A 115,343-nucleotide genomic window follows, 5' to 3' on the forward strand; every position below is an offset into this window, starting at 1 on the left:
TGGAAACGCAAACGATTGGCTTTTGTGGGAGTGGTGCTAAAAATTCATAAAAGGAATGATTTATCTGGAAAGCGTACGGGCGAATAGATAAGAGAAAAGGGGGAATGCGGCAGGGCGGGAAAAATAGCCCGGGGGCGTAAGCCGCCGCCCGGGAGAAGAACAGAAGATAACTCAGGAACAGATTTCGTAGCAGGGGATGTAGGCGGTGCCGCCCGGCAGCTTCATACGATGCTGCGCCACGAAGCCCTGCAGCAGGTCATCCATGCGGCGCATCATCGCCGGATCGCCGTGAATCTTATACGGGCCGAATTTCTCGATAGCCTGGATACCCACCTCTTTAACGTTACCGGCGACGATACCGGAGAAGGCGCGGCGGAGATCCGCTGCCAGCACTTCCACCGGCTGGTCCGGATAGAGTTTAAGGTTGGCCATATTGTCGTGGGTGGGATCGAACGGCATCTGCAGGTCCGGCGCAATACGCATCGACCAGTTGAAGCTGTAGGCGTCTCCGGTTTCGCGGCGGTTCTCTTTGACCATCGGCATCGCTTTTTTCATCTGACGGGCAACTTCCGCGGCGTCGTCGATGATAATGCGATAGTGACGACGGGCGGATTCGCCCAGCGTATGGACGATAAACTCATCCAGCACGCGGAAATAATCGGCGCTCTCTTTTGGCCCGGTGAGGATCAGCGGCAGAACTTGCGACTTGTTCGACGGGTGCATCAAAATGCCCAGCAGATAGAGCAGCTCTTCCGCCGTGCCCACGCCGCCCGGGAAGATGATGATGCCGTGGGCGATACGCACAAACGCCTCCAGACGTTTTTCGATATCCGGCATGATGATCAGTTCATTCACCAGCGGATTCGGCGGCTCGGCGGCGATAATCGACGGCTCGGTCATCCCGATAAAGCGGCTGTCTCTGTAACGCTGCTGCGCGTGGCCGACGGCGGCGCCTTTCATCGGCGCTTCCATCGCGCCCGGTCCACAGCCGGTGCAGATGTTAAGCTCGCGCAGACCCAGCTGGGTGCCGACGCGGCGGGCGTACAGATATTCGTTTTCGTTAATCGAGTGGCCGCCCCAGCAGACAATCATATTTGGCGCTTCGCCAACGTGCAGGGCGCGGGCGTTACGCAAAATGGAGAAGACCAGGTTGGTGATATGCACCGAGCTTTCAAGATCGAGATTCGGGAAGCGGACGGTGTTGTGGATCTGGCCGTAGACGAACAGGATATCGCGCAGTACGGCAAACAGGTTGGCCTGCAGGGAACGGATAATACGCCCGTCAACGAAAGCGTCTTCCGGCGGGTTGATCAGTTCCAGCTTCACGCCGCGTTCGCGACGCAGCACGTTAATATCGAAGTTTTCAAAACGAGACAGAAGCTCCTTGCTGTTATCGGTCAGGCTCCCCGAGTTGAGCACAGCAAGCGAGCAGTTGCGAAAGAGTTGATACAGGTCACTGCTGGCGGTGCGTTTAAGCATATCCACTTCCAGCTGCGACAGCATATCCATTGAACCAAGCGGGCTAACGTGTGTAATCAAGTGAACTCCTTACAGGACGATTATCGTCTTCCTGTGATTACAATAGCCCTGCTGATGGCGTTTTCACAACCTTGCGCGCGGGTTAACGCACGCAAATTGTGAAAATGTTGATTATTGACGGGCGAGGCGACCGGTGGCCGGCACAAAATCGGTGTTGCTGCGCCACGGGTTGATGTCGAGACCGCCGCGTCGCGTGTAGCGCGCGTAAACCGAAAGGGCTTCCGGCTGGCAGAAACGCTGAATATCGTTGAAGATGCGCTCTACGCACTGCTCGTGGAATTCGTTGTGATGGCGGAATGACACCAGATAGCGCAGCAGCTTTTCGCGATCGATTTTCGCCCCGCGATACTGAATCTGCACCGAGCCCCAGTCTGGCTGGTGGGTAATCAGGCAGTTGGACTTCAGCAGATGGCTGACCAGGGTCTCTTCGACCACTTTGCCGGTAGCGGCGTCCTGCAGGTAATCGGCGCTGAACTGATAGTTATCGATTTCAATATCCTGGTCGTCGATGCAGGTGCCGTGCAGATGGGCTACCGGTTGGCCTTCGAGCTCATCGAGGCGATACAGCGACACCTTCACTTCTCCTTGCGCACAGGCGCTGAGATCGCGCGCCAGCGTCGCCTCGACCGCCTGCCAGTCAGCAAAGCGCGTCTGGTTAAAGCTGTTGAGATAGAGCTTAAAGCTTTTTGATTCCACCAGGTTAACGGTGGTGTCGCTGAGCTCGACGTGGCCCACGGCGACCTGCGGCAGGCCTTTGGCGTTCAGCCAGGAGAGCTCGTACAGCGTCCAGATATCGGCGCCGTGAAACGGCAGGTTATCAGCGTGCAGATCCAGCGGGTCGCGGTTCAGGCTGCGCGGGACGCCCTGAAGCAGGCTGGCATCGTAGGTATCGCGGTAATCAGTTGATTTTCCGAGCGTCAGGCCGGCCAGCGCCTGATGATTATCGTAAGAAGACATGTTTCACCATAGTTAAAGCGGTTACACTATATGCCAAGTGTATCCTGTCTAACGTGAAGAGAGAAACCGGTGGATCAGCAAACCGTAGAAGCGCTACAAGCATTTACCCAACGTTACTGTGAGGCGTGGCGGCAGCAGCGCTCCAGCCTGCCGCGTAGCGAAGAGCTTTACGGCATCCCGTCGCCGTGCGTCAACGGCACGGATGATGACGGCGTTTTCTGGCAGCCACAGCCGTTTTCATTAGAACAAAATATTCACGCGGTTGAACGGGCGCTGGAGATTGTGGTACAACAACCGCTTCATGCTTATTATACCACTCAGTTTGCCGGTGATATGCAGGCGCGTTTCGCCGATGAAACCATGACGTTGCTGCAAACCTGGAGCCCGGACGATTTCCAGCGGGTGCAGGAAAATCTGATCGGTCATCTGCTGGTGCAAAAGCGTTTGAAGCTGTCGCCGACCCTGTTTATCGCCACCCTCGACAGCGAACTGGAGGTCATTTCGGTCTGTAATATGAGCGGTGAAGTGATCAAAGAGACCCTTGGCACCCGCAAACGCACGACCCTTTCCCCCTCGCTTGCGAGTTTCCTCAATTCCCTTAAGCCTGTTCTGTAATCCAGACTACCCAAACTTTTGTGAGAGATCTCTTACAAGACCTGTAAGAGATCGTCATCATTTAAGCCGATCCTCTATCGTCCGTATTTTAAGAAATATAATATTTTTCAAGTGATTAATGATTTTTCAACTCAGCATATGGACGATTAATCTTAAGATATTGTCTTAACAAGGGTTGTAAGACGGGGCGGAATCAGGGATTCTATACACATCGACAGGGAGTTGATAAACGAAGTGAACATCAGGATGATGACGCTTCTACAGGACTCGCCAGGATGGCGTTGCAAGGACAGGCTTCAGGATGAAGCACAGGATAACGCAGGATTGCGTAAAAGGACACCTCCAGGAAGGAGAACGAGAGCCGAGCAGGATGTTCGGTGGATCAGGAAGATCAGGATAGACTTACGGATGAGTTATTTCGCATCGGGGTGGTGTGAAAGCAGGATGCAACTGTTTATGGATGAACATGGTCAGGAGACCTCAGGAAAAGTTTTCAAGGACGAGCAGGGAGCACCAATGTAGCTGGATTGCTGCAAAACGAACCGGGAGCACTGTTTTATACAGTGCTCCCTTTTTTTATTTCTCGTCTGAATTTGCTATTCTGCGCCGGTTTTCAACTCACCGAGGTTTCCCATGACTCTTGATCATCGCGTGCGCGAGCGCCTGCTCGCCATTGAAGCGCTGCTGCGCGAAACGGAACACTGGCAGGATAGCGCCCCCGATAGCCGCGCGTTTGCCAGCGAACAGCCGTTTTGCCTCGACACCATGGAGCCGCTTGAATGGCTGCAGTGGGTATTGATTCCGCGTATGCACCAGCTTCTGGAAAGCGGAATGCCGCTGCCGCAGAACTTCGCCGTTGCCCCCTATTATGAGATGGCCCTCGATAACGCTCACCCCGTGCGTGAGCGGATGCTGGCCGAACTGGTCCTGCTGGATGCGCTGTTTGCCGGCGGCGAAGCCTGATGCTGGAGATTTTATATCAGGACCAGTGGCTGGTCGCGGTGAACAAGCCATCGGGCTGGCTGGTGCACCGCAGCTGGCTGGATCGCGATGAAAAAGTGGTGGTGATGCAGACCGTGCGCGACCAGATAGGACAGCACGTGTTCACCGCCCATCGTCTCGACAGGCCGACGTCCGGCGTGCTGCTGATGGGGCTGTCGAGCGAAGCGGGAAGATTGCTGTCGCAGCAGTTCGAGCAGCATCAAATGCAGAAACGCTACCATGCGATCGCTCGCGGCTGGCTGAACGACGAAGCGGTGCTTGATTATCCGCTGGTTGAGGAACTGGATAAAATCGCCGATAAGTTCGCTCGCGAAAATAAAGACCCGCAGCCGGCGGTGACCCATTATCGCGGCCTGGCGACGGTAGAGATGCCGGTGGCGACCGGACGTTACCCCACGACCCGCTATAGCCTGGTGGAGCTGGAACCGAAAACCGGACGTAAACACCAGCTGCGTCGCCATCTTGCCCATCTTCGCCATCCGATTATCGGCGATAGCAAACACGGCGATTTGCGGCAGAATCGCAGCGCGGCGGAACATTTTGGCTGCGATCGGCTGATGCTGCACGCCAGCCAGCTCTCGTTAACGCATCCCTTTACCGGCGAACCGCTGGTCATTCGCGCCGGTCTTGACGACGTCTGGATGCGCGCGCTGTCGCAGTTTGGCTGGCGCGGCCTTCTCCCGCTAAATGAAAGGGTTGAGTTTGCCGACGACTGCGGTCAGGATGAAGAGATACAGGTCAATTCAGGGAGCTAGTCATGGCGGAAGTCGGAATTTTTGTCGGTACGATGTATGGAAATTCGCTCCTGGTCGCCGAAGAGGCGCAGGCTATTTTGAGCGGGCTGGGGCATCAGGCGAAAGTCTTTGAAGATCCTGAAGTCAAAGACTGGGAGTCATATACCGGGAAATTTGCGCTGGTGGTGACTTCGACCACCGGGCAGGGCGATTTACCGGACAGCATTGTGCCCTTGTACGAAGGCATCAAAGATATGTATCAGCCGCATTTACGCTATGGCATTATCGCCCTGGGCGATAGCACCTACGCCAACTTCTGCGGCGGCGGTTTGAAGTTTGATGCGTTATTGCAGGAGCAGGGCGGCACGCGCGTGGGCGATATGCTGATGATTGACGCCAGCGAAGATCCGGAACCCGAAAGCGTCTCTAACCCATGGGTAGCGCAGTGGGCGACGCTGCTTGATTAAAAAGTTTCGCCCTCTCCCTACAATAGAGGGCGCCCCTTTTTTACTGATGTTCAATGCCAGTGCCAGATTAACGGTCAAAAAGATCGTACCAATTCTCCGCGCGCCTGGCTTCGGGCATTTGCCTTAAAACCTGTGTCATGCCAGGGTCTTTACCGGGCTATTTCACGGGGTCAAGAGAGTTGATTCACACTCCTGTCTTTTGTACCGCCCTCTCCACCTCTCTACGGGCGCGGTTTTTCATTTCCGTGAACCATCCCCCATCTCGTTAGGCATACGCCATAAATCAGATTTGCTCAGCCGGTGAAAGCTGTGTATTTGCACGGTGAGCCCGTCAGCCCCTCTTTTTATACTTTCCCTGCCAGTTCCCAATGCAGTGCCAGATATAACGAAAACAATGAAAAACACTAACACGTCATTCTGAGTACCCTACAGGTTGTGCTGTTCAGAATGAACGTAGCTAACGCTATGATTCAGGAGTGCAACAATGAGTTCATTAAGTCAGGCGGCGAGCGGCGCTGAAAAGCGCACCAATGCTCGCTACTGGATAGTGGTGATGCTGTTTATCGTCACATCCTTCAACTACGGCGACCGCGCCACCTTATCCATTGCCGGATCGGAGATGGCCAAAGATATTGGTCTTGACGCCGTTGGCATGGGTTATGTTTTCTCCGCGTTCTCATGGGCCTACGTTATCGGTCAGATCCCAGGCGGCTGGCTGCTTGACCGCTTCGGTTCCAAACGCGTCTACTTCTGGTCCATTTTTATCTGGTCCATGTTTACCCTGCTGCAGGGCTTCGTCGATATCTTTAGCGGCTTCGGCATTATCGTCGCGCTGTTTACCCTGCGTTTCCTTGTCGGCCTGGCCGAAGCGCCATCTTTCCCCGGAAACAGCCGTATCGTCGCGGCCTGGTTCCCGGCCCAGGAGAGGGGCACGGCGGTGGCTATCTTTAACTCCGCGCAGTACTTTGCCACGGTTATTTTTGCGCCGATCATGGGTTGGCTGACCCATGAGGTGGGCTGGTCGCACGTGTTCTTCTTTATGGGCGGCCTCGGGATTATCATCAGCTTTGTCTGGCTGAAGGTGATTCATGAACCGAACCAGCATCCGGGCGTGAACCAAAAAGAGCTGGATTACATTGCCGCAGGCGGCGCGCTGATCAACATGGATCAGGCGGCAGCCAAAGCTAAAGTGCCGTTTAGCGTAAAATGGGGGCAAATCAAGCAGCTGCTGGGTTCCCGCATGATGATAGGCGTCTATATCGGCCAATACTGCATCAACGCTTTAACCTATTTCTTTATCACCTGGTTCCCGGTTTATCTGGTGCAGGCGCGAGGCATGTCCATTCTGAAAGCCGGTTTTGTCGCTTCGGTGCCGGCAATTTGCGGCTTCGCGGGCGGCGTGCTCGGCGGGATTATTTCCGACTGGCTGATGCGGCGTACCGGTTCGCTGAACATCGCGCGTAAAACGCCGATCGTGATGGGGATGCTGCTATCGATGGTGATGGTGTTCTGTAACTACGTCAACGTGGAGTGGATGATCATCGGCTTTATGGCGCTGGCCTTCTTTGGTAAAGGCATCGGCGCGCTGGGCTGGGCGGTGATGGCGGATACGGCGCCGAAAGAGATCAGCGGCCTGAGCGGCGGTCTGTTCAATATGTTCGGCAATATCTCCGGCATCGTGACGCCAATTGCCATCGGCTACATCGTCGGCACCACCGGTTCGTTTAACGGCGCGCTGATTTATGTGGGTGTCCATGCGCTGGTGGCGGTGCTGAGCTATCTGGTGCTGGTCGGCGATATTAAGCGTATTGAACTGAAACCAGTGGCAGGACAATCATCATGACAACGCAATCGAGTCCCGTTATCACGGACATGAAGGTTATCCCGGTGGCCGGGCAGGACAGTATGCTGCTCAACATCGGCGGCGCCCATAACGCGTATTTCACCCGCAATATCGTGGTGCTGACCGACAACGCCGGCAATACCGGCGTCGGCGAAGCGCCCGGCGGCGAGGTGATTTATCAGACGCTGGTTGACGCTATCCCGCAGGTGTTGGGCCAGGAAGTCGCCCGCCTGAATAAAGTGGTTCAGCAGGTGCATAAAGGCAACCAGGCCGCGGATTTTGACACCTTTGGTAAAGGCGCCTGGACGTTCGAACTGCGGGTGAACGCAGTGGCGGCGCTGGAAGCAGCGCTGCTGGATCTGCTGGGCAAAGCGCTCAACGTGCCGGTTTGCGAACTGCTCGGGCCGGGCAAGCAGCGTGATGCGGTGACCGTGCTGGGCTATCTGTTCTATGTAGGCGATCGTACGAAGACCGATCTGCCATACCTGGAAAGCACGCCGGGCAGCCACGCGTGGTATCGCCTGCGCCATCAGGAAGCGCTGAACAGCGAGGCGGTGGTGCACTTGGCGGAAGCCGCGCAGGATCGCTACGGCTTTAAAGATTTTAAACTGAAAGGCGGCGTGCTGCCCGGCGAGCAGGAGATCGAAACCGCCCGCGCGCTGAAGAAGCGTTTCCCGGATGCGCGCATTACGGTCGACCCTAACGGTGCCTGGCTGCTGGACGAAGCCATCGCTCTGTGTAAAGGGCTGAACGATGTGCTGACCTACGCCGAAGACCCCTGCGGCGCCGAGCAGGGCTTTTCCGGCCGCGAAGTGATGGCGGAATTCCGCCGTGCCACCGGTCTGCCGGTGGCAACTAACATGATCGCCACCAACTGGCGCGAAATGGGCCATGCGGTGATGCTGAACGCCGTGGATATTCCGCTGGCCGATCCGCACTTCTGGACCCTTTCCGGCGCGGTGCGCGTGGCGCAGCTGTGCGATGACTGGGGCCTGACCTGGGGCTGCCACTCCAACAACCACTTTGATATTTCACTGGCCATGTTTACCCACGTCGGCGCGGCGGCGCCGGGTAACCACACGGCCATCGATACCCACTGGATTTGGCAGGAGGGAGATTGCCGCCTGACCAAAAATCCGCTGGAGATTAAGCTCGGAAAAATCGCGGTTCCGGACGCGCCAGGACTTGGCGTTGAGCTGGACTGGGCGCAGGTACAGAAGGCGCATGAGGCCTATAAAAAGCTGCCCGGCGGCGCGCGTAATGACGCAGGCCCGATGCAGTACCTGATCCCCGGATGGACTTTTGACCGTAAACGCCCCGTTTTCGGTCGTCACTGATTTGAATAAGGATTGAACTATGAGCGCACAATTTTCGACCCCCGTTGTTTCTTCTATGCAGGTTATTCCGGTCGCGGGCCACGACAGCATGCTGATGAACCTGAGCGGCGCGCACGCCCCGTTCTTCACGCGTAATATTGTGGTGATTAAAGATAATTCCGGCCATACCGGCGTCGGCGAAATCCCCGGCGGAGAGAAAATCCGCAAGACTCTCGAAGATGCGATCCCGCTGGTGGTTGGTAAGACGTTGGGTGAGTACAAAAACGTGCTGACCGCCGTGCGCAATACTTTCGCCGACCGCGACGCCGGTGGGCGCGGTTTGCAGACCTTCGATCTGCGTACCACAATTCACGTAGTGACCGGGATCGAAGCGGCGATGCTGGATCTGCTGGGCCAGCATCTGGGCGTGAACGTGGCGTCTCTTCTGGGCGATGGTCAGCAGCGCAGCGAAGTGGAAATGCTTGGCTATCTGTTCTTCGTCGGTAACCGTAAAGCCACGCCGCTGCCGTATCAGAGCCAGCCGGATGACAAATGCGACTGGTATCGCCTGCGTCATGATGAAGCGATGACCCCGGATGCGGTGGTGCGCCTGGCGGAAGCGGCATATGAGAAATATGGTTTTAACGACTTTAAACTGAAAGGCGGCGTGCTGGCCGGGGAGGAGGAGGCGGAATCTATCGTCGCGCTGGCGAAGCGCTTTCCGCAGGCGCGCGTAACTCTGGATCCGAACGGCGCGTGGTCGCTGAATGAAGCGATTAAGATCGGCAAATATCTGAAGGGATCGCTGGCCTACGCGGAAGATCCGTGCGGCGCCGAGCAGGGCTTCTCCGGTCGTGAAGTGATGGCGGAGTTTCGTCGTGCCACCGGTCTGCCGACGGCGACCAATATGATCGCGACCGACTGGCGTCAGATGGGCCATACGCTGTCGCTACAGTCGGTGGATATTCCGCTGGCGGATCCGCACTTCTGGACCATGCAGGGTTCCGTCCGCGTGGCGCAGATGTGCCATGAGTTTGGCCTGACCTGGGGCTCGCACTCTAACAACCACTTTGATATCTCGCTGGCGATGTTCACCCATGTTGCAGCGGCGGCGCCCGGGAAAATTACCGCCATCGATACCCACTGGATCTGGCAGGAAGGCAACCAGCGTCTGACCAAAGAGCCGTTTGAAATTAAAGGCGGGATGGTACAGGTACCGGCAAAACCGGGTCTGGGCGTAGAGCTTGATATGGATCAGGTGATGAAAGCCCATGAGCTGTATCAGAAACACGGCCTGGGCGCACGCGATGACGCTATGGGCATGCAGTATTTAATCCCGAACTGGACGTTTGATAACAAGCGTCCCTGCATGGTGCGCTAAGGAAATATCGGTCCCTTCGGGGGCCGATTGACCGCACGGCATCGGGTCATCGTTCATTTTAAGGACAGCTTATGAAGATAGTGATCGCACCGGATTCATACAAGGAGAGCCTGAGTGCGCTGGATGTTGCTACCGCGATAGAGCAAGGTTTTCGAGAAATTTACGCCGATGCGGAATATGTCAAACTGCCGGTCGCCGACGGCGGCGAAGGGACCGTTGAAGCTATGGTCGCCGCAACGCAGGGATGCCGGATAGCGGTTACCGTCACCGGTCCGCTCGGCGAGCCGGTGGAGGCTTTTTACGGCCTGTCGGGCGATAAACAGTGCGCGTTTATCGAAATGGCGGCGGCAAGCGGTCTGGAGAGCGTGCCGCCGGCGCGGCGCAATCCTCTGCTGACCACTTCGTGGGGGACCGGCGAGCTGATTCGCCACGCGCTGGACGCGGGCGTGACGCAAATTATTATCGGCATCGGCGGCAGTGCGACGAACGACGGCGGGGCCGGAATGGTACAGGCGCTGGGGGCGAAGCTGCTGACTAAAGATAACCAGCAGATTGCCGCCGGCGGACGCGCGCTGGAGAACCTTGCGCGCATTGACGTTAGCGAACTTGATAAGCGCCTGGCCGGCTGTCGTATCGACGTCGCTTGTGATGTCACCAATCCGCTGACGGGGCCCGAGGGCGCGACGGCGGTATTTGGGCCGCAGAAAGGGGCGACGGCGGAGATGATCCCCTGCCTGGATGGCGCGCTGGCCCATTTTGCCGAGATTATCCATCGCGATTTAGAACTGGATGTGCTGCATCTTGAAGGCGGCGGCGCGGCGGGAGGCATGGGCGCGGGCCTGTACGCCTTTTGCGGCGCAAAGCTGCGGCCGGGTATTGAGATCGTGACCGATGCTCTGCACCTTGCTGATATCGTGGCGGATGCAGACCTGGTGATTACCGGCGAAGGGCGTATCGATAGCCAGACGGTGCACGGCAAGGTGCCGGTTGGCGTGGCGAGGGTGGCAAAACGCTATAATTTGCCGGTCATTGGCATTGCCGGGAGCCTGACGCCTGACGTCGGCATCGTGCATCAGCATGGCCTGGATGCGGTATTCAGCGTGATTTATTCAATCTGTACGCTGGATGAGGCGCTGGAAAATGCCGCCGAAAACGTGCGTATGACGGCGAGAAACGTTGCCGCCGTGCTGAAAATGGGGCGGCTATTGTAGGTTATCCCCCCGGTCGCGAAGCGCGGACCGGGGGATGCGTTTTAAATTCCCAGTAGCTTACAGGCTTCCCGCGCGACGTTGTCCATTTCATCCAGCAGCTCCAGAAACTCTGGTTCCAGCTCCTCGGCGGCGGTGCCCGCGCGCAGCTGGCCCTCAATGGTGTGACACAGTTTCTTCAGACGCGGCACGCCGCTATAGCTACAGCTACCGTGCAGCTTATGTACTAAATCCAGTACTCCTTCCGGCTGCTCTCCCACCAGCTGTTCTTCTACCTTGTTACGCACTTCGGGCATAAAGGCGAGCAGCATCTGCAGCATTTCCCGCGCCAGGTCCGGTTTCATCGCCGCCTGACGCAGCGCCAGCTGCCAGTCGAGAGTGACATTATGATTGACGGGCGGCTCCGCAGGCTCCGCGGCGACCTGCGGTGCCGCCGCCTTTCCCGGCTGATAGCGCAGCAGCAGGCTGTGGAGCTTATCTTCCTCAATGGGTTTCGCCAGATAGTCGTTCATTCCCGCTTTGAGTAATTTCTCACGCTGCCCTTCGAGGGCGTGGGCCGTCACGGCGATCACCGGCGTTTGCTGCTGGTGGGGGAGCTGGTGAATCAGTTCGCAGGCGCGGATACCGTCCATTTCCGGCATTTGAATATCCATCAGAATCAGGTCCTGCTGCGTTTCTCTGGCCTGTTCTACGGCGTGCTGGCCGCTGTCGCAGAGGATGACATGCTGGACTAAATCCTCCAGCAGCGCGCCGATGAGCTTGAGATTCGCCGGATTGTCATCAACGGCCATGACTGTCATCGGTAGCTTCTTACTATCGGCACGCGGCGGCAGAGTCGTTGGCTGCGCCTGGCAGGAGGCCGTCAGCGCCGGCAGTAAGCGCGTTGAGGTCAATGGCTTAAGCAAACAGGCGGCAATGCCGTCCTGGCGCAGCGTTTCGGCGCTGACCTGGGCGTGGCACGGCAGGGCCAGCACCAGGTGATCGGCAAGCTTGCAGGCCCTTGCCAGCTTATCGCGATGCTGGCTCAGGTCGCGTATTGATACGGGAATGCCCGCCAGCAGGATATCGTAGTGAGCATCCGGTAGGGCCGTCATCGTCGGACTATAGACCACCTCCAGCGGGGTTGTCGCCAGTAGCTCCATCGTGCTCTGCGCCGCCGCCGCGTTGGCTTCGATATAGGCCAGTTTTTTACCCGCCAGGCACTGGGTCGGCACGCTATCGGGAACCGCGTTGGGGTTGAGGTCGAGGCTGATATGGAACCAGAACGTCGAGCCGCGATTAGGCTGGCTATGGAAGGAGATATCGCCGCCCATCTCCTTCACCAGCCGCTGGGTGATGACCAGCCCGAGGCCGGTTCCGCCGTGGCGACGGGAAATGCTGGCGTCGGCCTGGCGGAACGCCTGGAACAGACGCGACTGATCGCGCTCCGGAATGCCGATACCGGTATCGTGGATCTGGACTTCGATTTGGACTCGTGAGTTGCTGATGGCGCGCTGTTCCACCAGCACGTCAATATTGCCGTGTTCGGTGAACTTGATGGCGTTGCCCATCAGGTTGGTAATAATTTGCTGCAGGCGCAGCGGGTCGCCAATGACGTTATCCGGGACATCATTTTTGATATTCAGCGTCAGCTCCAGCCCTTTGTCGTGCGCCGAGTGCGCCAGCAGCGTGACCACCTCGTCCAGCGAGGTGCGCAGCAGGAACGGGATGCTCTCCAGAATGAGCTTACCGGCTTCAAGCTTAGAGAAGTCCAGAACATCGTTAATAATGGCCAGCAGATTGTTAGCGGAGCGCTCAATGGTGGTCAGATGATCGCGCTGAGTGGTATTTAAATCGGTTTTCAGCGTCAGGCGCGTAAAGCCAATCACGCCGTTGAGCGGCGTGCGCAGCTCGTGGGACATATTGGCGAGGAATTCGGATTTGATGCGCGCCGCTTCCTGCGCGCGTTTTTTCGCCAGGTCCAGCTCGACGTTCTGGATTTCCATCTGCTCAAGCGTTTCACGCAGATCGGAAGTGGCCTGATCGACGTTATGCTGCATCTCTTCGTGGTAGGCCGCCAGCGACATCGCCATGGAGTTGATGCCGTTTTTCAGCATATCCAGCTCGCCGAGCATAAAACCTTCAACGCGGCTATCAAGCTGGCCGCGGCGGATGCGGTCAACGGTATTCACCATGTTGCGGATCGGCCCGGTCACGTCGCGCATCAGCCGCCAGCCGAAGATCAGCGCAATACCGATACAGAACAGCATCATCACGCTGGAGATAAAGATCTCTTTGTACTGCTGCAGCCGCACCGATTTGAGATCCAGCTCCAGCGCCACGTAGCCGAGCATATTGCCCGGCATCTTGGCATCGCTTCCCGGTGATTCATCTGGTGAATAGCTTTCCGAGACGATGGGGGTACGCAAAATCATCAGATCGCCGTGGCGAAACACGCTTAAACGGCGGGGAAAGGGGATCCCTTTTGGCAGCTGCAGTTCGCCGGGATCGAGCTGAAAATTAGAGGTGACAAACAGCCTGTTGTGCGAGTCGTAGATGGAAATGGCGCGCACAATATCGGAGTGGCGGCGATGAAGTACGCTGATAAGCTGCCCGATTGACTCGCGGTTTTGCAAATTCATGCCATATTCACTGGAGACCGCCAGCGGTTCGATAATACTGGCTCCGGCATCCTCCAGCTGGCGCTGTAGGTCGTTATAGCGGTGTGCGACGAAGAAAATACTGAGCAGCAGACCGATCAGGACGGTGGGCGCCAGAATAAGAATCATCATGCGGGCACGAAGGCTGTAGTTGGTCATGCGGTTCCATTATGGGAGAATATATACATCATCCTTACAGGCTGCTGAGGCATTGGTTACGCTGGCTCACCCTGAAAGAACTCGTGTATAGAGTCAGTATATTTAATTGAGACAAATCTCTACGATGGCGCAATTCTACTCTGCAAAACGGCGTGTGACGACGCGCCAGATCATAACCGTTACAGTAAATGACCTTGATCCCTTTGGACAGGGCGTTGCGCGTCACCAGGGTAAGGCGCTGTTTGTTAGCGGTTTATTACCGCAAGAGCAGGCCGAAGTGGTCCTGGTCGAGGATAAAAAACAGTATGCCCGCGCGCAGGTTAAACGTCGTCTTAGCGACAGCCCGCAGCGGCAGGCGCCGCGCTGTCCGCATTTTGGTATCTGCGGCGGATGTCAGCAGCAGCACGCCAGCGTTGAGCTGCAGCAGCAGAGCAAACGCGCCGCCCTCGCGCGGTTAATGAAGCGCGATGTTGATGACATTATAGCCGCTTCGCCGTGGGGCTATCGTCGCCGGGCGCGTCTGAGCTTGAATTATCAGCCAAAGACCCAACAATTACAGATAGGCTTCCGGAAGGCCAACTCCAGCGAAATTGTTGATGTGGTGCAGTGCCCCGTTTTGGTGCCCGCTCTTGGTGCGCTACTGCCCGCGGTACGAGAATGTCTCAGCGGATTGCAATCGCTGCGTCAGCTTGGCCACGTGGAGCTGGTGCAGGCGGACAACGGCCCGCTGATGGTTTTACGCCATACCGCGGCCCTTCCGGCAGCAGATAAAGAAAAGCTGGAACGTTTTTCGCAATCTCACGGTCTTTCCCTGTATCTCGCCCCGCAAAGCGAGATACTGGAACATATTCGCGGGGAAGCGCCCTGGTATACGTCCGACGGTCTACGCTTAGTGTTCAGTCCGCGCGACTTTATTCAGGTCAACGACGGCGTAAACCAGCTCATGGTGCGTACGGCGCTGGAATGGCTGGATATCCAGCCTCAGGATCGCGTGCTGGATCTCTTTTGCGGCATGGGCAATTTTACCCTGCCGCTGGCAAAACGCGCGGCGCAGGTGGTTGGCGTGGAAGGGGTTCCCGCGCTGGTCGTGAAGGCGAGAGAGAACGCGGCATTAAATGCGTTACACAATGTGACTTTCTTTCATGAAAACCTGGAAGAGGACGTTACCCGCCAGGCGTGGGCTAAGCACGGTTTTGATAAAGTCCTGCTCGATCCGGCGCGCGCCGGCGCGGCGGGCGTGATGTTACATATTATAAAATTAGCGCCGCGTCGGGTGGTGTATGTTTCTTGTAACCCGGCGACGCTGGCGCGCGATAGCGACGTTTTATTGCAGGCGGGATATACCATTCAACGCCTGGCGATGCTGGATATGTTCCCGCATACCGGACATCTGGAATCAATGGTGTTGTTTGAGCACAACAATTATTCAAATCGCATTGAAGCGGCATCCTCAGGAGCAGGTGACTGAGATAAAAGACGAAAGCCAACGTTGACGCGGTTTGAAGGATGAAGTGTAAAAGTTGAGGCTTGCCGACTTCGGCAGGCGGTCCCTTAAGGAGAGGACAATGGTTGCGGTAAGAAGTGCACATTTAAATAAAGCTGGTGAATTTGACCCGAAGAAATGGATCGCGAGTCTGGGAATTTCCAGCCAGCAGTCGTGTGAACGCTTAGCCGAAACCTGGGATTATTGTCGAGAGAAAACGCAGGGGCACCCGCAGGCCGACCTCCTGCTGTGGCGCGGCGTGGAGATGGTGGAAATTCTCTCCATGCTCAGCATGGATATCGACACGCTGCGGGCGGCGATGCTGTTCCCTCTGGCGGACGGCAACGTCGTCAGCGAAGAAATTATGCAGGAGAGCGTCGGCAAATCCGTCGTTACCCTGATCCACGGCGTGCGGGACATGGCCGCGATACGCCAGCTTAAAGCCACCCATACCGATTCGGTCTCCTCTGAACAGGTGGATAACATCCGCCGCATGCTGCTGGCGATGGTTGATGATTTCCGCTGCGTGGTGATTAAGATCGCCGAGCGTATTGCCCATCTGCGCGAGGTGAAAGATGCGCCGGAAGATGAGCGCGTGCTGGCGGCGAAAGAGTGTACCAATATCTACGCGCCGCTGGCCAACCGCCTGGGGATCGGCCAGCTCAAGTGGGAGCTTGAGGATTACTGCTTCCGCTATCTGCACCCGGCGGAATATAAGCGGATTGCTAAATTACTGCACGAGCGGCGCATCGATCGTGAGCATTACATTGACGAATTCGTCGGGCATTTACGCACGGAGATGAAAACCGAGGGCGTCAAAGCCGAGGTCTACGGGCGTCCCAAGCATATCTACAGCATCTGGCGCAAAATGCAGAAAAAACATCTTGCCTTCGACGAGCTGTTTGACGTGCGGGCGGTGCGTATCGTCGCCGAACGCCTGCAGGATTGCTACGCCGCGCTGGGGATAGTGCATACTCACTACCGCCACCTGCCGGACGAGTTTGATGATTACGTCGCCAATCCCAAGCCTAATGGCTATCAGTCAATCCATACCGTCGTGCTGGGCCCCGGTGGCAAAACGATTGAAATTCAGATCCGTACTCGCCAGATGCATGAAGATGCCGAACTGGGCGTGGCCGCGCACTGGAAGTACAAAGAGGGCGCCAGCGCAGCGGCCAGCGGCGGGCGCGGCTATGAAGATCGCATTGCGTGGCTGCGTAAACTGATTGCCTGGCAGGAAGAGATGGCTGATTCCGGCGAGATGCTGGATGAGGTGCGTAGCCAGGTCTTTGACGATCGGGTTTACGTTTTTACGCCGAAGGGCGACGTGGTGGACTTACCTTCCGGTTCGACGCCGCTCGATTTTGCCTATCATATTCACAGCGATGTCGGCCACCGCTGCATTGGGGCGAAAATCAGCGGGCGTATTGTGCCGTTTACCTATCAGCTGCAGATGGGCGACCAGATTGAAATCATCACCCAGAAGCAGCCCAACCCAAGCCGCGACTGGCTGAACCCGAACCTCGGCTACGTTACCACCAGCCGCGGGCGTTCCAAAATACACGCCTGGTTCCGCAAGCAGGACCGCGACAAGAATATTCTTGCCGGGCGGCAGATCCTTGACGACGAGCTTGAACACCTTGGCATTAGCCTGAAGGACGCGGAAAAGCATCTGCTGCCGCGCTACAACTTCAACGAGCAGGACGAACTGCTGGCGGCGATTGGCGGCGGCGATATTCGCCTCAACCAGATGGTCAACTTCCTGCAGGCGCAGTTTAATAAGCCCAGCGCGGCGGAGCAGGATGCGGCGGCGTTAAAGCAGCTGCAGCAGAAAACCCATGCTCCGCAGAATCGCAGCAAAGACAATGGTCGCGTGGTGGTCGAAGGGGTCGGCAACCTGATGCATCACATTGCGCGCTGCTGCCAGCCGATTCCCGGCGATGAAATTGTGGGCTTTATCACCCAGGGCCGCGGGATCTCGGTGCACCGCGCGGATTGCGATCAGCTCGCGGAACTGCAGTCTCACGCCCCGGAGCGCATCGTTGACGCGGTGTGGGGAGAGAGCTACTCGGCGGGCTACTCGCTGGTGGTACGCGTGCAGGCCAACGATCGCAGCGGCCTGCTGCGCGATATCACCACCATTCTCGCCAATGAGAAAGTTAACGTGCTGGGCGTGGCCAGCCGCAGCGATACCAAACAGCAGTTGGCGACGATCGATATGACCATCGAGATCTACAACCTGCAGGTGCTGGGCCGCGTGCTGGGTAAACTGAATCAGGTACCGGATGTCATCGACGCCCGTCGCCTGCACGGCGGTTAACTTCACTTTCTTTATGTCGGCCGGGGTCGCCCCGGCCTGATTCTTTAATGGAAACGACAATGAGCCAAATCGACCGCCTGCTCGGCATTATGCAGCGTCTGCGCGATCCGGAAAACGGCTGCCCGTGGGACAAAGAGCAGACTTTTGCCACCATCGCCCCGTATACCCTCGAAGAAACCTATGAAGTGCTCGACGCGATTGCCCGCGAAGATTTTAACGATCTGCGCGGTGAATTAGGCGACCTGCTGTTCCAGGTCGTCTTCTACGCTCAGATGGCGCAGGAAGAGGGGCGCTTTGATTTTAACGATATCTGCGCCGCGATCGGCGACAAGCTGGAGCGCCGCCATCCGCATATTTTCGGCGATGCCTCCGCCGGGAACAGCAGCGAAGTGCTGGCCCGCTGGGAGCAGATCAAAAGCGCAGAGCGAGCGGAAAAGTCCCAGCACTCAGCGCTGGACGATATTCCGCATAGTCTGCCGGCGCTGATGCGCGCGCATAAAATCCAGAAACGCTGCTCGGCGGTCGGCTTTGACTGGACTTCTCTGGGGCCGGTGCTGGACAAAGTGCACGAAGAAATAGACGAAGTCATGCACGAAGCGCAGCAGGCGGTGGTGGATGAAGCTAAACTGGAGGAGGAAGTGGGCGATCTGCTGTTTGCGACGGTCAATTTATCCCGCCATTTAGGGGTAAAAGCTGAAGTTGCCCTGCAAAAAGCCAACCTGAAGTTTGAGCGCAGATTCCGCGAAGTAGAGCGGATTGTCGCCGCGCGGGGCCTGGAAATGACCGGCGTTGACCTCGATACCATGGAGCTGGTGTGGCAGGAAGTAAAACGCCAGGAAACTGATCTCTAAAGAGTTTTCGTGATCAAGCGCTATTTGTGTGATTTTTTAAATAACAAGCGCTTGATTTACGTCAAAAACATTTCGCCAAAAGCGGCTATTTTCTCACTCCCTGCGTTTGTGTGGGCCTGATGAAAAGGAGGGATAATGAAAGTTTGTGGCGTCAGTCATGATCGGGTATACTGCTTTCCCGTCCTGGTTATTCCATCGTCTTTTAAACCTAACTTCTCAGGTTCAGCATGACAACGAACTATATTTTTGTGACCGGCGGGGTCGTATCCTCTCTGGGTAAAGGCATTGCCGCAGCTTCCCTCGCAGCCATTCTCGAAGCCCGCGGGCTTAACGTGACCATGATGAAACTGGATCCGTACATCAACGTCGATCCGGGCACCATGAGCCCAATCCAACACGGGGAAGTGTTCGTTACTGAAGACGGCGCTGAAACCGATCTGGACCTGGGTCACTATGAGCGTTTCATTCGCACCAAGATGACCCGTCGTAACAACTTCACCACGGGCCGTATTTACTCTGATGTCCTGCGAAAAGAGCGTCGCGGCGACTATCTGGGTGCCACCGTTCAGGTTATTCCGCACATCACCAACGCGATCAAAGAGCGCGTGCTGGCGGGCGGCGAAGGCCATGATGTGGTGCTGGTAGAAATCGGCGGCACCGTTGGCGATATCGAGTCGCTGCCGTTCCTTGAAGCGATTCGCCAGCTGGCGGTGGATATCGGTCGTGAAAACGCGCTGTTTATGCACCTGACCCTGGTGCCGTACATGGCCGCCGCGGGTGAAGTCAAAACCAAGCCGACCCAGCACTCCGTTAAAGAACTGCTTTCCATCGGTATTCAGCCTGACATCCTGGTCTGCCGCTCCGATCGCGCCATTCCGGCGAACGAACGTGCCAAAATTGCATTGTTCTGCAATGTGCCAGAAAAAGCCGTTATTTCGATGAAAGATGTCGATTCCATTTATAAAATTCCGGGCCTGTTGAAATCGCAGGGGCTGGACGATTATATTTGTAAACGATTCAGCTTAAACTGTCCGGAAGCGAACCTGGCCGAATGGGAACAGGTTATCTATGAAGAAGCGAACCCGGCAGGCGAAGTCACCATTGGTATGGTCGGCAAGTACATTGAACTGCCGGACGCCTACAAATCGGTGATTGAAGCGCTGAAACACGGCGGTCTGAAAAATCGCGTTACCGTCAACATCAAGCTGATCGATTCGCAGGATGTGGAAACGCGCGGCGTCGAAATTCTGAAGAATTTAGACGCTATCCTGATCCCAGGTGGCTTCGGCTATCGCGGCGTTGAAGGTAAGATTGCCACCGCGCGCTATGCGCGTGAAAACAACATTCCTTATCTGGGTATTTGCCTGGGTATGCAGGTTGCGCTGATTGAGTTCGCGCGCAACGTAGCCGGGATGGAAAACGCCAACTCAACGGAATTTGTGCCAGACTGTAAGTACCCGGTTGTGGCCCTGATTACCGAATGGCGTGATGAAGACGGTAATGTCGAAGTGCGCTCTGATAAGAGCGACCTCGGCGGCACGATGCGCCTTGGCGCACAGCAGTGCCAGCTGGGCGAAGATAGCCTGGTGCGCCAGCTGTACGGTGAGCCAACCATTACCGAACGCCATCGCCACCGCTACGAAGTCAACAATATGCTGTTGAAACCGATTGAAAATGCGGGCCTGCGTATTGCGGGCCGTTCCGGGGATGATCAGTTGGTCGAGATCATCGAGGTGCCTAACCATCCGTGGTTCGTCGCCTGTCAGTTCCATCCGGAGTTTACTTCGACGCCGCGTGATGGCCATCCGCTGTTTGCCGGCTTTGTGAAAGCCGCTAGCGAGTACCAGAAGCGTCAGGCGAAGTAAAAGAGTTAGAACGGCAATGCACCCATCCGGGTGCATTGTTTGTCTGGAGTTTTAGTTTAACTTGTACTGAGGAAAACCTAATGTCCAAAATCGTTAAAGTCATCGGTCGTGAAATCATCGACTCCCGTGGTAACCCGACTGTTGAAGCCGAAGTACACCTGGAAGGTGGTTTCGTCGGTATGGCAGCTGCTCCGTCAGGTGCTTCTACTGGCTCCCGCGAAGCGCTGGAACTGCGCGATGGCGACAAATCCCGTTTCATGGGTAAAGGCGTACTGAAAGCCGTTGGCGCTGTTAACGGCCCGATCGCTCAGGCAATCCTTGGCAAAGACGCCAAAGATCAGGCTGGCATCGACAAAATCATGATCGACCTGGACGGTACTGAAAACAAATCTAACTTCGGTGCGAACGCTATCCTGGCCGTCTCTCTGGCTAACGCCAAAGCTGCCGCTGCTTCTAAAGGTCAGCCGCTGTATGAGCACATCGCTGAGCTGAACGGCACCCCGGGCAAATACTCCATGCCGGTTCCGATGATGAACATCATCAACGGCGGCGAGCACGCTGACAACAACGTCGACATCCAGGAATTTATGATTCAGCCGGTTGGCGCTAAATCCCTGAAAGAAGCCGTACGTATGGGTTCTGAAGTGTTCCACAACCTGGCTAAAGTTCTGAAAGCTAAAGGTATGAACACCGCTGTTGGCGACGAAGGCGGCTACGCGCCGAACCTGGGCTCCAACGCTGAAGCGCTGGCTGTTATCGCTGAAGCGGTTAAAGCTGCTGGCTACGAGCTGGGCAAAGACATCACTCTGGCGATGGACTGCGCGGCTTCTGAATTCTACAAAGACGGTAAATACGTTCTGGCCGGCGAAGGCAATAAAGCGTTCACCTCTGAAGAATTCACCCACTTCCTGGAAGAGCTGACCAAACAGTACCCGATCGTCTCCATCGAAGATGGCCTGGACGAATCTGACTGGGACGGTTTCGCATACCAGACTAAAGTACTGGGCGACAAAATCCAGCTGGTTGGTGACGATCTGTTCGTAACCAACACCAAGATCCTGAAAGAAGGTATCGAGAAAGGCATCGTTAACTCCATCCTGATCAAATTCAACCAGATCGGTTCTCTGACCGAAACTCTGGCTGCGATCAAAATGGCGAAAGACGCTGGCTACACTGCCGTTATCTCTCACCGTTCAGGCGAAACTGAAGACGCTACCATCGCTGACCTGGCTGTGGGTACCGCTGCAGGCCAGATCAAAACCGGTTCTATGAGCCGTTCTGACCGCGTTGCTAAATACAACCAGCTGATTCGTATCGAAGAAGCGCTGGGCGAAAAAGCACCATACAACGGTCGTAAAGAGATCAAAGGTCAGGCATAAGCCCGTCTTTCTCTGATATGAAAAAGCCAGCCTTCGGGCTGGCTTTTTTTTGCCCCGAAACCGGTAACTACTTAAAATCTACCGCCATTTGCTGCGGAATAGAAAGCCCGCGCGTGGTTTGTACGCAGCGGTCAATGTAATCGGTAAAGCGCGGCGGTTTCGGCATGCCCATGCTGAGCAGCTTGTCGTTGCTGAACCGCACGTTGAGTGTGGCGAAGGCGCCGTACAGACGCATGGCTTTTAGCATCAGCCGCTCGTTGCAGGGGCCAAAAATAGTCTTCAGCTCACGGCGCATTTTGACCAGCGTTTCATAGCTGACCTGCGCGTATTTATCGCCGACCGGCGCCTGTTCGAGGGCGGAGGCCATCGCGTTATCGATATCCGCAAACCTTACGCTGTTTTCCTCTCCCGCTGAAATATGCACCACCTCTCCGCGTGCCAGCGGGCTGATAAGCAGCATCAGCAGGGCGTCGGCGCAATAATCGACGGGGATCACGTCGATGCGGTCTTCCATTGAACACATAAATTTTTGCAGCATCAGCCCCATGCTGAACACCCAGAAGATGCTGCTGGAGGGCTGACAGCCGTGATGAGTGTGGCCAACAACAATCGAGGGGCGGGCGATCGCCAGCGGTAGCGTCGGGCATTCCTGCCGCATAAGACGTTCAATTGTTGATTTAGAGTGCGTGTACTCGACCAGATGCTCGGCGCGTTCACGGAACGCCGTGCTTTCCGCTACCAGCGAATCGGGGTCTGGTGAGCAGGACATCGCGGTGCCCACGTGCAGAAAGCGCTGAAGGCCGCTGACCTGAGCCATCCGCCGGGCAAACTGCAGCGTACCTTCGACGTTGACTTTCCAGATAAGCGGATTGTTACCAAATGAGGCGACGGCGGCGCAGTTGAGCACGTGGGTGACCTGATTCAGGCACGGATCCTGGAGAAAAGGCTGCGGATTGGCCAGATCGCCCAGCAGGATGTTGTGGGGCGTCAGGGCCGTTAATCTCGCTTCGCTAATATTGAATTTTCGCAGGTTATCCTTAATCCGTTCTACGGCGGCTACACTATTATCAGCACGAACTAAGAGTAATAGATTAGGCGCATTCATTTTATTAAGAATGCTTTCTAACACTGCTCCACCCAGAAACCCGGTCGCGCCAGTAATTAATAATGTATTCATGAATGCAGTCTCAGTAGTATTGGTTGATTGGATTCTAGGCGCGGAAAATTAAACGGATATTCAATGGGGGATGAACATAACGTGCGGTTTATTAAGGTTATTTTAAGGAAAGGCGTCGCCGTGGATCGAATTTGACCCCGTGCTCATCCCATAAATTCATTATTTCATGTATCCATTTGTACATCGTTGAAATTTATTATTTTTAATTTGGCTTTTTTATTTTTAGCGTTCAGGGTTATACATGTTTTGTTACACCAAAAATTTTAGCCATGTCGCTTAATAGTCGCCTGATGATTATCAGGCTAATTAAAAAACCGTCGCTGAATAATATTATCTGTCCGTCGCCAGAGGAGTATCGTCCTGGCGTATTTTTAATCAATCACGCGGCGCAGCGCGGGACAAGATCTGCGCGGGCAAATCTGCGATAATGCGCGCTCACAACCCTAAGCAGAGATGATTATGCAGTACCCGATTAACGAGATGTTCCAGACCTTGCAAGGCGAAGGTTACTTCACCGGCGTTCCCGCCATTTTTATTCGTTTACAGGGATGCCCGGTTGGTTGCGCCTGGTGCGATACCAAACATACCTGGGATAAGCTTGCCGATCGGGAAGTGTCGCTGTTCAGCATACTGGCGAAAACTAAAGAGAGCGATAAATGGGGCCCGGCAAGCAGCGAAGATCTGCTGGCCATCATCGGGCGTCAGGGCTGGACGGCCCGCCACGTGGTCATTACCGGCGGCGAGCCCTGTATTCATGATTTAACGCCGTTAACTTCTTTACTGGAGCAAAACGGATTTAGCTGCCAGATAGAAACCAGCGGCACCCATGAAGTTCGCTGCACGCCTCATACCTGGGTGACGGTGTCGCCAAAGGTGAACATGCGCGGCGGCTATGATGTGCTCTCGCAGGCGCTACAGCGGGCTGATGAAATTAAACATCCGGTTGGACGCGTGCGCGATATCGAAGCGCTGGATGAACTGCTGGCAACGCTGGCTGATGAAAAGCCGCGCATTATCGCCCTTCAGCCGATTAGCCAGAAAGATGACGCGACGCGCCTGTGCATTGAAACCTGTATCGCCCGCAACTGGCGCTTATCGATGCAGACGCATAAATATCTCAATATCGCGTGATATAAAAAACCCTGATAGCGCAAGGCTACCAGGGTTTTCTTCAGCGAAAGGCGCTCTCACTCGCCGCGATAGACGCAGCCCGCGGTGCAGGTTTCTTTGATCATCACCGCGCTCAGCAGCGGAACCCGCGGTTTCATCTGCTCCCAGATCCATTTGGCCAGCACTTCGCTGGTCGGATTGGACAGCCCCGGAATATCGTTCAGATAGTAATGGTCGAGGCGATCGTAGGTGGGTTTAAACGCGGCCTTCAGCTCGGCAAAATCCATGATCCACCCAGTATGGGGATCGACTTCACCGGTAATCTCCAGGCGCACCATAAATGAATGGCCGTGCAGACGACCGCATTTATGGCCTTCCGGCACGTGCGGCAGGTGGTGAGCGGCTTCGAAGGTGAAATCTTTAAACAGCGTGGTGGACATCTTTTATTCTCAATATGGCAAAAAACCGCCGTAGGGTACCGGAAAGCACCTTTTTTCGCATTAACTAAAACGGCCCTGAACACAAAATAGACGTATCCATCCAACTTATACAAATTAAGTGCTTATATTTCATGTGCTTATTTAATCGATTTTGTTGTTAATAACTATAACTAAAACAGGTTAGTTCATTTGGTTATTTGTTATTTCCATCCCTTATTTAGTTGTTACTATTTGCACCGTTAACCTACCAACTCGTCATACTTCGAGCCGCATGTGCGTTGGCAATACTCGGCCACTTACTTCGGTAAGTTCCCGGGGATGCGCTGTGTCGCCGCCAGCCTGCAACTCGAATTATTTAGAGTAAATACATTTTCTTCTGTTTTATCGCGCTGACAGGGCGTGAATCACAGCTTTGCTTACTGGAATATAACGACGCATGACGACACAGGCCCCACCTTCCAATTTGCTACCGCTGAGTCCGGAGCAAATGGCGCGCCTTCAGGCGGCCACGACCGACTTCACGCCCACCCAGCTGGCCTGGGTTTCTGGTTACTTCTGGGGCGCGCTGAATCAGCAGCCCGGCGCGGCGGCTGTCGCGCCAGCCCAGGCGGCGGAAGTTCCGTCCATCACCCTGATTTCGGCATCGCAAACCGGCAACGCCCGCCGCGTGGCTGAAGCGCTGCGCGACGATCTGCAGGCCGCGCAGCTGAACGTGAAGCTGGTTAACGCAGGCGACTATAAATTCAAACAAATTGCCTCCGAAAAGCTGCTGGTCGTGGTGACGTCAACGCAGGGCGAAGGTGAGCCGCCGGAAGAAGCCGTTGCGCTGCATAAGTTCCTGTTTTCGAAGAAAGCGCCGAAGCTGACCGATACCGCATTTGCCGTGTTTGGCCTCGGCGATACCTCCTATGAATTCTTCTGCCAGTCCGGCAAAGATTTTGATAACAAGCTGGCCGAACTGGGCGGCGAACGCCTGCTCGACCGCGTTGACGCGGATGTCGAGTATCAGGCCGCCGCCGCCGAATGGCGCGCTCGGGTGGTTGAGGTACTGAAAGCGCGCGCGCCTGCCGCTGCGCCGTCTCAGCTGCTCGCCAGCGGGTCGGTGAACGAGATCCACACCAGCCCCTATAGCAAAGAAGCGCCGCTAACCGCGACGCTGGCGGTGAATCAAAAAATCACTGGCCGCGATTCTGAAAAAGACGTGCGCCATATTGAAATCGACCTCGGCGACTCTGGCCTGCGCTATCAGCCGGGCGATGCGCTGGGCGTCTGGTACCAGAACGATCCGGCTCTGGTGAAAGAGCTGGTGGAGCTGCTGTGGCTGACGGGCGCGGAACCGGTCACGGTTGACGGCAAAACGCTGCCGCTCGCCGAAGCGCTGGAGTGGCACTTCGAGCTGACGGTTAACACCGGCAACATCGTGGAGAACTACGCCACCTTAACCCGCAGCGAGTCTCTGCTGCCGCTGGTGGGCGATAAGGCGCAGCTCCAGCATTACGCCGCGACCACGCCGATTGTCGATATGGTGCGTTTCTCCCCGGCGCAGATGGATGCTCAGGCGCTGGTCGACCTGCTGCGTCCGCTGACGCCGCGCCTGTACTCTATCGCCTCTTCGCAGGCGGAAGTGGAAAGCGAAGTCCACGTCACCGTTGGCGTGGTGCGTTATGATATCGAAGGCCGCGCCCGCGCCGGCGGCGCCTCCAGCTTCCTGGCTGACCGCGTCGAAGAAGATGGCGAAGTGCGCATCTTTATCGAGCATAACGATAACTTCCGTCTGCCCTCTAACCCTCAGACGCCGGTTATCATGATTGGCCCCGGCACCGGCATCGCGCCGTTCCGCGCCTTTATGCAGCAGCGCGCGGCGGAAGGCGCGGAAGGCAAGAACTGGCTGTTCTTCGGCAATCCGCACTTTACCGAAGATTTCCTCTATCAGGTGGAGTGGCAGAGCTACGTCAAAGAAGGCGTGCTGAGCCGCATCGACCTGGCCTGGTCCCGCGATCAACAACAAAAAGTCTACGTTCAGGACAAGCTGCGCGAGCAGGGGGCCGAACTGTGGCGCTGGATTAACGACGGCGCCCATATTTATGTCTGCGGCGATGCCAATCGTATGGCAAAAGACGTTGAGCAGACCCTACTGGAAGTGATTGCCGAATACGGCGCGATGGACGCCGAAGCGGCGGACGAATTTTTAAGTGAGCTGCGCGTTGAGCGCCGTTATCAGCGAGATGTCTACTAATGAGCGAAAAACATCCAGGCCCGCTGGTGGTCGAAGGTAAACTGACTGACGCCGAGCGCATGAAGCTCGAAAGCAACTACCTGCGCGGCACCATTGCGGAAGATTTGAACGACGGCCTGACCGGCGGTTTTAAAGGCGATAACTTTCTGCTGATCCGTTTCCACGGTATGTATCAGCAGGATGACCGCGATATCCGCGCCGAGCGCGCGGCGCAGAAGCTGGAGCCGCGTCACGCGATGCTGCTGCGCTGCCGCCTGCCGGGCGGGGTGATCACCACTAAACAGTGGCAGGCGATCGATAAATTCGCCGGCGATAACACCATTTACGGCAGCATCCGTCTGACCAACCGTCAGACCTTCCAGTTCCACGGCATTCTGAAGAAGAACGTCAAGCCGGTGCACCAGATGCTGCATTCGGTGGGGCTGGACGCGCTGGCCACCGCTAACGATATGAACCGTAACGTACTGTGTACTTCTAACCCGTACGAGTCTCAGCTGCATGCGGAAGCCTACGAGTGGGCGAAGAAGATCTCCGAGCACCTGCTGCCGCGCACGCGCGCTTATGCCGAAATTTGGCTGGATCAGAAGAAAGTCGCCACCACTGATGAAGAACCGATCCTCGGCCAGACCTATCTGCCGCGTAAGTTCAAAACCACCGTGGTGATCCCGCCGCAGAACGATATCGATCTGCACGCGAACGATATGAACTTCGTGGCCATCGCTGAAAACGGCAAGCTGGTGGGCTTTAACCTGCTGGTTGGCGGCGGTTTATCGATTGAGCACGGCAATAAGAAAACCTACGCCCGTACGGCGAGCGAGTTTGGCTATCTGCCGGTGGAGCACACCCTGGCGGTGGCAGAAGCGGTGGTGACGACCCAGCGTGACTGGGGTAACCGTACCGATCGTAAAAACGCGAAAACCAAATACACCCTCGAACGCGTGGGGGTTGAGACCTTTAAGGCGGAAGTGGAGCGTCGGGCGGGCATCAAGTTTGAGCCGATCCGTCCGTACGAGTTCACCGGCCGCGGCGATCGTATCGGCTGGGTGAAGGGTATCGACAATAACTGGCACCTGACGCTGTTTATTGAAAATGGTCGTATTCTTGATTATCCGGGGCGTCCGCTGAAAACCGGCCTGCTGAAGATCGCGAAGATCCACAAAGGCGAATTCCGCATTACGGCGAATCAGAACCTGATCGTTGCCAGCGTACCGGAAGATCAGAAGGCGAAGATCGAGAAGCTGGCGCGCGATCATGGTCTGATGAACGCCGTTACGCCGCAGCGCGAAAACTCGATGGCCTGCGTGTCGTTCCCGACCTGTCCGTTGGCGATGGCGGAGGCCGAGCGTTTCCTGCCGTCGTTTACCGATAAAGTCGAGGCGGTGATGAGCAAACATGGCGTTGGCGACGAGCATATCGTCACCCGCGTCACCGGCTGCCCGAACGGCTGCGGCCGGGCGATGTTGGCGGAAGTGGGGCTGGTCGGTAAGGCGCCGGGCCGCTACAACCTGCACCTGGGCGGCAACCGCAGCGGGACGCGTATTCCGCGTATGTATCGGGAAAATATTACCGAGTCGGAAATCCTCGACTCGATCGACGAACTGGTAGGGCGCTGGGCGAAAGAGCGCGAAGCGGGTGAAGGCTTCGGCGACTTTACGGTGCGTGCGGGCATCATTCGCCCGGTGCTCGACCCAGCCCGTGATTTCTGGGAATAAACATCCAGCTGCCCGGTGGCGTTTCGCTTACCGGGCCTGTGGGTTTTGTAGGCCGGGCAAACGCAGTACCACCCGGCGAAACAGAAAAACGAGGTCCTTATGTCCATACTCGATCTAAACGCGCTGAACGCATTACCGAAGGTCGATCGTGTTTTGCAGCTGGCGGAAACCAATAGCCAGTTGGAAAAGCTGAGCGCGGAAGCGCGCGTCGCGTGGGCGCTGGAAAACCTGCCGGGCGAATACGTGCTCTCCTCAAGCTTTGGTATCCAGGCGGCGGTGAGCCTGCATCTGGTCAATCAGGTGCGCCCGGATATTCCGGTCATTCTGACCGATACCGGCTATCTGTTCCCGGAAACCTACCAGTTTATCGACGAGTTAACGGACAAACTCAATCTGAACCTGAAGGTCTATCGGGCGAAGGAGAGCGCTGCATGGCAGGAGGCGCGCTACGGTAAGCTGTGGGAGCAGGGCGTTGAGGGCATTGAAAAATATAATGACATCAACAAAGTCGAGCCGATGAACCGGGCGCTGCAGGAGCTGAACGCGCAAACCTGGTTTGCGGGACTGCGCCGCGAGCAGTCCGGCAGCCGCGCCCACTTACCGGTGCTGGCGATCCAGCGCGGCGTGTTTAAGGTGCTGCCGATCATCGACTGGGATAATCGTACCGTCTATCAGTATCTGCAAAAGCACGGCCTGAAGTATCACCCGCTGTGGGATCAGGGCTATTTGTCGGTAGGGGATACCCACACCACCCGTAAATGGGAGCCGGGGATGGCGGAGGAAGAAACGCGCTTCTTTGGCCTGAAAAGAGAGTGCGGGCTGCATGAAGGATAAGCGGCGTAAATACTGCAAAGAGCGGTTGTAGATGAATAGAGCAGGGAGACCGCGGTTTGGTCTCCCCCTCAGGAAAATCAGGATTTCCCCGTTTTAACTTTTTCGACTTTCGCCAGCTCTTTCACCAGCGGCAGCATCACTTTCATCACATCGCGTCCGCGATGCTCAATCCGCCCCGGCAGCGCTTTATCAATATACTGCAGGTTATCCAATTGTATGTTGTGCCAACTGGTGCCGTCCGGAAAGCTGCGTGATTTGCTCCGCTGCTGATAACCGTCTTTCTTGCCCAATGACCAGTTGGTCGTTTCCACCGACAGTACCGGGATCCCGGCGTTATCGAAAACGCTGGCGTCGTTACAGCAGCCGGTGCCTTTCGGGAAGTCCCGGTTCAGCCCTGGATTGGTGAAGGCCGCGATGCCGTGGCTGCGGGCGATAGCCAGCGCCCGGTCGCGGGTGAGCTTGCGCACCGACGCTGGCGTGCTGCGGCCGCTATTAAAGTACAGCTTATCGCCCACCACGAGGTTATCGAGATTAATCACCAGCAGGGTGTTTTTCTTTTCCGCGTCGCTCATGCGCTTAAGTAGATTCTGCGCCCCCAGCCGGCCTTCTTCTTCTCCGCTGGTGGCAACGAAGCGAATACCGTAACGGGTGGGAACGTTCTTTAACTGTTCAGCAAGTTCCAGCATGACGCCCAGCCCCATCGCGTTATCGTCGATCCCCTGGAGGGTCAGGCCGCCGAGGTTATTTTCAACATCTTTATCGCTCTGCGGCGCGTAGGTATCCAGGTGCGCCATGATAATGATCTGCTGGCGAGATTGGCCTTCATGAGCGGCGATCACCGTACTGCCGGTGGCGTTATGCCAGTTTTTACGCTGACTGCTATCGGTATAGACGTAACGGGTATTGAAGCTGCGTACATCGCTCTGGTAACCCATCTGGGCGAACTGCTGGCGGAGGTAATCGGCCGACAGCATCTCGGCCGGCGTACCGGTCATTCTTCCGGGAAAAAAGGTGGCGATATGACGAGCCTGGGCATTGGCGGTTTCGCCCGGGGCGCTGAATGCCGGGGCGGCGGAGAAGACAAATCCTGCGCCCAACGCCAGGGGGAGCAGGCGACGGCACAATGCGGAAAACATAGGGGGATCCTTTAGTACTTAAAACAATTTCACCCGCGTAGTATGAAACTGTGACCGGGGTTAAACAATTTCAATCGCTCTTAAATGGTGGAAAAACCGCGTGTTAAGCACTTTTTGATATTTGCTTTCCCAGGTCGTTATTCTTTTGAGTAACAACTCATTCCATTTCGTAATTTCATTTGCTCTAAACCGCACCCTATAGTCGCTCTATTGCTGATTGTAAGAGAGTTGTTGCGCAGTGGAATACTTGCCGATATTTGCCGAAGTGAAAGACAGACCCGTGCTGGTGATCGGCGGCGGCGAGATAGCCGCGCGTAAGATTACGTTTTTGCTGCGCGCTGAAGCGAAGGTGCACATTGTTGCCGAAACGTTGATGCCGGAACTTGCCGAAAAGGTCGAGCGCGAGGAAATTCAGTGGCGGGCAACCGTTTTTGAAGAGAGGCAGCTTGATGACGTATTTCTGGTGATTGCTGCCACCGAAGATGACGAGCTGAACCAACGTGTTTACGTCGCGGCGAACGCGCGCTATCGGCTGGTCAACGTCGTGGATAATCAGGCGCTGTGCTCGTTTGTCTTTCCGTCAATTGTCGATCGCTCTCCGCTGCTGGTGGCCATCTCTTCCAGCGGCAAAGCGCCGGTGCTGTCGCGTATTTTGCGCGAAAAAATCGAAGCCCTCCTGCCGACCAACCTGGGGCGGCTGGCTGAAACGGCGAGCTACTGGCGTCACCATATTAAAACCCATCTGAAAACCACCGCCGAACGCCGCCGCTTTTGGGAGCGCGTGTTTACCGGTCGTTTTGCCAGCCTGATGCTGGCGGGCAACAAAGCCGAAGCGGAAAAAGCGCTGGAAGATGAACTTCGGCAGCCGGAAAAGCGCCCCGGTGAAATTATTCTTGTCGGAGCAGGGCCGGGCGATGCCGGATTGCTGACTCTGCGCGGCCTGCAGGCCCTTCAGCAGGCGGACGTGGTGTTTTACGACAACCTGGTCACCCCGGAGGTGCGCGAACTGGTGCGCCGCGACGCGGAGACAATCTGCGTCGGTAAAAGCGCCTCCGGCGTATCCGTACCGCAGCAGGAGATCAACCGTCTGCTGGTGGACGCAGCGAAAGAGGGCAAAACGGTGATTCGCCTGAAGGGCGGCGACCCGTTTATTTTTGGCCGCGGCGGCGAAGAGCTGCAGGCCGCGGCCGAAGCGGGCATTCCGTTTCAGGTCGTCCCGGGCGTGACGGCGGCGGCGGGCGCAACGGCCTATGCCGGAATTCCGCTGACGCATCGTGATTATGCCCAGAGCGCAACCTTTATTACCGGCCACTTTGGCGCGGAAAACTCGCCGCTCGACTGGGCGCGGCTGGCGCAAAGCGGCCAGACCCTGGCGATTTATATGGGCAGCCTGAAAGCGGCGGAAATCAGCGCGCAGCTGATTGCCAACGGCCGCGAGGGCGATACCCCGGTAGCGGTGATCTCGCGCGGCACCCGCGCCGATCAGCAAACAAAGACCGGCACATTACAACAGCTTGAAAACCTGGCGAAAGACGCCCCGATGCCCGCCCTGATCGTGGTAGGAGACGTGGTGCAATTACATCAACAGCTCGCCTGGTATCAACACACCTCATCCTCAGAGGCCTTCAAGGCTTCTGTAGTAAATCTGGCTTAAGGAACGGTTATGGACCAAAAACGACTCACTCACCTGCGGCAACTGGAGGCGGAAAGCATCCATATCATTCGTGAGGTGGCCGCCGAATTCTCTAACCCGGTGATGATGTACTCCATCGGTAAAGACTCCAGTGTGATGCTGCATCTGGCGCGTAAAGCGTTTTATCCGGGCACCCTGCCGTTCCCGCTGCTGCACGTCGATACCGGCTGGAAATTCCGCGAAATGTATGAGTTCCGTGACCGTACCGCTAAAGCCTACGGCTGCGAGCTGCTGGTGCACAAAAACCCGGAAGGGGTGGCGATGGGCATTAACCCGTTCGTCCACGGCAGCGCCAAGCATACCGATATCATGAAAACCGAAGGCCTCAAGCAGGCGCTGAACAAATACGGCTTCGATGCCGCGTTCGGCGGCGCGCGCCGCGATGAAGAGAAATCCCGCGCCAAAGAGCGTATTTACTCCTTCCGCGACCGCTTCCACCGCTGGGACCCGAAAAACCAGCGCCCGGAGCTATGGCACAACTATAACGGCCAGATTAACAAGGGCGAAAGCATCCGCGTCTTCCCGCTCTCCAACTGGACCGAGCTGGACATCTGGCAGTACATCTATCTGGAAAATATTGAAATTGTTCCGCTGTACCTGGCGGCGGAGCGTCCGGTGCTGGAGCGCGACGGGATGCTGATGATGATCGATGACGATCGCATCAATTTACAGCCCGGCGAGATGATCAAAAAACAGATGGTACGCTTCCGCACCCTCGGCTGCTGGCCGCTGACCGGCGCGGTGGAGTCCAATGCGCAAACGCTGCCGGAGATTATCGAAGAGATGTTGGTGTCTACCACCAGCGAACGACAGGGGCGCGTTATTGACCGCGACCAGGCAGGCTCCATGGAGCTGAAGAAACGTCAGGGTTATTTCTAAGGAGCCGCCATGAATACGACTATTGCACAACAAATTGCCAATGAAGGCGGCGTTGAAGCCTACCTGCATGCCCAGCAGCACAAAAGCCTGCTGCGCTTTTTGACCTGCGGCAGCGTCGATGACGGCAAAAGTACGCTGATTGGCCGGCTTCTGCACGATACCCGTCAGATTTACGAAGATCAGCTCTCCTCGCTGCATAATGACAGCAAACGTCACGGTACGCAGGGTGAAAAACTCGATCTGGCGCTGCTGGTGGACGGTCTGCAGGCCGAGCGTGAGCAGGGCATTACCATCGACGTCGCCTACCGTTACTTCTCTACCGAGAAGCGCAAATTTATTATCGCCGACACCCCGGGACACGAACAATATACCCGCAACATGGCGACCGGCGCGTCAACCTGCGACCTGGCGATCCTGCTGATCGACGCGCGCAAAGGCGTGCTCGATCAAACCCGTCGTCACAGCTTTATCTCCACGCTGCTGGGGATCAAACACCTGGTGGTGGCGGTGAACAAAATGGACCTCGTCGATTTTAGCGAAGAGACCTTTAACACTATCCGTGAAGCGTATCTGACCTTTGCTGAACAGCTGCCGGGCGATCTCGACATTCGCTTTGTCCCGCTTTCCGCGCTGGAAGGGGACAACGTCGCCACCCAGAGCGATAAAATGCCGTGGTACAGCGGCCCGACGCTGCTGGAAGTGCTGGAAACCGTTGAGATTCAGCGCGTGGTGGAAAGCCAGCCGCTGCGCTTCCCGGTGCAGTACGTCAACCGTCCGAATCTCGACTTCCGCGGGTTTTCCGGGACGGTCGCCGCCGGCCGCGTGAGCGTAGGACAGCGTCTGAAAGTGCTGCCGTCGGGGGTGGAATCCACCGTGGCGCGCATCGTCACCTTTGACGGCGACCTGCCGGAAGCGGCGGCCGGGGAAGCGATCACGCTCGTGCTGAAGGATGAAATTGATATCAGCCGCGGCGACCTGCTGGTGGACGCGGCGGTCTCTCTGCCTGCGGTACAAAGCGCCAGCGTTGATGTGGTATGGATGGCGGAGCAGGCGCTGGCGCCCGGCCAGAGCTATGACATTAAAATCGCCGGTAAGAAAACCCGCGCCCGCGTGGATGGCGTACGCTACCAGGTTGATATCAACAACCTGACCCAGCGCGAAGTGGAATCGCTGCCGCTCAACGGCATCGGGCTGGTAGATCTGACTTTCGACGAGCCGTTGGTGCTGGATAAATACCAGGATAACCCGGTCACCGGGGGGCTTATCTTTATCGACCGCTTAACCAACGTCACCGTTGGCGCGGGCATGGTACGCGAGCCGAACGAACAGGCGCAGGCGGGCGCTTCCCAGTACAGCGCGTTTGAGCTTGAGCTGAATCAGCTTATTCGCAAGCACTTCCCGCACTGGGATGCTCGCGACCTGCTGGGAGGCAAGTAATGGCCCGGCATGACGAAAACGTCGTCTGGCATGCGCATCCTGTCACCCAGGAGCAGCGCGAGCAGCATCACGGCCATCGCGGCGTGGTGCTGTGGTTCACCGGGCTTTCGGGCTCGGGGAAATCCACCGTTGCCGGCGCGCTGGAAGAGGCGCTGCATCGGCTCGGCGTGAGCACCTATTTGCTGGACGGCGATAACGTGCGTCACGGCTTGTGCAGCGATCTTGGCTTCAGCGACGACGACCGCAAAGAAAACATTCGCCGCGTAGGTGAAGTGGCGAAGCTGATGGTGGATGCCGGACTGGTGGTATTGACCGCGTTTATCTCTCCGCATCGCGCAGAACGGCAGATGGTACGCGAGCGTTTAGGCGAAGGACGTTTTATCGAAGTCTTTGTCGATACGCCGCTGGCGATCTGCGAAGCGCGGGATCCGAAAGGCCTGTATAAGAAAGCGCGTGCCGGGGAACTGCGCAACTTTACCGGAATAGATTCAGTGTATGAATCCCCGGAGCGCGCTGAAATCCACCTCGACGGCGAACAATTGGTAACAAATTTGGTGCACCAATTATTAGACCTGCTACGACAGAGCGATATTATCAGATCCTGAAACGGCAGCGGCATCATCACAGGATGCCGATCGCCAGGTCAACAGGATTCGATATGCGCAATACCCAGAACATCAGTATTATTCGTTCAGAACTGCCGCCGACAGTCAGCGACGAGACCACCTGGTCTCTGTCGGGCGCTGCCGTTGGCTTTATTTCATGGCTGCTGGCGCTGGGTATTCCCTTCCTGATCTATGGCAGTAACACGCTATTTGTCCTCCTCTATACCTGGCCGTTCTTTCTGGCATTAATGCCGGTTGCCGTCGTGGTTGGCATCGCGCTGCATTCGCTGATGGACGGTAAACTTCAGTACAGCGTCTGCGCGACGATTTTGACCGTCGGACTGATGTTCGGTCTGCTGTTCCTCTGGCTACTGGGGTAGTCCTTTTTACGAATGAATCTAGCCTGGGTATCAACGGTAAAAATGTGGTACAGTCCCCGCGTTACGCGGCGTCGTCCGCGCGCCAGAGTAGAGAACTCGGGCGAGTTATGGGATGATGATGCCGTTTTTCAGGGGGCAGGATGGGTAAACTAACGCTGCTGTTATTGGCTTTGCTGGTCTGGCTACAGTACTCGCTGTGGTTCGGCAAAAATGGCCTGCACGACTATAGCCGGGTTGATGACGATGTCTCCGCGCAGCAGGCAACTAACGCTAAATTAAAAGCACGCAACGATCAGCTGTTCGCCGAAATTGACGACCTCAACGGCGGTCAGGAAGCTATCGAAGAGCGCGCGCGCAATGAACTCAGTATGACCCGCCCGGGCGAAACGTTTTATCGTCTGGTGCCGGATGCGTCAAAGCGCAACCAGGCCGCGGGGCAACAGCAGAATAATCGATAAACAGGCCCAGGATTACAACATGGCAGCCACTTTTCCGGGCGTTTGCGCCGTGGTGCCGGCAGCCGGTTTTGGCCGCCGCATGCAAACGGAATGCCCTAAACAATATCTCTCAATCGGTAACAAAACGATTCTCGAGCACGCGGTCGCCGCGCTGCTGGCAAACCCGCGTATACGGCGGGTGGTCATCGCCGTCAGCCCGGGCGACGTGCGCTTTAGCCAACTGCCGTTGGCGAACCATCCTCAAATCACCGTCGTTGATGGCGGGAAAGAACGTGCGGATTCCGTTCTCGCTGGCCTGAAGGTGCTTGGCGAAGCCGACTGGGTGCTGGTGCACGATGCCGCGCGCCCCTGCCTGCACCAGGATGACCTCAGCCGCCTGCTTCAATTATGCGAAACCAGCCGTACGGGCGGCATTCTGGCCGCTCCGGTTCGCGACACGATGAAGCGCGCGGAGCCGGGCAGGGCGGCCATCGCCCATACCGTTGAGCGTAATGATTTATGGCATGCGCTGACGCCGCAATTTTTCCCTCGCGAACTGCTTGTTGATTGTCTGACGCGGGCGCTTAATGAAGGGGCGACTATCACCGACGAAGCCTCGGCGCTGGAGTACTGCGGCTTCCATCCTGAACTGGTCGCCGGACGAGCTGATAATATAAAAGTGACGCGCCCGGAAGACCTGGCGCTGGCCGAATTTTACCTTACCCGTTCCCGACACCAGGAGAAGGCTTAATGCGAATTGGACACGGTTTTGACGTACACGCTTTTGGCGGTGAAGGCCCAATCATCATCGGCGGCGTGCGCGTACCCTACGAGAAAGGACTGCTGGCGCACTCCGACGGCGACGTCGCGCTGCACGCGCTGACCGATGCGCTGCTCGGCGCGGCGGCGCTGGGCGACATCGGCAAGCTGTTCCCGGATACCGATCCGGCCTTTAAGGGCGCCGACAGCCGCGAACTGCTGCGCGAAGCGTGGCGGCGGATTCAGGCGAAAGGCTATACCCTTGGCAACGTAGACGTCACCATCATCGCCCAGGCGCCGAAAATGCTGCCGCATATTCCCCAGATGCGCGTCTTTATCGCCGAAGATCTCGGTTGCCATATGGATGATGTGAACGTCAAAGCCACCACCACGGAAAAGCTGGGCTTTACCGGCCGCGGCGAAGGCATCGCCTGTGAAGCGGTGGCGCTGCTGCGTAAGGCGGAGAAATGATCGCTTTTGACGAACTCACCTACCTGCATGGAAAACCGCTGGGCCAGGGGCTGCTAAAAGCCAGTCCGGAGGACTTTTTGGTGGTGGAAGATCTCGGCTTTTCCCCCGATGGCGAAGGCGAGCATGTGCTGGTGAGAATTCTGAAAAACGGCTGCAATACCCGTTTTGTTGCTGACTCGCTGGCAAAATTCCTTAAAATTCATGCACGTGAAGTGAGCTTTGCCGGGCAGAAGGACAAACACGCGGTGACTGAACAGTGGCTGTGCGCCAGAGTGCCGGGCAAAGAGATGCCCGACCTGAGCAAATTTCAGCTCGAGGGTTGCCAGGTTCTGGAGTACGCGCGCCATAAGCGCAAGCTGCGCCTCGGGGCGCTGAAGGGGAACCAGTTTACTCTGGTACTGCGCGAAGTCAGCGCCCGCGACGATGTCGAAAAGCGTTTACAGGCGATCGTCGAGCATGGCGTGCCCAACTATTTCGGCGCCCAGCGCTTCGGTATCGGCGGCAGTAACCTGCAGGGGGCGCTGCGCTGGGCCGAGAGCGGCGCGCCGGTGCGCGATCGCAATAAACGCAGTTTTTGGTTGTCGGCGGCCCGCAGCGCATTGTTTAATCAACAGGTTGGTATTAGATTAAAAAAACCGGAATTTAATCAGGTTGTTGATGGCGATGCGCTACAATTAGCGGGGCGCGGAAGCTGGTTCGTTGCGGACTCTGAAGAACTGACGGCACTCCAGGCGCGGGTAGATAACCGCGAGCTGATGATTACCGCTGCGCTTGTGGGCAGCGGCGACTGGGGAAGCCAACGGGGCGCGCTGGCCGCTGAACAGGCGGCAGTGGCCGAAGAGACGCAGCTACAGGCGCTGCTGGTGCGTGAAAAAGTAGAGGCCGCCCGCCGGGCGATGCTGCTTTATCCCCAGCAGATGAGCTGGAACTGGTGGGATGACGTTACCGTTGAACTGCGTTTCTGGCTGCCCGCAGGCAGCTTCGCCACCAGCGTAGTAAGGGAGCTTATCAATACAACGGGTGACTATGCGAATATTGCTGAGTAACGATGACGGGATTCATGCGCCGGGCATTCAGACCCTGGCAAAGGCCTTACGAGAATTCGCTGAGGTTCAGATAGTTGCACCCGATCGTAACCGCAGCGGAGCGTCGAATTCCCTGACGCTGGAATCTTCGCTACGTACTTTCACTTTTGATAACGGCGATATCGCCGTACAGATGGGCACCCCGACGGACTGTGTTTACCTCGGCGTGAACGCCCTGATGCGGCCGCGTCCGGATATTGTGGTCTCCGGCATTAACGCCGGCCCCAACCTCGGTGACGACGTCATCTATTCCGGCACCGTTGCCGCCGCGATGGAGGGCCGTCATCTCGGCTTTCCGGCGCTGGCCGTCTCGCTAAACGGCTATCAGCATTATGATACCGCCGCCGCGGTCACCTGTTCGATTCTGCGGGCTTTAAGCCGCGAGCCGCTGCGCACCGGGCGCATTCTGAATATCAACGTGCCGGATCTGCCCCTTGAGCAGATTAAAGGTATCCGCGTGACCCGCTGCGGCAGCCGGCATCCTTCCGATCAGGTGATCCCGCAAAAAGATCCGCGCGGCAATACGCTGTACTGGATTGGACCTCCGGGCGAGAAGTACGACGCCGGGCCGGATACCGATTTTGCCGCCGTGGATGAAGGCTATGTGTCGGTCACTCCGCTACATGTCGATTTAACCGCCCACGGCGCACATGAGGTGGTGAGCGGCTGGCTGGATCGCGTTGGGGTTGATACGCAATGGTAAATAAACGTGTTGAAAGTCTTCTCAATCAGCTCCGCACGCAGGGCATTGTTGACGAGCGCGTGCTGAACGCGATCGCGCTGGTGCCGCGAGAAAAGTTTGTTGATGAAGCCTTTGAACATAAGGCGTGGGAAAACACGGCGCTGCCGATTGGCCAGGGGCAAACCATCTCGCAACCCTACATGGTGGCGCGGATGACCGAGCTTCTGACGCTAACGCCGGAGTCAAGGGTGCTGGAAATTGGCACCGGATCTGGCTATCAGACGGCGATCCTGGCGCATCTGGTGCATCACGTGTGCTCGGTTGAGCGCATTAAGAGTTTGCAGTGGCACGCGCGCCGTCGCCTTAAACAACTTGATTTACATAATGTTTCAACCCGTCACGGCGATGGATGGCAGGGTTGGCAGGCACGCGCGCCGTTCGACGCGATCATCGTTACCGCCGCGCCGCCGGAAATTCCGGCCGCGCTGCTGGCGCAGCTGGACGATGGCGGCGTACTGGTGCTGCCGGTAGGCGAAGAGCACCAGTTCCTGAAGCGAATCCGTCGGCGCGGCAACGAGTTTGTCATTGATACTGTCGAAGCCGTGCGCTTTGTACCCCTCGTGAAAGGGGAGTTGGCCTGAACCCGGATTATTCCAGGTTTTTTTGCCTGCATTTAGGCATAGGGTGGACGCATTTTTCGTGTCCTGGCCGGGCGCCGTCCGGTGAGCAAGATATTGGTAGTTAACATATTCCTGGGGGATAAATGAGCGCGGGAAGCCCAAAATTTACCTTAAGCCGCATTGCGGCTTTGTCACTGGTGTCACTCTGGCTGGCAGGCTGCAGCAGCTCCAACAATCCGCCTGCGCCGGTCAGCTCGGCTGGCGGGGCTTCGTCTTCCAGTACGAATTCCGGAATGCTGATCACGCCTCCGTCAAATAACGTTCCGCAGGCGCGCCCGGTACAAACGCAACCGGTGCAGACGCAGCCCGCTCAGATTCAGCCGATGGCCCAGGAGCCGGTGCAAACGGTAAACGGCAAAATTGTCTACAACCGTAAGTATGGGGATATTCCGAAAGGTAGCTATACCGGCGGCAGTACCTATACTGTTAAACGCGGCGACACGCTATTCTATATTGCGTGGGTCACCGGGAACGACTTCCGCGACCTGGCGCAGCGTAATAATATCCCGGCGCCGTACGGTCTGAACGTCGGTCAGACGCTGCAGGTTGGCAACGCGTCCGGCCAGCCAATCACCGGTGATAACCCTGTCGCCCAGGCCAGCGTGAAGGCCAGTAATGGCGGGATGTTAACCGCAAATTCTGCACAAAAATCCACCGCGGTGGTTGCGTCCCAACCAACTATTACGTATTCTGAATCTTCAGGTGAACAGAGTGCTAATAAGATGTTGCCGAATAACAAGCCCGCGACGACAACTGCCGTCGCGCCAGTTACGGCCCCAGCTGTCAGCACAACCCAATCGACTGCAAGCAGTACGTCAACCAGTTCGCCGATCTCTTCATGGCGCTGGCCGACTGATGGCAAGGTTATCGAGAACTTTAGTGGCGCCGAAGGCGGCAATAAAGGTATTGATATCGCAGGCAGTAAAGGACAGGCTATTGTCGCGACCGCAGATGGGCGCGTCGTCTATGCCGGTAACGCACTGCGCGGTTACGGTAATCTTATTATCATCAAACACAACGATGATTACCTGAGCGCCTACGCACATAACGATACGATGCTCGTAAAAGAGCAACAAGATATCAAGGCGGGGCAGAAAATCGCTACCATGGGTAGCACAGGTACTAGCTCTACACGTTTGCATTTTGAAATTCGTTACAAGGGGAAATCCGTCAACCCGCTGCAGTATTTACCGCAGCGATAATTTGGCAAAGTACGGATAAGCTCAGTATCGCTAACAAAGGCGCCAGGGCGGCCGCGATGCCTTCTTCACCGGGGCAGAAAAGGTTATCGTCCTGGCGTCTTTTGAGTGATGTTTAGCCAAGGTGCTTTGCTTAGGGATCACGGGTAGGAGCCATCTTTATGAGTCAGAATACGCTGAAAGTTCATGATTTAAATGAAGACGCGGAATTTGATGAGAACGGAGTCGAGGTTTTTGATGAGAAAGCCTTAGTTGAAGAGGAACCCAGTGATAGCGATCTGGCTGAGGAAGAGCTTCTTTCGCAGGGAGCAACCCAACGGGTGCTCGATGCGACGCAGCTTTATCTTGGAGAGATTGGTTATTCCCCGCTGCTGACGGCCGAAGAAGAGGTTTATTTTGCGCGTCGCGCGCTGCGTGGTGACGTTGCGTCACGCCGCCGGATGATCGAAAGCAACCTGCGTCTGGTCGTCAAGATAGCCCGCCGTTACGGCAATCGCGGTCTGGCTCTGCTGGATCTGATTGAAGAAGGTAACCTGGGGCTGATTCGCGCAGTTGAGAAGTTTGACCCGGAACGTGGGTTCCGTTTTTCGACTTACGCGACCTGGTGGATTCGTCAAACGATTGAACGGGCGATCATGAACCAAACCCGAACGATCCGTTTACCGATCCATATCGTCAAAGAGCTGAACGTCTATCTGCGTACCGCACGCGAGTTGTCCCATAAGCTGGACCACGAGCCAAGCGCGGAAGAGATAGCCGAACAGCTAGATAAGCCAGTTGATGACGTGAGCCGGATGCTGCGTCTGAACGAGCGCATTACCTCGGTGGATACCCCACTGGGCGGCGACTCGGAAAAAGCGCTGCTGGATATTCTGGCCGATGAAAAAGACAACGGCCCGGAAGACACCACGCAGGACGATGATATGAAACAAAGCATCGTCAAATGGCTGTTCGAACTGAACGCCAAGCAGCGTGAAGTGCTGGCTCGTCGCTTTGGCCTGCTGGGCTATGAAGCCGCGACGCTTGAGGATGTGGGCCGCGAAATTGGCCTGACCCGCGAACGCGTGCGCCAGATCCAGGTAGAAGGCCTCCGCCGCCTGCGGGAGATTCTGCAAAGCCAGGGGCTGAATATCGAAGCGCTGTTCCGCGAGTAAGATACCTTTCTTAAAAAAGGCTCAATCGTTTGATTGGGCCTTTTTCTTTTTTGCGCCTCCGCCGCTTATGCGAGCGCCGTCTCGTGGAGGTGCAGCCAGATGATTTTCTCTTCCTGCAGACGGAAAAGAACCGTCGACCAGCGTGCGGTGTCCGTTTTGCCGGGTAAAGCGTGGGTTTCCCGATAGAGCACCGCTGCGCCATCGCGCCATTCGGCAAGTATGGCGGCATTGTCGATGACAATCTTCAAGCCCGGGCGGCTGGCGCGAGCCCCGTGAAAAAAAGCGCTGACCGACTGATGGTCCATGCGCATACCGTTTATCGGGATCATGCTAAATTCCGGGCTAAAGCGATGCAGCAGCGCTTCGGCGCTCCCTTCCCCCTGATTCAGCCAGTGTTCTATAGCCACGTGGGCCGCAATAACTTCCGCAATATAGCGATTCATTTGTTCTCCATTTTACCGTGCAGGCGCATGATTAACGCCCGGTTATCGAATTTAAGGCAGCCCAGCAGCGGCACCAGGGTCAAAACGGCGGCGGCGATAAATACGCCGCGCCACGCCAGCGGGGTGGGCCAGTAAAGTAAAAAAGCGCTCAGTAAAGCTGCCAGTAGCGCAGATCCTATCAGGAAACTGAGCTGGCGATTGAGGTTCCACAGCGCGCTGGCGTCCGGCATATCGGGGTTCGCCACGTTAAGAAACGCGCTGCTCTGGGCCGTACTGCTGCACAGGCTGCCGCCTGCGCCCATCAGGATAAACGCCGCGATCAGCGCGCTGCTGGCGGTATGCGCATTGACGCCAGCCAGGATGAGTATTCCGGCTGCCTGGAGAAGGCAGCCCAGCGCAATCAGGGGGCGGGGGCCGAGACGATTGAAATAGCGACCGGTCGTCGCGATCGCCACAAACGAGGCCAGCGACCACGGAAGCATCAGGGAGCCGATGGCGGAGGGCGCCATCCCCGTCACGCTTTGCAAATAAAACATCCCGACGACATTGATGCCAATAAAGGTCCCCGGCACGCAGAGATAGACCAGCATAGAAAAGCGCAGCAGCGGGTCGCGCAGTAACGAGAGATGTAAAAAGCCGCCCGACCGCGCGACGCTCTTCTCATCCTTGAGCCACAGCGCGGCCAGCCCGAAAGTCAGCAGCGCTATCGGCAGGCTGGCAAAGAAAACCCAGCGCCAGCTCAGCGATTGCACCAGCGCTCCGCCGAGCGCCGGAGAGCACGCCGGCGCCAGCAGCCCAACCAGCATCACCGCGGCGGAAAGTTTCGCCCGTTCGTGAGGCTTGAACTGTTGCCAGGTTAACGCCTGTCCTAGTGGAATCAGCAGCCCGCCGCCCATCCCCTGCAGGGCGCGCCACATGACGAGGCTTATCAACGAGTCGGCCATCCCGGCAGCCAGCGCCCCGAGGCTAAACAAGCTAAGCGAAAGCAGGAATACCCGCCGGGCCCCAAACTGCTGGCTGAGCCAGGCGCTAAACGGCAGCACCAGGGTGAGCCCGGCAATATAGCCATTGCTGACCCACGCCAGCTCGCCCACCGACGCGTGTAGCGTCCGGCCCATCGCCGGAAAGGCGACGCTGGCGATAAACATATTGATTAAGTCGAGAAAGAAACCCAGCAGAAAAACGGTTGCGACCTTGCTGCGATACGTCATTGATGAAATCCCCCGTGAAGGCCGCTACTGTAAACCTCAATATCAGGGCGAATAAACACGACATTCGCAGATATACTGTCGGAAATTTTTTGACAATGGGCGGCGCGATGCTGAACCTGCAGCGGATGAACATGTTTGTGGCGGTAGTCGATAGCGGGAGTTTTACCGCAGCGGCGGCGGCTCTGGGGCAGACCAAGGCGGTGGTGAGTTTCAACGTCCGCCAGCTGGAGAACGAACTGGGGGTCACGCTGCTATTGCGATCGACCCGTCGCCTGACGCTTACCGAAGCCGGTTCGCTGTTCTATCATCGCGGGGTCGCGCTGCTGAAAGCGGCGGAAAACCTGCAGGACGACGTCCGGGGCAGCCACGTGGGGTTGTGCGGCGAGCTGCGGATCACGACGACGCCTGAATATGGCGCGCAGGTGATTATTCCGGCGCTGGCGGAGTTCAGCCTGCGGCATCCTGCGCTCCGCGTACGCCATGTTTCCTCTTCTCACCACGCGGATTTAATCTCCGAGCGGTTTGACGTGGCGATTCGTCTCGGCACGATGGCGGATTCGCGCTACCGCGCGGCGCTGATATCACGCTTTGCCATCGTCCCGGTTGCAGCCCCGTCATGGCTGGCGCAGCATCCTGTGAAGACGCTTGAAGATCTGGCGCAATCGGCGTGGATTATTCATGAACGTCTGACCGCGCCGCTCCGCTGGCAGCTTAGCGGGCCCCATGACGAGAGCATTGCCTTCGAGATTAAACCGGCGCCGCGGCTGTCGGCGGATAGCGCCAGCGCGCTGATGGCTTTTGCGCTGGCGGGCAGCGGCATCGCGCTGCTACCCGAGTGGCTGGTGGCCGCTGCGCTGGCGGACGGCGCACTGGTGAAGGTGATGCCGGAGTTTAGCTTTCCGCCCCAGGGGGTATATGCGGTTTACCCGGACGCGCAGCATATCCCTGCCAGAGTGCGGGCGTTTATTGATTTTTTACGCGAACGCGTGGGTTAACGCTGCTGTTCTTGCGCCATCAGCTTGTGGATGATTTGCGAAAACTGCTGGCGCTCCTCATCGCTCAGCCGACCTAAAAACTCTTCGTCGACGGCGTGACCCAGCGGCATTGAGCTTGCCAGTAGCGCTTCGCCTTCTGCGGTTAAATAGACAAACCGACGGCGTTTGTCCGCCGGGTCGTGTTCGCGACGAACCAGACCGCGGCTCTCCATTCGGCTCAGCATCTCCGCCAGCGTCGCTTTGGTGCTGACCGCCGCTTCCGTTAACGTCACCTGTTCAATGCCGGGATGCTCGGCAATGGAACGCATCACCGCATACTGCGGTTTGGTGAGGTCCGGCAGCTCAAGCTGCCAGCGGGCGGTGTGCTGCTGAAAAAGCTGGCGCAGCAGGTGGAACGCCTCGTTTTTTAACTCCATGACCACTCCATAAAAAAACCGTCGGTTCTATGATAGCCGTTCGGAGGGCGTTTGAGCATTTTTCCTGTTTTGATGAAAAATGCGGCCGTGTACGAACGAACTTGCAAGAAAAGCGTATCAAGCGTAGCTTTAATAAAAATGTTCGTACACGAACGATTTGCGAGGCGATGATGAAGCTAATAGTCGGGATGACCGGAGCGACGGGCGCTCCGCTGGGGGTTGCGCTACTGAAAGCGCTTCGTGAGATGCCGGAAGTGGAAACGCATCTGGTGATGTCAAAGTGGGCCAAAACCACCATTGAACTGGAAACGCCGTACAGCGCTCGTGACGTGGCGGCGCTGGCCGATTTCTCGCATAGCCCGGCGGATCAGGCCGCCATCATCTCATCAGGTTCATTTCGTACCGACGGCATGATCGTTATCCCCTGCAGTATGAAAACGCTGGCCGGTATCCGTGCCGGTTATGCCGAGGGGCTGGTGGGGCGGGCCGCGGACGTGGTGCTGAAAGAGGGGCGTAAGCTGGTGCTGGTACCGCGCGAAATGCCGTTGAGCACTATCCATCTGGAAAACATGCTGGCTCTGTCGCGCATGGGCGTGGCGATGGTACCGCCCATGCCCGCCTATTACAACCATCCCAAAACCATTGAGGACGTCACTGACCACGTTGTCACGCGGGTGCTGGATCAGTTCGGTCTGGAGTATCACAAAGCGCGCCGCTGGAGCGGGTTACGGGCGGTAGAGAGTATTTCACAGGAGAATGAATAATGGCTTTTGATGATTTGCGCAGCTTTTTGCAGGCGCTGGACGACCAGGGGCAACTGCTGAAAATTAGCGAAGAAGTGAACGCGGAGCCGGATCTGGCCGCGGCGGCAAACGCCACCGGGCGCATCGGCGATGGCGCTCCCGCGCTGTGGTTTGACAATATTCGCGGTTTTACCGATGCGCGCGTGGCAATGAACACCATCGGCTCCTGGCAGAACCACGCTATCTCGCTGGGTCTGCCGCCGAATACGCCGGTGAAAAATCAGATCGACGAATTTATTCGTCGCTGGGATAAATTCCCGGTGACGCCGGAGCGGCGGGCAAACCCGGCGTGGGCGGAAAATACCGTCGACGGCGAGGCGATTAATCTGTTCGATATTCTGCCCCTGTTCCGTCTCAACGACGGCGACGGCGGCTTTTATCTCGACAAAGCCTGCGTGGTCTCTCGCGATCCTCTCGACCCGGACAATTTTGGCAAGCAAAACGTCGGCATTTACCGTATGGAGGTGAAGGGTAAACGTAAGCTCGGCCTGCAGCCGGTACCGATGCATGATATCGCTCTGCATCTGCACAAAGCGGAAGAGCGCGGTGAAGATCTGCCGATCGCCATTACCCTGGGAAACGATCCGATTATTACCCTGATGGGCGCTACGCCGCTGAAATACGATCAGTCGGAATATGAGATGGCCGGCGCGCTGCGCGAAAGTCCGTATCCTATCGCCACCGCGCCGCTGACCGGCTTTGACGTGCCGTGGGGCTCAGAGGTGATCCTCGAAGGGGTGATTGAAAGCCGCAAGCGCGAAATCGAAGGCCCGTTCGGAGAATTTACCGGCCACTACTCCGGCGGCCGTAATATGACGGTGGTACGAATCGATAAAGTCTCTTACCGCAGCAAACCGATCTTCGAGTCCCTCTATCTCGGCATGCCGTGGACCGAGATCGACTATCTGATGGGCCCGGCCACCTGCGTGCCGCTGTATCAGCAGCTGAAGGCCGAGTTCCCCGAGGTACAGGCCGTCAACGCGATGTACACCCACGGCCTGCTGGCGATTATCTCCACCAAAAAACGCTACGGCGGCTTTGCCCGCGCGGTAGGCCTGCGGGCGATGACCACGCCGCATGGTCTGGGCTACGTGAAGATGGTGATCATGGTTGATGAGGACGTCGACCCGTTCAACCTGCCGCAGGTGATGTGGGCGCTGTCGTCGAAGGTCAATCCGGCCGGGGACCTGGTGCAGCTGCCGAATATGTCGGTACTGGAGCTCGATCCAGGCTCCAGCCCGGCGGGGATCACCGACAAACTGATTATCGACGCCACCACCCCGGTTGCGCCGGACCTTCGCGGCCACTACAGCCAGCCGGTACAGGATCTCCCTGAAACGAAAGCCTGGGCTGAAAAATTGACCGTCATGCTGGCCAACCGTAAATAAGGAGAAAAAGATGATTTGTCCACGCTGCGCCGATGAACATATTGAAGTGCTGGCAACATCGCCGGTAAAAGATGTCTGGACGGTATTTCAGTGCCAGCACTGTTTCTACACCTGGCGGAATACTGAACCGCTACGCCGCACCAGCCGCGAACATTATCCTGAAGCGTTCCGCATGACCCAGAAGGATATTGATGACGCGCCGATGGTGCCGCATATTCCGCCGCTGCTGGCGGAGGATAAACGATAAAATAAACGGGCCCGCTCAGTCGGGCCTTTTTTATATTTAATGAATCAATGAGAAATCTGTAGCCATTAAATTTTTAAATATGAAAAAAGGTTAATAGAGCAGATACGTTTGCGAGCCATCTTCCAGTTTATAATAAAATCAACGGGTTTGATAAATTACTGATAAGCTTCGCGGCCGGGAAAATATAGAATAGCGGCGGGTGCTTGAGGCTATCTGGCTTTGAGCATTGACAAGGATTCAGATAGACGAAAGCCCCAGGAGATATTTCTATCAACTGAGGCTGACGAATGAACCTGAACAATTCAGATGTTAGTCTCTTCTTTGCAGGGAGGCAAGACATGCTAACAAAATATGCCCTTGTGGCAATCATCGTACTGTGTTTTACGGTACTGGGATTTACGCTTATGGTGCGCAGCTCGCTGTGCGAGCTAAGTATTAAAGAGCGTAGTATGGAGTTTAAAGCTGTTCTCGCTTACGAATCGAAGAAATAGCATCAGCGCGGGGGCAACCCCGCGTATTGGTTGTCAGGATGCATCCTCTCGCACCCAGTTTGCATTTGTTAAAACGGCAGCACCGCAGGGCGCTGCCGTTTTTTCACGTTAAACGAGAACTACACCAGGCTCTTCAGGCGATAGATCCACTCCAGCGCCTGGCGCGGAGTCAGCGAATCCGGGTCAAGATTTTCCAGCGCTTCAACCGCGGGTGAGGTCTCTTCCGGAGCGGAAAGCAGCGACATCTGGGTACCGTCCACCTGCGTGGCGGCAGCGCTCGGCGCAATGCTTTCCAGCTCGCGCAGCTTCTGCCGCGCGCGTTTAATCACCTCTTTCGGCACACCGGCCAGCGCGGCAACCGCCAGACCGTAGCTCTTACTGGCCGCGCCATCCTGCACGCTGTGCATGAAGGCGATGGTATCGCCGTGCTCCAGGGCATCAAGATGGACGTTGGCCACGCCTTCCATTTTCTCCGGCAGTTGGGTCAGCTCGAAGTAGTGGGTGGCAAACAGGGTCAGGGCTTTGATCTTATTCGCCAGATTTTCCGCGCAGGCCCACGCCAGCGACAGGCCATCGTAGGTCGAGGTGCCGCGACCAATTTCATCCATCAGCACCAGGCTATGCTCGGTGGCGTTATGCAGAATATTAGCGGTTTCGGTCATCTCTACCATAAAGGTTGAGCGGCCGCTGGCCAGGTCATCCGCCGCGCCGACGCGGGTGAAAATACGATCGATAGGGCCGATGTCGACTTTTTCCGCCGGAACGTAGCTGCCGATATACGCCAGCAGGGCGATCAGCGCGGTCTGGCGCATATAGGTACTTTTACCGCCCATATTCGGACCGGTGATAATCAGCATTCTCCGCTGCGGGGCGAGGTGCAACGGGTTGGCGATAAACGGCTCTTTCAGCACCTGCTCAACCACCGGATGGCGGCCTTCGCTAATCCGAATGCCCGGCTTATCGCTGAAGGTCGGGCAGCAGTAGTTGAGGGTCTCCGCGCGCTCGGCGAGGTTCACCAGCACATCGAGCTCCGCCAGCGCGCTGGCGCTTTGCTGCAGGTCGCCAAGATGCGGCAGCAGCATATCAAAAAGCTCATCGTACAGCTGCTTTTCCAGCGCCAGCGCCTTCCCTTTGGAGGTCAGGACTTTGTCTTCATACTCCTTCAGCTCAGGAATAATATAGCGCTCGGCGTTCTTGAGGGTCTGGCGACGGACGTAGTGGATCGGCGCGTGCTGGCTCTGGCCGCGGCTAATCTGGATGTAGTAGCCGTGGACGGCGTTGTAGCCCACCTTCAGCGTATCCAGCCCCAGACGCTCGCGCTCGCGAACTTCCAGTCTGTCGAGGTAATCGGTAGCGCCATCGGCCAGGCCGCGCCACTCATCGAGTTCCGCATGATAGCCGGGGGCGATAACGCCGCCGTCGCGAACCAGTACCGGCGGCGCATCGATAATCGCCCGTTCCAGCAGTTCGCGCAATTCGCTAAATTCTCCCATTTTTTCCCGGAGCCGCTGCACCGGCGCGCAGTCGACGTCGGCCAGCATGGCGCGCAGTGTCGGCAGCTGCTGGAAAGCGTGACGCATACGCGCTAAATCGCGAGGGCGGGCGGTGCGCAGCGCCAGGCGCGCCAGAATACGTTCGAGGTCGCCGACCTGACGCAGCACCGGCTGTAGTTCGGTGTAATGTTCCTGCAGCGCGCCGATGGTCTGCTGGCGCTCTACCAGCACGGTGGTGTCGCGCGCCGGCATATGCAGCCAGCGCTTCAGCATACGGCTGCCCATCGGGGTGACGGTGCAGTCGAGTACCGAGGCGAGGGTATTTTCAAAGCCGCCGGCCAGGTTCTGGGTTATCTCCAGATTGCGGCGCGTGGCCGCATCCATAATGATGCTGTCCTGCTGGCGTTCCATCGTGATGGAGCGGATATGCGGCAATGACGTGCGCTGGGTGTCTTTGACATACTGCAGTAGGCAGCCGGCGGCGCACAGGCCGCGCGGGGCGTTTTCAACGCCGAAACCAACCAAATCGCGCGTGCCGAACTGGAGATTGAGCTGCTGGCGCGCGGTGTCGATTTCAAATTCCCACAGCGGACGACGGCGCAGGCCGCGGCGACCCTCAATAAGCGACGACTCGGCAAAATCCTCCGCATACAGCAGCTCGGCGGGGTTGGTGCGCTGGAGCTCGGCGGCCATCGTTTCGCGGTCGGCGGGCTCGCTCAGGCGAAAACGTCCGGAGCTGATATCAAGGGTGGCGTAGCCAAAACCTTTGCTGTCCTGCCAGATGGCGGCCAGCAGATTGTCCTGGCGTTCCTGCAGCAGCGCTTCATCGCTGATAGTGCCGGGCGTCACAATACGGACGACTTTGCGTTCAACCGGCCCTTTGGTGGTAGCCGGATCGCCAATCTGTTCGCAAATAGCCACCGACTCGCCCTGATTAACCAGTTTGGCCAGATAGTTTTCCACCGCGTGGTGCGGGATCCCGGCCATCGGAATCGGTTCGCCCGCGGAAGCGCCGCGCTTCGTCAGCGAGATATCCAGCAGCTGCGACGCGCGTTTCGCATCGTCGTAGAATAGTTCGTAGAAATCACCCATCCGGTAAAACAGCAGAATCTCCGGATGCTGGGCTTTCAGCTTGAGATACTGCTGCATCATTGGGGTGTGAGAATCTAAGTTTTCTATTGTACTCATCGGTTTGTGATGTCCATTTTCTTTATTTTTAATGAGTTAGTGATTTTTTTTGGTTATCATTAGGTTTCACATTGTCTCATCGAATATCATGAAATCCTACATTTAAATGTAGGTTAAAGTGTAGCTTGCCAACCTATGGCTTGGTAAAATATGGGCATATACAGCGCAACCTACATTTATGTTCATGACTGCATAAGGTGCATGATAACGGAGTCTTTATGGTAGGAAAACAAGAGGGAAAGCCACTTTCGTTTAAAGCGGTAGAAATGATGAAGCCTGGCGACAAAGATAAGGCTGACGTAGGCGAAAATCGTGGCTTACGTGTTTCCTGTGGAGCAACTGGAGTTAAGTCTTTTTTCTACCGTTACACAAGTCCTCTGACTGGCAAGCTTGCTCAGGTTAAAATTGGTAACTTCCCGCAGACTTCTCTCGCCGCTGCACGTCTTAAACTTCACGAATTAAAGCTTCTCCGACAGGAAGGTCGGTGTCCTGCGTCAGAGCTTAAGCATGATAAGCTCCAGCGTGCGATTGAAGCTGAACAGGCTAAGATCCCTGAATTGACCGTACAGGGATTAGTTGAATTGTATCTTACTGAACGTATTGAGGATCGTAAAACGAAGGACGGGAAGGTCATTCCAGGTGCCAGAAAGCCGAAAGGGCAGGCTGAGGTTCGTCGAACTCTCTATGGTGACGCTGTTAAAAGCTTCGGAACCCGGAATGCTGCTGAGATTACGCGCCAGGATGTCATTAATTTAATCAATGGCATTGTAGCCCGAGGTGCAACCGTACAGGCAGGGAATGTACTGAGGGAGCTTTCACTCGCATATGAATTTGCAATTGGCCTTGGACGTTTTGATGATAGTTTTGCGAATCCAGCGCTGTTAGCAAAATCCAGCTTACGACAGACCAGAATCAAGCTCACAAATGGACGTGGAACACGAGTACTGAGCGAGGATGAACTTGCAAAATTTCTTAAATGGCTTCCGGGTTCGGCTTATACGCCAACGATCAAAAACGTGTTACGTCTGACCCTCTGGACCGGGTGTCGTACCGGTGAAGTCTGCAATATGGCATGGAAGGATGTTGATCTTGAAAAAGGCACCATTCATCTTAGAGAAACCAAGACTGGGGTAGAGCGTTACGTTCAATTATCGGATCAAGCGATCGACTTTCTCAAGGTTCTACGGCTTACCTCTGACAAATATCTATTCCCTTCGCAAGCCACGAAGAAGCCAATCCAGCAGAAGTATCTAACTGAAAACTCATGGCGTTTACGTGAAAGCGGCCAAATGCTTGATATACCTCATTGGACACCCCACGATCTACGTCGTACAGTGCGGACAGGATTATCCCGCTTGCAATGTCCAAATGAGGTGGCTGAGGCCATACTGGGGCATACGCGCGGTGGTGTTGAGGGTATTTATAACTTGTATAAGTATGACGCTGAGTGCCGGAAGTGGTTGCAAGTGTGGGCTGATTATTTAGACAAAGTTAAAATTTAAACTGCACCTTGAAATAATACTGTTCCGACTTTAATAGGTTAATTTTAAATAGTCGATGAATCCTTGTTTTTGAGCATTTGAGTGCGCTCTTATGCGGCTATAAATATTCGAGCTAGTAGAGAGTAAAACATTAGCCAAAAACTATTGCCTTAGAGGTCCCGTTTGGTATGGCGACACAACAAATTCAATTGAAAACCGTTCATGAACTACGCACTTTCCTTGCAGATGGACGGCCCCAACGCTTTTTCATCCCAGCCTATCAGAGAGGGTACCGTTGGTCCTCGTTCCAGATAACCCAGCTTTTGGATGACATTCACGAGTTCACTCAGCGACCCAACCCTCAGCCTCAGGAGTTCTACTGCTTACAGCCCTTAGTAATCAAATCGCGGCTACAAGGGGACTGGGAGGTAGTAGATGGTCAGCAACGGCTGACCACACTTTTGTTGGTCCTTCGTCACTTTAACGAACGTTTAGCCGAGCGATTCCGTCAGCCACTCTATAAGCTGGATTATGAAACTCGCCCCAAACTGCCGGCCTTTTTAGAAGAGCCTTCCTCTGAACTAGCGGAGACTAACGCTGACTATTTTCATCTTTATCTAGCTATGCAGACCATAGAGGACTGGTTTGCTCGACACGAGAGTGAGGTGGAAACGATCAAGGCTGCGATAATAAACCAGGTCAAGCTCATCTGGTTCGAGTTGGCAGAAGGAGATCATCCGGTTGAGGCTTTCACCAGGCTGAATGTAGGTAAGATACCGCTAACATCAGACGAACTTATCCGCGCGCTGTTTCTGCGTCGAAGCACCGGTGCCAGTGCTGATCCCACAAGCGCTCAGTTACGCATAGCCTATGAATGGGACCAACTGGAAAAAGCCCTCCAAAACGATGCTTTTTGGTACTTCATAAGCAACAAGCCAGCTCCTGCTCAGAACCGCATTGGCCTATTGTTTGAACTGGTTGCGCAAGAAGACGGTTTATCGCAGTTATGGCAGTATGACACCTATGCAACATTTCATCATGTCAATGGGCGGCTCAAGGCATCCGGTGCCAGCGTTGAAGACGAGTGGGCACGCATTAAGTCCAGCTTCCTGCAATTAGAAGAATGGTTTGAGGATCGTAGGCTCTTCCATATGGTGGGTTTTCTGGTTCATCAATGTGTCGGAATCAACGAAATCCGCAAACTGGCGCAAGGTACGACTAAGAGCAGTTTCGAGCTGACTTTGCGTTGTAAGATCTTCCACCTCGTTACAGGTGATGCGCTGTCTGTTCCTGTGAGCGAGGAGGTTGTACGAGAGCGCCTGTCTACACATATGGATGGACTCAGCTACGATCGTAAGTCGAGCCACGGCCGCATTCGTGCTTGGTTGCTTCTATTCAACCTCGCAACCTTGTTGCAAGATGTGCGCTCAAATCTGCGTTTCCAGTTCGACAGTTTCAAGACCCAGTGCTGGGATATCGAGCATATTCGCTCCGTTAGCGATGACAGGCCTGGCCGTACGGACGCGCAAAGGACCTGGCTGGAACATTGCCTTAGATTTCTCGCTACACAAGGCTCGAATGATGCTTTATATGAAGAGATTAAGATCAACTTAGTTGACCAAGCATCTTCTAAGCTTCCTGAAGAGTTTGACGAACTGTATGACAGAGTGCTGGAGTTTTTTTCCGAAGCGGGGGAGTGGGAGGAGGAGCATGGTTTGTGCAATCTGACTCTGCTGGATGAACATACCAACCGTAGTTACGGCAATGCTGTGTTTGCGGTAAAGCGCCAGAGATTACTATCCTTGGATCAGGCCGGTATTTTTGTGCCGCTGTGCACCCGCAACATTTTCCTGAAATGCTACAGCCCCCAGGTGGGCAATGCCCTGTTCTGGGCTGAGCATGACCGAGAAGCTTACGAAATAGCCATGCTGGATACACTCACTCACTTTTTCTGCGGCAGCAAAAGGGAAATTCAATGAACCTAGGCCAACAAATCACCTACATTCAGCTGCTGCAACAGCATACACATATCCAAATCCCGATTATTCAGCGTGACTACGCCCAAGGCCGGCCTGATGAGCAAGAGGTTCGTGATACTTTCCTTGCCGCACTGGAAGATGCTCTGCTCAAGCCCACTCATGACGTCAGCTTGCCGCTAAATTTAGACTTTATTTATGGCAGTGTTGAAGAATGCCAAGGAAAGACACAGTTCCTCCCTTTAGACGGGCAGCAGCGTTTGACCACCTTGTTTCTGCTTCATTGGTATTTGGCATGGCGCGATAGCGCCTGGGAAGAATTTACAGCATTGTTCGTGGCAGAGGGAAAGTCTCGTTTCCGCTACGGAGTTCGGCCTAGTAGTAATGATTTTTTTGACCAGTTGGTGGTGTATCGTCCAACCGAAGCTGTGGACGAGGTGGTTTCGCTTGCGGACATTGTATGCGATCAACCTTGGTTTTTCCGAAGCTGGCTACGCGACCCCTCTATCCAGTCTGTTCAAGGAATGATGGACGCCATCCATGAGCGCTTTGCAACCCATTCGAACTTATTCGCTAGACTAGTAGACGAAGCTCGCCCAGCTGTCACATTTCAACTCCTAGGTCTGCATGACTTTGGCCTCTCGGATGACCTTTACATCAAGATGAATGCCCGGGGAAAGCCTCTCACTGAGTTCGAAAACTTCAAGGCTCGTTATGAGCAGTTGCTTAAAACTAAGTTTGTAGATCGCAGGTTTTATATTGGTGACAGCTCATTTCCCATCCATGAATACGTGTCCATCCAACTGGACACGCATTGGGGAGACTTATTCTGGCAATTTCGTGACAAAGAAAGCAACCTATTTGATCAAGCTTTCCTTCGCTTGTTTAGGGTGGTGGCTTTGGTAACGCGAGACTCAGGGGGAGAAGCATTCAATAAAGATACCGAGCTGTTGCGCAATATATATAGCACATTGTCATTCCAAGACTATCACCACCGAGATTGGCTTGATGAGCGTTTTTCTACGTCGCTTATTTATTTGCTGGATACGTTACACGCAGAAAAAAATAGATTGTACACGGGGTTGCTAAACGATCAGTTCTTTAATGAGTCATCCATACTAGGCAAAATTATTAGTCCGTACTTCACCTCCCTAAGCTATAGCGAAGCGGTGCAGTTCGCGGCCTATGTGGGCTATCTCCACAAACATGAGGGCAAGCCTGGGCCAGAGGCATTCCATCACTGGATGAGAGTTATCAAGAATCTGTCAGTGAATACTACCTATAACCGGGTAGATGATTTCCGGCGTAGCGTTGAAAGTGTAAATGCACTTTTGATTCATGCAGATAGTATTCTGGAGTATCTAGCGAATCCAGACAACTCTGTGGATGGCTTCAATAGGCTTCAAATTAACGAGGAGCGCATCAAGTGTGCATTGATACTAGCCCATGAAGGGTGGGGGCCTCTTATCCAAACAGCGGAGGTACATGGATACTTTGCTGGACAAATTGACTTCCTAATAGAGTACTCAGGTGTAGCGGACCAGTTTAAAATGGTAGCTCCCTGTGACTGGACCGCTGACCAACATCTTGAGCTCCAGCATGCCTTTGAGCACTACTGGAGCTGGGCTCATGCTACCTTTTCGAATGTTGGCTTAAAGGAATTAGGTGCGTACTATTGGCTGCGGGCTCTTTTGAGTTTAGGGGACTGCTTGCTGCCAAAGGGAAAAAATCAGTCCTTCTTAGTTGATCGTGCAGATGATGAAGCCAGCTGGAAGCGATTCTTACGCTCTGAAGGAAAACGCGGTCTGCTGAAAAATCTGTGGGACCGAATGAATCCACATATTGACTTGTCGAATCAACTACAAGATGTCATTTCTAGTGCGCCCCTGAGTGAGGACTGGCGACGATTGATTGTCGATACTCCGGCAGTCATCAAGTTTTGTGAAGCTCGAGCCCTTCGCGTTGAGTCTAACGAGAGGGTTTACATACTAAAGCGCAGTCAACTTAATGGTGAACATGCCGAGTTGCTCACATTCTGCCTTTATCAGAAACTTAGGGATAAATTGCAAGCTTTTAACAATTTAAATATAACTTATATGACCGCAGTCGGTACTGCCTTCTGCCCTTATATCAGACTGATCTGCCTTCAGACTGAGTGGTGGCCTGAATTCAGCATCGTCGCAGAACGCAGCCAATTCATCATAAGTACATTGTTACCTACAAAGGAAATTGACCCACAAATTGGTGCCACGCTTAGAGACATTTTTCACTTCCAAGAAAATGATTATTTTCAGATAGCGACGGACAGCCGTGATGTTGAACATGTGTTGGCGCAGCTAAATGGATACTCTGTGAGTTGCTAGCTGTTGTGGTTGTATGGACTGACCCCATTAAGTTGGTCAGTCCACCGATCCTTTATACGGTTTACCGCCGCTCTTGAAAAAGGGACAATTCATTTGCTCATTTGCGAGAAACCAACACAGTAGTCAAGCCCTCCCTACGCTCAGCTATCGGATCAAGCGATCGACTTTCTCAAGGTTCTACGGCTTACCTCTGACAAATATCTATTCCCTTCGCAAGCCACGAAGAAGCCAATCCAGCAGAAGTATCTAACTGAAAACTCATGGCGTTTACGTGAAAGCGGCCAAATGCTTGATATACCTCATTGGACACCCCACGATCTACGTCGTACAGTGCGGACAGGATTATCCCGCTTGCAATGTCCAAACGAGGTAGCTGAGGCTATATTGGGGCATACGCGCGGTGATGTTGAGGGGATTTCTAACTTGTATATGTATGACACTGAGTGCCGGACATGGCTGCAGGTATAGGCGGATTACGTAGATGAATTACTATAATTTTCTGATTGTAAAAAGAATTATGCGGATAGAGTAACCTTAGCGCTGAACTCACCATGGCTGTTTGGGCGTTGTTAGGAAGTACATTGGGCCATCATAGGGCATGAAGTAGCGCTCGCCCCATAGAGTCTTGGAAATAGGAGAATAATTGTGAAGCTATGTCTGACCATTGGGGTTTCGAAAGCACCTCCGCTTTCATATTTGCCTGGAGCGATTACAGTTGCTAATGAAATGGGGGATTGGGCGAGGAATACCGGATTTGTGACGGAGGTTATTACTGATGAAAACAACATACCTGTCACAATAGATCGCATCAAAAAAATTCTTCTCAAAATGCTTCCAATAAACGACGAGGTGGAACTTTTTATTTTACATTTTGCAGGGCATGGATTTCGTGACGGTGCAGAACAAAACATTTGGCTTCCTAGTGATTGGCACCAAGAACTGCGTGCTATATCTGTGGAAGCACTGAAGTCACGGCTTTACAGGCATGGAATAAAAAGCTTATCGATTTTTGGCGATGCGTGCCGGTCGCTACCTTCAGATATTGAAACAGCAGATATTTGCGGTGATCCGGTTCTTCCTCGAGGACCTTATGAGGTTTCTATCCCTGCTATTGCTCGTTTCAATGCTGTTGTGGATGGTCAGCAGGCGTACATGCTCAAAGGAGATAATATTGCCCCATCCCGATGCGTTTTTTCTACGGTTTTGCTCGAAGGTCTGTGTGGTCTAAAGGACGAAGCGTTTGATAAGTATATTCCGGATAGTGTGATTCCTGACTCGCTTGCATCATTCTCTTCGGAACGATTAAAGGAGATTAGCGAAATATACGATTTGAATTTTTCTCCCGATTTCGCCCCCGGTTTCCCCAGAGATCATGCAATTTATTTCCTTCGTAACAAAGGGGCTAGTAATGTAGTTCTGCCAAAATGGCCAGAACCGCGTTCAAAATATCAACTGCATGATAAAAATGAAGAAGATATACAGGCTGGAATCTCTGGAGTTAACACTAAAATATTTAAGCGGCATGTCCTAGATAGCTTATTTCTGCACCTAAACCCTGATATGCCGAAATTCAATTTGGCTATACGTGGTGCTGTGCCCAAAAAAGTATGGAGTACATCTTCAGTCGAAAGATACTCGAATGATGATGATGGAGCAACGTATTATGTTGATGTCGCTGCCGAAAATGCCGTTCAAATTCTTGTAGAGTTTGAAGATGCTGTTTTTGCATCGGCGGTAGTGTATGCAGATCTCACTACGGTGATAAGTCGTGATATCAGTGGGGGCATCAGTTGGGCTTGCACTTCTGGAATGGCTTTAACTACTAGGCGTTTGCGCTCGTTTATTGCCACGATAGAGAATCTTCAAGCAGGCAATCTTACGGCTGATAAAGTAGACAATATAGCGGCGCAGTTACGTTCAGATAAGCACGCTAATCCAACATTGGGCGCCATTTCAAGCTATTTGTACGATTATACAGGAGATGTGGATAGCATACGCCGTATGGCCTATTTTTATATCCAGCATAATCAACCTATTCCTTTCGACGTGGCCTTTATGGGACTCCTTTCATTTAAAAAAATAGGGCTTCACGAGACGTTGGTAAAAGTTCCATCAGTAAAGGCACGAGCTCGATCTAACGCGAACGATATGTTTCCACGCTGGGTTACTGGAGCTACTCATGAGAGAATGGGAGTGGTTGCTGGGCTATGGCCTTGGCTCCGTCAGGGGTGGGTATTCATGGATGAACCTGAACCTCAAGAAAAAGCTGTGGCGGAAGAAATAAGTAATATTGCTACATTTTTACTACCTTCACCGTTTACTTCATTCAGTGCAACAGGAGGAAGAATGTTGATTGAAAAATTCCATCTGGAGGTAAGTAATTGAACGTGTTGATGATTCATGGTATCGGGCAAGAAGCATCGACTAAAAATGAGCTTCTCGAAAAATGGACAGCATCTCTCCATAGTGTTCAACCTGGCTTGCTAGGGAGTTCCTCAATTGAAATGGCATATTACGGCGAGATTCTTGCCAACTGGACAACAGGCAAGACAAAACAAGCAGTTGCATTGGGGGAAGGGAGTATTGAAGTTGATATGGGCAATGCCGATGAACTGAAATTCCTCAGCACTGTTTTAAACGAGTTTGCCATTAAAAATAATATAGACGAAGCCCAAATTGCTGTTGCAGAAGGCGGCATTGTACCTATGGATAATGCTATCGTAAGGCGGCTTGTAGGGCTGGCTCGCTTGGTTGAAAAACTCGCTCCGGATAAAGGTAATCTTCTGCTTCGACTGATAAGACAGGGGCATACTTATCTTTCGTCACCAGGGGCTGCAAAAGCGGTTGATGACATTGTACGCCCTCTTTTGCTCAGGACTCCACAGGTCTTAATTACTCACTCACTCGGTACCGTTATTGCTTTTAAATTACTACGAGAGATGGAAAAAAAAGGGGAAGGTATTAAAATTCCACTTCTTATCACCATGGGTTCACCTCTTGCTTTAGAGGCTTTCAAAGCAAAACTTGGCCCGCCGCGTCGTAAACCTGTTTTTGTCGAAAGATGGGAAAACTTCTATGATCCATCAGATTTCGTTACTCTAGGTAAACCGTTGGATGAGAAAAATTTCGCTAGCGATATCTTTAACGATGGTACGGTCGATAATAATACTTTCAATGCTCACGGAATTGTTGGTTATCTCCCCCATCAAGGGGTCGTCAATGCGCTGAAACGTGTTTTATAATATCCTAATCGCAATCGTTGATAGCAGGACGATAAGGCCAGAGAAAATGGCGTCTTCTAGACTGAAGAAGACGCTTATTACGGACTATTATATAAACGTATAACTCTCTGTTTGTTCACTTCGTCAGTTTCATTTCCTGACGAACCATTTTCATATAGTTAATAACGCGTTCTTCCAGTTCCTGCTTGAATGTTTCCGAATAAATGAAATCGACATTGTCTTTTTCTGTACATGCAATGAATGCCTTAGCTAGAAATCCAACCAATTGATCGTATTTTCTGATGAATGGGATTGTAAAGCTACCGTGTACTCCTTTTACTTTGATAATAAAGCAAAGAAATTCCCCCACAAAGCTTATATCTTTACATTCATCTTTAACAAAAGTGCTCTGGAAGCAAGTTACAGGAAAAATGGTGAAGGTCCGATCATTTCGAGTTGTATATTCATCCTCCTCCTCATCTTGGCAGATTTCCACACTTCTAATTTTTAGATGATTATCTTGATAGGTAGACCTGAGTAAGAATTTTGGATGATCGACCTGAAGTGTACCATCAGCGTTAAATTCAGCTTCTGCGTAAGCGTAAACTACATCAGATATCTTTTGGAACTGGCCATTATAGTATGACACAAGCTCGAATCCCCCACCGAACAGGTCAATAATACTTTCGGACTCAAATTGATCTTCATATTCTTCAATCAGGTGGTTTGCAAACTGCTGGAGTGCCATACATGTACCATGCACAACTATATCGTCTTCTGGTATATCGAAAACAGCAATAGGAAACTGCTTATAGTAATTTTTAGCATGCTCTGCCCCTGAACCACCGACATGTAGTTCAAAATACTTATTGGATATACTTGGCTCAGCACCGAAGTTTGTGAGCTTGATTTCATTATCCTCAACACTGAGCACGATTGCAGTTAATGCTAATTTATTGATCTGGTTTTTAATTAGAGTATCAATAAAACGTTTTCCTGTTAATTTAATTTTCTCCGCAAGGAGTTTATCGATTAGATATGTTGCTTTGATTATTTCATTAACGCTACCGGCAAAAGCAACGGCGAAGTATTTGTTCACAACAAGGATTTTTTGGCATAGTCCAACGACTGTGTGTGTCATTAATGGAGTACTATCAACAGAGGGGCTGAATGATGGTATCTGAAAAGGGCTTAACGGGGTGTTTTTGGAGCTGGTAAGAAGAATGTCTGCCTGAAGAAAACCGCCGTTCTTTAAGCGATACCCTGCGATCATTGTCATATTTAATGCACCTAAATAAATGATAAAAATAGATTATATCATCACGTGCATTCAAGTTGGCTGATCTTACCCAACAATAGTGGACACGCGACTAAGTGAGTAAGCTCTCAATCAGAAGTAGCTAACATGACAAAGTCCGTATCAACCAGCAAGAGGCCCCGTAAATAGTACTCCCCTGAGTTTCGTCAAAAAGCCCTAACGCTTGCCGAACGCATCGACGTGGCCACCGCTATCCGCGAACTCAGTCTATACGAATCGCTCAGTGTCAGCATAGTTGTCGCCCCGTTTGAAAATGAACCTGAAAGTGACAGAGTGACAGATGAAACGTATTTGCCCGGAACGAAAGGCCAGCCGAAGCAAGGCTTGTGGATCTCGGTCTGCAGCTCGTCTCATTTCTTATAGTCCGGGCGTCGGTTTCCCGTATCGGATAACGTATGTTCATCGTCTTTCCTTAGGTGAAATCCCTCAAAACCGTAATCATCGCCGGGAGTTAAAAAATGGAAGTAGAATTTAACGTAACTGTATTGCGGTATATGCAAAAATGGCAGCTCAGCAGGGATCATCCCTAGTGTGACATCTTCCAAGCCTGAAGAATGACGACAAAATCGACTACAATTGTACCTTGCACACTACATCGGCTAAATCTTGTTTAGTGTCGACAGCTGTTGCGATTGTACTGACTATACATGTGCCTGGCCGATGAGAATTGATAATGAAAGGAGCGTTAGCAGGAAGACCTTTTTCTGATAAAGTTGCCGGGTGTATAGCGAACCAATATAAATCGGCAATAGCCATAATAGTGAATGTGATAATCTTTTTCATGGGGTTTCCTTCTGGGACAAAGCATCAATTACTTACCCAAAAGGAACCCTGATGTTAACTAAGGTGATTATAAACCAGATACGTTTATATAGAACTGACCATTATTATCAGTTTTCTGTATATCATAGGTTATTGGTAGTTCGGTCGTGTTCGGCAGTTTTGATTGTTCATCTGTCATGGTCATTTGAAGACTGGCTGCGCACTGATAAGTATCGACAGAAGAGTCATAGTGCGTTGTTCTGACCTTAATAACCTTCAGTATCAAGCTATCGGTATTACCGGGAACCATGCCTTCCAACTGAGAGTTTCTGAGTTGCTCAAATTGTTTTTTAATCTGTTTGTGAGCAATATCCACAACCAGATTTTTTGCATCATCACTACTGCATTTTGGCGTTCTCTTGCCGCAGCCAGCCAGCAAACCAGCAGCTATTAATACCAGAAGCATTGTTCTTTTCATCTAAGATTCCTTCGCTAATTAAGGCACATTTACTTCTTATTAAATAGACCATCCATTGCGCCTGCCGCAGAAGCCCCGCAGTATTCTTCGCAACCACGAGTCATCACGCTGGCCTTACCGTTTTTCAGTTCACTAATTACTGCAACACACTGACTGGTATTGTCATTCCAGACCCAGCGACGCTTCTGGCTTTCTCCGGCAGCTATTTGCTGTGCCGTTCCCTCTATATTGCATACGCCCGAACTATCCCCCGTTGAGGCATTAATGTTGAACTCAGCATTACTCTTTCCCGGACTCAGGGTTAGAACCGCTCCGGGTTTTACGTACTGCGTTGCCGCGGCTGGAAGTGCTATGGTTACCATTAATAAAACCAACAATTTTCTGTTCATTAGTTCATTCCCTGTTAAGTGATACGGATGTTTTTGGTGATTTTCCCCAGTGCCAGTGGTCTGCGTTTTTCCACATAGAAATAAACGACGTTAAATGCGGACTTGCGGTGATTGCCTCGACCGAGAGAGGGCCAGTTGCGGAAGGATTCGATCTGTTCTTCTGAGTAGGGCGTGTCAGAGAAATCAAACAGCACAAGCAATGCTTTGCCGTCGTGCTTCATCAATTTCTTTACTTCTGTACTGTTGACGGTCGCGGAGACATTGGAACGTGCCGCAGTTGGTTTACGTACTGCAAACTCAACGGCTACATCATCAATGACAAAATCAATGTAACCGTGTCCGGTTACAGTTCCTGGCAGCTTGCTTTTTACTTCCGGTGAGACATTATCTGCAAACCAACCCAGCAAATAGCAACGTACCAGAGGCAGTAATTCCCGCTCGCTACATTCGTTCAGACGCAGGGTTTTGACAAATTCTCGCCGGTAAAGAGAACTAAAAAAATACTCAAAACATTCCGTTATTTCAGTGATGGTGGTTGCCATGACTGCATCCTTTACCTGCTTTTAGGTCCAGTTTTAAGGGCATACCTTTCCGGCCACAATGTTTCCGGTGTGGTATCCAGAGCCCCGGCAATAATGCGCTCAGCTCTGGGATAATGACGCTCTAAGGCGTTATTTAATGTCCGTGGCGCAAGGCCGTGACTGCGTGACAGTGACGCCAGCGTTAACCCTCGCTTGTGAAGTGCTGCCACAATATCGGCACGATGCCAGTTCCCTGAACTTCCTTTGCTTTGCTTTTTCTGCGATGCTGTTGAGTTACGCACAGTATTAACTCCATGGAATCAGTACATGGATATTAAATGCGAATAAAAGATACCTTTTCAAGTTCTTTTTGTATCTATTTATGGGTTTTCATATTAACGCATTGATATCTGGTGAAATTTATATGAGCAGCAAGAAAGCAGTATCGTCTATACCGACCCATCCTGAAGCTTCTGTTGAAGAGGGAAAAGACTGGCTGACAGCAGAGGAATTCACTCACATTGAGGGGATGCCGGGCACTGCGCGTGGCGCCAGGATGCGCCTGGAGAAGCTGGCATCTCTGCACCCGGAAATACGTCGTAAAAGGACTGCCGGGAAAGGCGTGGTTTACCATATCAGCGCAGCCACAATGTCGCTTGATGATGAGAGAAACAGGGCTAGGGGTGAAGCGTTTACTCTCACCGACAGCGATCGCCAGCTTAGCCTCTGGATACAGTTGTATCGCAATATGTCGCCAGCTTCGCGGGCGCAACTGATGGAGCAGGCCCTTAGGATGGTAAAAGATGATCTGATGTCTAAGGGGCCTGAAGTTTCTGAGCTGGCGGTACAAATCATGAAGCTGCCCGAAGATAAGCGTAAGAGCCTCTTTGAAAAGCTGAATGGGAAGGTGTGATAACGTCAGTTTTCCGCCATGCCAGACAGAAGGAACCACACCGGAATCCTGACCTGTCTGACATGGCAGAATGGAAAGTATGCCATCACTTAATAATGAATAAAAACCTATTGTCAGTTATTTCATTTCTGAACTACATATTAGTTTCTCGTTGTTACTATTTGCATTGAAAGCATATTTTTGATATAATACTATTGCTGATGAACTATATTTTACCCAGTCAGTACGTTGTCATGCACTTACCATTTATTCGGTGATTAAACCCCACCTGTGCTGGTGCAGACATAACGTCTTATCATAATATGTTGAACAGGAAAATCACTGATGAATATTCTCCATCAGGAAGGGCTAGCTATGCCCGTCGATCAGGAATTAATAAATATCATATTAAATGAAGCGGGAAATCCACTGCCGCATAAAGCCAGAATTACAGCCGTCAGTCTGTTATTTAAAGACCTGAGTTACAGTGCTGAAAAGGGCGGTTACCATCCTGTCGAAATACGGCTTATTTCACGCAATGATGAATGGTATTTCGATTACATTACCGACTTCAGTTATATAGGAGTGGTTTACCCCGAACTGGAAAAGGAAATTGATATCAGCTGGAGTCAGCAATATGTCTTTCTGGCTCATGTTGGTGATCTGTCTGTTAATGCCGGAAGGGAGTTGTTTGAACTCTGGCAATCCAACTTTATTCAGTATCACGCCATGAACGTCTACACCATTACCGTCCTGTGGGAAAGCTAATCCTTCTGCACTAACTATCACTACTTTATGGGGAATTATCTGTGACGACTGACAGAGGGATACGTGCGTCTCAACAGGGCGAACTGGACTGTCTTTGCGGTGCTTATTGCGTGGTTAACATGCTGAGCTGGCTGTATGACGGCAGGGTGAAACGACGCCCGTTAATGAACTGGCTTATTCAGACTTATCAGCAGCGCTGGCCTTTGCATGAATGGCTGACTGAAGGAATTGAAGAAGACTGCTTAGACTGGTTAATAGCTCAGGTGTTGCAGAAAGGGCATTACCGCCGCCAGTTCCCGGTTGAAATCACCAGACCCTTTGCAGGGAAGCGGGGGTTAACAGACGGGCGGCTGTTCAGGGAAATGCAGCGGTTTCTTGACGTCACTGACCACTCTCGCCTGATTATGCTCAGCGACCAGTTTCACTGGTCCCTTCTGGTCAAAATGGACGAAGAAATGCTCTGCTTCTTCGACAGCAACGGGCGAACCACCATGCCCCGTAAAGCTTTCTCCCTGCGTACTGGCGTAACCCGCCGCCAGCTGTTTCCAGACGCCATTTACTTCATTGAACGGGAGTTCTGACATGACCATGTTTACCCAGCGTGAAACCCGTATCCTTGACCAGGCGCGTGACATTATCAGCCGGTACTACCAGCGTGGCGTTCAGCTCTGTTCCCCTGATGATGTTCGGCGGTGCGTAATGGTTGAGCTGGCACCGCTTGAACATGAAGAGTTTGGCATCATCCTGCTCGATAATCAGAATCAGCTGCTGCACCGCGAAATCCTGTTCAAGGGTACGTTAAACTCGGTCAGCGTTCACCCCCGTGAAGTTATTAAGCGTGTACTGAAACATAACGCCGCCGCAGTCATCCTTGTCCACAACCACCCCAGCGGCGAGCCTGAACCCAGCCGGTGTGACATCCAGTTGACCAAAAAGCTTCAGGAGCTGCTGGAGATGCTGGATGTGCGGTTACTTGATCACTTTATCGTGGCAGGAACTGAAACGGTGTCGATGGCTGAGCGAGGACTGGTGTGATGCTGAAAGTTACTTGGTTTAATGTACGTTATTGCGGGTTACGCGCATGAGCAGGGCAGCGTTACGTCAGGTCGTGCCTATGGTGCAAACTACGGTGTTCGATGCGTATATAAATGGTCTGGCACCCTCGGGGCGGCGGGGTATCACCAGCCTGTTAAACCGCAGCGCCAGCATACTTAAACGCGGTGCGGATGCAGCAGACTATCCGTGGGAACAACTTAACTACGCCGCCGTCGCTAAAGTACGTGCGGCACTGCTGGATGACGGTTACGCCGTGTCATCTGTCAACATGGCGCTGTCAGCACTCCGGGGCGTGGCGCAGACGGCTTTTAACCTCAATGGCATGGATGCCGAAACGCTGGCACGTATCCGGTCAGTTAAGCGCGTAAGTGGCGATATCCAGCGTAAGGGAAGGGCGTTAGAAAAGTTGGAAATCCGGGCACTGATTCAGGCAGCAAAACAGCATCCGCAACCGGTACGTCGTTGTCGTGATGCCGCCATGGTGCTGACGCTTTGTGGAACGGGCCTGCGGGCCGGTGAACTGGTTAAACTTGAGCGTCGGGACTATGACAACGGTATCCTGACAGTGAGGCAAGGGAAGGGGCGTAAATACCGTGAAATTCATGTGGCGGATGCAGTGGATAAGGCTATCTGCGCATGGCTGAAAGTTGGCGCAGATGAAGCTGACAGTGCACTGTTCAACCGTATCCAGCGCAACGGTAAGGTCGCCAGCCAGCCGCTGACAACAACCGGGTTAACGGGTATCCTGGCTGAGTTACAGCAAACGGCAGGCATAGCTCGTTTTACTCCGCATGATATGCGGCGCACCTTCATCACCCGTTTGCTGGAGCAGGGTGTGGATATCAACACCGTCCGCCAACTGGCAGGTCACAGCGACATATCCACGACAACCCGCTATGACTGTCGTGGTGAGAGCATGAAAATCAGCGCCAGTAAACGCATCAGGTGTTTTTAGCTGTTGAGCCGTTGCCAGACTCGGCTTCAGTTTTATCTTCAGCACTTAACCGCGCATACTTTTGATTCTGGACTTTAATCAGTGCATTGATATTTTCAGGCTGAAGCATCCACGCAACATCCTCACGCGCCCATTCTTTACCGTCAGAGAGACGTTTTAACCGGGGTTTCCATATTCCATACTCATTAAGTTTTTTTGCTACCGAAGCATATTTCTCACGATCTGACTCCCCCGTATGAAGCTTGTCAAAACGACCTTTTACAAGCTGGTAAACAGTATAGATTTCCAATGCCTTGGGGGACCTGGCTGGAACTATCATGGGGTACTCCTCCAGCCCATAAATCCCGTTTAGCTCTCCCTCATTGAGCAGGTCATTAAACATGTGATTCACGCAGGCACTCAGCACATCCGCTGCTTTCTCTGCGTCGAATTTATCCGGGCTAAAACCTGCTCCCGTCAGTTTCCGGGCAATCAGTGCCAGTTTTTGCCGGGTATCCCGTCCCAGATAAAGCTTCTTCTCCAGAAATTCAAAGACCTCGTTACTGCTTTTCCGTTCCCGGTGGCATTTAGCGTCAGCCTTGTTGCTTTGGTTACCAATCACAGCTCACCTCCATGAGAGTGTTGTGTTCAAAATATCACCATTGAGCCTCAGTGGCCAGCGACCCTTGATGTGATCGTTCTGGAGCCAGAAAAAGGTGATCTCGGATGACATAAACATGCACGATGCCCTGAACGTGCTCAACGAAGGCAGCGTTGGGCGAATCCTTGCATTTTTTAGTGGTTGTAAATAGCCCCGCTCCTGAAACAGCTCAAAGGAGCACAAGCATGAACACCAACCGTATTTTGCGTAAAAAAGAGGTTCTTCATCTGACGGGGATCTCGTCAGCGACGTTGTACCGACTCATCTCGAAAGGAGTCTTTCCTTTGTCAAAGAAGCTAACGGGCGACAGTGGCCGGGCGGTGGGTTGGCTGGAGAGTGATATCAATAACTGGGTTAACAGTCGTATGCAGGCGGGAGAATAAAATGAAAGAGATAATAGCTAAAACAAGTTCTGCGAAAGAAATAGCAGTCCCCTGGTTTGAAACCATGGGGAAACAGGTTGGGTTATCGAAACGTGCTACCGCTGCCATATTAAGGGAACAACAGTTGCGGATACGTAAGCTTAACCGGGTATCTGCACGGATTTTGTCTGATGCCATCAAAAGAGGGGAGCACTGGTGGGAGGATGAGTGCAACATATACGGTAAAATAGCGTGTATTCTTAACAGGTGTAGATATATTCCATGTGGAAGTGGAGCCTGTGCGCAATGTAACGCTGCCAAACAATTACATTACCAGGGCGTTTCGGTTGGGAATAGTTTACCGGGTCATACGACGTTAAATTTAGCTTATTTAAGGCCGACTGATGATGAATATTTATCTGGCTGGACTGCAAATGACTTAGTTGAACGGCATCAGGATGGTTTTTAATACTCAGCAGTATATAGCAATTTAGCCTGAATAAAAACCGGACACATTGCCCTGTTGCTTTACTCAGGTGGCAGGGTAATGAATACAACCAGGAATATTAAATGAACGAATCTTATTACTTCAGAACATCAGACCCGGATTACATTCGCCATGCACCGTCAAGGCTTGAGATTTTAAGTAAAGCATTCCCCACTATTATTACGCAGCAGGAAAGTGAGCATGAATTGCAGCGTCTTATTCATTTACTAAATAAACTGAAAGGCAGCAATCGCTGCTATGACGTCATTGCCCAAAAACTCAGGCAGTGCAGAAACGGATCTCCTTGCAACAGTCTTGTGTGCCCACATTGTCAGCGGGAACGCATTCTACAGCAACTGGCTATATGGCCTGTTCTGCCGGGCAATTCTGCAGAATACGCAGGAGTGGTTCTGTTTTTCAACAAGGACATACAAACTCCGCCGCCGTGGAAGAACACTGGTGTGCTCAGGGCGCAAATAGGTCGTTATAAACAGAGGATAAGTCGGGTACTTAACCGTCTGGGATACGCCGGACCGGCCACAGGCACCTTTAGTATGATGCGCCATATGCCTGATGACCCAGAAGAGCGTATTTTCTGGATCCCACAGTTGTGTTTGCTCCTGCCCAATGACAGCGCGTTGATTAAGGGGCTAAAAGCGCATATGTCGCGGAGTGGTGGAGCATTTATTGATGCGTCGACTGTCAACACGCCGGTGATCGGGCTCAGGTATAAAGACCCCGCGAGGCTGATTTCATGCGCCATGAATCCAGTCTGGCGCACATCGGATTACACACTGACTGATAAAGACGCTCTTGTTAAGTCAAGAATGGAGCCACTGAAAGGCCGGACATTGTTAAAAAGCCTGCTTACCCTAGACTCACTCGGAACAGGTGTCGTTTCTTTTTCGTTTGGGCAACACACCAGAGAAAGTGCACTGATTAACCCGTAGGGCAGCATCTGCAATGCACTTTTGCTGTCGATCGAATGTAGTGGAACGACGAATAATACCGGCGACCACTGCAATTTCGTTGTTGTAAAACTGCAGCGCTTGCCAGTGATTCTGCTGGCATTGATGCACTTTAAAATTCCAACTGTTCCGATTTTAACGTAACCGTCTGTTTTCTGCAGGGTCTTACGGATGCCTCTGTGCACCCGATCTTTGTCATCAACTGACGAGTTAGCGCATCTGCGAGGGCTTTCTGCGTTTCAGCCAGTGAATATTCTACACACAATGGGGGGAGCGGTCAGCGAGCACCATTACTATTGAGCGCAACGGAGAGCCTGGGGACATGTAGCACGAGGGAGGCTTCATTCCATTCTCATGTCATTAAACGATACGGCGAACGAGCGCAGTGAGTGAGGGAAGGCGTCAGCCTGACTAGGGGGAGAGATTTGCGACCGGAGTGGAGCAAATCATGGGCGGAGCCCATCCTCGCGACTGGGGTTTCGACTTTCAAATTGCCCGACTTAAAAACTGATGAAATGGTCTGCGTAAGAGTCCGCGTAATGTTCAATGTAATAGCTGATGCAACGACCCCATGCTGAGACAGGGCCGTGAATACAGAAAAGGATTATCTAGTGAAGATCCCGAAGTGGGTTTATGACCGTATTACTGAAATAACGGATTATGTTGTGGGGGATACGCAATGGGCGGTCACCCGACGGCAGACATTACGGTGGTTCCTGGCCCACATATGGCTGGAGGCTGACGATGATGGCTGGACTGTATGCACGGTCCGGGATATGCGGAGCTGTTATGCCAGTCTCCAGGGACAGTGTGAAATCAGCTATCAGGGGCTGTGTTATATATCCACCTTGGTCGATTTCCTGCCGACACTGCCGGATATTGAATTTCGTGCAGGGAAGGCGAGCAAAGACCTGGAAAAGCGTAGAGCCAGTGCATGGCGGTTCAATCCGCAGCAATCAGTGTCTGCTTTGGGCAAGTTAAATCTGGTTGACCTTGAAACCGGTAAGTCTATCAATTTTCGAGATCTACTTAAGACAAACGGGAAAGCTCCTAAGCATGCAATAGAGGTTGAAAAACGCCAGACTGACCTAAAGCGAAGGGAAACGGCGTTCCTGGGAAAGGTTGCGCGGGGGCGCATGAGTATACAGTTTGTGAGGGAATTACGTAGCCGGGAGCCTGATTCCTATTACCGTGCAGGAATACGCAGCCTTAACCATCTCTACAATGGCAGGATTGAGGGACAATATGTCACTTACGACCATCATTATCGTCTGACGTTTGGAGGGCGGTATTATGATCAGGCGTTCCAGAATCTACCCAATGAGTTGAAAGCTAAGTTTCGTAGCGGTTTGCTCAATTATGATATCGAAGCCTGCAATCTGGCTTGTCTTAACCATCTGTTCAGGGAGTATAAAGTCGATTACTGCGGGGATGCTTCTATCTATGCGGAGATGATGGCACATACCGGGCTGACCCGGAAACAGTGCAAACAGATGGTCCATACCACCACCTACAGAATTGGGCGTGTAACTATTGGTATTAATGATGGCCTTGGGGCAAAAGTGTATGAATGGTGCGGTAACCGCAGGAAAAAGGCGCTGAAGATTTTACGGTGGTGGAAGCGCTATATCAGGCCATTGAAATGTGCGCTTGAGTCATTGCTGGAACGTGTGCATGACACACACCGCAAGAACTGTTCATCACCGCGCAACTATCATCGGTACGCCAATGAAGTCGGATTAATGCTGGATTTGAATAGTGAGGAGTATCAGCGTGAAAAGACTCACTATCAGCAATATGCGCGAAATAAGGCACTGTTGGCGTTTATGATCTGTGGTGTGGAGCAGGCGTATATCCGTGAGGTGGTCAGTCTGAACCCTGGTCGGGTCTGCATGCTCGATCATGATGGTGTAGTGGCAACTGGGGCGCTTTCACTGCCGGACTGGCGTGGCTTCACAATGAAAGAGAAGGAGTAAAGGGCTACTGCATCAGAATTGAACTGGGGGGGCAGAATTCAGTAAGCCACAACAATATGAACGGAGAAGCCAAGGTGAACGAAAACAGAAATTACTGTACTATCGCAGCACTTATCTCGGATTGAAGCTTAGTCAATCTATTTTCATCTTGAACAGTACAGATAAAAATTATGTCAGAGATCGGCGCAGCGCCCGAGCAGGGCCAAATCGTCAAACTGCGCCACAAGATATGGGCAGTAACTGCAGTAAACATCACCCAAGCTCAAACAAAGCATGTGATACATAGGCTCTCTCTGGAATGTCTGAGTGATGATGCGCTTGGCGAAAATATCCAGGTGATTTGGGAACGAGAAATCGCTCCAGCAGTTGTCGAATCAACCTCTTTGCCTTGTATCACAGGTCACGACGATCCGATCCTCTTTGATGCATTTATTCGTTCTCTTCAGTGGAGCGCAAGCTCGTTGGCTGTTGGCGATATGCTGCAAGCACCCTTCCGTGGTGGTGTACAGATGGAAGAGTATCAGTTGGCGCCTGTTATCCGCGCGAACAATATGCCCAGGGTTCGACTTTTGCTGGCAGATGATGTTGGTCTGGGTAAAACCATTGAAGCGGGCTTAGTCACTCAAGAACTGATCCATAGTCATCGAGCAAGTAGTGTACTCATTGTTTGTCCGGCGCACTTACGAATTAAGTGGGTTGATGAGATGGCTGAAAAGTTCGGCCTCGAGTTCAAGATCATCGATCGAGATTCCGTTCTAAAAATGCGGAAGGAGTACGGACCTAGTATTAACCCTTGGGCCAGCTTTCCTCGTCTTGTGACATCAATTGATTATCTCAAAACAGAGCACCCTCGTCGTTTGTTTGATGAGTTTATTCGGCGAAGACTAGAGGAAAGTCCTAACAACAGGCCCTGGGATTTGCTGATCCTCGACGAGGCTCATAACGCAGCACCGTCTGGCAAAAAACAATATGTCCGAGACTCTGAGCGCACATCGCTGTTGCGTTCGATTTCTGAACAATTCGAACACAAGATGTTTCTCACAGCTACACCCCATAATGGTTATCGTGAGAGTTTTACAGGCCTACTGGAGATTCTGGACAATCTTCGTTTTTCTCGTGGCACTGGCCTTGATAAGACGCAGCTCTCAGCCGTTACGATTCGACGTCTGAAAGAAGACATCACCAACCCAGACGGCTCGCTGCGTTTTCCAAAGCGTGTAATTATGCCTAGAGATGAAATAATAGACCCACAGCTGTATGTCACACTAGACCATGAAGAACAACGTCTATTCAATCTTCTAAATACTTACACTGAAAGCCGATTGACCTCTGTCGACAAACGTTCTGAACGGCCTCTACAGTTCATCCTAACGTTGCTGAAAAAACGAGCTTTATCTTCACCATTGGCGCTACGCGAGAGCCTTATCGTACACACAGAAAATGCTGGCATTAAGGGTGAGCTTGGTATTGGCGAATCATTATTTAACAGCTTCGAGCAAAAAGAATTGGAAGACTGGAGCGATGATGAAGATAAAGAGGACAACCTAGAGGCTGCGACAAGAGCCGCCTCCAAACTGATTTCAGAGCTGTCAGCAGATGAGAAGGAAATGCTTCAGCGTATGTTTGAAATTGTTGATACGCAGGTATCACATTTTTCAATTCAGGAAGATAGCAAGGCGGCAGCGCTAATCGGGTGGATCAATAGAAGTCTTCGCGATGGTGATCAATGGAATGGCGAACGTGTCATCATCTTCACAGAATATAAGCACACGCTCAATTATTTAGAACGGATTCTTGAAAAGCATGGATTCCGTGATTTCACCAGAACCATCATTGGCGGCATGAAAGACTCCGATCGGCAAAAAATCAACAATGAATTTCAATCACCAAACAACGAAACTAATATCCGTATCTTACTCGCTACGGATGCTGCCTCTGAAGGCGCCGATTTTCAGAAGCACTGCCGGAATCTGATTCATTATGAAATCCCCTGGAACCCGACCCGACTTGAGCAGCGTAACGGCCGCGTAGACCGTCACGGACAAAAAGCAGACGAAGTTCGCATTCATCACTTTGTGTTTAAAAACCAAGAGGACTCCGAGTTTCTTAAACATATCGTCGATAAAGTCGAAACTATAAGAAATGATCTAGGCAGCGTTGGTGCTTTAATCGCCGATAACGTAAGAAAAAAAGCGCTGGGACAAGCTGTTAACCTTGCTGCCATTGATGATGACGCTCGCAGACGGCTTGCACAAGAAGAAATGGCTCTAGAAGCTCGGGATAATGAAAGCGTCACGCAAATGATCGATGTTTTGAACCGGGCTCGCAGTGCACTTGATATCTCTGAAAGTAATCAGCTTGACCTGCTATGCCAAGCGTTGAATCTGGAAGGCTGTTCTGAAGCAATCATGGATTTGGGTGATGGCGAGTTTTCATTAATACACGTGCCAACGGCTTGGACAGAATGTAAAGCCTACGTCAGCACAGACTACCTACAAAAGCGTTTTTCATTTAATCGAGACAATGCTCGTGCAGATGATGCGGTGGGTATTGTTCACCTTGATCACCCACTCATGCGACGGGCAATTTCTACCTTTCGTGTGCAGATGTGGGGAGTTCAATCAACCAAAAACCAGTTAAACCGTGTAACCATCACGGAATCCTCCGAGATTACTGTACCTGTCCTCATTGCCTGGGGACGTTTAGTATTGCTGGGGCCAGAAAATAATCGACTCCACGAAGGATTAGTCCGCTGTTCGCTCTTAATTCAGGAGAACACTCTTGTCCCGCAAGCAGTTGCTCGACCGGATGATGCGATTTATTTTACGGGCCATCTAGAGAGCGTAAAGGCACTTATTGCACCACTTATTGAAGCTATTACGCAACAGCTTTCGAACGCTGCCACAGAAGAAACTAAAGTATTGATCACTACTCTAAATGAGCGTGGTGAGGTGGCCCGTAAACATGCACAAAGCCTATCGACAGAACGAGTTATGGCAATTCGTAAGGCTATCAAAGATTGGCAGAGTCGCTCTTTGGACATGCAGTTACAGTTTGTGTTTGATGACGAAGAGCAAGATCAGAGAGAGCAGGATTTAATTGCCCTACAATACAGACTTGAACAGCTTGAACAAGAACGAGAAACTGAGCCAAAACGCCTACGAAATTTGTATAAGGTTACAAACAAAAAAATGTATCCGGTTGCACTAGAGGTAATTTTGCCTAAGGGGATTTACTGATGGCAATCAATAAACGTATCGCAAACCGGCAGCACCGCTGGCTTTCCAGTGTTGAAATTACCGGCGTCGTATTAAGCGAACCCGTTCTCGCTGATGTAGGCAATTTTCGCTCGCTCGATAAGGCAGAAATTGCAGTATTCAGAAAGCAGCGGGAAATCTGGAATCTGCCTAAGGGCATGGTGGCAGGAAATGGCCAGCCCACCTGGATTAACTTTATCCTCGAAGACTTTCTCGGTCTCAAAGACAAAGACTACTGGCAGGTAGGGGCGGCAATTCCAGCCGACAGGGTGGTTAACCTGCACGAACAGCAGGAAGTTCTACGCCCAACTCGCGTATTGCTCGATGAAGGCAACGCGGTGATGTTGGTGCTAGAAGTGCCACGCGAGCAATCACTGGATAAGCCTTGGCTGCAAGACAAAGGCCGCTGGAAGGCATCGCCCACAACCAAATTCGAACGCTTATTGCGTGAAACAGGTGCTGAACTCGGCTTGCTCACCAATGGCGAAGCCTGGCGCTTGGTGGTGGCGTCACCTTCAGAAACCACCTCATGGATGACTTGGACAGTTCAAACCTGGAATGACGACACAAATACTCTAGCGGCGTTTAAGGATTTATTAGGTGAATCACGTTTCTTTGCTGGACCGCGCGATCAGGTCATTCTTGAACTGATTAAAAAAAGCCGTGAGCGCCAGTTGGATGTGGCAGATCAGTTGGGTAATCAAGTACGCGAAGCCCTACAAATTCTGGTGCATGAACTGGATAGAACCGATGCCGAGTTGGGCGGCCAATTTCTGAAGGGATACAGCGAAGCTGAAGTATTTGAGTCTAGCGTTGCCTTTATCATGCGCTTGCTGTTTACCCTCTATGCTGAAGAAAATGGTTTGCTGCCCCATGGTAATGTCACTTATGACTGGTCCTATGGCGTATTGCACCTACTCACTGAGCTTGAGGAAACTAGCCGTCTGGCGCCAGAAAAACTAAAACATTCCTATGCTGCTTATGCACGCCTGTTAGCTAGCGCGCGTATATTACATGATGGCAGTGTAGACCCGGATATCCGCATTGCCGCTCACGGCGGCCAATTGTTTGACTCTGACCGTTCACCATTGTTGGAGGGCCGGGCGAAGAATGGTAAATGGCTAACAGAGGTGCCGGAACCGCCTAAGGTCAGAGATGCGGCCATCCGCGATATTCTGCGCAGCCTGAAATATGCCAAAGCCGATGGTGTGCGCCAACTGGTGAGTTATCGTACGCTGGCCGTCGAGCAAATTGGCCATATGTATGAAGGCTTGCTTGATCGCCGCGTGGCCAGAGCACCCATTAACCAAACTCTGCTGCTGTTGCAAGGAGGCCCGAAGATCGACGAACCCGCCGCCGTGAATGCAAGCGAGTTTGTCGGGCTTAACGAAGCTGCGCTGATCAAAGCCATAGCCCGGTTCACCAGTAAAACGGCAGGCACTATTAAGAAGGTATTGGAACGCAACGAAGAGCGACAAACATTGGTGAACCTCGGCACCGATGATGCTGAGTTGCTAGCGCAAGCAAAACCGGTTGAACGCTTTCTACAACCTCGGGGCATAGTGCGGCCCGGTGGCCTATACGTTACCCACGGCCAAGAACGCCGGTCCAGCGGGGCTCACTACACGCCGCCAACTCTGACCGAGCCGGTGGTACGCCGCACTTTAGAACATCAGGTCTATGTGAATGTGGAAGAAAAACCCGGTTTATTGGTTGAACCAAGGTTAATTAAAACCCCGCAGGAGATTCTGACCCTTAAGGTCTGTGACCCAGCGATGGGCTCCGGTGCATTTTTGGTACAAGCCACCCGTTATTTGGCTGAACGACTTGTGGATGCTTGGGAGCGCATAGCAGCCGCACAGCCAGACAGCATTTTAACCATGCCCTTTGGTACACTTTCGCAGGGGGAGGCCAGCGAAAACCTGATGCCGGAATCTCGCGAGGAACGTGTTGTATTCGCTCGCCGTTATGTGGTGGAGTATTGTATCTACGGTGTTGATATCAACAAGCTCGCAGTTGAAATGGCTAAGCTATCGCTTTGGTTAACAACGTTATCCAATGATCGCCCTTTTACTTTTCTAGATCATTCACTCAAACATGGGAACTCTCTTGTTGGTCTTACCCCGGCGCAAATTAGTGAATTCACTTGGAAGCAGGTTAGTAATAACTCCGGCCCACTATTTGCGAGCCAGCCTGAGCAAGAAGTCGAGGAAGCAGAGAAACACCGCGAAGCGATTCATAATATTGCAGACCACGATTTCGTCAGCAAGGAAAAGGAAAACCGCATCGCCGAAGAAGCCCTTGCCAGCATCCGTATGAAGGCGATCTTGGCGATTGCTGCGTTTTTTGACGGTGCCAATACTAAACAGCGTGAAGCAAAATTAGTTGAATATCGCTATTGGCTGGATCGTTTGGGGAAAGACGAAAAGGCGCCTATCGAAATAGATAAGATTGTGTGTGGACTGACTTCAGGTGAAAAGCCCATTATTCCATTTTGCTGGGAAGTTGAGTTTCCAGAGGTGTTCCATCGTGAAAATGGCGGTTTTGATGCGTTTGTAGGAAATCCGCCGTTTGCCGGCAAGAATACAACCATTGAAGGCAATCGTGACTATTTCGTTGATTGGTTAAAGTTGATCCACGATGAGTCCCATGGTAACTCCGATTTAGTTGCTCATTTTTTTCGCCGCACTTATGAACTATTAAGAAAAACGGGTGCTCTTGGACTAATCTCGACAAACAGTATAAGACAGGGAGACACGCGCCGAACTGGACTAAAATACCTTACTGGTAAGAATGCACAGATCTATTTTTGTGTAACAAGAATACCATGGCCAGGCAAAGCAGCAGTCAATATTAGTATCTTAACTTTATCGAAAGGAAATCACTTTGGAGATAAACTAATAGATAACAGAAAGAGGCCTTACATAAATTCGTATTTAATGCCTTCTGAGAAAGATGATGACCCGTTCCAGCTTAGCGAAAACGAGGGGTATGCGTACCAAGGGAGCATTCCGCTTGGGCGAGGATTTATATTTGAACAAGATCCAGATAACAATGAAACTAATGATATTGAGCTTGTAAGCAGTCTTCTCAAGGGAAGAACTGAAAACTGTGAAGCACTTCAATCCTATTATGTAGGATCTGATTTTACTAGTTCAACAAAAGCTACTGGTAACAAGTACATTATAAATTTCAAAGATCATGATGAAAGTTATGTAAAAAGCAAGTGGCCAGAACTTTATCAAATAGTTTTCGAGAAAGTTAAACCAGAGCGGGACAAACAGAAGAGAAAGCCTAGGAGAGAAAAATGGTGGCAATATGCAGAGAAAAGCTTGGGATTATATAAGGCGATCTCTGGATTGGATAGAGTCCTAGTTTGTAATCAAACAGGAAAATTCACCAATTTCTCATACCTGCCAGGAAATTCTGTTTACGATCAGACATTACTAGTCTTTGCCTTTTCAGAGATTTGGACGTTTGGTGTTTTACAATCTACCGTTCACGATGAGTGGGCTCGATTTTTTGGTGCCACATTAAAAACAGATAGAAAATACACACCTAAAGATTGTTTCCGCAACTATCCATTACCTAAGCTCTCAAAATCTGATGATTTCTTAAGCGAAACAAGTAAAAAATATATCAAAAAAAGGCAAAATATCATGGAAAACCGACGTATTGGTCTCACAGAGATTTACTCTCTATTCCATAACCCTAATATTACTGACAAAGATATTTGTGAATTCCGAACTTCGCACGTTAATCTCGATAAATCTGTTTTATCTGCATACGACTGGGATGACATTGTTCTTCAATATATTTTCGAACAGGACTATGAGGTGGATGAAGGTAAAAGCATTCCTTGGCGGTATCGTTGGCCAGATGATATACGCGATGAAGTGTTAAGCCGACTTCTGGCACTCAACAAAGAGCGCCATCAACGAGAAGCGCGCTAAGTGTCGTAAGGCATAAGGATTTCCTTGTGCCGCAGCAATTCAAAATGTTCGGCAATTCGCTCACTGGGTTGTCCCTTCGTCCGAACGCCCATTTCCATATTGCGATCCAGCGCATACATGGTGAGATTAGCTGAGGTGACTAAAGCATCGTGGCGATCGGCGACCAGCACCTTGGCATGTAGTTTAAGGTGCTTATCGTCAGCGGGGATTCGCCACGTAAGCAGTTTTGGCAAGGCAACCCCTTTGGGCCACAAGGCGATTAAGGTATCGCGATTGTTTTTGCCATAGCCTTTTTCGCCCTCGTCCAGCACCATGGTAACTTTTACACCTTGCGTTACGGCATTAGCCATCAGCTCGATGATATTGTTAATAATTCCTTCATAATCTTTCTTTCCCGCCAGCCAATAACCCACCACTAAAAGTTCTGACTGAGCAGCGGAGATAATATCCTGTACCACTTGGCGTGTGGCGCGTAAGTAGGATCCTTCCACTTTTGGACCAGTCCATACCACTTCGGTTTGCGTGGCTTCGCCTTCGATTAACAGTGCCGTCTCTTTCAGCGCAGCCAGTTGCAGAACAAAGGCTGAGTTCGTGAGTGCTGAAAAATCACTGGCCCAAATGGTGATTACATATGCAAGGGCGCTTTGCACTGCTCCGCGACCAGCAGCAAATTTTGCGATGGTCGCGGAGCCCGACTGTGTGGTTAGTACTCCGCTCTCCACCGCAGATAGCACCTCAGCGAAGACATCGGCATTCATCAACTGGCGTACAGCCTGTGCCAAGACATAGGCAGATTTATTCCTGTTAGCAAACATGGCAACTCCTTGTTATTCGAAGTAAGCCATGTCACTGTATGCCATGGTAGGCACTAGGAAGTTGCGATCCAAAAAGCGGTTAAACGCCTCACAAGAAGTCTCTGGTGCCAGCACGCAGGCATGGCAAGCAGCCCCGTTAATGGTGGCATGCACATCGGGTTGGTGGTCTGCACACAGAGGGTCTGATGAGCAGCGTTTAGCATTTTCCAATGCGTTGTGTATTAAATTCGGAAATCGTTCTTTAGTGCCAAGATCCACCAGACCACCTAAGCTGCCTTCGGAATCCGCGCTGGCGGTGTACAACAGTATTCCGGCCATTTTGCGCTCGGGATCGGTACTGCTGTAGATACGCTCACGAACCGACGATTCGGAATAGCCGCAATCCAACGCCAATTGGCGCATCAACACATGGGCCAGACTGTGCAGCAAGAGATAACGCGCGCCGGGGAAGTCATCTGCATCCACACCGCGCTCAGCGGCCCATTCTTTGTATTTTTGCTCGATGGCGACGGCGCGCTTTTGTACGGCAGGCTCCTCTTCCCAGGCAGTTAAGGCTTCTTCTTTTAACTCCAAGAAGATACCTTCACCACGTACCTCGACGGCTGGCAACCAATCCTGCCGCTCTTTATAGATGGGTGCACGCGAGGCTCCCATCCCGTCGTCATCCATGCCCGAAGCGTAATCGATGCGGGTAAAGCTGGTGAGTGCGCGCACTTCCAGAAGTTTGCGGGCCAGAACGATGCGATCAACTTTTTCAGCGAGGAAATCGGGCACTTCGCCGGCTTCGAGAAAAAAGTCGGATTGATCGCCTTGGTTGCTGCCTTCGATATCGCGGAAGGCGTTCCACTCCGGCAGACGCAAATCAATCTCATCAGTTTCTATTTCACCACGCTCTTTCAACAGGGTTTGCCAAATATCTTCAGCTTTAAACTCTGTTAGCGCTGGAAACATTTCCATATCCAGCAGTGTTTGCAGTTTTTCCTGTGAATCGATCTTTTCAATCTGATGCTGCGGACATTTCTTCAATGCCTGGCCGATTGGGCTGGCTGCCTCTTTAATTGATAAGGCGCTGCGCACCAAGGGGAACCATCCGTTTGTGGCACCTCGTTGAATCGCCCGTAGCTGACCGGCGTGTTTACACTCATGCGGATCTTTGTTTTTTATCCCCAGCCAAGGACGCTTGCGGGTACATTCACCCAAGGCAAGACTGCGGTTTTCACCAAACGCATCACTTACGCTTCGTTTCTTTCCACAAGCACAATAGACCCATATATCTGAAACCGAGCCAGTCGTACCAGAATAAACCAACTGCATACGCTGCCTGCACGGATCACCTGCATCACGATGCACGTAAGCATGCCAAGGGAAATCATCTATATGCCCACTCGGACAAGCAACAACGAATGGCGCAGGTACAGTAGGCGCTCGCTTACCTTTACCACGTCCCGAACAGTTTGGAGCTTTACACTCAATTTCTTGCGTGATGTCGTTGTAACGGCATAGGTGATTGAAATTAGGATCTCCGCCATATTCCTTTTTCAGTTTTTCGGTTCTGTTCTCCGAAGAGGGGTATCCATATTTCAAACCTTTATACTCAGACAAAGTTGCGCAATTCGGGTTGCTACATACTTGATACCTTGGAAAAACACTAACAGGGACGGTTCCTTTTTTATATCCAAACCCACTACTTACAGGCTCAGCTTGAAAGAATCGGCTTACTCTAAGGGCTCGCTCTAATCGAGGCTCCCGAATCACCAACTCCTCCTGAGGTCGCCAGGTATCTATGCCAGAGACGATGACCGACAAAGTTTGTAGATCGACAATCGCACCGGGGCCAAATGTGGTGATTACCTGACTGGGACGAACGTCGCCAATCGCTCTTTTACTCGACATCCGTGTTACTCCTCATCACTCAGATAAAATGCCGCTGTTGGCTCAACTTCCCGCAGTGATCCGGGGGTATACCATTGGCCTTCGTTATCAGTACCCGACGTTTTCAGCAAAACCCGGGCATTGTTTGGTGGGCGCTCGCCACTTTTCAGCCAAGAATAGCGCAGCAGGTCATCTGCATAGTGTGCCCAATCATCTCGGCTAGACATCAGGCGTTCGTTAACCAGTTTGGCGTTTTTCTTGCCGACTAAGTCAGCTGCGCGCAAGGTAATGTCGGTGATCATCAAATCTGTTCCAGGCACTGCAGGATCAAAATTCTGGGCCTGCACTTCTCTCGCCATATTTTGGCCACCCAAACGCTGCATCGCAGCGAAGGCGCCACGCAAACCACGATCTAATGCGCGAGAAGAAAAAGGCGTTACACTGATGGCTTCCACATACCGGTAAAGCGCTGCATGGTAGCCTCGGAAGTGTTCGTAATGTGAAAGATCACGCGCACCCAGCCAGTTATACATGGTAATGACCAATCCTGGGTGTTTGCGACCTACGCGGCTGGTTGCCTGAATGTATTCAGCGGTGCTTTTAGGCTGGCCAGTTACGACCATGAGACCTAAGCGGTCAATGTCTACACCAACTGAAATCATATTGGTGGCCAGCAAGACATCAACTGGGTGCTGCTTACCCTGCTCGCGTGGAAATCTGTTATCAAGACGTTTTAACAGACCAGGGATACGCCAGGAATCCAGTCGACTGGTCAGCTCATCAGGATCATTGATATAGCGTTGCGGGAATCCTCGCTGCTGGGATAAATAGCGAAGACGCTTCTTAATGTCGTCTTCAACCAGACGACGAGCGCCACCCAATGCGCGCAGACTGTTGAAGTAGCCAACAACTGTTGCATAAGGGTCTGCGGCTTCATGGTCTCGCGTAATTTCGGCTTCACCCGCTGCCAACAGCGCTGCATAAACACGCACCAACAAGGTTTTGGTACTGGAGCCAGGGGCGTTCAATCCGACATAGAGGCGGCCAGCAGTTTTGTCGTCATCCTCTTTAATTTCCTGCTCTTTGGCAAAGAAGGAATCTTTGGATGACAAACCGCTAGGAGGAAAGATCGATAGGTCGCGGTTGTAGAGCTGACGAATTTGCTCGCGAGCTCGGCGAATGGTCGCAGTAGAGGCAATAATCTTAGCCGGTATCGAAACACCAGTTTCGACTTCCACCCGGGTGAGAAAATCTACTGCAGTCTCGTATAGGCCGACCATGGTACCCAGTGGGCCAGAGATCAGGTGCAATTCGTCTTGAATAATCAATTCTGGTGGCACCAACCGACGTGCTCGTTGAGCGTCTTTGACGACACGCTGGTTTGGCTTTTCACCATGCCCTGGCGTTAGATGCCCGTAGGTTGGGCTATATCTGTCGCGCAGGCCGAAGAGTGCCTGAGTTTCGCCCTTGAAGGGCATGCGAGCAAATTTATCCACTGTAGCAATAACCAGTGAAGGACACTCGCGGTAGATTTCGTCATCGACAACAACAACTGGTAAACCTTGATCATTTGACTTACGTGCACAGAATTCGCACTTTGGATTGGGGCACCGAACAAGTGTTCTTAGCCGCACATTATCAAAATCGTAAGTTTGATTTTCAGGTTTGCCTTGCTGGGTTACCAGTGAGGTGCCGCAGCGAGGGCACGACACCAACTGAACTGGACTACCATCTCGTGGTTTTTTGCCTTCGTCTAAATCTTCCAACGCCTTTCCAGATGCTTTGGCATCGTTTGGCGTAGTTGCTTTACCCACCCAAAGGCCAATTTTAAAGGGCTCCTGTCCCCACTTTTCAGAATTGCTCTTACGCACCAATTCACAGGCGCAGATTAGTGCCGTGGCTCGTTGAAACTGCTGGACCGTAAGTAGGCGCAAGGTATAGCGCATGATGATGGAAACGCCAGCGCTGGAGTCTAGGCCATTAACATCGCCGCGCAAGCGCCGATAGGCCAGTGTAAATGCCGCGAGCCCGAGATAGGCCTCCGTCTTACCACCACCCGTTGGAAACCAAAGTAGGTCAACGAGTTTGCGGTCTGCTGCAACTTTCTCTCCGGATTTGGGTTTATTCACCATACTGGCGATGTTGAGCAAGATGAAGCCCATCTGGAACGGACGCCAGGTACGGTTGCCCGAATTATTAATATCTTCGTCGAAAGGCGATCCAACTGTTTTTCCATCAGCACTATCTTTTGTGCGGCCTGCCCAAATGGCGTGAATGCGCTGATCCCACATAACGTGATTGGAAAATAAAAATGCCTCAAACGCATTATTCTCGTCTCTGATTAGCTCCAGTCCTTCACGCATTCTTCGGGCAGCATCTTTGCAGCACTCAATAAGCACCTTAGACGTATCAATATTTTCAGGCGTCGAGTTAAAGGGCACTCTCTGCGTTTCCGCTTTTCTATCGGCCACCCATTTCTCGTAGGTCAGTACGAGCGGTTCGATAGCTTGGAACAAATCATTGGGCGTTGCGCATTGGCTTAGCTCCCACATATCCAAGTTAAGACCGGAAATCGCTCCACTTTGGGCTATCAGGCTTGGCACTTCGAAGTTCGGAATAAAATCCGTGAATAATAGGCTGGCGCGGTCACGGGTGACGTTTAGGCCATCCCATCCTGCAGCGACCCCGTGCCCTGTGGCGAATTCTTTGGCATCACGATAGAGCATATTGGCTGCCGCAATTTCAGGATCTTTGGATATGTCTTTATCGAAATCTTTGGCGATGAAGATCGGGTATTTGTCAGCCCCAAACACCTGTAGTTTTGGTTGCATTAACCATTGTTGATCTTTTGCTTTGTCAGAATCGTCACCTTTAGGTCGGCGATTTACCAGAAATAAACTGACCGCCTTGGCACCATCAATATGGTGAACAACACCCTCCAGAAAAACCTGACCATCACCGTCGCCATCTTCTCCTTGATGTCTAAAGCCATCTGGAGTAACAGTGACTGACGCGGGCGCATTGGATTTTGATAAGGGAATCGGACTCAGTTTGCCAATTTTATCAACCGGTATGCCCTCTACTAAAACGGATCGCTGATAGCGTTTCCAATAGGTGCGGCCTTCAGATGAATGTTTTTCGCGGCGATAGTCGCCCCAGACAGCATTGGCATGGATGGTTTTTGTTTCCAGCGAAACCAGAAAGGACAGCCCCATAGATGAAGGGCTAAAGCCTACAATGAGCGGAGGTTGTGATTCGTGCCCTCCACCCTCGTCATCGTCATTGCCCGCAGCTAGTTCATCTTTTTCATAGTCGGGAATTTCAGACTTGAGGGGCGCCAAACGACCTATGATATATCGGGTTGTCGGAAATTCATTGATTGATTCGTCAGCTGTTGTTGGCCCCATTAGTTCCCGCTCGAGAGCTTCTAGAATTCGTGAGCGCGACTCTCGTTTGCTGCTATCAGGCATTGGCTTGTTCCTTTTGTTCGCGTTTTTGTGCTCTTGGACCTTTTCCTGTTCCTGGGTGGGCATCGTGAGTGCCACTTAAAGACAAGTATTTTTTCGGTACTGCTTTAGGCTTTTCCGGTGGTGGGCAATCGTTACGTCTTTTAGGAATCAAATTCAGCTTTTTACGAACACGCTCACCAAAGAACTGGCGCCGAATTTCCAAGCCAAAAAATTCGCCAATTGCCGGCGGAACCGCATTTCCAATTTGCATGTGCGCCGCACGTCGATCTCCGGAAAACTGAAAATTATCAGGAAAAGTTTGTAGGCGGGCTAGTTCACGAATCGAAAGTAGTCTGCCTTTCCAGTGGAAAGGTCCTGTTGCTGGGCCTGGCTGAGCTTGAATCGTCCAACTTGGTTTGTCTTTCGCGAGCTTTAAAAGAAATGACCAAAAGCGAGTTCTCCAACCGAATAAGGGAAGCCCACCCATTTTCTCGGTATGCCAGAGGTAGTTTTGGCCTTCAGGAATTGTTGGTAAAAGCTCCGCCCATTTGCCTGAAGGTTTAACCTCATCCAACCAAATATCGACATCCAAATCGCCAATCGAATCCCACGTAGTTAAATGAGGTTGCCCATGACTATTTGGTTTATCAGGATCGAAATGCGTTGGCGCAGGCAGTTTAAAATGCTTTCCATCTCTGTTGGCAACGATAAATACACGTTCTCGTGACTGAGGAACACCATAGTCAGCTGCGTTTAGAGATATTACATGTGGATGGTAATTAGTTTTTTTCGCTCGATTGATCTTGTTCAGCTCATTTACCAACAGTTGTAACCCTTCATCCTTGTCGGAATAAGCAATGCCTTTGACGTTCTCAAGCAATATCACTTCCGGCTGTGCTTCGCGGACGATATCGAGATAGGCCTTCAGGGTTTTAGCTCTCGGGTCGGTTAGTCGATCAGTATCGCCTGTAACCCAATATCCAGACTTGGAAAATGGCTGGCAGGGCGGCCCACCGGCAAGCAGGGTCAACTCTTTGGGCTTTAGTCCTGACTGTCTTAACAATTCACTGGGAGCCAATGCATGAATGTCACCCGGTGAGGCAAGTTTCCACTTGGGGTGGTTTAAAGCGAGAGTTTGCTGTGCAATGGGATCAATTTCTACGCAGAGCTTGTTAGTAAATCCGGCTGCGCTCAGCCCTAAGTCTAAGCCTCCGGCTCCGCTAAACAAGGAAATCATGGTTTTTGCCTGCTTACTACTCATGTATTGTTCTCGCCTTTTTGATATTCGAGCAGCTCGCCTACAGAAACGGAGAGATACTCACAGAGAGTATTAATCGTTTCTAAATCAATCCTCACCAGGGTCTCGTGATACATCCTCGTCAGGGTCCCCCTGTTTATCCCAGTGTCTCGCGAAACATCTGAAATTTTGAGTCTCCGCTCCCCCATCAACCTAGAAAGATGGCTTTTGATCATCCAAGATACCCATTATGACCTGCAAGAGGTAATTTTCGTCTGTTTGTGCTCACTTTACGTTATTAGATGATATTAGGGCAAGTTGCCAACATCACAGCATATTAGTCATTAGGTGTGGAGATATCGTACTGAATCGACTCTAAGTAGTTATTATTCTAGGCATCTTCACGATGCCCACTTCTGGCACTCAGCAGACGTTCGTAGAACTTACATGCTGTACACCGAAAGCTTTTTGGAAAGGTATGTGATCCCACCCATGTAATGTGGACACAGCCCTAAGCGAGATTTTCGTTTTCAAATTGTACCGGGCTGAGACCGTCACAGGCACTGTGACGACGCCACCGATTGTAATCACACTCGATATAATTAAACACCGTCGTCCGCATTATTTCCCGGCTGATAAAGCGTTCCTCGTGGATACACTCTACTTTCAGCGAATGAAAGAAGCTTTTCGCACACGTATTATCGTAGCAGAAACCTTTTGCGCTCATGCAGCTGTGCAGGCTATGCCGCTTCAGCAATACCTGATAATCCGCTGTTCAGTACTGGTCACCACGGCTTGTATGAACGATAACTGACTGGGCTGAACTTCTGGCTGGCTTTCGCCCGCAGTTCCTGACTGCGCAGTTTGGCGGCGATGGTTTTGAAATTGTATTCAGGCAGTTCTTCGGCGAGACGAGGCACACCATAACGCTGCTATGCCCCAGTGAATGCCTGACTGACAGCAATATCACAGATGAGCCGGAACTGGTGGTTTGGGCCGGCTTGATGGCGACGTTTGAGCCGCGCATACAAACCGCTTCGGGCAATCCTGAGCACGCGACACACGGCTTTGACGCTGAACTCAGCCTGATGCTTTTCGATGAAGACATACTTCATTTAAGGCGCTTCGCGAAGTCTGTCGCGGCCTTTTGGATAATGGTCAGCTCCTCTGTCTGCTCAGCCAGTTAGCGTTTGAGGCGGGCATTTTCAGCAGTCAGTTTGTTCTCCCGTTCTGAGGATGTCATTTGCTGCTGTTGTTTACTGCGCCAGTTGTAGAGCTGTGATTCATACAGGCTGACTTCACGGGCGGCGGCAGCGACACCAATACGCTCAGCCAGTTTCAGTACCTCATCGCGGAATTCGGGTGTGTACTATTTACTGGCTGTTTTGCTGGTTGATGCTGGTTTTGTCATGAGTAATCGACCTCTGGTCGAGAGTTTACTCACTTAGTCGCGTGTCAACTAATAGTGGGTAGGATTAATGAAGTGGGAGGGGGCCTGCAGGGCTTTGAAGTATATGGCTAAGCGTGCTGAACAAAAATTCCAGCAACTATGAGCATCTGATATTCACTGCTCACATATTCTATAGGTAGAATTGTAGGTTTAAATAATATATAAATAAATATCTATATTATTCAATAATAAAACACCAATGCATCATGGGGGTATGGGCGTCGAGATTCTCTAATGTACTCATCTAACGCGTTAGCGGAGTTTATTGTTTTCATGACGTCGCGCTATTGCTCATCGGTTCCCGTGACATTGTGCATTTCTTTTCATTGACTCATAGGCCGCATGATAACGGAGTCTTCAGGTCAGGAAAACAAGAAGGCGCGGCGGGCCCATGAATCGTCTTCCCCCTCCTCTTAGCCGCTGCGTAATGTCCATTGCTCGGGCTGCTTTTGACTATCCTTATATCAGGAAAAGCTATTTGTTAATAAAATGTGATCTATGTTACAATTATTTTACTATGAATATCTGCCCACTATCATTTATTAATTACCTGACGCAATTTGTTTTTAGGATATATCTCAGCGCTCTGCGAGTTAATTTCCTATGGTGGCATTGTTCGCGAGGTTAAATCTTTTTTTAATTCCTCTGTAAATGTATCTCTTTTTACCTAAAAAATGATTTGTTAGTATTTTTGTCGACCAGGGGATCTGGCTTTAATTAAATTATTAATATTAATTAATAGTCTAATTATTGAAACGGATTTTTCGGTGATGCGGAGGGCTGGAAATTGTTGGGTAAATAGACTTCGGCAATTTTATAGCTCCTTACTCTTTTAGGATAAAAATTTATAACGCAGGAATTTTCTATGAAACTGAATAAAGTTGCTATGGCTGTGGCATTAACTGCTGCTCTCGGCTCAATGTCTGCACTGGCTGATACCACGAATGGCCAGATTGAGCTTCAGGGTGAGCTGGTGAATACCGCTTGTGGTTTAGCCCCGTCGTCCAGCCCGGTAACCGTTGATTTTGGTCAGGTTCCAGTTTCCCTGCTGCAAGGCGGTGGTCAGGCAACTGAAACCAAAAACATCGAGCTGCAGTATTGCGATACCACTATTGCCAGCAGCGCCGTTGTTTCCTATACCCCGACTTCGGTTAACCCGAACGATCCTACTCTGGCTGCATTTACTTCTGGTACTGCATCCGGTGCAGGTATCGGCCTGAAAGACAGCGCTAGCCAGACTGTAACCTGGGGCGCGCAGACCACTCCGGTCACCCTGGTTGATGGTACTAACACCATTCCTTTCGTGGCGTTCCTGAAAGCGGAAGCGGCAGCGAGCGGTTCTACCACTACCGTAACCGCAGGTGCATTCCAGTCAACGATCAATTTCACCATCGATTATCAATAATCGATTTTGAATTATCGCTCGCGGGGAGAGTTCTCCCCGCGATATTGGAATAGATGCCAGATAATATGGAATTCTGAGTATGGTTAAGGATACAGAGAAAAAGAGACTGATGGCGTTATTAATATCGGGATTACTCTTTTCCGGACATGCTTCGAGTACTAGTTTTACGCCTGGCCAACTGGCGCTTTCCGGGGAGCTGGTGGCTGCCGCATGCGATATTGACCCTAATTCGCGGGAGCTATGGGTAGATTTCGGTAACATTTCCGCTCGCGATATTAATAGCGATCAAGAAGGTAAGCTTATCCGGCCTTTTTTAGTGCGCTTAATTGGCTGCGCCTCTTTCGGCAGCGTAAATCAATCAACGCCAGGCGCATATGCCACCATTACGTTTACCGGCAATGCTTCATCGCAGGACCCGACAGTATTAATTCCGGATGGTGAAGGAAAGGGATTTGGTATCCAGATTCGCGATCGCCATGGGGAAATTTTAACGTTTGGAGAACCTTCATCGGGATATCTCCTGAGTGATGAGAATAATACGCTGAAATTTACCGCTACGCTGGTGCCGGTTCAGCAGCATATTAAAGCCGGGGATTTTTACGCCGTCACTCGTTTTTTTATGGATTACAACTAGAAACAAGCCAGTGATTGCTGTTGGAGCTTGTTTGTCGCACACGATATTTTACTGAATGATTCGGGATGAATAGTCATGTCAGCAGAACAAAAAATAAAAATAATCCTCTCTCAGATGCTTTTTTTCTGCTGTACCTCTATGGCTTACGCCTCAACCGACGTGGAATTTAATACCGACGTACTGGATGCGGCCGATCGCGACAATATCGATTTAACCCGTTTCGCCACCGACAACTATGTCCCGCCGGGCGAGTACTTATTAGATATTAAAATAAATGGCCAGGCGGTCGGGCAGCAAAAGGTTCGCTATCTGGCTTCTAAAGACCAGAAGCATACCCAGGCCTGCATTAACGGCGAAATTCTTGCCAGATTGGCTTTGAAAGAGGAAGCGCAGCAAAAGGTCGCACAGCCGTTTGCCGATTGCTATGACCTGCTGAGCCTTCCTGGCGCCACCCTCAGTAACTACGCCGGGGTGCTGGACATCACCGTCCCGCAGGCGTGGATGAAATACAACGATCCGAACTGGACGCCGCCGGAGCGCTGGGACCAGGGGATCGGCGGATTTTTGCTCGACTATAGCCTGACCGGGCAATATACCCGCCAGCTGGATATGCATGAAGATTACAGCACCCTGAGCGGATACGGTCAGACTGGGGTCAACCTCGGCGGCTGGCGCCTGCGCGGCGAATATCAGACCAGTTATTACAGCGCGACGCATCAATTTGATTTCGATATGAATCAGATCTACGCCTACCGCCCGCTGCCGATGATGGCGGCAAAGCTGACGGCGGGGGAGATCTATCTTGATTCTCAGGTCTTCGACACCGTGCGCTTTACCGGACTTAATCTCGCCAGCGATGAGCGTCAGCTGCCGCCAAACCTGCAGGGGTACGCGCCGGAAATTCGCGGTCTGGCCAAGACCAACGCCAAAGTGACGGTGAAGCAGAGCGGACGCATCATTTATGAAACGACGGTGCCCGCCGGACCGTTTAATATTCAGGATTTACGCAGCTCGGTGCGCGGTACGCTGGATGTGCAGGTGGAAGAGCAGGATGGCTCAATTTCGACTTTCCAGGTTAACACCGCCAATATTCCTTATCTTACGCGTCCCGGCTACGTGCGCTACAACGTGGCGATCGGCGCGCCGTCCCGCTATAGCCATAAAATTCAGGGACCCGGTTTCGCTTCCGGCGATTTCTCCTGGGGGATCACCAACGCCTGGTCGCTGTACGGCGGTTTACAAAGCGCAGGGGCCGAATATACCGCGGTCTCCGCCGGTATTGGCCGCGATCTCAGCGTACTTGGCGCCCTCTCGCTGGACGCTACGGAATCCTACAGTCAGCAGTCAAACCAGAAGCGGCTTAAAGGGACCTCGTTTAAGCTGAGCTATGCGAAAACGTTCGACGAATATAATAGTTCCATTACCTTCGCCGGCTATCGCTTCTCGCAGGAGGACTTCCGCTCTTTCTCGCAATATCTCAACGAGCGCTATGAGGGTTACGACAGCCTTGGGCGTGAAAAAGAAGTTTATACCATCACCGGCAATAAAACGTTCTGGGCCGATGAGCCTGGTAAAGCGACCACGGTATTTTTGACCTACACCCATCAGAATTACTGGAACCGAAGCAGCCAGGATCGCTACGGCATCTCGCTAGGGCGCTCGTTTAACGTCGGTAATATTCGCGGGATCACCACCAATATTTCGGCCTACCGTTCGGATTACGAAGGGCGGAAAGACGACTCTATTGCTTTCTCGCTTTCCATTCCGGTTGGCGATAGTAAATGGAGCGGCCTCGACGTGCAGACCAATAACGGCAAAACCAGCCCGATGCTCTCCTATACCGACAGCAGCGACTACAACAACCTGTGGCGTCTGCGTGCCGGAGCGAGCCAGAGCGGCTATGCCAACGTCGACGGCTACTATCAGCGCCGCTCCCAGTACGCTGAAATCAACAGCAACGCCAGCTATCAGCAGGATCACTATCTCTCTCTGAGCAGCACCCTGCGCGGCGGCTTTACCGCGACCCGGCACGGGGCGGCGATCCACAACAGCGGCGCGACGCTCAATACGGCGCGCGTAATGGTGAACACCAACGGCATCGGCGACGTGCCGCTCAATGACGGTAAATCAAGAACCAATAATTTCGGCATCGCCGTTATTCCGGACATCGTGAGCTACAACAGCTTTGATACCCGGGTTGACGTTGATGCGATGTCGGAATCCATTGAACCGGCAAAAGCCATCAGCACCGCCACGCTGACCGAAGGCGCTATTGGTTATCAGACCTTTGGCATGGCGCAGGGCGAAAAAATGATGGGCATTATCCGCCTGGCTGACGGTACCTATCCGCCGTTCGGCGCCGAGGTTATCAACGGCGATGGCGTGAGCGTATCGATGATTATGGAAGGTGGGCAGGGATGGCTGGCAGGGGTGAATCCTCATGAGCTGCTAAGCGTAGTGTGGAGCGGGAAAAAGCAGTGTCAGATTGCCATCCCGCCGACCATAGAGCGTCGTTCGACAGCCGCGCTATTGCCGTGTAAATGACAGTGACAGTAATAAAAGGCCAAAAATGAGCATAACAAGCAACAAACTCTGCTGGATGGGCATTCTGATGCTGGCGGCGGTAAGCGGTACCGCGCAGGCGGGGGTTTCGCTGGATCGCACGCGTCTTATCATCACTGGTAAAGATAGCTCGGCGAGCGCCAATCTAACCAACACCAGCCCGGATATTCCGTTCCTGGCGCAATCGTGGGTGGAAGACAGCAAGGGCAACAAGATCACCTCTCCGCTGGTGGTTTTACCGCCTTTGCAGCGGATTAACGGCGGGCAAAAAGGGGTGGCGCGGGTCACCAAAACTGACGGTATTAACCAATTACCGCAGGATCGGGAAAGCCTGTTTTATTTAAGCGTACGCGAAATTCCGCCCAAGCCGGATAAAGCTAACGTCCTGCAGTTAGCCATGCAGTCGCGGATTAAATTATTTTTCCGCCCGACCGCCATTATTCCCAAAAGCAAAAGCGAGATTTGGCAGGACCAGGTCGTCTTTCAAAAGAGCGGCAATAAGATGACCGCGCAAAACCCGACGCCTTACTACATCACCATTATTAGCCTGTCCCGCGTTAAGGGTGAAAAAATCACTAAGTTCCCGGGAATTATGATTGCGCCGAAGTCCAGTCTGGAGTTCAGCGTGACCGATGGCGGCGTTAGAGATTTTGCGATGATGTATGTGAATGATTATGGCGGACATCCAGAGCTTAAATACCGCTGTGAAGGAAACACCTGTAAAGCGCTGCCGCCATCGCAGCAAGGGTAATTAAAGAGGAACCTGATGATGAAAACGCGTCTATCGCTTTTAGCACTGTTTGTATTCGGTATCAGTATGCCAGCGCTGGCCGACGCTGATATTCCGCTACAGCCGCAGCACTACAACCAGGATCATCAGGGGGAAGATGGCGGTAACGTAATATTCAATGGCTCCGTTTATGCCTCGCCGTGCGTGCTGGCGCCGCAGAGCCGCCTGCAAATTATCGAGATGGGTGAAATCAGCGCCCGCCGTTTCCATCAGGCCGGCGATCGGAGCCAGCCGGTGCTGGTTCGCGTCGAGCTGAGGGATTGCCTGAAAGGCGCGTCGCAGGCGCGCGACAGCATCGCCTCACGGACGACGGGCAGCAGCAAGCATCTCTACACCACCGGCGAGCAGGCGGTTCAGCTCACCTTTATCGGCGAGTCGGATGAGCATAATCGCCAGCTGCTGCGCCTGACCGGCAGCATCTCAGGAGCCGGTATTCGCCTGCTGGATGTCAAAGAGCGGGCGCTGGATATTAATCAAACGCAGCCGCCGTTTATCGTGAAAACCGGCGACAGCAGCCTGACGTTTATTGCCGTGCTGGAATCGACCGGGCGAAACGTGACCGCAGGAAACTTTAGCGGACTGCTGCGTTTAAAAATGGAGTATCTCTGATGGCGACGAGGGTTATCGGGCGGAAATCTTGCATCACGCTATTACTCTGCGGCGGCTTATTCACTCTCGACGCCAGCGCGGCGGTGGAAGGGGAAATTACGCCGGTTGGCGGACCAAAAATGTACAATATTGACGTCGCCAACCAGGATATTACCAATAACAGCATTGGGGCGACGATTCCTTATGTCTTTTCATTGGGCGGACAATATTCTGGTATCGCCAGCTGCACTATTCCAATGGAAGACCAGGCGATTTATTACTCTGCGACCGCCTCGCTGCTGCAGCAGGGCAGCTCGCCGGGGTATTTAAAACTCAATGATTATATGGATGTGAAAATTGAGATTTATATCCGCGGCCAGCGCATGGAATATCTTCCGGTGCCTTTTAATAATGAGTCAAACCAGGCTTATCAAAATAAATGCGTACCGCCAACCACCCAGTTTAACAACTTTGAGTCCGGCGCTCAGGGGCGGGTAACGTTTATGATCACCAAGCCGATTGTCAACGGTGTCAACCTGCTGGGTACTGAAATCGCCAAGCTTTATGGTCGACTTGGGAATTACAGCGCAGGGATGGGCAGCACCCCCATGTCGATTGTCTCGATTAATTCCGGGGTCATTACCGTTCCGGATAAATGTATTGTCAACTCAGGATCGCCGATCGTCGTTGATTTTAATACCATCCCCAGCGCGGGCTCGCTGCTTAACGGCAACAATTACAGCCAGTCCGTGCCGATTCAGGTGAAGTGCGAAGGGGGGAGTTTCGCCACCGGCAATTTAAATATTCGTCTGGGAATTCAGCAGGCCAATACCGCCAGTTTTAACAGCGATTATTTAGGCACCACCGGCGCCGTCGACCGCTCCAATCTTGGCATTATCCTGAAAGATTCCGGCGGCAATTTAGTCGCCGCGAATAAGTTTTATGACGTGCCGGGTTTTAATAACAATCAGGGAACCTGGAATTTGACCGCCGCGCCAATTGCCAATGCCGGAACCAACGTTCTCGAAGGGGATTTCCAGGCATCGGCCACCGTGGTCGCTGAGTTTCAGTAAGGGGACAGCATGCGTCAACTCATCGCATCAATGATACTCATAGGTTCGCTACCCGCGGCCGCTCCTGCGCATGCCATCGGAGAACTGATCGGCGGCGATTTAAAGTTCAAGGGAACCGTCGTTGCTCATGGCTGCAGTATTGTGCCTTCGTCAAAAAACATCACCGTGGATTTTGGCCAGATTTCAACCCGCACGCTATATGCGGAGGGAAAATCGCAGCCCAAAGCGTTTGTTATTGAACTCCAGGACTGCAGCACCGATGTTTTTAATTCCGTCACCGTGACCTTTAGCGGGACGGAAAATGCCAATATGAGCGACCGCCTGGCGATTACGCCGGTCGCGCCTCAAACCGCCAGCGGTATTGGTATAGGTTTTGAAGAGAGTAACGGCACGGCGATTTTGCTCAATACGCCGACCACCGCCGTCGCTATTTCCGATGCCAACATGCAGTTAAATTTTAAAGCTTTTGTTGAAGGCGAACCGGACGCCTTGAGTAACAAAACCCTGGAAACCGGCGCCTTCCAGGCAACAGCGAATTATACCCTTAATTACCAGTAGAATAGATCAAGGATGATGATAAATGAGCCGTCGTTTCTTTCTCTACGATAAAAACATCTTTTTCGCGGAAGGCGTACGTTCAGTGGTTGACGATCTTGCCATGCATGAAGGTGACTGCGCGTTCACAAGGCTCGACCATTTCTCTGAACTGATCAACACCCTGCGTCTGCCTAAACAGAAAGATGAACTGCGCTGGGTCCTCTGCGATGTCGACAGCTTGCCGGACGAGCGTTTTAACGCGCTTTACACCATTAAAGAGCACTACTGCCGGGAAAATCAGCAGCTGGTTATTTTATTAAGCGAGAATAATATTTCGTTATTCTTTGCGCTGCATTCACTTCTCCCGGAAGCAAGCTGGCTTTTGAAGAATGAGTCCCTGGATAACTTTTTTAAGTTCATCGAAGGTGCTGATTCTATGCCAGCGGAAAAAATATTTTTCAGTCGCTCTTTGATTAATTATACCCGGCAGAAATGGTTAGCCAGGGATTTTAATAATAGTATCTCCAGTGATGACTGGTGGTTAATGGAAGAAATATTCAAAGGGAAGTCATTATCACAAATTTCCTCTGAACAAAAAATAGATGTTCGTCGCCTGAGCCGCTGTAAACGGGGGCTAATGAAAAAGTTAAACGTTAAAAACAACGTAGAGCTGTTTAATATTTTCAAGTGCATCGTAGCTACCCCCTGCGTATAACAGCGGATAAATATGACATCAAAAGAATTACTGGCAGGTTACTTAGCCAGTAGGTAAGTGCAAGAAAAACATATTTCAATATAAATTGTTAAGGATCTAACAAATGCAAAAATTAAGTATGATTGAAGCATCAGCTATTATTGGCGGAACTTGCAAGGAAACTTGCACCAGCTCTTACGAGACCGTGGTGGTGGGCGGTGTTTCAACCTGTAAACAAGTGACTACCTGTACGGATAAGCACGGCAACTCAACCGTGACCATGAAAGATGCGTCCGACGGTATGTGCGTCGTGCCGAATCGCATCCGTCAGTAATTTCTGTTGTGGTATATGGAGGGGAAACCCTCCATATATTTCTCCGCCATATTCGCGAGCCTGGTATCAAATGAAGATAAAACCTATTACCGCTGTTGGCTATACGTTTCTGGTGGCGTTAATTTCGTCGCTGATTACCGTGCTGTGCTATCACGTTTTTGTATTTAATACGTTTGCATCGAACAGCAGCGAGCCTTCGGCCCTGCGGGAAATTGACAGCGCAATCGTTGCCAGTAGCCCAATAAAACATGACAGCAGCATTATTGAAGTGATGTCCTACGGCTGTCACTACTGCGCGTCGAACGAGGAAGATATCGAGAAATTCGCCGGCACATTGCCTGCGGAGAGTACCTTTGAAGTTATCCATATCACCGCCGAAAGAAACGGTCTGGCAATTTATGCGCCGGTTTTTGCCACCCTCGAAGTCATGGGGCTTGAGCGCCAGATGCGCGACCAGGCTTTTAACGCGGTAATGACCCGCGGTATCAATTTAGCCGACGATGAAGCGCTCAACGGCTGGCTGAAAAAGAACAATATTGATGTCGAAAAATACCATCAGGTACGCCAAAGCAAAGCCGTTACTGAACGCCTTGAATATATGGCGAAAATTACCGAACTCTATGACATAAACGCCACGCCGCTATTTATTGTGAATAAAAAATACGTGGTGGCGAAAGATCGCCAGTTTCCTGAATTTGCTGACTATATGCGCCAGCTGTTAACTCAGGACAAGGAGTAAGCGTGACGCGCTTTCTGATTGTCTGGAGCGTCTTCAGCGTAAGAAAATGGTCCGCGCAGCTGAGCTGGCGCAGTCGCCCGTTTACTGGCTACGGTCAAAAGGCGGTGCGTGGGATTATGCGTTTTACCCCTATGCCGCTGCTGTTGGCGGCGGCTCGGGCGTTGTGCCGGCTGCGGCTGTTGGGGCGACAATATCGCGGACGCACCGCCGTGGCGACGCAAAACTACCGCTGCCTGACGGGCGCCGATGGGCGAATTGACGCCGCATGGATAGCCATGCGCCGCCAGCTGCTGGAGATGGGTGCGACCTGGGGACAGCATCCGGCCACTTTGGCCCAGATGCAGGCGTGCACGCGAGCGCTTGATGCCGTAGTCGCTCCGCTGGCGGCGCAGAGAACGCCGGTTGTTCTCGCACCGCTGCACTGCGTGTCGGATATCCTTGCAGCGATGGTTGGAGCGAGGGTAACGCCGGGTAAAGCCAGCGTGGTGGTCTCTTCCAGCGCGGAAAGCTATACCGTCGCCAGCCGCAAAATGGGCGGCGTCGCGCTCTCTTATTGCTCCATCCATCAGGATAATACGTCGCTTGCCAGCGAGCTGATGGCGCTAATGAGCAACGTCTCGGAAGGGCGGGAAAATATGATTATTTTCCCCGATATTCCTGCCGACTATACCGTGCAGACCCATGAGGCGCAGTCCGGGAAAATAAGCTGTCGGCTATTTGGCCGCCCGGCGAAATTACATAGCGGCGTACAGCGTTTTTCCCGCATTGTCTCGGCAAAGGTGGTTTTTTATCACCTCTATTATCAGCAGGGGATCAAAATAAAAATCTTTTCCCCACTGACGCCAAAAGAGGTCGCGGCGAATCTGCCGTCGATGATTGAAAACACCCTGCGTGATTATCCGCAGGATTGGCTTTTATGGCATAGCCATTCGCTCTACTTTATTAATCACTGACGCATAATAATGAAAAAGATTATCCCTGATATGGTTTTCCAGGAAGAGACCAATGAGTGTGGCCTTTCCTGTATTGCGATGCTGGCGCAAACCCAGAATATTCAGTGTTCTCTTCCGGCATTGCGGGAAATTTTCCCGGCATCCGATCACGGGACTTCGTTAAGCGACTTATCTCTTATTCTGCAACAGATTGGCATCGCCACCGCGCCGGTGCTGTTCGATCACGAAGAACTCCATGCGCTGCCGTTTCCGTCCATTCTGCACTACGGCGCCAGCCACTATGTCCTGCTGGCCTGGCGCAAAGGGGATTACGTCTGCGTGATGAATCCGGCGATTGGCCAGCAGTGGCTGCCTTTCTCGGCGTTGAAAAAAGAGATTAGCGGCTACGCGCTGATCCTTGAAGAGTCTCCCGGCGTTATTGACCAGCAGGCGCCTGTTATTACCGGCGCACAGCAGGAGATGCCGCGGGCGATGAGCCTGAAGGAGACCGCGGCGGTGCCGGGCATTTATAAACTGATGCTCTTGACCTTCCTGGTGTCGCTCACGCTGTTTTTAATGCCGACGATGGTCAGCCGGGCGATCAATCAGGCTTTCTCTGACGTTCAGAATACGTCGTTTCCCTATTTGTGGTTCATCCTCGCTTTTGTCATTTCCACGCTGTTGGCGCTGGGCGTGAGGGTCATTAGCGAGCGTTTTATCCGCCGCTTTGTGCTGCTGAAGAGCGATATCGGTTTTTCCCGCTTGCTGAATAATCCGCTGCGTTTTTTTGAAAAACGCGCGCCGGGGGATGTGTTCAGCCGCTTTATCGCCTGGCAGGGCGGGATGCTGCAAAAAATCGAGCTGGATAACGGCCTCCGCTCGGACTGGATCATCTGCGTTATCGCTATCGGCATTATGTTCTGGATCTCACCGGTGCTGGCGCTGATTTCCGCCGCGGGCATTGTGGCGATGGGGCTGATTAGCGTCTGGGCCATCTTCCGCGACCGCTGGTATACGCAGCAGCTGCAGCTGAAAAGCGCGACGCTGAATGACTTTTTTATGGAAACGCTGCAGGGCGTGTTAACCATCAAAACCGCCGGGCTGGAAACGCAGCGTAAAGCGCAGTTTGCCCGCCTGTCCCATGACCTTTTCACCTGCCTCCAGCGGCAGAAAGTCTACCAACAGGTCAAAGAGGGACTGTATCAGCTGACCGGCAGCCTTGAGATGGTGGTCTTTATGCTGGTGGTGCTGCCGCTGGTGCACGCCAGGCTTATCTCGCTGGGCGACTTTTTTGCCTACAGCTTTTTACGGCAGATTTTTACCTCCTACGTCACGCGGATCTTCTATGCCGTGATTCGCAAATCACAGCTGCACGTGATCGATACCCGCGCGCAGGGCTTGTTTACCCGCCATGAGCTGGCCGCGCCCCTGTTTGCTCCGCTCAGCGGTGGCACGGTTCCGCGGCTGGCGTTTGAGCAGGTGAGCTTTCATTACAGCCCGCAGCGTCCGGTGCTTAATGCCGTCGATCTCACGCTGGAGCCCGGCGATCGGGTGGCGATTGTCGGCGATTCCGGCGCCGGAAAAAGTACCCTGCTACGGCTGATGGCCGGGCTTTTTTCCGCACAGCATGGGCGCATTCTGCTGGACGGCGAAGAGGCGACCGCCCGACAGCTGGCCTCGCAGGTGTGGCTGCAGAGCCAGGAAGACATCCTGTTTAACGCCTCGGTGCTGCAAAACATCACCCTGTTTGATCCGTGGTATAGCGACAGCGATCGTGGGCGAGTAGAGGCGTTGGTCGATAAAATGGCGCTGGGGCCGGTGGTTCAGGCGCTGCCGGGAGGGATGGAAGCGCTGATCCGCGAGAGCCATTCGGCGCTCTCGTTAGGCCAGCGTCAGCGGCTGATGCTGGCGCGGGCGCTCTACAGTAACCGGCCTATTTTGCTCTGCGATGAACCGACTGCCAATCTTGATGACGAAACCGCGGAAACGGTGATCGCCGCGCTGTGCCAGCACTGTCGCGAACAAGGCAAAACGCTGATCGTGGTGACCCACAGTGCGCCCATTCTGCATCACTTCACGCGGGTATATCGTCTGGATGAAGGCGAGCTGCGCGATATCACACAGGGAGAGGTGGGCCAATGAAGACAGGACTATTACGCCGCCGTAAGACGTGGCTGTTGGCGCTGGTCGCGATCCTCGCCGTTATCGCCGCCGTTTTTTACCCGCGCGCGTTTCCAGCCCAGGCTGAGGCGCTCGATACCGTGGCGCTCGATCGCGGGGATATCGAAAAGGTGGTGCTGGCGAGCGGAATTATCAAACCTGCCGTCCAGGTGAACGTCGGCGCCCAGGTGAGCGGTCAGCTGCGCAAGCTGTACGTGCGACAGGGTGAACGAGTGCGCAAAGGGCAGCTGCTCGCCGAAATCGACCCGACGCTGCAGCTTTCCGACTTACGCAACGCTACCGCGCAGCTGGCCAGCGCCAGAGCGCAAAAGCAGGCCTCTGAGGCTAAGCTGGTGCAGTACCGTAAAGCGCTGGCGCGCGAGCAGGCCATGAGCCGCGATGGCTCCGGGGTGAGCAGCGATCTTGAGCAGGCGCAGGCGCAATATGCCGCGCAGGTTCAGCAGATCGCGGTCAATGAGGCGCAGATAGTGCAGGCGGAAATGAGCGTGCAGACCGCCAACGCCAACCTCGGCTATACCCGCATTCTCGCGCCCATGGATGGCGAAGTGCTGGGCATCGTCACCCGTGAAGGGCAAACCATCGTCTCCTCGCAAATCGCGCCGACCATTCTGGTGCTCGCCGATCTCGATAAAATGCAGGTCCAGACCCGCATTTCCGAAGCCGATATCCAGAAAATCCATCCGGGACAGCCGCTGTGGTTTTACGTTATTGCCGATCCGCAGACGCGTTACGAAGGGGAGCTTGGCTATGTCCAGCCCGCGCCGCAGGAGGCGCTGGAAGAGCAAAACGCCGGCGCTTCTGCCGGTAATCAGCAGAGTAGCGCCATTTACTATAACGGCACCTTTGAAGTGGATAACCGCCAGCGATTGCTGAAAACCTCGATGACCGCTCAGGTGTTTATCCGCATCGCGCAGGTAAAAGACGTGCTGCGCGTGCCGGTCGCCGCGCTGGGACGTTCGCTCGGCGATGAGCGTTACATTGTGATGGTACAAACGGCGAGCGGCAGCGAGGAGCGTACCGTCCGCATCGGGATTAACGATCGTCAGTATGCGCAGGTGCTGGAAGGATTGCGGCCCGGCGAGCGGGTGGTGATCCCCCAGGACGCGGGGTCTGTTTGATGGCTAAGCCGTTAATTATGCTGAACAACGTCACGCGTCATTTTGTCGCCGGGACGCAAATTATTCCGGTGCTGAAATCCGTCTCCCTGACCATTATGCCCGGCGAGATGGTGGCGATTATGGGCGCTTCCGGCTCGGGTAAATCGACGCTGATGAATATTATCGGCTGTCTGGATAAGCCCAGCAGTGGTGAGGTGTATATCAACGACATCGCCATCCACCAGGCTGATAGCGCGGCGCTGGCGGAGCTACGCAGCCGCTGGCTGGGGTTTATTTTTCAGCGCTACCACCTGATGCCTTATTTGACGGCGGAAGAGAATATTGCCATCCCCGCGCTCTATACCGCGATGCCCGCCGCGGAACGCCAGGCGCGCATTGCGCTGCTGGCAGAAAAGCTGGGCATTGATGGGCGCTTACAGCATAAACCCGCGCAGCTTTCCGGCGGCCAGCAGCAGCGGGTCAGCGTCTGTCGGGCGCTGATCAACGGCGCGCAAATTATTCTCGCCGATGAACCCACCGGGGCGCTGGATAGCGTCAGCGGCCGGGCGCTGATGGACGTTCTGCACCAGCTGAACGCCGACGGGCACACGGTGATCATCGTGACCCACGATCGCGAGGTGGCGCAGCAGGCGCAGCGGATCGTCGAGATCAGCGATGGGCAGGTAGTCGCCGACCACGCCTATAGCGCGCGGGATAATCGTGACGTCCAGCGGCTGCCCGCGGTAGAGGATAACGGCCGGGCTTCGCTATCGCGCAGTATCGGCGAGTCGGTGCGCATGGCCTGGCGCTCACTGCTGGGACATCGGATGCGCGCCTTTCTTTCGATGCTGGGGATCATCATCGGTATCTCGTCCGTGGTTTCTTCAATGGCGGTGGGGGAAGGCGCCCGGCAGAGCATCATGAACGAGATTGGTAAGCTCGGTAATACCACGTTGGAAATCCGCCCGGGTACCGGCTGGGGCAGCAAGCGTCCGGATATGGAGCGGGCGCTGTCGCTGGATGATATCGCCAGCCTCGGCAGGCAGCCCTGGGTACAGGGGGTATCGCCGATTGTTTCCAGCATGACCACCGCGGTACGTCAGGGCTTTGATTCCTCGATAATTCTCTCCGGCGTTTCCGCTGAGTACTTCTCACTGCAGGGGATGCGTTTTATTCAGGGCAACGGTTTTACCCACCGCGATGTCGAGGATCGCGAACCGGTGCTGGTACTGGATGAAACCAGCAGGGAGACGCTGTTTCCCGGCAATGAAGATCCGCTAGGCAAAATTGTGCAAATCGCCGGCGCGCCGTGGCGGGTAATCGGCATTGCCAGCAAGCCCGGGCCGAAGGTGGTCAGCGGATTTATGTCGGCGTGGATCCCCTATACCTCGCTACTGCAGCGGATTTCCGGCGATAAGCCGCTGGAGGCGCTGACGCTGCGCTTTCAGGAAACGCTGTCGCCGCAGGACGCGGCGCGCCGTGCGGAAAGGCACCTTATCCGCGAGCACGGCAAAAAAGATTTCTTTGTCCAGACCGATGAGCAGCTGGCCAAAGCGCTGCAAAAAACCTCCGACTCCATGTCGCTGCTGATCACCGCGATTGCCGCTATTTCATTGCTGGTCGGCGGCGTCGGGGTGATGAACATCATGCTGGTTTCGGTAACCGAACGTACCCATGAGATTGGCATCCGGCTTTCGGTCGGCGCGCGCCCCTCGGACATCATGCATCAGTTCTTAATTGAGGCGGTGATGATCTGCGCCCTCGGCGGACTAACGGGCGTTTTAGGATCCTGGGCCGCCGGTAACCTGTTCGCCCTGTTGACGCAGGAGTTTTCTATGGTCTTCACCTGGCTGCCGGTAGCGATGGCCTGCGGCTTTTCCGCCCTGATTGGCCTGACGTTTGGCTATTTCCCGGCGCGTCGTGCGGCGCGGCTAAACCCGACGGAGGCGCTGGCCCGCGAATGAGACCGCTGACTTTATTACCATTCATTGTATTGCTAACGGGCTGCGGCAATTTGACCCGCAGCGACTATCAGCGCCCGCTGCTGTCGGTGCCGGAAAGCTGGCAGCGAACGGAGGGGCAAAGCAACGCGCTCGCGCCGGAGAACGCGCCGCGCTGGTGGGATCGTTTCGGCGACCAACGCCTGTCGCGGGTGGTGGGACAGGTGCTGGAAAGCAACAACGATCTGGCCGCTGCCGCCTTAACGCTTAAACAGGCGCGCCTTGCCGCCGGATTAACCCAGACCAATATCAGCCCCGACGCGACCCTGAGCGGCACCGGCAATAACTCAAAACCGCTAAACAGCGGCGGGTCGCAGGAGAGCTACAGCGCCTCACTGTCCCTGAGCTATGAGCTGGATCTGTGGGGCAAGCTGGCGCGGATCCGCGAACAGAGCGAATGGGAGGCGGTAGCCAGCGAACAGGATTACCGGGCGACGATCCTGTCGACGATTGATACCACCGCGCAGCTCTACTGGAACATTGCGCTGTTGAATCAGCAAATGGCTTACCAGGCAACGAGTCTCGATATCGCCAGGCAGACGCTGGCGCAGATTGAGTCCTGGCAGCGAGCGGGGAAAGTGGGCCTGCTCGATGTGCTGCAGGCGCGGCAGACGGTCATCAGCCGTCAGAATCAGCTGCTGAGCCTCAAGCAGCAGCGGGCTATCTCCCGCAACGCGCTGGCGCTGCTGCTCAACAGACCGCCAGCTCAGCACACCGATGAATCTGCCGCGCTGGATGTGCGTCAGCATATCGCCATTGCCAGCGCCACGCCGCTGGCCGCGCTCGCCAGCCGGCCGGACCTGCAGGCGGCGGAATCGCGGCTGCGCGCGGCGCTGGCGGGTTCCGATGCGGCGCGGCTGAGCTTCTATCCCACGCTGTCGCTGCAGGGAACGCTGAGCGCCGGGAGCCAGCTCTTTCACCAGTGGTTTAACGACCCGCTGCGCACCGTGGGCAGCAGCGTTTCCGCGCCCTTTATCCAGTGGAACACGGTACAGCTCACCGTGGAGCAGGCCAGCGTGAAGGTGCAGCAGGAGGCGGTTAACTTTCGCCGCACCGCCTATACCGCGCTGTCGGAGGTGGACAACGCGATGGAGAAGCGGCTTAACGCCGATGAGCAGCGCGAACGCCTGCTGCAATCGCTGCTGCTGGGCGAGCAGCGCCTGGCGCTCACCGAAAGCCGCTATCGGGCGGGTGCGGTGGACTACCAGACCCTGCTGAACGCGCAGGACGCGCTGCTCGACGTACAGAACAGCCTGGCGCAGAACCAGTACGACTATCTTTATGCCACTTTGCAGCTTTGGCTGGCGCAGGGAGGCAATAACCCGCAACAGAGGACTTCCCAGAATGAGTCACAGTAAACCCCCTTATCGCGTGGTGATAACCGGCTATGGCGCGGTGACTCCCCTTGGCGATAGCGCTGCCGAAAGCTGGCAGGCGATTATGGATTATCGACGCGGTTACCGCTATGTGGATCTCTCCGCTAACGGCATCCACACCCATTTTATCGGTCAGGTGGAGAATGAACCCAGCCTCAAGGGGGTGCCCGCCGCCATTCGTCGGCGTCTGCCGCGTCACGCTCGCCTGGCGCTGGCCGCCGCGCGGGAGGCGGTGGCGATGGCCTTTGCTGGCGAACCACCCACCGATTCTCATGACCCGCTGAGGTGTGGCGCCATCATCGGCTCCGGCTGGGCAGGGTTGGATGAAAGCTATCTGGCGGTACCGGAATTTGAGAAAACGGGCGTCTCTTCGCCCTTCAGCTGCTTCTTTTCGATGCCGAACGTGACCACCGCGGCCTGTAGCCAGCTGTGGAATCTGCGCGGCTACCAGAACACTCCGGTCGCCGCCTGCGCCACCGGCACTATCGCCATTGGCGAGGCCTATGATGCGATTCGCTTTGGCCGCGCCAGCATGATGCTCGCCGGCGCCGGGGAGTCGTTAAACAGCGTTTGCGCTATCTGGAATATCGATGTGCTTGGCGCGCTGAGCCGGGAAACGTCATCGCCGGAGCGGGCCAGCTGCCCGTTCAGCCTGCAGCGCAGCGGATTTGTACTTTCAGAGGGCGGAGCGGTGCTGTGTCTGGAAGAGCGCGAGAGCGCCCTGGCGCGGGGCGCGACAATCCTCGCGGAGGTCACCGGCTACGCCAATTTTTCCGACGCGGTGGATTTTACCTCCCCGGCCGAAGACTGCGTGGCCCGCGAGCAAACTATCCGCTGGGCGCTGCGCGCCGCGGATCTCCAGCCCGCCGACCTCGACTATATCAACGCCCACGGTACCTCCACGCCGCTCAACGATATTAACGAAACGCGGTCGCTGAAAAAGGCGCTGGGCGATGAGGCATATCGCATCCCGGTCTCCAGCACCAAAGCCTACTCCGGGCATCTGATCGCCGCCGCGGGGAGCTTCGAGACCATTGTTTGCCTGCAGGCGATGGCGGCGGGGATCATGCCGGCGACGGCGCATCTGACGCAGCCAGACCCGCAGTGCGATCTCGACTATATCGCCGAAGGGCATCGTCAGGGAGAGATCCGCCGGGCGCTAAATCTGAGTTTTGGTTTCGGCGGCGCGAACGCCGCGCTGGTACTGGAGAAGCACGGGTGAAGCGGCTGCGCTATACCCTTGCGGACGCCCGGCAGTGGGCGGCGTTTTCCGGCGACGATAACCCCATTCACTTCGACCTCGCGGCAGCGCGCGCGATGGGCGACGGCCGGCTGAGCGTCCACGGGATGCGCGCGCTGCTCGACGTGAAGCGCGACGTCCAGTCGCGGCTGACGAACCCGCTCACCGGTTCTGAACGCTACCTGAAATGCGTGGTTCGCCTGCGCAGGCCGCTATGGTGCGATAGTGACTGGCTGCTCACTCCCGGCGCCGCGAAAAATCGCGTCTTGTCCGCCGCGTCGGTCAGCAGCTCGCAGGATGATGAAGTCTGTTTGTCATGCCAGATGAGCCTCGCCGCCGGGCCGGAATCGCTAACGGGAAAACAGCCCAGCGAACTTGCACCAAAGACGCTGCTTGCGCTGCAATCCCATTTCAACAGCGCCTGGCCCGACCTGGCGCAGTGGCAGTTTCTTGACGCGCTGCTGTTCCGCCAGCTTATTAGCGATCCCGCGCTGCTGCGCCAGGCGAATATCGCGACTCTGCTCGGAGCGGGGGAAACCTCGTTGCAGCAAATTTTTACCCGCTATCCGGTGCTGCAAACCCACCAGGAGGTGGTGTTTGATGTTCATCTCGCGAGCAAAGCGACGCCGATCTGGCCCGAATCGCTATCGCTCTGGCTGCTGCCCTCGCTGGTGGTCGGCCAGGTTGAGCAGGGCGCGCTGGTGCGCATCGCGGCGGCGGCGCAGCTGGATAACCTGATAATGACCAATGTGGTCACGCTCAAAGTTGGCCCAATGACCAATTGATAATTAAGGATAATTTATGATTGCCTATGATGATGTTCTGCAAAAAGTATGCGAAATGATTTGCGACGCGAAAGACCTTGAGCCCGATGAGGTGGAGGAGAATACGCCGCTGGTTCGGCTGAAGTTGGATAGCCTCGACTACGTCGAACTGATGGTGCTGGCAAAGCGTGAATTCAACATTACCCTGGAAGCGGACTGGTTTATTCACAATCCAGGGATAACTCTTGGCGAACTCTGCCAGCACATCAGTAAAGAGTCAGGCAGCTAATATGGCACAAAAATGGATACTGATTACCGGAGGCAGCCGCGGCATCGGTCGGGCGCTGGTCACAGGTCTGGCGCAAAGCTGGAACGTGGTATTTACCGGACGCGATGAGGAGGCGATGAACGCCACCCTGGCGGAGTGTGAAAATTCAAGCCACCGGGTGCGGGGATACGCCTGCGACGGCAACGACGAATCGCGGGTGGCGCAGCTTGCGCAGACGCTGCTGGCCGAGCGGGGGGCGCCGGAAGCGATTATCCACAATGCCGGGATCGCTCGCGACGGCCTGCATATTCGCCAGAACGCCGCGCTCTGGCGCGAGGTTTTGGACACCAATGTGATCTCAATGCTTAACTGGAACCGGGTGCTGCTGCCGGCGATGCTGATGCAGCGGCGCGGCTCCATCGTGATGATGTCGTCGGTCAGCGCGGTAAAGGGCAACGTCGGCCAGACGGCGTATGCCGCGAGTAAAGCGGCGATGAGCGGCATAGCGCGCTCGCTGGCGCTGGAGGTTGGGCGCTTCGGCATTCGCGTCAACTGCCTGGCGCCGGGCCTGATTCGCACCGAAATGCTCGAAGAGATACCCGCGCAAAAATTAAAAGAGATGCGCCAGGCGATACCGCTGCGCAGATTGGGCGAAACCCACGATGTGCTGCAGGCGGTGGCGTTTTTAATCGGTGAGGGGAGTCAATATATGACCGGGCAAACCCTGGTTCTGGACGGCGGATTGAGCGCCTGAGTCGTGCGATCAGGCCGGGTTAGCCTTTAAACAGAGTGAGTGAGTTGCGCAATGCGATTCACTAACTTTTTTATTTCGCCCGCGGTAGCACGGTGGATCTGAATAATCTGTGAAGAATATTGCGCAATCAGGGCCAGCATCAACGGGGGAATTTCCTCTCCCGGATTATTTTTAATTAACTGCGCCAGCGATTTCTCTTCCGCTTTTGGCCCATTGAGCGCATGGACCACCCGTCGGCTTACCGCGATAAGCATGGCTTCCGGTTGCAGAGTTTTATTATGCCATTGCGCCGACGTGGGATCATTTTGCATGGCCAGCCACTCAGAAATATCATCAATACCTTCAATGGGATAAAAATAACGCTGGGCTTTATCCGATAAACCCACGCGCTTTGGCGGCGGGCTGTGATCCAGACAGGAAATATTATGCAGTAATCCGCCAATCTCTACTTTTAGCGCTTGCGTGGCGCTCATCTCCATTTTTGTTGCCAGATAACCGGCAATATGGCCGACGGCCGCGGAGTGCCAAGGCGTCTGCTGGCTGAACTGATCGATAATAAAAGAGACCAGCTCGGCAATGTCGCGAAGGTTGTGCAAAGAGAGTGTGTCGTTATGCACGCCGGAGATCGCTTTAATGTAATCGCGATAGTCGGTGGAAGCCATGACCGACCAAAAATGGTCATCGGCGGAGAGGATTCGGAAGGCCTGAATATACTCTTGCTTATAGAGAATGGGGGCGCCGGCGGCGGCGATGTCGACCAGCTTTTTGCTTAATAATGGGATGTGTTCGGTACGGTGCTGGCAATACAGAACATCCAGACGGTCCGCAAAGAATAACAAATGGCTCTCTTCGGGCACCCGCTCGCCTTCACTATAATGCCCGAGACCGTTGCGCCAGTGGGTATGGTGATAGCGAACGATTTTGTTGAGCGGACGAAACAGCGGAATGCGGCTAAGTAATTCGCTGCCGATGAGCGCATGATGGTTGTGTTCGTTATCAATATAGTTAAGCGGTTCAAGACGCGATTTTTCATTTAATCCTCCGACATCATGGATGAGCGCCGCCAGAATGGTTTTACGCCGCTGGGCCGCAGAAAAATCGACTAACTTAGCCAGATGCGATGCAATAAACGCCGTTCTGACATGGTGCAGATTGAGCCGGGGGTTAATCATATCAATGATATTCGCGATGCTGCCTAAGGTCGGTAGTAAATGTATCGTCATGATATCAGCATAATTAAAATTAATGAGATGAATCTCAATCAATGATTGTATTCTGACGCTGGCAACCATATTGTGGGAACGTTTGATTACCGAATAAAATAGTATCATCATTAACGTGATTGATATAGATGATTCGATCATTACTTTGGTTGCCAAAGAGATTTTGCCGGGCGATATTTTCAGGCGTATTGTCAGCGTGATGGCGAGTGATTTGCGAATCAATGATATAAAAGAGATGACTGGTCGCAGTGGTTCTTTTTAATGTGATAGCAATGGTGCGGGAGACAATGTATTTATCGCCATTGCTGGTGAGCAATCCCTCAAGACTGATTAAAAGACGGTTATTAGCAAGCTGAGCGGATAGCAAACCCTGTGAGCGGAGAATATTCTCATTTATATCCTCTGTGAGGTCGTACTGTGATTTACAGGAAAAGGTGTCATGGCTGCGGATATCTATATAGAGGAACGCAGCGACTACCAGCGTCAGGGCAGTGGCGAGGAATATTATAGCGTATTTACGCATTTTTTATTTCCTTATAGTAGTAACTGTGGCACTGCTGGTCCTTCATATCACATTTGAGGATGAATATATCCATATAAATACCTAAGCCTTGTGGCTGATTTAATTGTCGGTTGAAAAGGTAGATTTTCTTAGGCGTCGAACAATCAAGCCCAGAGGGGAACAGCTTTTTATTGCTGAGGATTTCGCGCGCGCGCTGAGCGCCAGAGCCATAAATAGTACATTTATCCTGGGTGAAAACTAACGTAGTAGGCTGTTTTTTATACATAAAAAAAGGTAAAAGCAGCAGAAAACCTATCAACGTCAGGATAAAAAAAATGGCCGCTTTGCGGTGCTGCCATAGTAAACTTCGCTGGGGAAGGTCGGCGGTAAGAATTGGCAGAGTGATGGAGGATGAATAATCATTATCGCTGGTGATAATGACTTCCTCAGAAATCTTAAAGCCGATTCTCGGTACCGTAATAATCACATTTTTCTCAATACCGAGATCGGCAAGACTACGCCGCAGCGTTGAGATGTATTGATTAAGATTGCTATTTGAGGGCCTGGCGCCATATTTTTCAAACACCGACTGAAAAATATCAACGCGAGAAATAATATCCCCTCGGTATTGTAACAGATTGGTAAGGAGGCGAGTGGAAGTCGCAGAGAGTTCAATACAATCACCGGTCAACAGATTGACCAGGGATGCTTCCTCAGTATCAAATGTAATAAATCCCTCTATATCGAACCGCATTTTTATCTCCGCACGGAATTAAAAATTCACTCTTTATATCAGGGTTTTTATCATAAAAAAAAGTGAATTTCAGATAAATGTACTGTTTAGGTTGAAATTTAAAGCTAATGTTGCCGTTTTCGTGGGGTCAATCCATACTGCCATGTACTGAATGACAGAAGGAGCTGACTCATGAAGATTTCATTTTCATCCTGTACCCCACATTCAAATCAAAATTCTGTAACCGCAGTTGAGAGTTTGCGCTCATTGATGAGCTCAATGGGCATCAATAAATTCTCCGGGGTCGTCGTGCCAGAGCAGGAGTATATTCTTTATGTTTTGAAAGAACATGAACCTGAGGGGTTGCTTACTCGTGAATTAGCGGACAGGTGCGAAATGTCAATATATAAAGTCAGACATTTACTACTGCCGTTGGAAAAGTATGGTCAGGTGAACAGAATAAAAGTTAATAAGCATCATAAATGGTATTTTTATAATAAAAGCATTGACTAATAGTCATACTAACAAGAGGCGATGATGTTTGCAATAAATATAAATACCATAGGCATTTTTTCTAATTTTTTATGATTTTTGAGAATTGATATCTCGCAAATAACAGAGAATATTCTTAATAATGAAAATTTCGTAGTTCTTTAAAAAATCCGCTGCGCTATCCGTAGGACGATAAGCAATTATCCATAATGACAGATAATTCTTATGCGATGTTTTTAAGCGATGGCCAGCACCGGGGATAGCCGCTTTTGTTGAGTAAATGACCTTTTTGTTAACTAATCGTTAAATTTGCGGTATGCAATCTGCGACGGCCTGCGTCGGCAGCGTACGGATAAGGCGGAGGGGTAAGCAACGGATGTGCAGAATAATCGCAGAGTGTGGTCATGAAATATTGACTTCGGCCGTACGACGCTATCCTGTTCATTTTTCGTCCCGGCATAAACGGCTTTTTTGCCATACGAACGAATACTGGCGGTAGAAGAAAAATAATGTGATCAACTTCAATAATATTTACCGTGAGTTAATGTTCTTCGCCAGCTTATATTGTGGTGAGGTTTAGCAATCTCATTAAATTTGCGGATGATGATGTCCAGTATGCTGGACAAACTTGATGACAACTGTGCGATGGGTTAATTAACTGCGATTGCGTGCAGGGCAATTAGGGCGTTATTTGATATTAAATAATAAAACGGCTACGTCAGTCACGTTACTGTAGGGCTAAATATTATGGTTATCAAACACTCAGATTGAGGGAAGCACGCATGGCTTACAGAATGATTTTAAACGAAACCTCTTATTTTGGCCCCGGCTCGATTAGCTGTATTGTCGATGAAGTCAAAAAACGCGGCTTCAAAAAAGCGCTGGTGGTCACTGATAAGGATCTGATCCGTTTTAACGTTGCGACAAAAGTCCTGGCTATTCTCGACGGAGCCGGGCTGCCTTACAGCATTTTTGATGACGTTGTTCCGAACCCCACCATTGAGGTTGTGCAGCAGGGCGTAGAGACGTTTAAGCAGTCGGGCGCCGATTACCTGATCGCCATCGGCGGCGGTTCACCGCAGGATACCTGTAAAGCGATAGGCATTATTATTAATAACCCCGAGTTCGCCGACGTTCGCAGTCTCGAAGGCGGGGCCGATACCAAAAACGCCGCCGTACCGATGATCGCGATCCCAACCACCGCCGGTACGGCGGCGGAAGTGACCATCAACTACGTGATTACCGATGTTCAGAACCGCCGCAAATTTGTTTGCTATGACCCGCACGATATCCCGCTGGTGGCGATTATTGACGCCGAAATGATGGCCAGCATGCCAGCCAGCCTGAAAGCGGCGACCGGCGTCGATGCGCTGACCCATGCGATCGAAGGTTACATAACCAAAGGCGCATGGGAACTCACCGATATGCTGCATCTGAAGGCCATTGAGGTGATTGGCCGCTCGCTGCGCGCTTCGGTACAGGGCGACGCGCAGGGCGCGGAAGGCATGGCGCTGGGGCAATATATTGCCGGGATGGGCTTCTCAAACGTTGGTCTGGGGCTGGTCCACGGTATGGCCCACCCGCTGGGCGCATTTTACGGTACGCCGCACGGCGTGGCTAACGCGGTGCTGTTGCCGCATATCATGGCCTATAACGCCGAATATACCGGCGAGAAGTATCGCGACATCGCGGTTGCGCTTGGTAACAAGTCGGCGGCAACGATGCCGATTGCCGAAGCGCGTCAGGCGGCGATAGAGGCGGTGGCGCAGCTGAATCGCGACGTCAATATCCCGGCGCGTCTGCGCGATGTCGGTATGAAAGAAGAGGATATTGACGCGCTTGCGGCGGCGGCGCTGGCGGACGTGTGCACCGGCGGCAACCCGCGTGACACTAATCTGGAGGAGATTAAAACGCTGTATCGGCAGATCTTCTAATTTAGCAATCGCAGCGAAGCCGGTAGCAATATCGGCTTCGCCGTTCAGAAAGTAACGTTTTGGTAGGCCACCGCCCGGCAGAATAATGTCATCGACTCACGGCGCCAGATAGACCTGCGGAACGGACGTATCGGGATGTTCGCCCACGCTGACCTCCGCGCCGTACCAGCGGCTGACGATCGGCTGCTGAATCACCTCCTGCGGCGTGCCCTGCGCCACCAGTTTCCCCTGATGCAGCAGCAGAATCCGGTCTGCCCACAGCGCCGCGAGGTTCAGGTCGTGCAGTACGACGCAGACGTGCAGCCGGCTGCTGCGGGTCAGGCGTTTGAGCAGACGCAGCAGATGTTGCTGATAATAGAGATCCAGCGCCGAGGTAGGCTCATCGAGAAACAGCCAGCCCTCGGGCGCGCCATCGCGCCACAGCTGCGCCAGACAGCGGGCCAGCTGCACCCGCTGCTGTTCGCCGCCGGAGAGGGAAGGGTAGCGTCTCCCGGCCAGATGGTCGCAGCCGGTCTCCTTCATCACCCGGCGGATTATCTCCTCGTTTGGCGCGCCGCCCCACGGCGAGCGGCCCATGGCGATAACCGTTTCGATCGGCCAGTCGGCGTGCAGCTGGGTGCGCTGTAGCATCACCGCCCGGCGGCGGGAAAGCGCTTCTGCTGACCAGCTTTCCAGCGGGCGGCCTTCCACCAGTCGTTCGCCGGCGTCGGGGGTTAAAAAACCGGTCAACAGGCGCAGCAGGGTCGACTTACCGGCGCCGTTGGGGCCAATCAGCGCCGCCATCTCGCCGCCGCGGAGCTGGAGCGAGACATCGTTAACGATCTGCCGGTGACCCAGACGCAGCGTCAGCGAACGCGCGCTATAGCGATTATCCATGCGTCTCTTTCTCCTGACGAAAAATCAGCCACAGAAACCACGGCGCGCCAAGCACGCTGGTCAACAGCCCGACCGGCATCTCCGCGGGAGCGGCAACGGTGCGCGCCAGCGTGTCGGCCAGCAGCAGTAGAATCGCGCCGCACAGCAGCGAACCGGGAACCAGGCCGCGATGGTCCGGCCCCAGCCACATCCGCATCAAATGCGGCACGACCAGGCCGATAAAGCCGATAATGCCGCTGATGGCCACCGCCGACGCTACCAGCAATGCGCTGCACAGCAGCAGTAGACGCTGCAGGGCGCGAACGTTGACGCCGAGATAGTGCGCCTCTTCATCACCCAGTTGCAGCAGGTTAAGCCGCGAAGCCATCGCCCACACCACGAGGGAGGCCGGGATCATCAACGTGGCCGCCACCAGCAGCGTCGACCATTCCGCCTGCCCGAGGCTACCCATACCCCACAGCGAAAGCTGGCGCAGCTGAGTATCGTTGCTGATCCACGCCAGTACCCCGACCAGCGCGCCGCAGAGGGCGTTAATGGCGATGCCGACCAGCAGCAGGCGCGACAGCGAGGCGTCTCCCGCCCGGCTGAGGATAAAAATCACCACCATCACCGCCGTGCTGCCGATAAACGCCGCCAGCATCGGCGCGTACAGCGCCACGAGCGCCGGCAGCGACAGGGGCAGCACCAGCCAGCAGGCCACCGCCAGCGCCGCGCCGCCGCTGATCCCTAACAGTCCCGGATCGGCGAGGGGGTTGCGAAACAGCCCCTGCATCACGCAGCCGGAGAGCGCCAGCGCGGCGCCGACCAGCAGCGCCAGCAGCACTCGCGGCAGGCGAATGGTCAGCCAGATGTTCCTCAGGATCTCATCGCCGGCGGGCAGCAGGCTGGTCAACGGCAGGCGCATCGCGCCCAGGGTCGTGGCGAGCAGCGTCAGGACAATCAGCAGCAGCGTCATTAACCACAGATGACGGGCAGGGTGGGAGCGCATCAGGGCAACTGCTCCGCTTTTTGCCGCAGCGCGAGCACTTCCTGCGGGGTGCGCGGGCCAAAGCCGAGCAGGGCCATATCATCGATCACCAGTACCTGCTTATGGCGTCCCGCAGGCGTCTGCGCCAGCCCCGGCAGCTTCCAGAGCCCGGCTTCGCCGCCCATGCCTTTCAGCCCATCGGCGGAGATCACCACCAGGTCCGGTTTACTGGCGATAACGCCCTCCTGCGACATGCTGCGATAATGGTCGAAGCTCTGCATGGCATTCTGCAGCCCGGCCGCCCTGATTGCGCCATCCGCCGCGGTTTGTTTCCCGGCCACCATGGTATTCATGCCGCCGTGGCTGAGAATAAACAGCACCCGCTTGTTCACCGGCTGCGAAGGAATTTGCGCGATCTGCTGATGAACCTTCTGGCGCAGGGCGTTACCTTCGCTCTGCTTACCAAGGGCGTCGGCAATCACGGCAATTTTTGCCTCGATTGCCGGCAGGTCGTAGCCGCCCGGTACGTTGATCACCTTAACCTTATTCTCTTCAACCTTTTTCAGCACCAGCGAGGGCTGCGCCTGGGCGCTGGCCAGCACCAGCGTCGGGCGCAGGGAGAGGATCCCCTCGGCGTTCAGCTGGCGGATATAGCCCACATCCGGCAGGCTCTGCGCGGCGGCAGGCCAGGTGCTGGTGCTGTCTTTCGCCACCAGCTGCCGCTGGGCGTCGAGGGCGTAAATCACCTCCGTGACGTCGCCGCCGAGCGACACAATCCGCTCGGCGGCGGCGCTGGCCAACAGTGGAAACGCCGCAAGTAATATCAGCCAGCGCTTCATGCCAGTAGCCCTTCGGTGGTCAAACCATCGACCTGCGCACGCCACTGCGCCTGCTCCGGGTGGCCTTCGCTGCGTTGGCCGTACAGCTGCGCGATCTGCGTGCCGTCTTTGGCGAACAGCTCGACGCTGGTGACGTGGCCGTCGGAGGTCGGTTTGCGGGTCACCCAGATCTCATCCACGCTCTCCTCGCGCAGATGCAGGGTAAACGCGGCGTTGAAGATATTCAGCCAGCCGCGCATCGGCGCGACCTTTTCCAGCGCGCCGGTGAAGATCTGTACGCAGCCGCGGTTGCCAACGAAGATCATGATCTCGTTGCCATCCTGGCGGATGGTTTCCAGCAGGCCCGGCAGCGTCTGGGTGTCAATGCGGCAGGCGAGATCGTCGCTGACCAGGCGGAAAGCCTGCTGGCGCGACAGGTTATATTTTCTCAGCAGGCCGAAGAACTGGTGAACGTCGGTCATGGCGCGCCATTCGTTTTCCAGCGCCTCGCCGTCGGCGGCATCGGCATATTTCAGCGGATCGGCCGGGCGAATCGCCAGCGGGGCAGGCGATTGCTGCGTATGCGCGGCAATCAGCGCATCCCAGGCCGCCATGTCGGTATTTCCGGTGGTGTAAACCTTGAGC

101 protein-coding genes and 2 pseudogenes (1 of these 103 running past the window's edge) are annotated in these 115,343 nt (G+C 53.3%); 73 read left to right on the forward strand and 30 right to left on the reverse strand.

Annotated elements, in window-relative coordinates:
• Nucleotides 1-171 precede the first annotated feature (171 nt).
• Nucleotides 172-1,539 (reverse strand): nucleotide 5'-monophosphate nucleosidase PpnN, encoded by a 1,368-nt coding sequence (gene ppnN, locus GUC22_RS04965; RefSeq protein ID WP_004124374.1) that lies wholly within the window; start codon nucleotides 1,537-1,539, stop codon nucleotides 172-174.
• A 111-nt stretch (nucleotides 1,540-1,650) separates the two neighbouring features.
• Entirely contained in the window at nucleotides 1,651-2,496 is an 846-nt protein-coding gene (gene queF, locus GUC22_RS04970; protein WP_160183369.1) for an NADPH-dependent 7-cyano-7-deazaguanine reductase QueF, read from the reverse strand.
• Between the two features lie 69 nt (nucleotides 2,497-2,565).
• Between queF and syd the strand changes: the two genes are divergently transcribed.
• The 8 genes from syd to GUC22_RS05010 all read left to right on the forward strand — a co-directional run bounded on the left by syd (nucleotide 2,566) and on the right by GUC22_RS05010 (nucleotide 11,065).
• A complete protein-coding gene (gene syd, locus GUC22_RS04975) occupies nucleotides 2,566-3,111 on the forward strand; it encodes a SecY-interacting protein (RefSeq protein ID WP_160183370.1) in 546 nt (181 codons plus the stop codon).
• A 633-nt stretch (nucleotides 3,112-3,744) separates the two neighbouring features.
• On the forward strand, nucleotides 3,745-4,074 hold the full coding sequence (locus tag GUC22_RS04980) for a YqcC family protein (protein WP_160183371.1): 330 nt from the start codon (nucleotides 3,745-3,747) through the stop codon (nucleotides 4,072-4,074).
• On the forward strand, nucleotides 4,074-4,868 hold the full coding sequence (truC, locus tag GUC22_RS04985; protein WP_160183372.1) for a tRNA pseudouridine(65) synthase TruC: 795 nt from the start codon (nucleotides 4,074-4,076) through the stop codon (nucleotides 4,866-4,868). Before GUC22_RS04980 ends, truC begins: the two co-directional genes overlap by 1 nt.
• A gap of 2 nt (nucleotides 4,869-4,870) precedes the next feature.
• Nucleotides 4,871-5,314, forward strand: a complete 444-nt coding sequence (locus GUC22_RS04990; RefSeq protein ID WP_160183373.1) for a flavodoxin — start codon at nucleotides 4,871-4,873, stop codon at nucleotides 5,312-5,314.
• Nucleotides 5,315-5,798: 484 nt separating this feature from the next.
• Nucleotides 5,799-7,157 (forward strand): galactarate/glucarate/glycerate transporter GudP, encoded by a 1,359-nt coding sequence (gene gudP / locus GUC22_RS04995; protein ID WP_004124361.1) that lies wholly within the window; start codon nucleotides 5,799-5,801, stop codon nucleotides 7,155-7,157.
• Nucleotides 7,154-8,494 carry an enolase C-terminal domain-like protein gene (locus tag GUC22_RS05000; protein ID WP_160183374.1) on the forward strand — a complete coding sequence of 447 codons (1,341 nt, stop codon included), beginning with the start codon at nucleotides 7,154-7,156 and terminating at the stop codon, nucleotides 8,492-8,494. Before gudP ends, GUC22_RS05000 begins: the two co-directional genes overlap by 4 nt.
• A 19-nt stretch (nucleotides 8,495-8,513) precedes the next feature.
• The gene (gudD, locus tag GUC22_RS05005) at nucleotides 8,514-9,854 is read left to right on the forward strand and encodes a glucarate dehydratase (RefSeq protein ID WP_004137284.1); all 1,341 of its coding nucleotides are present in this window, start codon (nucleotides 8,514-8,516) and stop codon (nucleotides 9,852-9,854) included.
• A 71-nt stretch (nucleotides 9,855-9,925) separates the two neighbouring features.
• On the forward strand, nucleotides 9,926-11,065 hold the full coding sequence (locus GUC22_RS05010; protein WP_160183375.1) for a glycerate kinase: 1,140 nt from the start codon (nucleotides 9,926-9,928) through the stop codon (nucleotides 11,063-11,065).
• A gap of 41 nt (nucleotides 11,066-11,106) precedes the next feature.
• On the opposite strand, the gene barA is transcribed toward GUC22_RS05010, so the two are convergent.
• Nucleotides 11,107-13,860: a two-component sensor histidine kinase BarA gene (barA, locus tag GUC22_RS05015; protein WP_160183376.1), complete on the reverse strand. Its 2,754-nt coding sequence runs from the start codon at nucleotides 13,858-13,860 to the stop codon at nucleotides 11,107-11,109.
• A gap of 124 nt (nucleotides 13,861-13,984) precedes the next feature.
• Between barA and rlmD the strand changes: the two genes are divergently transcribed.
• From rlmD to eno, 5 genes are all read left to right on the forward strand, one after another.
• On the forward strand, nucleotides 13,985-15,328 hold the full coding sequence (gene rlmD / locus GUC22_RS05020; RefSeq protein ID WP_049131606.1) for a 23S rRNA (uracil(1939)-C(5))-methyltransferase RlmD: 1,344 nt from the start codon (nucleotides 13,985-13,987) through the stop codon (nucleotides 15,326-15,328).
• A 97-nt stretch (nucleotides 15,329-15,425) separates the two neighbouring features.
• Nucleotides 15,426-17,663, forward strand: a complete 2,238-nt coding sequence (relA, locus tag GUC22_RS05025) for a GTP diphosphokinase (protein WP_004137289.1) — start codon at nucleotides 15,426-15,428, stop codon at nucleotides 17,661-17,663.
• A 59-nt stretch (nucleotides 17,664-17,722) separates the two neighbouring features.
• Nucleotides 17,723-18,514 carry a nucleoside triphosphate pyrophosphohydrolase gene (mazG, locus tag GUC22_RS05030; RefSeq protein ID WP_024358506.1) on the forward strand — a complete coding sequence of 264 codons (792 nt, stop codon included), beginning with the start codon at nucleotides 17,723-17,725 and terminating at the stop codon, nucleotides 18,512-18,514.
• A gap of 227 nt (nucleotides 18,515-18,741) precedes the next feature.
• Entirely contained in the window at nucleotides 18,742-20,379 is a 1,638-nt protein-coding gene (gene pyrG / locus GUC22_RS05035) for a glutamine hydrolyzing CTP synthase (RefSeq protein WP_004124328.1), read from the forward strand.
• 80 nt (nucleotides 20,380-20,459) lie between these two features.
• On the forward strand, nucleotides 20,460-21,758 hold the full coding sequence (eno, locus tag GUC22_RS05040; RefSeq protein WP_004124327.1) for a phosphopyruvate hydratase: 1,299 nt from the start codon (nucleotides 20,460-20,462) through the stop codon (nucleotides 21,756-21,758).
• Nucleotides 21,759-21,825: 67 nt separating this feature from the next.
• On the opposite strand, the gene GUC22_RS05045 is transcribed toward eno, so the two are convergent.
• Nucleotides 21,826-22,935, reverse strand: coding sequence for an SDR family oxidoreductase (locus tag GUC22_RS05045; protein WP_116943955.1), 1,110 nt, complete (start codon nucleotides 22,933-22,935; stop codon nucleotides 21,826-21,828).
• A 459-nt stretch (nucleotides 22,936-23,394) separates the two neighbouring features.
• On the opposite strand from GUC22_RS05045, the gene queE reads away from it, so the two are divergent.
• Nucleotides 23,395-24,066: a 7-carboxy-7-deazaguanine synthase QueE gene (gene queE, locus GUC22_RS05050; protein WP_004124321.1), complete on the forward strand. Its 672-nt coding sequence runs from the start codon at nucleotides 23,395-23,397 to the stop codon at nucleotides 24,064-24,066.
• Nucleotides 24,067-24,122: 56 nt separating this feature from the next.
• On the opposite strand, the gene queD is transcribed toward queE, so the two are convergent.
• Nucleotides 24,123-24,485, reverse strand: coding sequence for a 6-carboxytetrahydropterin synthase QueD (queD, locus tag GUC22_RS05055; protein ID WP_004137297.1), 363 nt, complete (start codon nucleotides 24,483-24,485; stop codon nucleotides 24,123-24,125).
• Between the two features lie 436 nt (nucleotides 24,486-24,921).
• Here queD and cysJ point away from each other — a divergent pair, with 436 nt between their 5' ends.
• From cysJ to cysH, 3 genes are all read left to right on the forward strand, one after another.
• Entirely contained in the window at nucleotides 24,922-26,721 is a 1,800-nt protein-coding gene (gene cysJ, locus GUC22_RS05060) for an NADPH-dependent assimilatory sulfite reductase flavoprotein subunit (protein WP_116943954.1), read from the forward strand.
• Complete coding sequence (gene cysI / locus GUC22_RS05065) at nucleotides 26,721-28,433, forward strand: assimilatory sulfite reductase (NADPH) hemoprotein subunit (protein WP_004137301.1); 1,713 nt, start codon at nucleotides 26,721-26,723, stop codon at nucleotides 28,431-28,433. The genes cysJ and cysI overlap by 1 nt, the downstream gene beginning before the upstream one ends.
• 99 nt (nucleotides 28,434-28,532) lie before the next feature.
• Nucleotides 28,533-29,267, forward strand: coding sequence for a phosphoadenosine phosphosulfate reductase (gene cysH, locus GUC22_RS05070; protein ID WP_024358494.1), 735 nt, complete (start codon nucleotides 28,533-28,535; stop codon nucleotides 29,265-29,267).
• A 77-nt stretch (nucleotides 29,268-29,344) separates the two neighbouring features.
• On the opposite strand, the gene GUC22_RS05075 is transcribed toward cysH, so the two are convergent.
• Nucleotides 29,345-30,403: an aminopeptidase gene (locus tag GUC22_RS05075; RefSeq protein WP_160183377.1), complete on the reverse strand. Its 1,059-nt coding sequence runs from the start codon at nucleotides 30,401-30,403 to the stop codon at nucleotides 29,345-29,347.
• 247 nt (nucleotides 30,404-30,650) lie between these two features.
• Between GUC22_RS05075 and cysG the strand changes: the two genes are divergently transcribed.
• From cysG to rpoS, 13 genes are all read left to right on the forward strand, one after another.
• Nucleotides 30,651-32,057 (forward strand): siroheme synthase CysG, encoded by a 1,407-nt coding sequence (gene cysG / locus GUC22_RS05080; protein ID WP_201746404.1) that lies wholly within the window; start codon nucleotides 30,651-30,653, stop codon nucleotides 32,055-32,057.
• A gap of 9 nt (nucleotides 32,058-32,066) precedes the next feature.
• Entirely contained in the window at nucleotides 32,067-32,975 is a 909-nt protein-coding gene (gene cysD, locus GUC22_RS05085; RefSeq protein WP_004104981.1) for a sulfate adenylyltransferase subunit CysD, read from the forward strand.
• 9 nt (nucleotides 32,976-32,984) lie between these two features.
• Nucleotides 32,985-34,412, forward strand: a complete 1,428-nt coding sequence (gene cysN, locus GUC22_RS05090) for a sulfate adenylyltransferase subunit CysN (protein WP_160183379.1) — start codon at nucleotides 32,985-32,987, stop codon at nucleotides 34,410-34,412.
• Complete coding sequence (cysC, locus tag GUC22_RS05095; RefSeq protein ID WP_004124289.1) at nucleotides 34,412-35,017, forward strand: adenylyl-sulfate kinase; 606 nt, start codon at nucleotides 34,412-34,414, stop codon at nucleotides 35,015-35,017. The genes cysN and cysC overlap by 1 nt, the downstream gene beginning before the upstream one ends.
• Before the next feature lie 53 nt (nucleotides 35,018-35,070).
• On the forward strand, nucleotides 35,071-35,397 hold the full coding sequence (locus GUC22_RS05100; protein ID WP_160183380.1) for a DUF3561 family protein: 327 nt from the start codon (nucleotides 35,071-35,073) through the stop codon (nucleotides 35,395-35,397).
• 140 nt (nucleotides 35,398-35,537) lie between these two features.
• Nucleotides 35,538-35,855, forward strand: coding sequence for a cell division protein FtsB (ftsB, locus tag GUC22_RS05105; RefSeq protein WP_004124270.1), 318 nt, complete (start codon nucleotides 35,538-35,540; stop codon nucleotides 35,853-35,855).
• Between the two features lie 19 nt (nucleotides 35,856-35,874).
• Nucleotides 35,875-36,585 carry a 2-C-methyl-D-erythritol 4-phosphate cytidylyltransferase gene (gene ispD / locus GUC22_RS05110; protein ID WP_160183381.1) on the forward strand — a complete coding sequence of 237 codons (711 nt, stop codon included), beginning with the start codon at nucleotides 35,875-35,877 and terminating at the stop codon, nucleotides 36,583-36,585.
• Complete coding sequence (gene ispF / locus GUC22_RS05115; RefSeq protein ID WP_004124268.1) at nucleotides 36,585-37,064, forward strand: 2-C-methyl-D-erythritol 2,4-cyclodiphosphate synthase; 480 nt, start codon at nucleotides 36,585-36,587, stop codon at nucleotides 37,062-37,064. Before ispD ends, ispF begins: the two co-directional genes overlap by 1 nt.
• Nucleotides 37,061-38,110, forward strand: coding sequence for a tRNA pseudouridine(13) synthase TruD (gene truD, locus GUC22_RS05120; RefSeq protein WP_024358492.1), 1,050 nt, complete (start codon nucleotides 37,061-37,063; stop codon nucleotides 38,108-38,110). Before ispF ends, truD begins: the two co-directional genes overlap by 4 nt.
• A complete protein-coding gene (gene surE, locus GUC22_RS05125) occupies nucleotides 38,091-38,852 on the forward strand; it encodes a 5'/3'-nucleotidase SurE (protein ID WP_004124266.1) in 762 nt (253 codons plus the stop codon). The genes truD and surE overlap by 20 nt, the downstream gene beginning before the upstream one ends.
• On the forward strand, nucleotides 38,846-39,472 hold the full coding sequence (locus GUC22_RS05130) for a protein-L-isoaspartate(D-aspartate) O-methyltransferase (RefSeq protein ID WP_024358491.1): 627 nt from the start codon (nucleotides 38,846-38,848) through the stop codon (nucleotides 39,470-39,472). The genes surE and GUC22_RS05130 overlap by 7 nt, the downstream gene beginning before the upstream one ends.
• Nucleotides 39,473-39,594: 122 nt before the next feature.
• A complete protein-coding gene (gene nlpD, locus GUC22_RS05135; RefSeq protein WP_004137339.1) occupies nucleotides 39,595-40,713 on the forward strand; it encodes a murein hydrolase activator NlpD in 1,119 nt (372 codons plus the stop codon).
• 158 nt (nucleotides 40,714-40,871) lie between these two features.
• Nucleotides 40,872-41,864 (forward strand): RNA polymerase sigma factor RpoS, encoded by a 993-nt coding sequence (gene rpoS / locus GUC22_RS05140; RefSeq protein WP_004104962.1) that lies wholly within the window; start codon nucleotides 40,872-40,874, stop codon nucleotides 41,862-41,864.
• Between the two features lie 65 nt (nucleotides 41,865-41,929).
• Here rpoS and GUC22_RS05145 read toward each other — a convergent pair whose 3' ends face one another.
• Together GUC22_RS05145 and GUC22_RS05150 are read right to left on the reverse strand one after the other, a co-directional pair.
• On the reverse strand, nucleotides 41,930-42,307 hold the full coding sequence (locus GUC22_RS05145; RefSeq protein ID WP_154932884.1) for a DUF4440 domain-containing protein: 378 nt from the start codon (nucleotides 42,305-42,307) through the stop codon (nucleotides 41,930-41,932).
• Nucleotides 42,304-43,518 carry an MFS transporter gene (locus tag GUC22_RS05150; protein ID WP_024358489.1) on the reverse strand — a complete coding sequence of 405 codons (1,215 nt, stop codon included), beginning with the start codon at nucleotides 43,516-43,518 and terminating at the stop codon, nucleotides 42,304-42,306. Before GUC22_RS05150 ends, GUC22_RS05145 begins: the two co-directional genes overlap by 4 nt.
• A gap of 107 nt (nucleotides 43,519-43,625) precedes the next feature.
• Here GUC22_RS05150 and GUC22_RS05155 point away from each other — a divergent pair, with 107 nt between their 5' ends.
• Nucleotides 43,626-44,513: a LysR family transcriptional regulator gene (locus GUC22_RS05155; RefSeq protein WP_154932889.1), complete on the forward strand. Its 888-nt coding sequence runs from the start codon at nucleotides 43,626-43,628 to the stop codon at nucleotides 44,511-44,513.
• Here the strand turns inward: GUC22_RS05155 and GUC22_RS05160 are convergent.
• The gene (locus GUC22_RS05160) at nucleotides 44,510-44,929 is read right to left on the reverse strand and encodes a MarR family winged helix-turn-helix transcriptional regulator (protein WP_004137348.1); all 420 of its coding nucleotides are present in this window, start codon (nucleotides 44,927-44,929) and stop codon (nucleotides 44,510-44,512) included. The two genes, GUC22_RS05155 and GUC22_RS05160, sit on opposite strands and share 4 nt — an antisense overlap.
• Nucleotides 44,930-45,099: 170 nt before the next feature.
• Between GUC22_RS05160 and GUC22_RS05165 the strand changes: the two genes are divergently transcribed.
• The 4 genes from GUC22_RS05165 (at nucleotide 45,100) to GUC22_RS05180 (ending at nucleotide 47,858) form a co-directional block, all read left to right on the forward strand.
• The gene (locus GUC22_RS05165) at nucleotides 45,100-45,693 is read left to right on the forward strand and encodes a non-oxidative hydroxyarylic acid decarboxylases subunit B (protein ID WP_024358487.1); all 594 of its coding nucleotides are present in this window, start codon (nucleotides 45,100-45,102) and stop codon (nucleotides 45,691-45,693) included.
• Nucleotides 45,693-47,120, forward strand: coding sequence for a non-oxidative hydroxyarylic acid decarboxylases subunit C (locus tag GUC22_RS05170; protein ID WP_160183382.1), 1,428 nt, complete (start codon nucleotides 45,693-45,695; stop codon nucleotides 47,118-47,120). Before GUC22_RS05165 ends, GUC22_RS05170 begins: the two co-directional genes overlap by 1 nt.
• Nucleotides 47,121-47,130: 10 nt before the next feature.
• Nucleotides 47,131-47,367 (forward strand): non-oxidative hydroxyarylic acid decarboxylases subunit D, encoded by a 237-nt coding sequence (locus tag GUC22_RS05175; RefSeq protein WP_004853596.1) that lies wholly within the window; start codon nucleotides 47,131-47,133, stop codon nucleotides 47,365-47,367.
• 338 nt (nucleotides 47,368-47,705) lie between these two features.
• The gene (locus tag GUC22_RS05180; protein ID WP_160183876.1) at nucleotides 47,706-47,858 is read left to right on the forward strand and encodes a Hok/Gef family protein; all 153 of its coding nucleotides are present in this window, start codon (nucleotides 47,706-47,708) and stop codon (nucleotides 47,856-47,858) included.
• A gap of 119 nt (nucleotides 47,859-47,977) precedes the next feature.
• On the opposite strand, the gene mutS is transcribed toward GUC22_RS05180, so the two are convergent.
• Entirely contained in the window at nucleotides 47,978-50,539 is a 2,562-nt protein-coding gene (gene mutS, locus GUC22_RS05185; protein WP_160183383.1) for a DNA mismatch repair protein MutS, read from the reverse strand.
• 218 nt (nucleotides 50,540-50,757) lie between these two features.
• Here mutS and GUC22_RS05190 point away from each other — a divergent pair, with 218 nt between their 5' ends.
• From GUC22_RS05190 to GUC22_RS05215, 6 genes and pseudogenes are all read left to right on the forward strand, one after another.
• Nucleotides 50,758-52,041: a tyrosine-type recombinase/integrase gene (locus GUC22_RS05190; protein ID WP_160183384.1), complete on the forward strand. Its 1,284-nt coding sequence runs from the start codon at nucleotides 50,758-50,760 to the stop codon at nucleotides 52,039-52,041.
• A 167-nt stretch (nucleotides 52,042-52,208) separates the two neighbouring features.
• Nucleotides 52,209-53,999: a DUF262 domain-containing protein gene (locus tag GUC22_RS05195; protein WP_160183385.1), complete on the forward strand. Its 1,791-nt coding sequence runs from the start codon at nucleotides 52,209-52,211 to the stop codon at nucleotides 53,997-53,999.
• Nucleotides 53,996-56,359, forward strand: coding sequence for a DUF262 domain-containing protein (locus tag GUC22_RS05200; protein ID WP_160183386.1), 2,364 nt, complete (start codon nucleotides 53,996-53,998; stop codon nucleotides 56,357-56,359). Before GUC22_RS05195 ends, GUC22_RS05200 begins: the two co-directional genes overlap by 4 nt.
• Nucleotides 56,360-56,431: 72 nt before the next feature.
• A pseudogene (locus GUC22_RS05205) lies at nucleotides 56,432-56,827 on the forward strand (tyrosine-type recombinase/integrase); the annotation flags it as partial.
• A 177-nt stretch (nucleotides 56,828-57,004) separates the two neighbouring features.
• Entirely contained in the window at nucleotides 57,005-58,744 is a 1,740-nt protein-coding gene (locus GUC22_RS05210; protein ID WP_160183387.1) for a caspase family protein, read from the forward strand.
• The gene (locus GUC22_RS05215) at nucleotides 58,741-59,601 is read left to right on the forward strand and encodes a hypothetical protein (protein WP_160183388.1); all 861 of its coding nucleotides are present in this window, start codon (nucleotides 58,741-58,743) and stop codon (nucleotides 59,599-59,601) included. The genes GUC22_RS05210 and GUC22_RS05215 overlap by 4 nt, the downstream gene beginning before the upstream one ends.
• 115 nt (nucleotides 59,602-59,716) lie before the next feature.
• Here the strand turns inward: GUC22_RS05215 and GUC22_RS05220 are convergent, their stop codons facing one another.
• The 6 genes from GUC22_RS05220 to GUC22_RS05250 form a co-directional block, all read right to left on the reverse strand.
• Nucleotides 59,717-60,859: a hypothetical protein gene (locus GUC22_RS05220; protein ID WP_100662795.1), complete on the reverse strand. Its 1,143-nt coding sequence runs from the start codon at nucleotides 60,857-60,859 to the stop codon at nucleotides 59,717-59,719.
• Nucleotides 60,860-61,468: 609 nt separating this feature from the next.
• Complete coding sequence (locus GUC22_RS05230; RefSeq protein ID WP_114443941.1) at nucleotides 61,469-61,681, reverse strand: hypothetical protein; 213 nt, start codon at nucleotides 61,679-61,681, stop codon at nucleotides 61,469-61,471.
• Between the two features lie 67 nt (nucleotides 61,682-61,748).
• Nucleotides 61,749-62,138 carry a hypothetical protein gene (locus GUC22_RS05235; RefSeq protein WP_160183389.1) on the reverse strand — a complete coding sequence of 130 codons (390 nt, stop codon included), beginning with the start codon at nucleotides 62,136-62,138 and terminating at the stop codon, nucleotides 61,749-61,751.
• A 29-nt stretch (nucleotides 62,139-62,167) separates the two neighbouring features.
• On the reverse strand, nucleotides 62,168-62,527 hold the full coding sequence (locus GUC22_RS05240; protein ID WP_160183390.1) for an acyl-CoA dehydrogenase: 360 nt from the start codon (nucleotides 62,525-62,527) through the stop codon (nucleotides 62,168-62,170).
• 14 nt (nucleotides 62,528-62,541) lie between these two features.
• Nucleotides 62,542-63,069 (reverse strand): hypothetical protein, encoded by a 528-nt coding sequence (locus tag GUC22_RS05245; RefSeq protein WP_160183391.1) that lies wholly within the window; start codon nucleotides 63,067-63,069, stop codon nucleotides 62,542-62,544.
• A gap of 11 nt (nucleotides 63,070-63,080) precedes the next feature.
• Nucleotides 63,081-63,350: a helix-turn-helix domain-containing protein gene (locus tag GUC22_RS05250; RefSeq protein WP_024154144.1), complete on the reverse strand. Its 270-nt coding sequence runs from the start codon at nucleotides 63,348-63,350 to the stop codon at nucleotides 63,081-63,083.
• Nucleotides 63,351-63,472: 122 nt separating this feature from the next.
• Between GUC22_RS05250 and GUC22_RS05255 the strand changes: the two genes are divergently transcribed.
• From GUC22_RS05255 to GUC22_RS05275, 5 genes are all read left to right on the forward strand, one after another.
• Complete coding sequence (locus GUC22_RS05255) at nucleotides 63,473-63,961, forward strand: hypothetical protein (protein ID WP_201746405.1); 489 nt, start codon at nucleotides 63,473-63,475, stop codon at nucleotides 63,959-63,961.
• Between the two features lie 354 nt (nucleotides 63,962-64,315).
• Nucleotides 64,316-64,708 (forward strand): DUF2787 family protein, encoded by a 393-nt coding sequence (locus tag GUC22_RS05260; protein ID WP_160183878.1) that lies wholly within the window; start codon nucleotides 64,316-64,318, stop codon nucleotides 64,706-64,708.
• Nucleotides 64,709-64,827: 119 nt separating this feature from the next.
• The gene (locus GUC22_RS05265) at nucleotides 64,828-65,289 is read left to right on the forward strand and encodes a hypothetical protein (RefSeq protein WP_160183879.1); all 462 of its coding nucleotides are present in this window, start codon (nucleotides 64,828-64,830) and stop codon (nucleotides 65,287-65,289) included.
• Nucleotide 65,290: 1 nt separating this feature from the next.
• Nucleotides 65,291-65,743, forward strand: a complete 453-nt coding sequence (radC, locus tag GUC22_RS05270) for a RadC family protein (protein WP_160183392.1) — start codon at nucleotides 65,291-65,293, stop codon at nucleotides 65,741-65,743.
• A 46-nt stretch (nucleotides 65,744-65,789) separates the two neighbouring features.
• Entirely contained in the window at nucleotides 65,790-66,719 is a 930-nt protein-coding gene (locus tag GUC22_RS05275) for a tyrosine-type recombinase/integrase (RefSeq protein ID WP_160183393.1), read from the forward strand.
• On the opposite strand, the gene GUC22_RS05280 is transcribed toward GUC22_RS05275, so the two are convergent.
• Nucleotides 66,706-67,320 carry a hypothetical protein gene (locus GUC22_RS05280; protein WP_160183394.1) on the reverse strand — a complete coding sequence of 205 codons (615 nt, stop codon included), beginning with the start codon at nucleotides 67,318-67,320 and terminating at the stop codon, nucleotides 66,706-66,708. The genes GUC22_RS05275 and GUC22_RS05280 overlap by 14 nt on opposite strands.
• Nucleotides 67,321-67,544: 224 nt before the next feature.
• Here GUC22_RS05280 and GUC22_RS05285 point away from each other — a divergent pair, with 224 nt between their 5' ends.
• The 6 genes from GUC22_RS05285 to GUC22_RS05310 all read left to right on the forward strand — a co-directional run bounded on the left by GUC22_RS05285 (nucleotide 67,545) and on the right by GUC22_RS05310 (nucleotide 78,362).
• Nucleotides 67,545-67,742, forward strand: a complete 198-nt coding sequence (locus GUC22_RS05285) for a helix-turn-helix transcriptional regulator (protein WP_001357429.1) — start codon at nucleotides 67,545-67,547, stop codon at nucleotides 67,740-67,742.
• A gap of 1 nt (nucleotide 67,743) precedes the next feature.
• Nucleotides 67,744-68,190 carry a hypothetical protein gene (locus GUC22_RS05290; protein ID WP_160183395.1) on the forward strand — a complete coding sequence of 149 codons (447 nt, stop codon included), beginning with the start codon at nucleotides 67,744-67,746 and terminating at the stop codon, nucleotides 68,188-68,190.
• Between the two features lie 101 nt (nucleotides 68,191-68,291).
• A complete protein-coding gene (locus GUC22_RS05295) occupies nucleotides 68,292-69,158 on the forward strand; it encodes a hypothetical protein (protein WP_160183396.1) in 867 nt (288 codons plus the stop codon).
• Nucleotides 69,159-69,787: 629 nt separating this feature from the next.
• Nucleotides 69,788-71,152, forward strand: a complete 1,365-nt coding sequence (locus GUC22_RS05300) for a hypothetical protein (RefSeq protein ID WP_201746406.1) — start codon at nucleotides 69,788-69,790, stop codon at nucleotides 71,150-71,152.
• 170 nt (nucleotides 71,153-71,322) lie between these two features.
• Nucleotides 71,323-74,391, forward strand: coding sequence for a DISARM system SNF2-like helicase DrmD (gene drmD / locus GUC22_RS05305; RefSeq protein ID WP_160183398.1), 3,069 nt, complete (start codon nucleotides 71,323-71,325; stop codon nucleotides 74,389-74,391).
• A complete protein-coding gene (locus tag GUC22_RS05310; RefSeq protein WP_160183399.1) occupies nucleotides 74,391-78,362 on the forward strand; it encodes an Eco57I restriction-modification methylase domain-containing protein in 3,972 nt (1,323 codons plus the stop codon). Before drmD ends, GUC22_RS05310 begins: the two co-directional genes overlap by 1 nt.
• Here the strand turns inward: GUC22_RS05310 and drmC are convergent.
• The 6 genes and pseudogenes from drmC to GUC22_RS05340 form a co-directional block, all read right to left on the reverse strand.
• The gene (drmC, locus tag GUC22_RS05315; protein ID WP_160183400.1) at nucleotides 78,359-79,177 is read right to left on the reverse strand and encodes a DISARM system phospholipase D-like protein DrmC; all 819 of its coding nucleotides are present in this window, start codon (nucleotides 79,175-79,177) and stop codon (nucleotides 78,359-78,361) included. The genes GUC22_RS05310 and drmC overlap by 4 nt on opposite strands.
• Nucleotides 79,178-79,189: 12 nt before the next feature.
• Entirely contained in the window at nucleotides 79,190-81,070 is a 1,881-nt protein-coding gene (gene drmB, locus GUC22_RS05320; RefSeq protein ID WP_160183401.1) for a DUF1998 domain-containing protein, read from the reverse strand.
• A gap of 5 nt (nucleotides 81,071-81,075) precedes the next feature.
• Nucleotides 81,076-84,519, reverse strand: a complete 3,444-nt coding sequence (gene drmA / locus GUC22_RS05325) for a DISARM system helicase DrmA (RefSeq protein ID WP_201746407.1) — start codon at nucleotides 84,517-84,519, stop codon at nucleotides 81,076-81,078.
• On the reverse strand, nucleotides 84,512-85,759 hold the full coding sequence (locus tag GUC22_RS05330; protein ID WP_201746408.1) for a DNA cytosine methyltransferase: 1,248 nt from the start codon (nucleotides 85,757-85,759) through the stop codon (nucleotides 84,512-84,514). The genes drmA and GUC22_RS05330 overlap by 8 nt, the downstream gene beginning before the upstream one ends.
• A complete protein-coding gene (locus GUC22_RS05335) occupies nucleotides 85,756-85,971 on the reverse strand; it encodes a helix-turn-helix domain-containing protein (RefSeq protein ID WP_119936007.1) in 216 nt (71 codons plus the stop codon). Before GUC22_RS05335 ends, GUC22_RS05330 begins: the two co-directional genes overlap by 4 nt.
• 275 nt (nucleotides 85,972-86,246) lie before the next feature.
• Nucleotides 86,247-87,146: pseudogene (locus tag GUC22_RS05340) on the reverse strand (IS3 family transposase).
• Nucleotides 87,147-88,050: 904 nt separating this feature from the next.
• On the opposite strand from GUC22_RS05340, the gene GUC22_RS05345 reads away from it, so the two are divergent.
• The 19 genes from GUC22_RS05345 (at nucleotide 88,051) to GUC22_RS05435 (ending at nucleotide 107,153) form a co-directional block, all read left to right on the forward strand.
• Nucleotides 88,051-88,590, forward strand: a complete 540-nt coding sequence (locus GUC22_RS05345) for a fimbrial protein (RefSeq protein WP_004124241.1) — start codon at nucleotides 88,051-88,053, stop codon at nucleotides 88,588-88,590.
• Nucleotides 88,591-88,669: 79 nt separating this feature from the next.
• On the forward strand, nucleotides 88,670-89,224 hold the full coding sequence (locus tag GUC22_RS05350; protein ID WP_160183402.1) for a fimbrial protein: 555 nt from the start codon (nucleotides 88,670-88,672) through the stop codon (nucleotides 89,222-89,224).
• 75 nt (nucleotides 89,225-89,299) lie between these two features.
• Nucleotides 89,300-91,768 carry a fimbria/pilus outer membrane usher protein gene (locus GUC22_RS05355; protein WP_160183403.1) on the forward strand — a complete coding sequence of 823 codons (2,469 nt, stop codon included), beginning with the start codon at nucleotides 89,300-89,302 and terminating at the stop codon, nucleotides 91,766-91,768.
• Between the two features lie 25 nt (nucleotides 91,769-91,793).
• Nucleotides 91,794-92,537 (forward strand): molecular chaperone, encoded by a 744-nt coding sequence (locus GUC22_RS05360; protein WP_160183404.1) that lies wholly within the window; start codon nucleotides 91,794-91,796, stop codon nucleotides 92,535-92,537.
• An 18-nt stretch (nucleotides 92,538-92,555) separates the two neighbouring features.
• The gene (locus tag GUC22_RS05365) at nucleotides 92,556-93,185 is read left to right on the forward strand and encodes a fimbrial protein (RefSeq protein WP_049115114.1); all 630 of its coding nucleotides are present in this window, start codon (nucleotides 92,556-92,558) and stop codon (nucleotides 93,183-93,185) included.
• Nucleotides 93,185-94,237, forward strand: a complete 1,053-nt coding sequence (locus GUC22_RS05370; protein ID WP_160183405.1) for a fimbrial protein — start codon at nucleotides 93,185-93,187, stop codon at nucleotides 94,235-94,237. Before GUC22_RS05365 ends, GUC22_RS05370 begins: the two co-directional genes overlap by 1 nt.
• A gap of 9 nt (nucleotides 94,238-94,246) precedes the next feature.
• Nucleotides 94,247-94,795: a fimbrial protein gene (locus tag GUC22_RS05375; RefSeq protein WP_160183406.1), complete on the forward strand. Its 549-nt coding sequence runs from the start codon at nucleotides 94,247-94,249 to the stop codon at nucleotides 94,793-94,795.
• A gap of 22 nt (nucleotides 94,796-94,817) precedes the next feature.
• Nucleotides 94,818-95,489 carry a transcriptional regulator gene (locus GUC22_RS05380; protein WP_024358479.1) on the forward strand — a complete coding sequence of 224 codons (672 nt, stop codon included), beginning with the start codon at nucleotides 94,818-94,820 and terminating at the stop codon, nucleotides 95,487-95,489.
• A gap of 103 nt (nucleotides 95,490-95,592) precedes the next feature.
• Nucleotides 95,593-95,802, forward strand: a complete 210-nt coding sequence (locus tag GUC22_RS05385; RefSeq protein WP_024358478.1) for a DUF4762 family protein — start codon at nucleotides 95,593-95,595, stop codon at nucleotides 95,800-95,802.
• 70 nt (nucleotides 95,803-95,872) lie between these two features.
• A complete protein-coding gene (locus GUC22_RS05390) occupies nucleotides 95,873-96,541 on the forward strand; it encodes a DsbA family protein (RefSeq protein WP_024358477.1) in 669 nt (222 codons plus the stop codon).
• A gap of 2 nt (nucleotides 96,542-96,543) precedes the next feature.
• Entirely contained in the window at nucleotides 96,544-97,494 is a 951-nt protein-coding gene (locus GUC22_RS05395) for an ABC transporter (protein WP_154925529.1), read from the forward strand.
• A gap of 9 nt (nucleotides 97,495-97,503) precedes the next feature.
• Nucleotides 97,504-99,615, forward strand: a complete 2,112-nt coding sequence (locus GUC22_RS05400) for a peptidase domain-containing ABC transporter (protein WP_160183407.1) — start codon at nucleotides 97,504-97,506, stop codon at nucleotides 99,613-99,615.
• A complete protein-coding gene (locus GUC22_RS05405) occupies nucleotides 99,612-100,772 on the forward strand; it encodes an efflux RND transporter periplasmic adaptor subunit (RefSeq protein ID WP_160183408.1) in 1,161 nt (386 codons plus the stop codon). Before GUC22_RS05400 ends, GUC22_RS05405 begins: the two co-directional genes overlap by 4 nt.
• Nucleotides 100,772-102,715, forward strand: coding sequence for an ABC transporter permease (locus GUC22_RS05410; RefSeq protein ID WP_160183409.1), 1,944 nt, complete (start codon nucleotides 100,772-100,774; stop codon nucleotides 102,713-102,715). The genes GUC22_RS05405 and GUC22_RS05410 overlap by 1 nt, the downstream gene beginning before the upstream one ends.
• A complete protein-coding gene (locus GUC22_RS05415) occupies nucleotides 102,712-104,109 on the forward strand; it encodes a TolC family protein (protein ID WP_024358473.1) in 1,398 nt (465 codons plus the stop codon). The genes GUC22_RS05410 and GUC22_RS05415 overlap by 4 nt, the downstream gene beginning before the upstream one ends.
• Nucleotides 104,096-105,349 (forward strand): beta-ketoacyl-[acyl-carrier-protein] synthase family protein, encoded by a 1,254-nt coding sequence (locus GUC22_RS05420; RefSeq protein ID WP_024358472.1) that lies wholly within the window; start codon nucleotides 104,096-104,098, stop codon nucleotides 105,347-105,349. Before GUC22_RS05415 ends, GUC22_RS05420 begins: the two co-directional genes overlap by 14 nt.
• Nucleotides 105,346-106,152 (forward strand): MaoC family dehydratase, encoded by an 807-nt coding sequence (locus GUC22_RS05425; RefSeq protein ID WP_160183410.1) that lies wholly within the window; start codon nucleotides 105,346-105,348, stop codon nucleotides 106,150-106,152. The genes GUC22_RS05420 and GUC22_RS05425 overlap by 4 nt, the downstream gene beginning before the upstream one ends.
• A gap of 16 nt (nucleotides 106,153-106,168) precedes the next feature.
• Nucleotides 106,169-106,420 carry an acyl carrier protein gene (locus GUC22_RS05430; protein ID WP_004137379.1) on the forward strand — a complete coding sequence of 84 codons (252 nt, stop codon included), beginning with the start codon at nucleotides 106,169-106,171 and terminating at the stop codon, nucleotides 106,418-106,420.
• A 1-nt stretch (nucleotide 106,421) separates the two neighbouring features.
• Nucleotides 106,422-107,153: an SDR family NAD(P)-dependent oxidoreductase gene (locus GUC22_RS05435; protein WP_004137381.1), complete on the forward strand. Its 732-nt coding sequence runs from the start codon at nucleotides 106,422-106,424 to the stop codon at nucleotides 107,151-107,153.
• Between the two features lie 26 nt (nucleotides 107,154-107,179).
• Here GUC22_RS05435 and GUC22_RS05440 read toward each other — a convergent pair whose 3' ends face one another.
• Genes GUC22_RS05440 through GUC22_RS05450 form a run of 3 tightly spaced genes read right to left on the reverse strand, consistent with a single transcriptional unit; the run spans nucleotide 107,180 to nucleotide 109,632 of the window.
• On the reverse strand, nucleotides 107,180-108,445 hold the full coding sequence (locus GUC22_RS05440) for an HD domain-containing protein (protein WP_160183411.1): 1,266 nt from the start codon (nucleotides 108,443-108,445) through the stop codon (nucleotides 107,180-107,182).
• Nucleotides 108,411-108,899, reverse strand: coding sequence for a FidL-like protein (locus GUC22_RS05445; protein ID WP_004137386.1), 489 nt, complete (start codon nucleotides 108,897-108,899; stop codon nucleotides 108,411-108,413). Before GUC22_RS05445 ends, GUC22_RS05440 begins: the two co-directional genes overlap by 35 nt.
• The gene (locus tag GUC22_RS05450) at nucleotides 108,892-109,632 is read right to left on the reverse strand and encodes a winged helix-turn-helix domain-containing protein (protein ID WP_160183412.1); all 741 of its coding nucleotides are present in this window, start codon (nucleotides 109,630-109,632) and stop codon (nucleotides 108,892-108,894) included. The genes GUC22_RS05445 and GUC22_RS05450 overlap by 8 nt, the downstream gene beginning before the upstream one ends.
• Nucleotides 109,633-109,803: 171 nt before the next feature.
• Between GUC22_RS05450 and GUC22_RS05455 the strand changes: the two genes are divergently transcribed.
• Together GUC22_RS05455 and fucO are read left to right on the forward strand one after the other, a co-directional pair.
• Nucleotides 109,804-110,124 (forward strand): FaeA/PapI family transcriptional regulator, encoded by a 321-nt coding sequence (locus GUC22_RS05455; protein WP_131930545.1) that lies wholly within the window; start codon nucleotides 109,804-109,806, stop codon nucleotides 110,122-110,124.
• 761 nt (nucleotides 110,125-110,885) lie between these two features.
• Complete coding sequence (gene fucO, locus GUC22_RS05460) at nucleotides 110,886-112,037, forward strand: lactaldehyde reductase (protein ID WP_004137392.1); 1,152 nt, start codon at nucleotides 110,886-110,888, stop codon at nucleotides 112,035-112,037.
• A 96-nt stretch (nucleotides 112,038-112,133) separates the two neighbouring features.
• On the opposite strand, the gene GUC22_RS05465 is transcribed toward fucO, so the two are convergent.
• The 4 genes in view from GUC22_RS05465 to GUC22_RS05480 are tightly spaced (each overlapping or abutting the next) and all read right to left on the reverse strand, a layout consistent with a single transcriptional unit that may run on beyond the window.
• Nucleotides 112,134-112,913, reverse strand: coding sequence for a heme ABC transporter ATP-binding protein (locus GUC22_RS05465; protein ID WP_024358466.1), 780 nt, complete (start codon nucleotides 112,911-112,913; stop codon nucleotides 112,134-112,136).
• The gene (locus GUC22_RS05470; RefSeq protein ID WP_049088669.1) at nucleotides 112,906-113,901 is read right to left on the reverse strand and encodes a FecCD family ABC transporter permease; all 996 of its coding nucleotides are present in this window, start codon (nucleotides 113,899-113,901) and stop codon (nucleotides 112,906-112,908) included. Before GUC22_RS05470 ends, GUC22_RS05465 begins: the two co-directional genes overlap by 8 nt.
• Nucleotides 113,901-114,719, reverse strand: coding sequence for a heme/hemin ABC transporter substrate-binding protein (locus GUC22_RS05475; RefSeq protein WP_049088670.1), 819 nt, complete (start codon nucleotides 114,717-114,719; stop codon nucleotides 113,901-113,903). Before GUC22_RS05475 ends, GUC22_RS05470 begins: the two co-directional genes overlap by 1 nt.
• Nucleotides 114,716-115,343: the 3' portion of a hemin-degrading factor gene (locus tag GUC22_RS05480; protein ID WP_024358463.1), read on the reverse strand. It continues 413 nt past the right edge of the window; only the last 628 of its 1,041 coding nucleotides appear in the window; its start codon lies beyond the right edge, outside the window; it ends in the stop codon at nucleotides 114,716-114,718. The genes GUC22_RS05475 and GUC22_RS05480 overlap by 4 nt, the downstream gene beginning before the upstream one ends.

Origin of the sequence: Klebsiella sp. MPUS7 (assembly GCF_009905335.1) — a bacterium.
GTDB classification, from domain to species: domain Bacteria; phylum Pseudomonadota; class Gammaproteobacteria; order Enterobacterales; family Enterobacteriaceae; genus Klebsiella; species Klebsiella grimontii.

Coding starts and splice junctions, on each gene's coding strand:
- queF (WP_160183369.1), bottom strand. CDS start 2,496: ATGTCTTCTTACGATAATCATCAGGCGCTGGCCGGCCTGACGCTCGGA.
- GUC22_RS04980 (WP_160183371.1), top strand. CDS start 3,745: ATGACTCTTGATCATCGCGTGCGCGAGCGCCTGCTCGCCATTGAAGCG.
- truC (WP_160183372.1), top strand. CDS start 4,074: ATGCTGGAGATTTTATATCAGGACCAGTGGCTGGTCGCGGTGAACAAG.
- GUC22_RS04990 (WP_160183373.1), top strand. CDS start 4,871: ATGGCGGAAGTCGGAATTTTTGTCGGTACGATGTATGGAAATTCGCTC.
- gudP (WP_004124361.1), top strand. CDS start 5,799: ATGAGTTCATTAAGTCAGGCGGCGAGCGGCGCTGAAAAGCGCACCAAT.
- GUC22_RS05000 (WP_160183374.1), top strand. CDS start 7,154: ATGACAACGCAATCGAGTCCCGTTATCACGGACATGAAGGTTATCCCG.
- gudD (WP_004137284.1), top strand. CDS start 8,514: ATGAGCGCACAATTTTCGACCCCCGTTGTTTCTTCTATGCAGGTTATT.
- GUC22_RS05010 (WP_160183375.1), top strand. CDS start 9,926: ATGAAGATAGTGATCGCACCGGATTCATACAAGGAGAGCCTGAGTGCG.
- barA (WP_160183376.1), bottom strand. CDS start 13,860: ATGACCAACTACAGCCTTCGTGCCCGCATGATGATTCTTATTCTGGCG.
- rlmD (WP_049131606.1), top strand. CDS start 13,985: ATGGCGCAATTCTACTCTGCAAAACGGCGTGTGACGACGCGCCAGATC.
- relA (WP_004137289.1), top strand. CDS start 15,426: ATGGTTGCGGTAAGAAGTGCACATTTAAATAAAGCTGGTGAATTTGAC.
- mazG (WP_024358506.1), top strand. CDS start 17,723: ATGAGCCAAATCGACCGCCTGCTCGGCATTATGCAGCGTCTGCGCGAT.
- pyrG (WP_004124328.1), top strand. CDS start 18,742: ATGACAACGAACTATATTTTTGTGACCGGCGGGGTCGTATCCTCTCTG.
- eno (WP_004124327.1), top strand. CDS start 20,460: ATGTCCAAAATCGTTAAAGTCATCGGTCGTGAAATCATCGACTCCCGT.
- GUC22_RS05045 (WP_116943955.1), bottom strand. CDS start 22,935: ATGAATACATTATTAATTACTGGCGCGACCGGGTTTCTGGGTGGAGCA.
- queE (WP_004124321.1), top strand. CDS start 23,395: ATGCAGTACCCGATTAACGAGATGTTCCAGACCTTGCAAGGCGAAGGT.
- queD (WP_004137297.1), bottom strand. CDS start 24,485: ATGTCCACCACGCTGTTTAAAGATTTCACCTTCGAAGCCGCTCACCAC.
- cysJ (WP_116943954.1), top strand. CDS start 24,922: ATGACGACACAGGCCCCACCTTCCAATTTGCTACCGCTGAGTCCGGAG.
- cysI (WP_004137301.1), top strand. CDS start 26,721: ATGAGCGAAAAACATCCAGGCCCGCTGGTGGTCGAAGGTAAACTGACT.
- cysH (WP_024358494.1), top strand. CDS start 28,533: ATGTCCATACTCGATCTAAACGCGCTGAACGCATTACCGAAGGTCGAT.
- GUC22_RS05075 (WP_160183377.1), bottom strand. CDS start 30,403: ATGTTTTCCGCATTGTGCCGTCGCCTGCTCCCCCTGGCGTTGGGCGCA.
- cysD (WP_004104981.1), top strand. CDS start 32,067: ATGGACCAAAAACGACTCACTCACCTGCGGCAACTGGAGGCGGAAAGC.
- cysN (WP_160183379.1), top strand. CDS start 32,985: ATGAATACGACTATTGCACAACAAATTGCCAATGAAGGCGGCGTTGAA.
- cysC (WP_004124289.1), top strand. CDS start 34,412: ATGGCCCGGCATGACGAAAACGTCGTCTGGCATGCGCATCCTGTCACC.
- GUC22_RS05100 (WP_160183380.1), top strand. CDS start 35,071: ATGCGCAATACCCAGAACATCAGTATTATTCGTTCAGAACTGCCGCCG.
- ftsB (WP_004124270.1), top strand. CDS start 35,538: ATGGGTAAACTAACGCTGCTGTTATTGGCTTTGCTGGTCTGGCTACAG.
- ispD (WP_160183381.1), top strand. CDS start 35,875: ATGGCAGCCACTTTTCCGGGCGTTTGCGCCGTGGTGCCGGCAGCCGGT.
- ispF (WP_004124268.1), top strand. CDS start 36,585: ATGCGAATTGGACACGGTTTTGACGTACACGCTTTTGGCGGTGAAGGC.
- truD (WP_024358492.1), top strand. CDS start 37,061: ATGATCGCTTTTGACGAACTCACCTACCTGCATGGAAAACCGCTGGGC.
- surE (WP_004124266.1), top strand. CDS start 38,091: ATGCGAATATTGCTGAGTAACGATGACGGGATTCATGCGCCGGGCATT.
- GUC22_RS05130 (WP_024358491.1), top strand. CDS start 38,846: ATGGTAAATAAACGTGTTGAAAGTCTTCTCAATCAGCTCCGCACGCAG.
- nlpD (WP_004137339.1), top strand. CDS start 39,595: ATGAGCGCGGGAAGCCCAAAATTTACCTTAAGCCGCATTGCGGCTTTG.
- rpoS (WP_004104962.1), top strand. CDS start 40,872: ATGAGTCAGAATACGCTGAAAGTTCATGATTTAAATGAAGACGCGGAA.
- GUC22_RS05145 (WP_154932884.1), bottom strand. CDS start 42,307: ATGAATCGCTATATTGCGGAAGTTATTGCGGCCCACGTGGCTATAGAA.
- GUC22_RS05150 (WP_024358489.1), bottom strand. CDS start 43,518: ATGACGTATCGCAGCAAGGTCGCAACCGTTTTTCTGCTGGGTTTCTTT.
- GUC22_RS05155 (WP_154932889.1), top strand. CDS start 43,626: ATGCTGAACCTGCAGCGGATGAACATGTTTGTGGCGGTAGTCGATAGC.
- GUC22_RS05160 (WP_004137348.1), bottom strand. CDS start 44,929: ATGGAGTTAAAAAACGAGGCGTTCCACCTGCTGCGCCAGCTTTTTCAG.
- GUC22_RS05165 (WP_024358487.1), top strand. CDS start 45,100: ATGAAGCTAATAGTCGGGATGACCGGAGCGACGGGCGCTCCGCTGGGG.
- GUC22_RS05170 (WP_160183382.1), top strand. CDS start 45,693: ATGGCTTTTGATGATTTGCGCAGCTTTTTGCAGGCGCTGGACGACCAG.
- GUC22_RS05175 (WP_004853596.1), top strand. CDS start 47,131: ATGATTTGTCCACGCTGCGCCGATGAACATATTGAAGTGCTGGCAACA.
- GUC22_RS05180 (WP_160183876.1), top strand. CDS start 47,706: ATGCTAACAAAATATGCCCTTGTGGCAATCATCGTACTGTGTTTTACG.
- mutS (WP_160183383.1), bottom strand. CDS start 50,539: ATGAGTACAATAGAAAACTTAGATTCTCACACCCCAATGATGCAGCAG.
- GUC22_RS05190 (WP_160183384.1), top strand. CDS start 50,758: ATGGTAGGAAAACAAGAGGGAAAGCCACTTTCGTTTAAAGCGGTAGAA.
- GUC22_RS05195 (WP_160183385.1), top strand. CDS start 52,209: ATGGCGACACAACAAATTCAATTGAAAACCGTTCATGAACTACGCACT.
- GUC22_RS05200 (WP_160183386.1), top strand. CDS start 53,996: ATGAACCTAGGCCAACAAATCACCTACATTCAGCTGCTGCAACAGCAT.
- GUC22_RS05220 (WP_100662795.1), bottom strand. CDS start 60,859: ATGACAATGATCGCAGGGTATCGCTTAAAGAACGGCGGTTTTCTTCAG.
- GUC22_RS05230 (WP_114443941.1), bottom strand. CDS start 61,681: ATGAAAAAGATTATCACATTCACTATTATGGCTATTGCCGATTTATAT.
- GUC22_RS05235 (WP_160183389.1), bottom strand. CDS start 62,138: ATGAAAAGAACAATGCTTCTGGTATTAATAGCTGCTGGTTTGCTGGCT.
- GUC22_RS05240 (WP_160183390.1), bottom strand. CDS start 62,527: ATGAACAGAAAATTGTTGGTTTTATTAATGGTAACCATAGCACTTCCA.
- GUC22_RS05245 (WP_160183391.1), bottom strand. CDS start 63,069: ATGGCAACCACCATCACTGAAATAACGGAATGTTTTGAGTATTTTTTT.
- GUC22_RS05255 (WP_201746405.1), top strand. CDS start 63,473: ATGAGCAGCAAGAAAGCAGTATCGTCTATACCGACCCATCCTGAAGCT.
- GUC22_RS05260 (WP_160183878.1), top strand. CDS start 64,316: ATGCCCGTCGATCAGGAATTAATAAATATCATATTAAATGAAGCGGGA.
- GUC22_RS05265 (WP_160183879.1), top strand. CDS start 64,828: ATGCTGAGCTGGCTGTATGACGGCAGGGTGAAACGACGCCCGTTAATG.
- radC (WP_160183392.1), top strand. CDS start 65,291: ATGACCATGTTTACCCAGCGTGAAACCCGTATCCTTGACCAGGCGCGT.
- GUC22_RS05275 (WP_160183393.1), top strand. CDS start 65,790: ATGAGCAGGGCAGCGTTACGTCAGGTCGTGCCTATGGTGCAAACTACG.
- GUC22_RS05285 (WP_001357429.1), top strand. CDS start 67,545: ATGAACACCAACCGTATTTTGCGTAAAAAAGAGGTTCTTCATCTGACG.
- GUC22_RS05290 (WP_160183395.1), top strand. CDS start 67,744: ATGAAAGAGATAATAGCTAAAACAAGTTCTGCGAAAGAAATAGCAGTC.
- GUC22_RS05295 (WP_160183396.1), top strand. CDS start 68,292: ATGAACGAATCTTATTACTTCAGAACATCAGACCCGGATTACATTCGC.
- drmD (WP_160183398.1), top strand. CDS start 71,323: ATGTCAGAGATCGGCGCAGCGCCCGAGCAGGGCCAAATCGTCAAACTG.
- GUC22_RS05310 (WP_160183399.1), top strand. CDS start 74,391: ATGGCAATCAATAAACGTATCGCAAACCGGCAGCACCGCTGGCTTTCC.
- drmC (WP_160183400.1), bottom strand. CDS start 79,177: ATGTTTGCTAACAGGAATAAATCTGCCTATGTCTTGGCACAGGCTGTA.
- drmB (WP_160183401.1), bottom strand. CDS start 81,070: ATGTCGAGTAAAAGAGCGATTGGCGACGTTCGTCCCAGTCAGGTAATC.
- drmA (WP_201746407.1), bottom strand. CDS start 84,519: ATGCCTGATAGCAGCAAACGAGAGTCGCGCTCACGAATTCTAGAAGCT.
- GUC22_RS05330 (WP_201746408.1), bottom strand. CDS start 85,759: ATGAGTAGTAAGCAGGCAAAAACCATGATTTCCTTGTTTAGCGGAGCC.
- GUC22_RS05335 (WP_119936007.1), bottom strand. CDS start 85,971: ATGATCAAAAGCCATCTTTCTAGGTTGATGGGGGAGCGGAGACTCAAA.
- GUC22_RS05345 (WP_004124241.1), top strand. CDS start 88,051: ATGAAACTGAATAAAGTTGCTATGGCTGTGGCATTAACTGCTGCTCTC.
- GUC22_RS05350 (WP_160183402.1), top strand. CDS start 88,670: ATGGTTAAGGATACAGAGAAAAAGAGACTGATGGCGTTATTAATATCG.
- GUC22_RS05355 (WP_160183403.1), top strand. CDS start 89,300: ATGTCAGCAGAACAAAAAATAAAAATAATCCTCTCTCAGATGCTTTTT.
- GUC22_RS05360 (WP_160183404.1), top strand. CDS start 91,794: ATGAGCATAACAAGCAACAAACTCTGCTGGATGGGCATTCTGATGCTG.
- GUC22_RS05365 (WP_049115114.1), top strand. CDS start 92,556: ATGAAAACGCGTCTATCGCTTTTAGCACTGTTTGTATTCGGTATCAGT.
- GUC22_RS05370 (WP_160183405.1), top strand. CDS start 93,185: ATGGCGACGAGGGTTATCGGGCGGAAATCTTGCATCACGCTATTACTC.
- GUC22_RS05375 (WP_160183406.1), top strand. CDS start 94,247: ATGCGTCAACTCATCGCATCAATGATACTCATAGGTTCGCTACCCGCG.
- GUC22_RS05380 (WP_024358479.1), top strand. CDS start 94,818: ATGAGCCGTCGTTTCTTTCTCTACGATAAAAACATCTTTTTCGCGGAA.
- GUC22_RS05385 (WP_024358478.1), top strand. CDS start 95,593: ATGCAAAAATTAAGTATGATTGAAGCATCAGCTATTATTGGCGGAACT.
- GUC22_RS05390 (WP_024358477.1), top strand. CDS start 95,873: ATGAAGATAAAACCTATTACCGCTGTTGGCTATACGTTTCTGGTGGCG.
- GUC22_RS05400 (WP_160183407.1), top strand. CDS start 97,504: ATGAAAAAGATTATCCCTGATATGGTTTTCCAGGAAGAGACCAATGAG.
- GUC22_RS05405 (WP_160183408.1), top strand. CDS start 99,612: ATGAAGACAGGACTATTACGCCGCCGTAAGACGTGGCTGTTGGCGCTG.
- GUC22_RS05410 (WP_160183409.1), top strand. CDS start 100,772: ATGGCTAAGCCGTTAATTATGCTGAACAACGTCACGCGTCATTTTGTC.
- GUC22_RS05415 (WP_024358473.1), top strand. CDS start 102,712: ATGAGACCGCTGACTTTATTACCATTCATTGTATTGCTAACGGGCTGC.
- GUC22_RS05420 (WP_024358472.1), top strand. CDS start 104,096: ATGAGTCACAGTAAACCCCCTTATCGCGTGGTGATAACCGGCTATGGC.
- GUC22_RS05430 (WP_004137379.1), top strand. CDS start 106,169: ATGATTGCCTATGATGATGTTCTGCAAAAAGTATGCGAAATGATTTGC.
- GUC22_RS05435 (WP_004137381.1), top strand. CDS start 106,422: ATGGCACAAAAATGGATACTGATTACCGGAGGCAGCCGCGGCATCGGT.
- GUC22_RS05440 (WP_160183411.1), bottom strand. CDS start 108,445: ATGGTTGCCAGCGTCAGAATACAATCATTGATTGAGATTCATCTCATT.
- GUC22_RS05445 (WP_004137386.1), bottom strand. CDS start 108,899: ATGCGTAAATACGCTATAATATTCCTCGCCACTGCCCTGACGCTGGTA.
- GUC22_RS05450 (WP_160183412.1), bottom strand. CDS start 109,632: ATGCGGTTCGATATAGAGGGATTTATTACATTTGATACTGAGGAAGCA.
- GUC22_RS05455 (WP_131930545.1), top strand. CDS start 109,804: ATGAAGATTTCATTTTCATCCTGTACCCCACATTCAAATCAAAATTCT.
- fucO (WP_004137392.1), top strand. CDS start 110,886: ATGGCTTACAGAATGATTTTAAACGAAACCTCTTATTTTGGCCCCGGC.
- GUC22_RS05465 (WP_024358466.1), bottom strand. CDS start 112,913: ATGGATAATCGCTATAGCGCGCGTTCGCTGACGCTGCGTCTGGGTCAC.
- GUC22_RS05470 (WP_049088669.1), bottom strand. CDS start 113,901: ATGCGCTCCCACCCTGCCCGTCATCTGTGGTTAATGACGCTGCTGCTG.
- GUC22_RS05475 (WP_049088670.1), bottom strand. CDS start 114,719: ATGAAGCGCTGGCTGATATTACTTGCGGCGTTTCCACTGTTGGCCAGC.